This is a genomic window from Sphingomonas sp., from assembly GCF_050725575.1.
Classification (GTDB): domain Bacteria; phylum Pseudomonadota; class Alphaproteobacteria; order Sphingomonadales; family Sphingomonadaceae; genus Sphingomonas.
Genome location: NZ_JBOHHW010000006.1, coordinates 1 through 111823, shown reverse-complemented (window position 1 = coordinate 111823; position 111823 = coordinate 1). Strand labels below are relative to the sequence as shown.

The 111823-nt window shown below is 63.9% G+C and carries 112 protein-coding genes (1 of these 112 cut by a window edge); 59 read left to right on the top strand and 53 right to left on the bottom strand.

Annotation, left to right across the window (positions count from 1 at the left end):
* Positions 1–134: the 5' end (the start) of a hypothetical protein gene (locus tag ACRECS_RS06490; protein WP_431582146.1), read on the bottom strand. It extends 292 nt beyond the left edge of the window; 134 of the gene's 426 nt are visible here — the first part of the coding sequence; it begins with the start codon at positions 132–134; its stop codon lies beyond the left edge, outside the window.
* Positions 131–904, bottom strand: a complete 774-nt coding sequence (locus ACRECS_RS06485) for a crotonase/enoyl-CoA hydratase family protein (RefSeq protein ID WP_431582145.1) — start codon at positions 902–904, stop codon at positions 131–133. The genes ACRECS_RS06490 and ACRECS_RS06485 overlap by 4 nt, the downstream gene beginning before the upstream one ends.
* Positions 905–1107: 203 nt before the next feature.
* Between ACRECS_RS06485 and ACRECS_RS06480 the strand changes: the two genes are divergently transcribed.
* Together ACRECS_RS06480 and ACRECS_RS06475 are read left to right on the top strand one after the other, a co-directional pair.
* Entirely contained in the window at positions 1108–1512 is a 405-nt protein-coding gene (locus ACRECS_RS06480; protein ID WP_431582144.1) for a DUF2147 domain-containing protein, read from the top strand.
* Positions 1513–1968: 456 nt separating this feature from the next.
* Positions 1969–2601 carry a LysE family translocator gene (locus ACRECS_RS06475; RefSeq protein WP_431582143.1) on the top strand — a complete coding sequence of 211 codons (633 nt, stop codon included), beginning with the start codon at positions 1969–1971 and terminating at the stop codon, positions 2599–2601.
* Positions 2602–2761: 160 nt separating this feature from the next.
* Here the strand turns inward: ACRECS_RS06475 and ACRECS_RS06470 are convergent, their stop codons facing one another.
* On the bottom strand, positions 2762–3091 hold the full coding sequence (locus ACRECS_RS06470) for a hypothetical protein (RefSeq protein ID WP_431582142.1): 330 nt from the start codon (positions 3089–3091) through the stop codon (positions 2762–2764).
* A gap of 141 nt (positions 3092–3232) precedes the next feature.
* Between ACRECS_RS06470 and ACRECS_RS06465 the strand changes: the two genes are divergently transcribed.
* Genes ACRECS_RS06465 through ACRECS_RS06430 form a run of 8 tightly spaced genes read left to right on the top strand, consistent with a single transcriptional unit; the run spans position 3233 to position 7861 of the window.
* Complete coding sequence (locus ACRECS_RS06465; protein WP_431582141.1) at positions 3233–3412, top strand: hypothetical protein; 180 nt, start codon at positions 3233–3235, stop codon at positions 3410–3412.
* A gap of 3 nt (positions 3413–3415) precedes the next feature.
* Positions 3416–3604: a hypothetical protein gene (locus tag ACRECS_RS06460; protein WP_431582140.1), complete on the top strand. Its 189-nt coding sequence runs from the start codon at positions 3416–3418 to the stop codon at positions 3602–3604.
* The gene (locus tag ACRECS_RS06455; RefSeq protein WP_431582139.1) at positions 3604–5226 is read left to right on the top strand and encodes a portal protein; all 1623 of its coding nucleotides are present in this window, start codon (positions 3604–3606) and stop codon (positions 5224–5226) included. The genes ACRECS_RS06460 and ACRECS_RS06455 overlap by 1 nt, the downstream gene beginning before the upstream one ends.
* The gene (locus tag ACRECS_RS06450; RefSeq protein WP_431582138.1) at positions 5223–5561 is read left to right on the top strand and encodes a hypothetical protein; all 339 of its coding nucleotides are present in this window, start codon (positions 5223–5225) and stop codon (positions 5559–5561) included. Before ACRECS_RS06455 ends, ACRECS_RS06450 begins: the two co-directional genes overlap by 4 nt.
* On the top strand, positions 5497–6159 hold the full coding sequence (locus tag ACRECS_RS06445) for a hypothetical protein (RefSeq protein ID WP_431582137.1): 663 nt from the start codon (positions 5497–5499) through the stop codon (positions 6157–6159). Before ACRECS_RS06450 ends, ACRECS_RS06445 begins: the two co-directional genes overlap by 65 nt.
* A gap of 3 nt (positions 6160–6162) precedes the next feature.
* Positions 6163–7185, top strand: coding sequence for a major capsid protein (locus ACRECS_RS06440; protein WP_431582136.1), 1023 nt, complete (start codon positions 6163–6165; stop codon positions 7183–7185).
* A 45-nt stretch (positions 7186–7230) separates the two neighbouring features.
* Positions 7231–7665, top strand: a complete 435-nt coding sequence (locus ACRECS_RS06435) for a Bbp16 family capsid cement protein (protein WP_431582135.1) — start codon at positions 7231–7233, stop codon at positions 7663–7665.
* Positions 7658–7861: a hypothetical protein gene (locus ACRECS_RS06430; protein WP_431582134.1), complete on the top strand. Its 204-nt coding sequence runs from the start codon at positions 7658–7660 to the stop codon at positions 7859–7861. The genes ACRECS_RS06435 and ACRECS_RS06430 overlap by 8 nt, the downstream gene beginning before the upstream one ends.
* Positions 7862–7956: 95 nt before the next feature.
* On the opposite strand, the gene ACRECS_RS06425 is transcribed toward ACRECS_RS06430, so the two are convergent.
* Positions 7957–8658: a methyltransferase family protein gene (locus tag ACRECS_RS06425; RefSeq protein WP_431582133.1), complete on the bottom strand. Its 702-nt coding sequence runs from the start codon at positions 8656–8658 to the stop codon at positions 7957–7959.
* A 102-nt stretch (positions 8659–8760) separates the two neighbouring features.
* On the opposite strand from ACRECS_RS06425, the gene ACRECS_RS06420 reads away from it, so the two are divergent.
* Complete coding sequence (locus ACRECS_RS06420; protein WP_431582132.1) at positions 8761–9066, top strand: UBP-type zinc finger domain-containing protein; 306 nt, start codon at positions 8761–8763, stop codon at positions 9064–9066.
* Positions 9067–9117: 51 nt separating this feature from the next.
* Here the strand turns inward: ACRECS_RS06420 and ACRECS_RS06415 are convergent, their stop codons facing one another.
* Entirely contained in the window at positions 9118–9297 is a 180-nt protein-coding gene (locus ACRECS_RS06415) for a DUF4169 family protein (RefSeq protein WP_431582131.1), read from the bottom strand.
* Entirely contained in the window at positions 9297–10175 is an 879-nt protein-coding gene (gene yghU, locus ACRECS_RS06410) for a glutathione-dependent disulfide-bond oxidoreductase (RefSeq protein WP_431582130.1), read from the bottom strand. The genes ACRECS_RS06415 and yghU overlap by 1 nt, the downstream gene beginning before the upstream one ends.
* Before the next feature lie 234 nt (positions 10176–10409).
* Between yghU and ACRECS_RS06405 the strand changes: the two genes are divergently transcribed.
* From ACRECS_RS06405 to ACRECS_RS06380, 6 genes are all read left to right on the top strand, one after another.
* Positions 10410–11465 carry a sensor histidine kinase gene (locus ACRECS_RS06405; RefSeq protein ID WP_431582129.1) on the top strand — a complete coding sequence of 352 codons (1056 nt, stop codon included), beginning with the start codon at positions 10410–10412 and terminating at the stop codon, positions 11463–11465.
* On the top strand, positions 11462–12232 hold the full coding sequence (locus tag ACRECS_RS06400; protein WP_431582128.1) for a LytR/AlgR family response regulator transcription factor: 771 nt from the start codon (positions 11462–11464) through the stop codon (positions 12230–12232). Before ACRECS_RS06405 ends, ACRECS_RS06400 begins: the two co-directional genes overlap by 4 nt.
* A 236-nt stretch (positions 12233–12468) precedes the next feature.
* Positions 12469–12726, top strand: a complete 258-nt coding sequence (locus ACRECS_RS06395) for a hypothetical protein (protein ID WP_431582127.1) — start codon at positions 12469–12471, stop codon at positions 12724–12726.
* 97 nt (positions 12727–12823) lie between these two features.
* Entirely contained in the window at positions 12824–13510 is a 687-nt protein-coding gene (locus tag ACRECS_RS06390; protein WP_431582126.1) for an alpha/beta hydrolase, read from the top strand.
* A 59-nt stretch (positions 13511–13569) separates the two neighbouring features.
* Entirely contained in the window at positions 13570–14688 is a 1119-nt protein-coding gene (locus tag ACRECS_RS06385) for an acyltransferase family protein (protein WP_431582125.1), read from the top strand.
* A 162-nt stretch (positions 14689–14850) separates the two neighbouring features.
* Positions 14851–15423 (top strand): outer membrane beta-barrel protein, encoded by a 573-nt coding sequence (locus tag ACRECS_RS06380; RefSeq protein WP_187760631.1) that lies wholly within the window; start codon positions 14851–14853, stop codon positions 15421–15423.
* A gap of 117 nt (positions 15424–15540) precedes the next feature.
* Here the strand turns inward: ACRECS_RS06380 and ACRECS_RS06375 are convergent, their stop codons facing one another.
* The 3 genes from ACRECS_RS06375 to ACRECS_RS06365 all read right to left on the bottom strand — a co-directional run bounded on the left by ACRECS_RS06375 (position 15541) and on the right by ACRECS_RS06365 (position 18321).
* Complete coding sequence (locus tag ACRECS_RS06375; RefSeq protein ID WP_431582124.1) at positions 15541–16029, bottom strand: VOC family protein; 489 nt, start codon at positions 16027–16029, stop codon at positions 15541–15543.
* Between the two features lie 110 nt (positions 16030–16139).
* Complete coding sequence (locus tag ACRECS_RS06370) at positions 16140–17582, bottom strand: sensor histidine kinase (RefSeq protein ID WP_431582123.1); 1443 nt, start codon at positions 17580–17582, stop codon at positions 16140–16142.
* Positions 17575–18321, bottom strand: coding sequence for a response regulator (locus ACRECS_RS06365; protein WP_431582219.1), 747 nt, complete (start codon positions 18319–18321; stop codon positions 17575–17577). Before ACRECS_RS06365 ends, ACRECS_RS06370 begins: the two co-directional genes overlap by 8 nt.
* 134 nt (positions 18322–18455) lie before the next feature.
* On the opposite strand from ACRECS_RS06365, the gene ACRECS_RS06360 reads away from it, so the two are divergent.
* The gene (locus tag ACRECS_RS06360) at positions 18456–19319 is read left to right on the top strand and encodes a MipA/OmpV family protein (protein ID WP_431582122.1); all 864 of its coding nucleotides are present in this window, start codon (positions 18456–18458) and stop codon (positions 19317–19319) included.
* Between the two features lie 55 nt (positions 19320–19374).
* Here ACRECS_RS06360 and ACRECS_RS06355 read toward each other — a convergent pair whose 3' ends face one another.
* The 9 genes from ACRECS_RS06355 to ACRECS_RS06315 form a co-directional block, all read right to left on the bottom strand.
* Entirely contained in the window at positions 19375–19857 is a 483-nt protein-coding gene (locus tag ACRECS_RS06355) for an N-acetyltransferase family protein (protein ID WP_431582121.1), read from the bottom strand.
* Positions 19841–20416, bottom strand: a complete 576-nt coding sequence (locus ACRECS_RS06350; RefSeq protein WP_431582120.1) for a DUF1579 domain-containing protein — start codon at positions 20414–20416, stop codon at positions 19841–19843. Before ACRECS_RS06350 ends, ACRECS_RS06355 begins: the two co-directional genes overlap by 17 nt.
* 305 nt (positions 20417–20721) lie before the next feature.
* Positions 20722–22284 (bottom strand): HAMP domain-containing sensor histidine kinase, encoded by a 1563-nt coding sequence (locus ACRECS_RS06345; protein ID WP_431582119.1) that lies wholly within the window; start codon positions 22282–22284, stop codon positions 20722–20724.
* A complete protein-coding gene (locus tag ACRECS_RS06340) occupies positions 22275–22991 on the bottom strand; it encodes a response regulator transcription factor (RefSeq protein WP_431582218.1) in 717 nt (238 codons plus the stop codon). Before ACRECS_RS06340 ends, ACRECS_RS06345 begins: the two co-directional genes overlap by 10 nt.
* A gap of 13 nt (positions 22992–23004) precedes the next feature.
* On the bottom strand, positions 23005–23526 hold the full coding sequence (locus ACRECS_RS06335; RefSeq protein WP_431582118.1) for a hypothetical protein: 522 nt from the start codon (positions 23524–23526) through the stop codon (positions 23005–23007).
* 53 nt (positions 23527–23579) lie between these two features.
* Positions 23580–24362, bottom strand: a complete 783-nt coding sequence (locus ACRECS_RS06330; RefSeq protein ID WP_431582117.1) for an archaeosortase/exosortase family protein — start codon at positions 24360–24362, stop codon at positions 23580–23582.
* A complete protein-coding gene (locus ACRECS_RS06325; RefSeq protein ID WP_431582116.1) occupies positions 24362–26749 on the bottom strand; it encodes a VIT domain-containing protein in 2388 nt (795 codons plus the stop codon). Before ACRECS_RS06325 ends, ACRECS_RS06330 begins: the two co-directional genes overlap by 1 nt.
* Positions 26750–26905: 156 nt before the next feature.
* Positions 26906–27325, bottom strand: coding sequence for a reverse transcriptase-like protein (locus ACRECS_RS06320; RefSeq protein WP_431582115.1), 420 nt, complete (start codon positions 27323–27325; stop codon positions 26906–26908).
* A 215-nt stretch (positions 27326–27540) separates the two neighbouring features.
* Positions 27541–30546, bottom strand: a complete 3006-nt coding sequence (locus ACRECS_RS06315; RefSeq protein ID WP_431582114.1) for a TonB-dependent receptor plug domain-containing protein — start codon at positions 30544–30546, stop codon at positions 27541–27543.
* Between the two features lie 198 nt (positions 30547–30744).
* Here ACRECS_RS06315 and ACRECS_RS06310 point away from each other — a divergent pair, with 198 nt between their 5' ends.
* The 9 genes from ACRECS_RS06310 to ACRECS_RS06270 all read left to right on the top strand — a co-directional run bounded on the left by ACRECS_RS06310 (position 30745) and on the right by ACRECS_RS06270 (position 42014).
* On the top strand, positions 30745–31341 hold the full coding sequence (locus tag ACRECS_RS06310; protein WP_431582113.1) for a hypothetical protein: 597 nt from the start codon (positions 30745–30747) through the stop codon (positions 31339–31341).
* Positions 31342–31561: 220 nt separating this feature from the next.
* Positions 31562–32548 (top strand): ubiquitin-activating E1 FCCH domain-containing protein, encoded by a 987-nt coding sequence (locus ACRECS_RS06305; protein WP_431582112.1) that lies wholly within the window; start codon positions 31562–31564, stop codon positions 32546–32548.
* Complete coding sequence (locus ACRECS_RS06300; protein ID WP_431582111.1) at positions 32545–34317, top strand: hypothetical protein; 1773 nt, start codon at positions 32545–32547, stop codon at positions 34315–34317. Before ACRECS_RS06305 ends, ACRECS_RS06300 begins: the two co-directional genes overlap by 4 nt.
* Positions 34314–34841: a hypothetical protein gene (locus tag ACRECS_RS06295; RefSeq protein ID WP_431582110.1), complete on the top strand. Its 528-nt coding sequence runs from the start codon at positions 34314–34316 to the stop codon at positions 34839–34841. Before ACRECS_RS06300 ends, ACRECS_RS06295 begins: the two co-directional genes overlap by 4 nt.
* Positions 34820–35344, top strand: a complete 525-nt coding sequence (locus tag ACRECS_RS06290) for a hypothetical protein (RefSeq protein ID WP_431582109.1) — start codon at positions 34820–34822, stop codon at positions 35342–35344. The genes ACRECS_RS06295 and ACRECS_RS06290 overlap by 22 nt, the downstream gene beginning before the upstream one ends.
* Before the next feature lie 307 nt (positions 35345–35651).
* The gene (locus ACRECS_RS06285) at positions 35652–37664 is read left to right on the top strand and encodes a hypothetical protein (protein WP_431582108.1); all 2013 of its coding nucleotides are present in this window, start codon (positions 35652–35654) and stop codon (positions 37662–37664) included.
* Positions 37665–37791: 127 nt separating this feature from the next.
* A complete protein-coding gene (locus ACRECS_RS06280; RefSeq protein WP_431582107.1) occupies positions 37792–38376 on the top strand; it encodes a hypothetical protein in 585 nt (194 codons plus the stop codon).
* A gap of 450 nt (positions 38377–38826) precedes the next feature.
* Positions 38827–40683: a S8 family serine peptidase gene (locus ACRECS_RS06275; RefSeq protein ID WP_431582106.1), complete on the top strand. Its 1857-nt coding sequence runs from the start codon at positions 38827–38829 to the stop codon at positions 40681–40683.
* Positions 40684–40781: 98 nt separating this feature from the next.
* A complete protein-coding gene (locus ACRECS_RS06270) occupies positions 40782–42014 on the top strand; it encodes a hypothetical protein (RefSeq protein WP_431582105.1) in 1233 nt (410 codons plus the stop codon).
* Positions 42015–42032: 18 nt separating this feature from the next.
* On the opposite strand, the gene ACRECS_RS06265 is transcribed toward ACRECS_RS06270, so the two are convergent.
* Together ACRECS_RS06265 and ACRECS_RS06260 are read right to left on the bottom strand one after the other, a co-directional pair.
* Entirely contained in the window at positions 42033–42776 is a 744-nt protein-coding gene (locus tag ACRECS_RS06265) for a 3-oxoacyl-ACP reductase family protein (RefSeq protein ID WP_431582104.1), read from the bottom strand.
* A gap of 77 nt (positions 42777–42853) precedes the next feature.
* Positions 42854–43441, bottom strand: coding sequence for a TetR/AcrR family transcriptional regulator (locus tag ACRECS_RS06260; protein ID WP_431582103.1), 588 nt, complete (start codon positions 43439–43441; stop codon positions 42854–42856).
* A 264-nt stretch (positions 43442–43705) separates the two neighbouring features.
* Between ACRECS_RS06260 and ACRECS_RS06255 the strand changes: the two genes are divergently transcribed.
* The 4 genes from ACRECS_RS06255 (at position 43706) to ACRECS_RS06240 (ending at position 46708) form a co-directional block, all read left to right on the top strand.
* The gene (locus tag ACRECS_RS06255) at positions 43706–44134 is read left to right on the top strand and encodes a hypothetical protein (protein WP_431582102.1); all 429 of its coding nucleotides are present in this window, start codon (positions 43706–43708) and stop codon (positions 44132–44134) included.
* 51 nt (positions 44135–44185) lie between these two features.
* Positions 44186–44683, top strand: coding sequence for a hypothetical protein (locus ACRECS_RS06250; RefSeq protein ID WP_431582101.1), 498 nt, complete (start codon positions 44186–44188; stop codon positions 44681–44683).
* 79 nt (positions 44684–44762) lie between these two features.
* A complete protein-coding gene (locus tag ACRECS_RS06245; protein ID WP_431582100.1) occupies positions 44763–45890 on the top strand; it encodes a sensor histidine kinase in 1128 nt (375 codons plus the stop codon).
* A complete protein-coding gene (locus ACRECS_RS06240) occupies positions 45887–46708 on the top strand; it encodes a LytR/AlgR family response regulator transcription factor (RefSeq protein ID WP_431582099.1) in 822 nt (273 codons plus the stop codon). The genes ACRECS_RS06245 and ACRECS_RS06240 overlap by 4 nt, the downstream gene beginning before the upstream one ends.
* A 99-nt stretch (positions 46709–46807) precedes the next feature.
* Here the strand turns inward: ACRECS_RS06240 and ACRECS_RS06235 are convergent, their stop codons facing one another.
* The 5 genes from ACRECS_RS06235 to ACRECS_RS06215 form a co-directional block, all read right to left on the bottom strand.
* Positions 46808–49837 carry a TonB-dependent receptor gene (locus ACRECS_RS06235; protein ID WP_431582098.1) on the bottom strand — a complete coding sequence of 1010 codons (3030 nt, stop codon included), beginning with the start codon at positions 49835–49837 and terminating at the stop codon, positions 46808–46810.
* A gap of 405 nt (positions 49838–50242) precedes the next feature.
* On the bottom strand, positions 50243–50617 hold the full coding sequence (locus ACRECS_RS06230; protein ID WP_431582097.1) for a hypothetical protein: 375 nt from the start codon (positions 50615–50617) through the stop codon (positions 50243–50245).
* Positions 50614–50997 (bottom strand): hypothetical protein, encoded by a 384-nt coding sequence (locus tag ACRECS_RS06225; protein ID WP_431582096.1) that lies wholly within the window; start codon positions 50995–50997, stop codon positions 50614–50616. The genes ACRECS_RS06230 and ACRECS_RS06225 overlap by 4 nt, the downstream gene beginning before the upstream one ends.
* Positions 50994–51707 carry a lysozyme gene (locus ACRECS_RS06220; RefSeq protein WP_431582095.1) on the bottom strand — a complete coding sequence of 238 codons (714 nt, stop codon included), beginning with the start codon at positions 51705–51707 and terminating at the stop codon, positions 50994–50996. Before ACRECS_RS06220 ends, ACRECS_RS06225 begins: the two co-directional genes overlap by 4 nt.
* A complete protein-coding gene (locus ACRECS_RS06215; protein WP_431582094.1) occupies positions 51704–52045 on the bottom strand; it encodes a hypothetical protein in 342 nt (113 codons plus the stop codon). The genes ACRECS_RS06220 and ACRECS_RS06215 overlap by 4 nt, the downstream gene beginning before the upstream one ends.
* Positions 52046–52118: 73 nt before the next feature.
* Between ACRECS_RS06215 and ACRECS_RS06210 the strand changes: the two genes are divergently transcribed.
* The 4 genes from ACRECS_RS06210 to ACRECS_RS06195 all read left to right on the top strand — a co-directional run bounded on the left by ACRECS_RS06210 (position 52119) and on the right by ACRECS_RS06195 (position 56454).
* Positions 52119–52265 carry a hypothetical protein gene (locus ACRECS_RS06210; protein WP_431582093.1) on the top strand — a complete coding sequence of 49 codons (147 nt, stop codon included), beginning with the start codon at positions 52119–52121 and terminating at the stop codon, positions 52263–52265.
* A complete protein-coding gene (locus ACRECS_RS06205; RefSeq protein WP_431582092.1) occupies positions 52266–53273 on the top strand; it encodes an acyltransferase family protein in 1008 nt (335 codons plus the stop codon).
* 191 nt (positions 53274–53464) lie between these two features.
* The gene (locus tag ACRECS_RS06200; RefSeq protein WP_431582091.1) at positions 53465–54598 is read left to right on the top strand and encodes an acyltransferase family protein; all 1134 of its coding nucleotides are present in this window, start codon (positions 53465–53467) and stop codon (positions 54596–54598) included.
* A gap of 164 nt (positions 54599–54762) precedes the next feature.
* Positions 54763–56454, top strand: a complete 1692-nt coding sequence (locus tag ACRECS_RS06195; protein WP_431582090.1) for a carbamoyltransferase family protein — start codon at positions 54763–54765, stop codon at positions 56452–56454.
* Between the two features lie 38 nt (positions 56455–56492).
* Here the strand turns inward: ACRECS_RS06195 and ACRECS_RS06190 are convergent, their stop codons facing one another.
* The gene (locus ACRECS_RS06190) at positions 56493–56822 is read right to left on the bottom strand and encodes a hypothetical protein (RefSeq protein WP_431582089.1); all 330 of its coding nucleotides are present in this window, start codon (positions 56820–56822) and stop codon (positions 56493–56495) included.
* Positions 56823–56903: 81 nt separating this feature from the next.
* Here ACRECS_RS06190 and ACRECS_RS06185 point away from each other — a divergent pair, with 81 nt between their 5' ends.
* Positions 56904–57755 (top strand): hypothetical protein, encoded by an 852-nt coding sequence (locus ACRECS_RS06185; protein ID WP_431582088.1) that lies wholly within the window; start codon positions 56904–56906, stop codon positions 57753–57755.
* A gap of 27 nt (positions 57756–57782) precedes the next feature.
* Here ACRECS_RS06185 and ACRECS_RS06180 read toward each other — a convergent pair whose 3' ends face one another.
* A complete protein-coding gene (locus ACRECS_RS06180) occupies positions 57783–60314 on the bottom strand; it encodes a sialate O-acetylesterase (RefSeq protein ID WP_431582087.1) in 2532 nt (843 codons plus the stop codon).
* Positions 60315–60476: 162 nt separating this feature from the next.
* Between ACRECS_RS06180 and ACRECS_RS06175 the strand changes: the two genes are divergently transcribed.
* Together ACRECS_RS06175 and ACRECS_RS06170 are read left to right on the top strand one after the other, a co-directional pair.
* Complete coding sequence (locus tag ACRECS_RS06175; protein WP_431582086.1) at positions 60477–60623, top strand: hypothetical protein; 147 nt, start codon at positions 60477–60479, stop codon at positions 60621–60623.
* A 192-nt stretch (positions 60624–60815) separates the two neighbouring features.
* Entirely contained in the window at positions 60816–61304 is a 489-nt protein-coding gene (locus tag ACRECS_RS06170) for a helix-turn-helix domain-containing protein (RefSeq protein ID WP_431582085.1), read from the top strand.
* 149 nt (positions 61305–61453) lie between these two features.
* Here the strand turns inward: ACRECS_RS06170 and ACRECS_RS06165 are convergent, their stop codons facing one another.
* From ACRECS_RS06165 to ACRECS_RS06150, 4 genes are read right to left on the bottom strand one after another with little or no spacing between them, the layout of a single operon-like run.
* The gene (locus ACRECS_RS06165; RefSeq protein WP_431582084.1) at positions 61454–62083 is read right to left on the bottom strand and encodes a JAB domain-containing protein; all 630 of its coding nucleotides are present in this window, start codon (positions 62081–62083) and stop codon (positions 61454–61456) included.
* Positions 61978–62466 (bottom strand): hypothetical protein, encoded by a 489-nt coding sequence (locus tag ACRECS_RS06160; protein WP_431582083.1) that lies wholly within the window; start codon positions 62464–62466, stop codon positions 61978–61980. The genes ACRECS_RS06165 and ACRECS_RS06160 overlap by 106 nt, the downstream gene beginning before the upstream one ends.
* Positions 62467–62502: 36 nt before the next feature.
* The gene (locus tag ACRECS_RS06155; RefSeq protein WP_431582082.1) at positions 62503–62859 is read right to left on the bottom strand and encodes a hypothetical protein; all 357 of its coding nucleotides are present in this window, start codon (positions 62857–62859) and stop codon (positions 62503–62505) included.
* A gap of 39 nt (positions 62860–62898) precedes the next feature.
* Positions 62899–63831 (bottom strand): helix-turn-helix transcriptional regulator, encoded by a 933-nt coding sequence (locus ACRECS_RS06150; RefSeq protein ID WP_431582081.1) that lies wholly within the window; start codon positions 63829–63831, stop codon positions 62899–62901.
* On the opposite strand from ACRECS_RS06150, the gene ACRECS_RS06145 reads away from it, so the two are divergent.
* Complete coding sequence (locus ACRECS_RS06145; RefSeq protein ID WP_431582080.1) at positions 63778–64734, top strand: TolB family protein; 957 nt, start codon at positions 63778–63780, stop codon at positions 64732–64734. The two genes, ACRECS_RS06150 and ACRECS_RS06145, sit on opposite strands and share 54 nt — an antisense overlap.
* A 215-nt stretch (positions 64735–64949) precedes the next feature.
* The gene (locus tag ACRECS_RS06140) at positions 64950–65159 is read left to right on the top strand and encodes a hypothetical protein (protein WP_431582079.1); all 210 of its coding nucleotides are present in this window, start codon (positions 64950–64952) and stop codon (positions 65157–65159) included.
* Positions 65160–65166: 7 nt separating this feature from the next.
* On the opposite strand, the gene ACRECS_RS06135 is transcribed toward ACRECS_RS06140, so the two are convergent.
* Positions 65167–66057 carry a TolB family protein gene (locus ACRECS_RS06135; RefSeq protein WP_431582078.1) on the bottom strand — a complete coding sequence of 297 codons (891 nt, stop codon included), beginning with the start codon at positions 66055–66057 and terminating at the stop codon, positions 65167–65169.
* Positions 66054–67139: a hypothetical protein gene (locus ACRECS_RS06130; protein ID WP_431582077.1), complete on the bottom strand. Its 1086-nt coding sequence runs from the start codon at positions 67137–67139 to the stop codon at positions 66054–66056. The genes ACRECS_RS06135 and ACRECS_RS06130 overlap by 4 nt, the downstream gene beginning before the upstream one ends.
* A 98-nt stretch (positions 67140–67237) precedes the next feature.
* On the opposite strand from ACRECS_RS06130, the gene ACRECS_RS06125 reads away from it, so the two are divergent.
* Both ACRECS_RS06125 and ACRECS_RS06120 read left to right on the top strand, forming a co-directional pair.
* A complete protein-coding gene (locus ACRECS_RS06125; RefSeq protein WP_431582076.1) occupies positions 67238–68176 on the top strand; it encodes a LysR substrate-binding domain-containing protein in 939 nt (312 codons plus the stop codon).
* Positions 68177–68272: 96 nt separating this feature from the next.
* On the top strand, positions 68273–69796 hold the full coding sequence (locus ACRECS_RS06120; RefSeq protein WP_431582075.1) for an alpha/beta hydrolase: 1524 nt from the start codon (positions 68273–68275) through the stop codon (positions 69794–69796).
* 25 nt (positions 69797–69821) lie between these two features.
* Here ACRECS_RS06120 and ACRECS_RS06115 read toward each other — a convergent pair whose 3' ends face one another.
* Together ACRECS_RS06115 and ACRECS_RS06110 are read right to left on the bottom strand one after the other, a co-directional pair.
* Positions 69822–70247 carry a hypothetical protein gene (locus ACRECS_RS06115; RefSeq protein WP_431582074.1) on the bottom strand — a complete coding sequence of 142 codons (426 nt, stop codon included), beginning with the start codon at positions 70245–70247 and terminating at the stop codon, positions 69822–69824.
* A gap of 101 nt (positions 70248–70348) precedes the next feature.
* Entirely contained in the window at positions 70349–70663 is a 315-nt protein-coding gene (locus ACRECS_RS06110; protein ID WP_431582073.1) for a hypothetical protein, read from the bottom strand.
* Positions 70664–70785: 122 nt separating this feature from the next.
* On the opposite strand from ACRECS_RS06110, the gene ACRECS_RS06105 reads away from it, so the two are divergent.
* Positions 70786–71262 (top strand): hypothetical protein, encoded by a 477-nt coding sequence (locus tag ACRECS_RS06105; protein ID WP_431582072.1) that lies wholly within the window; start codon positions 70786–70788, stop codon positions 71260–71262.
* Between the two features lie 59 nt (positions 71263–71321).
* On the opposite strand, the gene ACRECS_RS06100 is transcribed toward ACRECS_RS06105, so the two are convergent.
* From ACRECS_RS06100 to ACRECS_RS06090, 3 genes are all read right to left on the bottom strand, one after another.
* Positions 71322–71807 carry an SRPBCC family protein gene (locus ACRECS_RS06100; protein ID WP_431582071.1) on the bottom strand — a complete coding sequence of 162 codons (486 nt, stop codon included), beginning with the start codon at positions 71805–71807 and terminating at the stop codon, positions 71322–71324.
* Positions 71804–72154, bottom strand: coding sequence for an ArsR/SmtB family transcription factor (locus ACRECS_RS06095; RefSeq protein ID WP_431582070.1), 351 nt, complete (start codon positions 72152–72154; stop codon positions 71804–71806). Before ACRECS_RS06095 ends, ACRECS_RS06100 begins: the two co-directional genes overlap by 4 nt.
* 388 nt (positions 72155–72542) lie before the next feature.
* Complete coding sequence (locus tag ACRECS_RS06090; RefSeq protein WP_431582069.1) at positions 72543–73751, bottom strand: alanine racemase; 1209 nt, start codon at positions 73749–73751, stop codon at positions 72543–72545.
* Positions 73752–74278: 527 nt separating this feature from the next.
* Here ACRECS_RS06090 and ACRECS_RS06085 point away from each other — a divergent pair.
* From ACRECS_RS06085 to ACRECS_RS06050, 8 genes are all read left to right on the top strand, one after another.
* Positions 74279–75820 carry a hypothetical protein gene (locus ACRECS_RS06085; protein WP_431582068.1) on the top strand — a complete coding sequence of 514 codons (1542 nt, stop codon included), beginning with the start codon at positions 74279–74281 and terminating at the stop codon, positions 75818–75820.
* Between the two features lies 1 nt (position 75821).
* A complete protein-coding gene (locus tag ACRECS_RS06080; protein ID WP_431582067.1) occupies positions 75822–76409 on the top strand; it encodes a hypothetical protein in 588 nt (195 codons plus the stop codon).
* A 58-nt stretch (positions 76410–76467) separates the two neighbouring features.
* Positions 76468–76809, top strand: coding sequence for a hypothetical protein (locus tag ACRECS_RS06075; RefSeq protein ID WP_431582066.1), 342 nt, complete (start codon positions 76468–76470; stop codon positions 76807–76809).
* Positions 76785–77207, top strand: coding sequence for a hypothetical protein (locus ACRECS_RS06070; protein WP_431582065.1), 423 nt, complete (start codon positions 76785–76787; stop codon positions 77205–77207). The genes ACRECS_RS06075 and ACRECS_RS06070 overlap by 25 nt, the downstream gene beginning before the upstream one ends.
* Entirely contained in the window at positions 77207–78442 is a 1236-nt protein-coding gene (locus ACRECS_RS06065) for a hypothetical protein (RefSeq protein ID WP_431582064.1), read from the top strand. Before ACRECS_RS06070 ends, ACRECS_RS06065 begins: the two co-directional genes overlap by 1 nt.
* Positions 78439–79059: an SAF domain-containing protein gene (locus ACRECS_RS06060; RefSeq protein WP_431582063.1), complete on the top strand. Its 621-nt coding sequence runs from the start codon at positions 78439–78441 to the stop codon at positions 79057–79059. Before ACRECS_RS06065 ends, ACRECS_RS06060 begins: the two co-directional genes overlap by 4 nt.
* A 106-nt stretch (positions 79060–79165) precedes the next feature.
* A complete protein-coding gene (locus tag ACRECS_RS06055) occupies positions 79166–79675 on the top strand; it encodes a DUF6869 domain-containing protein (RefSeq protein ID WP_431582062.1) in 510 nt (169 codons plus the stop codon).
* 213 nt (positions 79676–79888) lie between these two features.
* Entirely contained in the window at positions 79889–80521 is a 633-nt protein-coding gene (locus ACRECS_RS06050; protein WP_431582061.1) for an HD domain-containing protein, read from the top strand.
* A gap of 9 nt (positions 80522–80530) precedes the next feature.
* Here the strand turns inward: ACRECS_RS06050 and ACRECS_RS06045 are convergent, their stop codons facing one another.
* From ACRECS_RS06045 to ACRECS_RS06030, 4 genes are all read right to left on the bottom strand, one after another.
* Positions 80531–80863 carry a ribonuclease E inhibitor RraB gene (locus ACRECS_RS06045; protein ID WP_431582060.1) on the bottom strand — a complete coding sequence of 111 codons (333 nt, stop codon included), beginning with the start codon at positions 80861–80863 and terminating at the stop codon, positions 80531–80533.
* An 8-nt stretch (positions 80864–80871) separates the two neighbouring features.
* On the bottom strand, positions 80872–83190 hold the full coding sequence (locus ACRECS_RS06040; RefSeq protein WP_431582059.1) for a GH92 family glycosyl hydrolase: 2319 nt from the start codon (positions 83188–83190) through the stop codon (positions 80872–80874).
* A gap of 104 nt (positions 83191–83294) precedes the next feature.
* Entirely contained in the window at positions 83295–84569 is a 1275-nt protein-coding gene (locus ACRECS_RS06035; RefSeq protein ID WP_431582058.1) for a DUF6438 domain-containing protein, read from the bottom strand.
* A gap of 100 nt (positions 84570–84669) precedes the next feature.
* Positions 84670–85695: a cyanophycinase gene (locus tag ACRECS_RS06030; RefSeq protein WP_431582057.1), complete on the bottom strand. Its 1026-nt coding sequence runs from the start codon at positions 85693–85695 to the stop codon at positions 84670–84672.
* A 195-nt stretch (positions 85696–85890) separates the two neighbouring features.
* Here ACRECS_RS06030 and ACRECS_RS06025 point away from each other — a divergent pair, with 195 nt between their 5' ends.
* Together ACRECS_RS06025 and ACRECS_RS06020 are read left to right on the top strand one after the other, a co-directional pair.
* Positions 85891–88713: a TonB-dependent receptor plug domain-containing protein gene (locus tag ACRECS_RS06025; protein ID WP_431582056.1), complete on the top strand. Its 2823-nt coding sequence runs from the start codon at positions 85891–85893 to the stop codon at positions 88711–88713.
* A 354-nt stretch (positions 88714–89067) separates the two neighbouring features.
* Positions 89068–90057, top strand: a complete 990-nt coding sequence (locus tag ACRECS_RS06020) for an MBL fold metallo-hydrolase (protein WP_431582055.1) — start codon at positions 89068–89070, stop codon at positions 90055–90057.
* Between the two features lie 379 nt (positions 90058–90436).
* Here the strand turns inward: ACRECS_RS06020 and ACRECS_RS06015 are convergent, their stop codons facing one another.
* Entirely contained in the window at positions 90437–91993 is a 1557-nt protein-coding gene (locus ACRECS_RS06015) for a M28 family peptidase (RefSeq protein WP_431582054.1), read from the bottom strand.
* Positions 91994–92114: 121 nt separating this feature from the next.
* Between ACRECS_RS06015 and ACRECS_RS06010 the strand changes: the two genes are divergently transcribed.
* The gene (locus ACRECS_RS06010) at positions 92115–92900 is read left to right on the top strand and encodes a hypothetical protein (RefSeq protein ID WP_431582053.1); all 786 of its coding nucleotides are present in this window, start codon (positions 92115–92117) and stop codon (positions 92898–92900) included.
* Between the two features lie 19 nt (positions 92901–92919).
* Here ACRECS_RS06010 and ACRECS_RS06005 read toward each other — a convergent pair whose 3' ends face one another.
* The gene (locus ACRECS_RS06005) at positions 92920–93468 is read right to left on the bottom strand and encodes a hypothetical protein (RefSeq protein WP_431582052.1); all 549 of its coding nucleotides are present in this window, start codon (positions 93466–93468) and stop codon (positions 92920–92922) included.
* Positions 93469–93789: 321 nt separating this feature from the next.
* On the opposite strand from ACRECS_RS06005, the gene ACRECS_RS06000 reads away from it, so the two are divergent.
* On the top strand, positions 93790–94188 hold the full coding sequence (locus tag ACRECS_RS06000; RefSeq protein WP_431582051.1) for an STAS/SEC14 domain-containing protein: 399 nt from the start codon (positions 93790–93792) through the stop codon (positions 94186–94188).
* Positions 94189–94200: 12 nt separating this feature from the next.
* On the opposite strand, the gene ACRECS_RS05995 is transcribed toward ACRECS_RS06000, so the two are convergent.
* Positions 94201–95514: a sensor histidine kinase gene (locus ACRECS_RS05995; RefSeq protein WP_431582050.1), complete on the bottom strand. Its 1314-nt coding sequence runs from the start codon at positions 95512–95514 to the stop codon at positions 94201–94203.
* A complete protein-coding gene (locus tag ACRECS_RS05990; RefSeq protein WP_431582049.1) occupies positions 95504–96919 on the bottom strand; it encodes a sigma-54-dependent transcriptional regulator in 1416 nt (471 codons plus the stop codon). The genes ACRECS_RS05995 and ACRECS_RS05990 overlap by 11 nt, the downstream gene beginning before the upstream one ends.
* A 412-nt stretch (positions 96920–97331) precedes the next feature.
* On the opposite strand from ACRECS_RS05990, the gene ACRECS_RS05985 reads away from it, so the two are divergent.
* The 3 genes from ACRECS_RS05985 (at position 97332) to ACRECS_RS05975 (ending at position 101995) form a co-directional block, all read left to right on the top strand.
* Positions 97332–98684, top strand: coding sequence for an efflux RND transporter periplasmic adaptor subunit (locus ACRECS_RS05985; protein WP_431582048.1), 1353 nt, complete (start codon positions 97332–97334; stop codon positions 98682–98684).
* Positions 98685–98687: 3 nt separating this feature from the next.
* Entirely contained in the window at positions 98688–99368 is a 681-nt protein-coding gene (locus tag ACRECS_RS05980) for an ABC transporter ATP-binding protein (RefSeq protein WP_431582047.1), read from the top strand.
* Positions 99369–99487: 119 nt separating this feature from the next.
* Entirely contained in the window at positions 99488–101995 is a 2508-nt protein-coding gene (locus ACRECS_RS05975) for an ABC transporter permease (RefSeq protein ID WP_431582046.1), read from the top strand.
* Between the two features lie 43 nt (positions 101996–102038).
* On the opposite strand, the gene ACRECS_RS05970 is transcribed toward ACRECS_RS05975, so the two are convergent.
* The 4 genes from ACRECS_RS05970 to ACRECS_RS05955 all read right to left on the bottom strand — a co-directional run bounded on the left by ACRECS_RS05970 (position 102039) and on the right by ACRECS_RS05955 (position 107468).
* On the bottom strand, positions 102039–103550 hold the full coding sequence (locus ACRECS_RS05970; protein WP_431582045.1) for a S41 family peptidase: 1512 nt from the start codon (positions 103548–103550) through the stop codon (positions 102039–102041).
* A gap of 112 nt (positions 103551–103662) precedes the next feature.
* Entirely contained in the window at positions 103663–104376 is a 714-nt protein-coding gene (locus ACRECS_RS05965; RefSeq protein WP_431582044.1) for a FadR/GntR family transcriptional regulator, read from the bottom strand.
* Between the two features lie 52 nt (positions 104377–104428).
* On the bottom strand, positions 104429–106870 hold the full coding sequence (locus tag ACRECS_RS05960) for a TonB-dependent receptor (RefSeq protein WP_431582043.1): 2442 nt from the start codon (positions 106868–106870) through the stop codon (positions 104429–104431).
* Positions 106871–107018: 148 nt separating this feature from the next.
* Positions 107019–107468, bottom strand: coding sequence for a nuclear transport factor 2 family protein (locus ACRECS_RS05955; protein WP_431582042.1), 450 nt, complete (start codon positions 107466–107468; stop codon positions 107019–107021).
* A gap of 105 nt (positions 107469–107573) precedes the next feature.
* On the opposite strand from ACRECS_RS05955, the gene ACRECS_RS05950 reads away from it, so the two are divergent.
* Positions 107574–108476: a LysR family transcriptional regulator gene (locus ACRECS_RS05950; RefSeq protein ID WP_431582041.1), complete on the top strand. Its 903-nt coding sequence runs from the start codon at positions 107574–107576 to the stop codon at positions 108474–108476.
* A 352-nt stretch (positions 108477–108828) separates the two neighbouring features.
* On the opposite strand, the gene ACRECS_RS05945 is transcribed toward ACRECS_RS05950, so the two are convergent.
* From ACRECS_RS05945 to kduD, 3 genes are all read right to left on the bottom strand, one after another.
* Entirely contained in the window at positions 108829–109770 is a 942-nt protein-coding gene (locus ACRECS_RS05945; protein ID WP_431582040.1) for a DUF4861 family protein, read from the bottom strand.
* Between the two features lie 137 nt (positions 109771–109907).
* On the bottom strand, positions 109908–110915 hold the full coding sequence (locus ACRECS_RS05940; RefSeq protein WP_431582039.1) for a sugar kinase: 1008 nt from the start codon (positions 110913–110915) through the stop codon (positions 109908–109910).
* Positions 110912–111667 (bottom strand): 2-dehydro-3-deoxy-D-gluconate 5-dehydrogenase KduD, encoded by a 756-nt coding sequence (kduD, locus tag ACRECS_RS05935; RefSeq protein WP_431582038.1) that lies wholly within the window; start codon positions 111665–111667, stop codon positions 110912–110914. The genes ACRECS_RS05940 and kduD overlap by 4 nt, the downstream gene beginning before the upstream one ends.
* Positions 111668–111823 lie beyond the last annotated feature (156 nt).

The window sequence follows — 111823 nt, the reverse complement described above, 5'->3', positions numbered from 1 at the left end:
CGGGGCGTGGTGGTGGTCGGATCCTGATAACCGTGCGGTTCGGCCCATTCGGTCTGCCGTGCATACCATGCCATGAAGTCGGCCCGATCGGTCGGTGCGGCGTCCGGTTCGAACACCATCAGGTCGTAGCTCATGACTTCGCATCCTCAACCGTGCCGCCGCGGCCCGCGCCGCGGGAAAAGCGGCCAGCGCCGGCCAGTCCCTCGGCGTTAAGCGGGGCTTCGCCACCTTCGCCCTCGTGCGTCAGTGCTTCGGGCAGGTCATGATCCCATTGGCGATAGGCCGAAAGACGATCGGCGCGCAGACACAATTGCGGAAATGCCGCGATGGTGCCGGCCAGCTCGATCGCGTGCGCCAGCGCCTCGCCCGGCGGGCAGATCCGGTTGGCGAGTCCGATCGCAAGCGCCTCCGCCGCATCGACCGCACGGCCGGTGAGGATCATGTCGAGCGCGCGACTCTGGCCGATCAGCCGGGGCAGGCGCACCGTGCCGCCATCGATCAACGGCACGCCCCAGCGGCGGCAGAATACGCCGAAAGTCGCCGTTTCCGCCGCGACGCGCAGGTCGCACCACAAAGCGAGCTCAAGCCCGCCGGCGACGGCATGTCCCTCGACCGCCGCGATCACCGGTTTGCCGGTCAGCAAGCGCGTCGGCCCCATCGGTCCGGGTCCCTGCGCATCATAGGGCGGGGCGGACTCGCTGACGCTGTGCAGGTCGTAGCCGGCGCAAAAGGTGCCGCCCGCGCCGGTCAGGATCGCGATCCTTGCCACCGGGTCCGCATCGAAGGCCTCGAACGCGGCGCGCAGGTCGATCGCGGTGGCGGCATCGACCGCATTGCGACGCGCCGGGCGGTCGATCGTCACGATCGTCACCACGCCGCGCTGCTCGATCGCGATATTGGCCATGCTCAGATCCTGCGCTCGCGACTGGTCCGGAAGCGCACCGCGACACGGTCTCCATGGACCGCCGCACCGACGTCGATCAGCTCATTCAGCAGCATGAAATGATCTTCGCGCGACACTGAACCATGTCAAGCCGGCCCGACAGGTGGATATTCCTTGGCCTGGCGGCGTTGGCGGTATTGAAAAGAACCCGGAGGAGAAACCGGATGCGCGTTTTCAGTTCTACGATGGCGTTGACCGCGCTGCTGGCGGCCGCCCCTGCAATCGGCCAGTCGGCTGCGCCTGCGGGGATTTGGGCGAACCCGGCCAAGTCGGTGCATGTCAGGTTCAGGCCGTGCGGACCGGGGATTTGCGGCACGGTGATCTGGGCGAGCCCCAAGGCGAAAGCCGATGCGCAAAGCAAAGGCACCGACCCGCTGGTCGGCGAACAATTGTTCCGCGATTTCGAGCCCGAGTCGCCGGGGCTATGGAGCGGCGAGGTGTTCGTGCCCGATATCGGCAAGACCTTCTCGGGCACGCTTCGGCTGATCGACGCGCGAACGATGGTCGGCGAAGGCTGCCTGTTTGCCGGGCTTGGTTGCCGCTCGCAAACCTGGAAGCGGATCAAATAGGCGGCACGCGCCTGGACTCTGCATGACCTGGAGCCTTTGAGGTCGAGCACGGCTGCCCGGCCTAAACTGGCGATACTCGACACTGAGAAAGAGCGTGCCGGATCGGCAAGGGATGGCATGCCCGACCTTTCGCGATGATTGAATCGTCGCCGGCGACACGGCTGCGGGAGGCGCGGGGAAAGATATGGGACACCCCTTGTGTCATATTTTTCGGCGCGAGGCGGGCGAGGCACGCCGTCGATCGCGATAAATCGGATAATTATCATATATTACAATGTGTTAACTAGTAATGCACTCGATTCCTGGTATAAGCAATATGGATGGCAGACCCCCTTCTGCTATCCAGGAAATTGATAGCTGGACCGCGCGGTGTGCCAAAGATTGTTATCATGCTGCCTCTGGCTGAGGCTGTAACCGCTTGTTAGGGTGTCACGAATCCAAGAGCGGGAGTTTCGCATGACGGTCGTCCAGTCGCTGATCGCCTTTGTCGCGGCCGCTACCTTGCTGTCGATCACGCCCGGGATCGATACCGCGATGGTGCTTCGCACGGCGACCGGTGGCGGCGCGCGGCGCGGCCTGCTCGCGGCGGCCGGGATCGGCCTTGGCTGTCTCGTCTGGGGCTCTGCGGTTGCGGTCGGGCTGGGGGCGTTGCTGGCGGCGTCGGAGATCGCCTTCACCGCACTGAAATGGGCTGGCGCCGCTTATCTCATGTGGATGGGAATCCGGTTGATCCTCAACCCGCGGCGGTCGATCGATCTGGATGCGGCGGGCGGCGTCCAGAAGGCGGATCGGCCGTTGCAGGTCTTTGCGCGCGGCTTCCTGACCAATATTCTCAATCCGAAGGTAGGCGTGTTCTACATCACCTTCCTGCCGCAGTTCGTGCCGCCAGGGACGAATGTCGCGTTGTTCAGCTTCCTGCTGACGCTGATCCACGTGGTGATCGGCACCGCATGGCTCGGGATCCTGATCGCCGCGACGGTGCCGCTGACGCGCACGCTGTCGCGGCCGGCGGTGGTCAAGTCGATAGACCGGCTGACCGGCGGCGTTTTCATCGCCTTCGGGATCAAGCTGGCGCTTGCACGGCGATAAGGGGCCAGAATTTCATCGACCTGGGTAGAATCACCTTCCCCCGTTCGTGCTGAGCTTGTCGAAGCACCGTCCTTTTTCTTCTGCGTCGAAAAGAGAAGAACGGCCCTTCGACAAGCTCAGGCCGAACGGAAGGAGCAGATCAAGCCGACTCGAAAGCGCGCTAGTCCTTCGGCTTGCGGCTGGTCGCGTCGGTCACACTCTGGTCGTGGCCGCTCTTGTCGCTGAAAAACGCTGCAGCGAACAGACCGCAGCCAAGCAGCACCGACAGGAAGACGCCGGCGATGGTTGCGACCACCAGATGGATCGTCAGCGGGCCGTTGAGCGACAGCGCATAGAGCGCGCCGGCGACCATCACGACCGCGACCACCGTGATCACAATCATCATGCGCCGAAACTGGTCGCGTGCGGTATCGTTGGGCCGTGCCATGACAAGGGAAACTCCGCGGTCGGCCGGTAACTGGCCGACGAGCAGGATATAGGTATCCGGCATATGCGGAGCCAGCCCGCAAGGTCGGACAAATTGTCCTACCCGAACCATGGCCAGGTGTTTGTGTGCCGCCCGATTCAACATCGCCGGAAGCGCGGCTAACCCATGTTCATGTGTTCAAGCAATTCAGCCGGAGGGGACGCCATGCGCAGGATCGTCCTTGGCATCGTGGGGCGGAAATCGTCCGATAGCAGGGGCGGTTCGCAACCGTCCACCAATGGCGCGCAACGCCGGATTCCTGCGGTAGCCGCGCCGCCGCGCGTCAACCCGAATGCGCTGGGCAATGCCCCGGGCGCAAATACCACCACCGTGCTGGGAGGCTGAATCATGTGCACGCCAAAACCGCCCAAGGCGCAGACCATTCCCGAACGCCAGGCGCTGAAGCTGCCCGATGGCGGCGCGACGGCCCTGCGCGTCGATGACGAAATCCGCCGCCGCCGCGCCCTGATGGCGTCGGCCTATACCGGTGCGCTCGGCATGGGCAGCGCATCGACCACGACGATCCTGGGCGGCTGATGGCACAGACACTCAAGGAGCGCTGCAACCGGCGCCTGTCCGCACTCAAATCCGCGCGCCTGCCCTATGAGGCGGAGTGGCGCGAGATCGCGAAATGCGCTCAACCCTCGCGCTCGCGGTTCCTCAATGAGGAACGGAACCGCAATTTCCGGCGTAGCAACGAAGCGATCCACAACAGCCATGCGATCCTGAGTTTTCGCACGCTGACCGGCGGCATGACCAGCGGCCTGTCCTCACCGTCGCGGCCCTGGTTCCGGCTCGCGCCGTTCGACGAGGATCTCGCCGCCGATGGCGCCGTGAAGACCTGGCTGGCCGAGGTCGAGCGGCGCATGTACGCCTTCCTGGCCGGCACCAATTTCTACGGTGCGATGAAATCCGGCTATGCCGAGATGGGCATGTTCGGCACCGAGGCGTGCGTGATGGTCGATCACTGGCGCGAGGGCTCGGTGTGCCATTCGCTGACCGCGGGTGAATATTGGATCGCCCTGTCCGATGCGAGCGTGCCCGACACGCTGTACCGCCGCGTGCCGATGACGGTGCATCAACTGGTGCAGTCATTCGGGCTCGACGGCGCAAGCGACTTTGTGCGCACTGCTCATGGCAATGGACGATATGACGAGACGGTCAACGTCATCCACGCGATCGAGCCCAATGACGATCGGATGCCGGATATAAGGGACGCGCGCGGCAAGCCGTGGCGATCGGTGTATTGGGATGAGAATGACGGCAATGCCGATCGCCTGCTGAGCATCGGCGGGTTCGAGGAACAGCCTTTCTGGGCACCGCGCTGGGATACGGTCGGGGGCGATACCTATGGCACCTCACCCGGGTTCGATGCGCTGCCCGACATGCGCGAGCTGCAATTGCAGACCAGGCGCAAGACCCAGGCGACCGAGTTCCTGGTCAGGCCGGAAAAGATCGTGCCCGCATCGATCAAGCTGACCGGGAAGGCGGGCAATATCGTCTCGGCATCCGCGATCGATGCCGCCGGCGTGATCGTGCCGTATCAGATGAACCCGGCGGCGATCGGCGCGATCATGGAAGATGTGCAGCGCTGCGCCGATGCGGTCGGGCGGCTGACCTATGCCGATCTGTTCATGGCGATCACCAACATGGCCGGCATCCAGCCGCGCAATATCGAGGAGATCGCCAGTCGCAATGAGGAGAAGCTCACTCAGCTGGGACCGGTGATCGAACGCGTCAATAACGAGAAGCTGGAGGTGGCGATCGACCGCACCTTCGGGATCATGGCGCGCAAGCAGCTGTTCCCGCCCGCGCCCGAGCACTTGCAGGGCGAGCCGATCAAGGTCGATTTCGTATCGATCCTTGCCCAGATGCAACGGATGATCGGGATCGGCCAGATCGAGCGGACGGTGTCGTTCATCGGGTCGCTCGCCGCGCAGTTTCCGGAAGCCGGCGACCGGCTGGATATCGACGCGGCGGTGGACGATTTCGCCGACCGTGCGGGGGCGCCGCCGAGGATCATCCGCTCGGTCGACGATGCGCAGGATCTGCGCGACGGGCGAGCGCAAGAGGCGCAATCGGCCAAGCTTGCGGCAATGGCCGGTCCGGCCAGGGACGGCGCCGAAGCGGTCAAGGCGCTGGCGGGCATGGCGCAATGACCGAGTTCACAGACAAGCTCACCCTGCTCGAAAACCCGGCCTTTCGCCGTTTTCTCTTCGAGCTGATCGAGCGTGCCGGCCTGTTCGACGCGAGCGCATCGGCGGCCGACGGTCGCACCCTGTATCTCGAAGGTCGCCGCTCGCTTGCGCTCGAGATCCTGCGCGAGCTGGAAGACGCGCAGCCCGAACAATCCGCTTCCGCAATTCCTGTTCTCACCTTGATTCAAACTCTGCGCGAACAGGTCCAATCGCGGCCAAAGGAGAAAAGATTTGGCAGACGAAACAGCATTTATTCAGACCTCCAGTCAGAGTTGGGAGACCCCGACGACGACTGACGGTTTTGACCATGACGATCCCACCGCGCTTGGCGCGGGGCAGGATCCGACATCCGGAAGCGACGATGGACTTGACGGCGCGACTGTCGCCCCGGGCATCCCGCACAGCTATCAACTGACCGCGCCGGAGGGCATCACGCTCGACCCTGTGGCGATCGAGGCGGCGACGCCGGTATTTCGCGAGCTTGGCCTGTCGAATGAGGCAGCCAACAAGCTGATGCCGGTCGCGGCGGACTTCGCCAAGGGCATTACCGACCGGCTCAACCAGCAAATCGTGTCCGAGGTGCAGGCGAGCCGCAAGGCGTGGCTCGACAGCGCACGGGCCGATCCGGAGATTGGCGGCGCGCACTGGAACCGGACCATCGCCACCGCGGCTTCCGCGCTCGACGCGCTTGGGTTCACGCGCGGCTCACCCTTTCGCGTGCTGCTCGACGAGAGCGGCCTCGGCAACCACCCCGAAATGATCCGCGCCTTCCACAAGGTCGGCAAGGCGATCGGCGAGGACAGCAATTTCACCCGCGGACAGTCCGCATCATCCACCAGAAAGGGTCCGGCGGAAACGCTCTACCCCGACGACACACCCAAGGGAGGGCATTAAGTCATGGCCACGATCGGTAATTCATTCCTCAACCTCATCGACATGTACAAGGGCGCGGGCGGCAGCGACGCGCAGACCGGCGAAGTGATCGAAGTGCTGCGCCAGCTCAATCCGCTGATGGAGGACGCGGTGACCGCCGAGTGCAACATGGGCACCGTGCATCGCCACACCATCCGCACCGGCCTGCCCACGGTGAGCTGGGGCATACTCTATCAGGGCATTCCGCAGTCGAAGAGCACCACGCAGCAGGTCGATGATACGACCGGCTTCGTCGAAGGGCTGTCGACGGTCGATACCCGGCTGCTCGATATCTCGCCCAACCCGGCGGCGGTGCGCCTGTCCGAAGGCCGCGCCTATCTCGAGGCGATGGCGCAGGAAGTGCAGCGCGGCTTCTTCTATCATGACACCGCCACCACGCCGGAACGCTTCAAGGGCCTGGCGGCGCGCTACAACAAGATCGGCGGCGCAGGTGCCGGCAACCAGATCGTCGATGCCGGCGGTACGGGGGCCGACAATACCAGCATCTGGTTCGTCACCCACGGCGACAATTACACCACGCTGATCCACCCCAAGGGCACCAAGGCCGGCGTGACGCGCGATGAGAAGGGCGAACAGCGCGCTCAGGGCGACAATGGCAGTGTCTATTATGTGAAGGAGGAATTGTTCCGCCAGCATGTCGGCGTCGCGGTGCGCGACTGGCGCTTCAACGCGCGTATCGCCAATATCGATTATTCCGACACGCTGGCGGGCACGGTCGAGCTCTACAAGTTCATGCGCCAAGCCTATTACAAGCTGCAGGGACGCCGCGCCGCGAAGATGAGCGGCGAGGTGGCGGCCCAGGGCCGTACGGTGATCTACATGAACCGCGACGTGCTGTCCGCGCTCGATGCGCTCGGCACCAACAGCGCCAATGGCGCGCTGATGCTGAAGCCGATGGAACTGCAGGGACAGGAAGTGTTGTCGTACCGCGGCATTCCGATCCGCGAGACCGATGCGCTGATCAACGCCGAAGCGCGCGTGGTCTGAGGCGCGGCACTGTCCCCAGCTTTCACAATTCAGGAGATTTCCGACATGATCATGGATGCAACCACGCTCTTTTCGAACGCTCAGGCCGTGACGGCGACGGCGGCCTCGACCAATATCGTCGACCTTGGCGCGACCGGCATCGTCTATGGTGCGGCCGCGGCACTCGTCCGCGATATCGGCAAGGGGGCCGCCGTACCGCTCAAGGTGACGGTGACGGAGAGCTTCAACAATCTCACCTCTCTGACGATCGCAGTCGAGACCGACGACAATGCCGGTTTCGCCAGTGCGAAGACGGTGTGGACCTCGCCCGCCTATGCGGTGGCCGATCTGGCGGCGGGGGCGAAGCTGCTGCTGCCGGAGTCGATCCCGCTCGGCACCGACGAACGGTATGCGCGGTTGAAATATACCGTCGCCGGCACCGCGCCGACATTGGGGAAGATCACCGCCGGCGTGACGGCGGGCAACCAGACCAATGGCTGAGGCCAGTGCGGTGACCGGCGAGTCTCTCAGGGCCTATACCGCGCCGCACCCGGTCTATACCGGTGGCGCTTATTATCAGCCCGGTCAGGTGTTCGTGACCAATGCGCCCAGGGGAAAGGCGTGGACGGTTGCGCCGGGTGGTCAGCGGGTCACGGCAGGTGCTGCCGCAAGCCGGCGGCGTCAGCCGAAGCACTAGGGGCTGGACCCTGGGTGTCGGGGGCTGGCGGACAGTCCCCCGACACCCATCCATTCCATCGAAGCGGGATCGCATGATTGATCCCGGTGCGGAGGCTACCAGATGCCCGGCAAAAGGCGGGACCGCACCCGGCGCGCATAATCGGCATAGCCGGGAAGCTCGGCATGCAGCAGCCGGTCCTCCCAGGCGGTGCGCAGCACGAGGACTGCCGAGGCGATCGCGGCGGGAATTGTCGCCCAACAGGAGCCAAGGGCCAACGCCAGGCCCCAGAACATGAGCAGCGCCGAGATATAGCCCGGATGCCGCACGACGCGGTAAGGGCCGGAATCGATCACGCGCTGATGCCGTTCCGATTGAATCCTGACGCCGGGCTCGAAGAACGGATTGACCGCCTGCGCCCAGCCCGTTCCGGCGATGCCGGCGATGAGCAGGATATAGCCCAGCACCACTACGGATAATGGCATCGCCGACCAGTGCATCCGCCCGGCATCGAGCGTGGCCAGCGGTATGATCGCGATCATTGCCGGCAGCATGATCCACAGCAGCGCCTTGTCCCAGCCCTTGGTTCCCGGCTGGAACCGGCTGCGGGCGCGGAAGATGACTGGATTGAGCCTGGCCACGACCAATGTCGACAACGCCAGGGTGACGACCAGCACCGCGATGAAAATCCAGCCCGGTCGCCACCCCAGGCTGCCGACAGGCGCGAAGACCAGGGCGAGCAGAGCGACGGGCAAGCCGATGGCATAGGCAATCGCCATGGCGGGAGACATGGCGGCGGGGTCTTGCGGCGCGTCCATTGGCGTGATCCTCTCCATGAAAAGGGCCTCAGCTTCAAAACGCAGATCCGCACGATCCGGATCCGCTGGCGCCGTGGCTCCGCGTTGCGGTATAGCCTCCGTATGTCCGGCGATTGCATTCATACCAGCACGATCAATCAGGTCACACCAAGTGCGCGCGGGTGCGAGGAGTGTCTGGCGATGGGCAGTGAGTGGCTGCATCTGCGGCTGTGCCGGAGCTGCGGGCATGTCGGATGCTGCGACGATTCCCCGAACCGTCACGCCACCGCGCATTTCCACGCGACGCATCATCCGATCATCGAGGGCTATGACCCACCCGAGGGCTGGGGCTGGTGCTATGTCGATCGCGTGGTGGTCGACCTGCCCGATCAGACGCCGCAACGCGGACCGATTCCGCGCTACTATTAAGGCAGGGTCTGCTTGGGCCGCATTGCGCGGTGATCCGGGCAGGCGTTGAGGCTAGTCCCTGTCCAGCTTCGCGCCGTCGAGCCCGACCTGGAGCCGGTTGGCCTCCAGGTCGGTTCTTTGCTTCTCGGCCTTGGTGCGGCCGAATGCCGCCCGATTGATATCAGCCTGGCTCGCCGCGGTTGCGCGGGCTTTCGCCTTGCGGGCGGCACGCAGGTTGACAATGTCGGCCATTACTCCGCAGCGACTTCCAGCTTGTCCTGCGTACGGGTCAGGAAGTCGCTCGCATCGTGCCGCTCGTGCAGCTGGCTCGCGGGATCGCCCATCACGCGGTTGACCATCCGCCCGCGCTGCACCGCCGGTCGCGCGGCGATTGTGGCGGTCCAGCGCTGGACATGCGTATAATCCTGCACCTGCAGGAACTCGCCCGCCCCATAGGCCTGCCCCTGGACGAGCGCGCCGTACCAGGGCCATGTCGCGATGTCGGCGATGGTATAGTCGGCGCCGCCGAGATACTCATTGTCGGCCAGGCGGCGGTCGAGCACATCGAGCTGCCGCTTCACCTCCATCGCATAGCGATCGATCGCATACTCGATCTTGACCGGCGCATAGGCATAGAAATGGCCGAAGCCGCCGCCGAGAAACGGCGCGCTGCCCATTTGCCAGAACAGCCAGGACAGGCACTCCGCGCGCTTCGCCGGGTCGGTCGGCAGGAACTCACCGAATTTCTCCGCCAGATGCATCAGGATCGCGCCGGATTCGAACACGCGGATCGGCTCGGGGCCGCTGCGGTCCAGCAGCGCGGGAATCTTCGAATTGGGATTCACGTCGACAAAGCCGCTGCCGAACTGATCGCCATCGCTGATGCGGATGAGCCAGGCGTCGTACTCCGCGCCGGTGTGACCGAGCTCGAGCAATTCCTCGAGCATGACGGTCACCTTCACGCCATTGGGTGTGCCGAGCGAATAGAGTTGCAGTGGATGTTTGCCGACCGGCAGCTCCTTGTCGTGCGTCGGCCCGGCGATCGGCCGGTTGATCTTGGCGAAGGCGCCGCCATTCTCCTTGTTCCAGATCCAGACACTGGGGGGCGTATAGGCGGGGGCTTCGGTCATCGATGCTGGCTCCGGATGGTGCACTATGGGACGCGGCATAGGTGGGTGCTCGACTGATTCACGGCAATGGGGGGTCGGCGATATCCGTCGCTTGGCGATCTTCCCGGCAAGTCCTAGACGTCGATAATCGGCGGGAGGCCGATCGGGGCGAGTGAGATCATGCGGCGGTCGACCGAAAACGATATGGCGCGTTCGGAAGCGGCCGCGGCTCCATTTCCGGTACTGGCCGGGAAAATGCCATGGATATCACCGCGTCGCCGGTCGGCGCTGCTGCTGATCGCCGCGTTCTGGATCTTCACTTTCGGCATGTTGTCGATCCGTGCCGCACTGGTCAGCGACCTGCCGTTCAACGTGATCGGTCCGCGCCGGCTGGTCACCGCCGCGTTCGGCACGATCCTGTGCCTGGTGATGGTGCGCCTGCTCGATCAGTTGCGCACGCGCTCCTTCGTGGTGTGGGTGGTGTGCGGCATGGCCGGGGCGATCGCGATGGCGCTCGCGCTCACCTTGTTCGCCACATTCATGAACCGGGTGGTCGCGCCATTGCCCGGGCTCGGCCCGCTGCGCCTTGCCGATATGGCGCAATGGGTGCTGATCTGGCTCGGCTACTGCCTGGCCTGGACCGGAACCTATCTCGCGCTGATCTATCATTGGCAGGTCGAGGATCAGCGACGGCATATGTCGCGCATGACGGGCCTGGCGCAGGAGGCGCAGATCGCGGCACTGCGGTATCAGGTCAATCCGCATTTCCTGTTCAACACGCTCAATTCGATCTCGTCGCTGGTACTTGAACATCGCAACGCCGATGCGGAAGTGATGTTGCTTAACCTGTCGGCATTCGTCCGCAGTACCTTTGACGGCGACCCGCAACGGCTGATTCCGCTGCATGAGGAAATCGAGCTGCAGCGTCTCTATCTCGGAATCGAACAGGTACGCTTTTCGGAGCGATTGCGCGTGATCGTCGATATTCCCGATACAGTGACAAACACTCTGGTACCCGCCTTGATTTTGCAGCCGCTGGTCGAAAACGCATTGCGTCACGGGGTCGAGCAGTCCGAAGCACTGACCAGCATTGCGATCCGGGCGATGCGATGCGGGGGCGACGTGCAAATCGTGATCGAGGATGATGGCGTGGCTTTGGTGCCGCGAACCGATGGGACGGGTGTCGGACTGCGCAACGTCCGCGACCGGCTGTCCGTTCATTTCGGCGATCGCGCCACCCTGACTACGTCAATCAGGCCGCAAGGCGGATTCCATTCGGAAATCCGCTTGCCGATCGAGATCGCCGCATGACCCGATTGCGCGCGATGCTGGTCGATGATGAGCCGCTGGCACTGGCGCGACTGGCCCGGACGCTGGCACCACTCGACAAGGTCGAGGTTGTTGGGACGACCAGCAAGGCGAGTGAGGCGATGGCGATGATCGCCACGCTGCGGCCCGACATCCTCTTCCTCGATATTGCGATGCCGGGGTTGAGCGGGTTCGATCTCGTCGCTCGGCTGCCTGAGCGCCATCGTCCAGCAATCATCTTCGTGACCGCATTCGATTCGCACGCGGTGCGGGCATTCGGGGTCGACGCGGCCGATTATCTGATGAAGCCGGTCGCGCCCGATCGATTGGTGCAGGCGGTCGATCGGGCGATCTACTGGCTGAACGGCCGCGCCAGGCCGCCGGCGGTGGTCGATCGGACCGCGAGTGGCGACGATCATCCGGGCGCGCCAATCGAGAGCCTGTGGGCGCATCGTCACCGCGAAACCGTGCGCATCAGGGTCGACGAGATCGAATGGATCGAGGCGCAGGGTGATTATGTCCGCCTTCACACCAATGATGGCCGCGGCGGTCTGGTGCGGATGACCCTGTCGGCGCTTGAGATACAGCTCGATACGGCCGCGTTCATTCGCGTTCATCGCTCGGCGATTTGCCGCAGAAGTGCGATTTCCGGTCTGCGGCGCAAGACGACGGGCGCACTGGCGGCTTTTCTCGCGAGCGGCGGCGAAGCGCCGGTGGGGCGCAAGTTCAGTGGCGGGTTGCGTACATTGCTCAAGCGCCTGGAGGCTTGATCGCCACTACCCTGACGCCTTTACGGTGCGTCAGTGTTCCGCGATCGGGACGTTCATCGCGTATCGTTGACGGTCGCCGCAATGGGCGTTGGCGGCGCTCAATAGCCGGTCATAGCCGCTTTGTCCGATGGACGGGCCCATCCCCCCGGTCCGGACCATCGGCACGACCTTATTCCGGCCGGAACTCTTTGGCCGATCCTGACGACATCCTGCTCGTCGCGCTTTGGGAGATAGCAATGACCATCAAGACTCGCCTGATACTGACTTCGCTTGCGGGCTGCACCACGCTTGGCTTCACGTCGGCAGCGATTGCGCAAGATGCGCAAGCGACCCCGCCAGCGCCCGCCGCCACGCCGACTCCAGCCGCCACGCCCGCTGCCGATCCCGCTGCGAGCGCCGCGCAAACCCCGGCACCCACAACCGAAGCGGCACAGCCAGCGCCCGCTCCCACGGAGACGGCAGAACCCAAGCCGGCCGCCACGCCGCAAAAGTGATTCGATCGGCAGGGCCGGTGCTACCTGGCGCCGGCCTTGCTTGGCATGATCGAATTCAAGGTTCAGACTCCGGGTCGGACGACTCGGAGGTATCGAGATGGCGCATAAACCGACGATCATTCTGGTGCATGGGTTCTGGGGCGGCGCGGCGCATTGGGCGAAGGTCATTCCGGAACTCGCGCGGCTCGGCCATTCCGGTGTCCGTGCGGTGGAAAATCCGCTGACCTCTCTTGCCGACGATGCCGAGCGCACGCGAAAGATGATCGCGTCGGTCAAGGGGCCGGTGTTGCTGGTTGGGCATTCCTATGGCGGTGCGGTCATCACCGCGGCCGGCAATCACGACAATGTCGTGGGCCTGGTCTATATTGCCGCCTTTGCGCCGGATGCGGGTGAAAGCCCGGGCAGCATCAGCGCGCAGCATCCGTCGCCCGGAGGCGAGAATCTTATCCTGGATGACGATGGCTTCCTTTGGGTGAAGCCCGACAAGTTCCATGAAAGCTTCTGTCAGGATCTGACCGCGGAGGAAGGATTGGTGATGGGTGTTACCCAAAAAGCGCCGATCGCTGCGACGTTCGGCGATACCATCACCGCGCCTGCCTGGCGGGGCAAGCCGTCATGGTATCAGATTTCGAGCGAGGATCGCATGATCGCGCCGGACGCCCAGCGGGCAATGTCGGCCAAACTCGGCGCGCGCAAGGTCATCACGCTGCGGTCGAGCCATGCGTCGCTGGCGTCGTTACCGATCGACGTGGCGGCGTTGATCGACGAAGCCGCTTCCGCTTGATCACTGACCCCGCGAGGCTAGGCTGAAGCCTGTTTCCGGAAGGAGACGGGGGAGAGATCATGCCGGCAGTATCGACCAATGACCGCGACCTCGCGCTTGATGCATTTCGCGGGCTGGCGGTGCTCGGCATGGTGCTGGTCAATCTGCAAGGGTCGGGGCCAGTGGCGTTCGGCGCATTCGAACATGCCGAGTGGAATGGCGTCACGCTTGCCGACCTGGTCTTTCCCTTCTTCCTGCTTGCCGCCGGTCTCGCGGTACCGCTGGCGCTCGACCGGCGCGCGCGGGAGGGCGTGTTTGCCGCGGTGCTGCGCCGCGCGGTGCTGCTGTTCCTCATCGGTGTGGCAATCAACTGGCTGTACCGGCCAAGTGCCGATCCGCACGCGCTGCGCGTCGCCGGCGTGCTGCAGCGAATCGCGATCGTCTATCTTGCCTGCGCCTGGCTGTGTCTCGTCATCAGGGGTTGGCGGGTTCCGCTGATTGTCGCCGGGTTGCTCCTGACCGTCCATGGCGCATTATTGTTCGTGCCCGCTCCGGGGGAGGCGGCCGCGAGTTTCGGGCAAGGGCAGGGAATGAGTGCATGGCTCGACCGGCTCGCGCTGCCCGGGCGGCCGTTTCGTCCCGACTATGACCCCGAAGGATTGCTATCGACCCTTTCGGCAATCGCCAGCGGAATGATCGGGGTGACGGTGCAGCGGATGGTGCAGCACAGGGGGCAGCACAGGGGGCGCACGGGCGGCTCGTCGTTGCGCCTCATTGGCGCGGCGGCGGTACTCTGCCTCATACTCGCCGGCGTGGCGGCATTGTGGTGGCCGTTCAACAAGGCATTATGGACACCGAGTTTTGCTTTGCTCACCACCGGCCTGGGGCTGGCGCTGTGGGGGCTATTGCGCGCCGTCTGGTCACGGCTCGAGGCTTCGGCTTGGGCCCGGCGCGGGGCGCTTTTCGTGGCGCTGCTCGGCCAGACTGCGCTGACGCTTTATGTCGTCCAGGCGCTGCTCGCGGGACTGTTGATCCAGAATGTCGGGGAGGACAGTTTGTGGGGACTGTCTTTCGGGACGCTGAGCAGAATTGGCTTGTCGCCGGCCTGGACATCCTTGCTGTTCGCGGTGATCGCGGGCGCGGTGTCGATTGCGATTACCCTGTGGTTGCGGCGACGGGGCTGGCTGCTGCGGCTGTAAGCCGGACCGGGTGTGATGTCGGCACCACTGTGTTGCAGGCCTGCAACACCCAGAGAATAACCGGCAGTCAAGATGGCATTAGTGGATTGCGTTTGCCATTCGGCGCGGTAAACGCACGCCCCAACTGCAAAAGCAGTGGTTTTCCGCAGAAAGAGAAAAACAATGAAGATCAAGTTCTTGTTGGCATCCGTTGCCATGCTCGCAGTCGCCACACCCGCAATGGCGCAGGACGCGACCGAAGAATTCAAGGGCGGTGCCCGCGTCGAAGCGCGCGTCGGCGTCGATCATGTCCGCCTCAGCTTCGACGGTGACAGCGTGGGCCGGACCGGTTTCGACTATGGCGTCGAAGCTGGCTATGACGCGGCACTGTCGGGCTTCGTGGTTGGCGCTTATGCCGGCATCGAAGGGTCGACCACCAAGGCATGCGAACTCGGCACCTGCCTCAAGGCCGGCCGTAACATCACTGCCGGTGTTCGCGTCGGTGGCGTGGTTGGCAAGGGCCTGCTCTATGCCAAGGGTGGCTACAGCAACGGCCGTCTGTCGATCGAAGATACCGATCTCGCCGGCAATGCCGACGGCTTCCACCTCGGTGTGGGCTATGAAGTCAATGTCAGCGCAAACACCTATGTGAAGGCCGAGTATGTCTACACCAACTACAGCGTTGGCGACATCGCTGGCGACGACCTTGACCTTCAGCGTCACCAGGGCCTGATCGGCGTTGGTTTCCGCTTCTGATTGATGTGCGGGGAGCGGGTTTACCGCTCCCCGCATTTTTCGCCGGCTTGTGCCGGTCGTGCGGTGCATTGGCCGCCACGAACCATGTTCCGATGTCGCGATAAGACATCCGTCTCGTCATTCGCGTGAAGCGCCGCTCATTCGCTGGCTGCGTCCACCGTGCGCCACCATGCGCCGCTCTATTTCGTCGCCAGACAAATCCTCAAGATGCTGCGACAATCGCCATGCATTGCCGAACGGATCGATCAGCGTGCCGACACGGTCGCCATAGAATTGATCCTCGACCGCGCTGACCTGAGTCGCGCCGGCAGCGAGTGCACGGGCGAAAGCAGCATCGACATCGTCGAGATAGACCCGAACCCCCGAATATTTCGGCTCATCAATCCGCTCTGGCGCAGAGCCACCCTCATTCGCCAGGTCGGAGATCATGAGATGTGAATCGCCGATCAGCAGCCCGGCGAGCAGCACCCGGCCACCCATCTCGCGCTTGATTATCTCGGTCGCGCCGAACACTGTCTTATAGAAATCGACAGCCTTCGCGACATCCTCGACAGCGATATAGGGCGTCAGACTGTGATAGCCCTTCGGGGTGGATTTGGCCTTCATCGACTGGGTTCCCAAGTGACGCCCGGTCGGTCGGGCCCGATCGGATATCAACCCGTTTCGGCTCCTTCGGTTTCTTCGGCGTCTCGCGCCGCCTGTCGCAAGGCCGGGCGCTACGGAGCAACCGTGCTGCCCGGATCGGGGCGGGGCAGGGTGACTCGGACGATAAAGCCGTTCTCGGGTCTGACGAAATCGATATCCCCGCCAAGACCACGAATGATGTCACGGCTGATCGAAAGCCCCAGGCCCGACCCGCCGGTTTCGCGGCTACGCGAGGTTTCGAGCCGTTCAAACGGCGTGAAGGCGCGTTCGACCTGATCGGGCGGGATCCCAATACCATTGTCATGGATGTCGACGATCACCGCATCGGGCGCTGCATCGAGTATAATCCGCACCGCGCCGCCATATTTGCAGCCATTGCCGATCAGATTGGAAAAGGCGCGCTTGAGGGCGATCGGGCGGCACGGCAAGTCGATGCGTTCGGGCCCCGAATAGCCGACATCCTCACCCATATCACCATAATCGTCGGCCAGGCTGATCAGCAATGCGGACACGTCCAGCGTCTCGATCGGTTCGCGCCGCGCCTCGGCCGCCATGAAGGCAAGTGCGTCGGCGACCATCGTCTCCATCTCGCCGACATTAAGCAGCAGCAGCTCGCGCTGTTCGCGGTCATCGACATATTCGGCCATCAGCCGGAGCCGGGTAAGTGGCGTGCGCAAGTCGTGCGAAATGGCGGCAAGCATTCCCATGCGTTCGTCGATGAAGCGTTTCAGCCGCAATTGCATGGTGTTGAAGGTGTCGGCGATCGCGACATATTCGGGCAGACGCATGCCTGTGATCAGGGTCGGCTCGTGATTGCGGCCCAGTTGCTCCGCCGCTGCGGCAAGCCGGCTGAGCGGGGCAACGATGCTGCGGGCAATCCAAATCGAAAACAGGATGATGATCAGCAGATAACCGAGCATGCCAAAGGCGTAGCGGAGATAATGGCGCCATGGCCCGCCCCGGCTGCGCTGTGTGACGGACAGCCATGTGCCATCGTCCAGTCGCACCGACATCAGCAGATCGCCAAGCACGCTGCTTTCATTGCTGGCCAGCGTTTCGGCGGTCAGCATCGCCGGGAGTTCCGGGATGATCCCCACGGTAGTGCGGGCGCTGCGTTCCACATTATCCTGGTCGAAGGTACTTGTTGCGACGCGGACGCGGTCGAGCGGAAGGCCTAGTTTATCCGCAATCGACTGGCGCAGTTGCCGGCCCAGTTCTGGGCCCTGACCATCATCGGGCGGCAGTGTGCGGCGCACCGTGAAGTCGAGATAGCGCGCTGCCGGAAGCCGGCCGAACTGAGCGGCGGGATCGGTGGTCGGCTGTCGTGCCGCCTTTGCGCCGTCTGCGACGGCGTCGATCAGCCAGGCACGCTGTACGAACAGAAAGGGCGGCGGCGGGATCATCGCGCGCAGTCCCTGATTGAGCAGATAGGCAGCGATCACCGTCAGCAGAATGGCCAGGCCGATGCGCGGCGCGAGGCGCAGCCGGGCGAGGTGTCGCCCCGGGTCAATCATCACCCGGCGCCCCGGCAGTGACGCGGGCGGTGAAGACATAGCCGCCGTTACGCACGGTCTTGATCAGCATCGGCTCCTGCGGATCTTCCTCGATCTTGCGGCGCAACCGGCTGATCTGCACGTCGATGCTGCGATCGATGTTGAGATTGCTGCGGCCATGGACGAGATCGAGCAGCTGATCGCGGCTCAGCACATGATGAGGGTGCTGGACCAGCGCAGTCAGAAGGTCGAACTCGCCGGTCGTCAGATCGACCCGCGCGCCGCGCGGAGAGACGAGCGAACGCCGGGCCAGGTCCAGCGTCCAGTCGTCAAAGCGATAGCGATGCTGGATCGCGGCTCCACTGTCGGCACGTTCGCGCATCATCGTCGCCCGACGTAGTGCGGCGCGGATCCGGGCGAGCAGTTCGCGCGGGTTGAACGGTTTGGGTACATAATCGTCCGCGCCCAGTTCCAGCCCGATGACACGGTCGGTTTCGGTGTCGCGCGCGGTGAGCAGGATGATCGGCACGGTGCTGCGCGCGCGCAGCCGCTGGCACAGGGTGAAGCCGTCATCGCCGGGCATCATCACATCGAGGACGACCACATCGAATTGATGGCCCCCGTACAATGCCTCCATTTCTCGCCCGTCCGCCGCCATGGTGACGCGCAGGCCATGGTCGCCGAGATAGCGAGCGAGCATGGTCCGGATCTGACGATCGTCATCCACGACGAGGATATGAGGTAAGCGTGCGGTCGCCATGATGTGCAGATAGCGCCCGTTTTCCGGCAAGTCTGCACCGGACACATACCGTAACAAATCGACACCCTCAGGTTATCGGCCCGCGACCGCCGCTCCCTAGAAGCAGCCCTGCAAACGATAGCTGCGGAGCATTTATGATCGAGTATTTCAACCCGGCCATCAGGCGCGGGATTTCACGCCAATCCGGCCTTGGGCGGTTTCTGCTGATCATGTTTTCGAGCATGGCGGTGACCGCGGCGATCCTCGCATCGTCACGCGCCCATGCCCAAAGTCAGGATCAGGTCGATGAGGGCGACTGGAACATCACAATCGGCGCGGGCGCGATCTACGCACCCGATTATGAAGGGTCGAACGACTTTCAGGCGCAGCCCTTCCCGTTCATCTCAGTCGCGTACAAGGACATCGCCTATATTCGCGGGCCCGAAATCGGCGTCAATGTTCTGCGCCTCCAATTGTCCGAAGACGCAAAGCTCAAATTCGGGCCGATCGCGCGCTATCGCCGCGACCGTCCGCAGGACCGCAATAAGGATCTTGCCGGGCTGGGCGATATCGGAACCTCGATCGAAGTCGGCGGTGCAGGTCGTATCGAGGTCGGCCGCGGCTGGGCGCAGCTCTCGGTCGCGAAGGATGTCGCGGGCGGACATGATGGTCTCGTCGCGCAGCTCGATGCGGGGGTCGATTTCGACCTGGCCGATCGACTGACCTTGTCGGCCAGCGGCACGACCAGCTGGGCGGACCGGAAATACATGACCAGCTTTTTCAGTGTGACCCCGACCCAGTCGGTGCGGAGCGGTTTGCCGGTGTTCAATGCCGACAAAGGCATGAAGGATGCGGGTGCTTCGCTCGCACTGACCTATCGGCTGACCGATCACTGGCTGGTGACGGCGACCGGCGGTTATACGCGGCTGCTCAGCGATGCCGGTCGTGCGCCGATCGTGAAGCTGCGCGGATCACCTGACCAATGGCAGGGCGGCCTCTTTGTCGCCTATCACTTCTGATCTCATCTCGGAGGCATGATGGCCATCTCCATTGGCTGTCATGTCTCCGGGATACTCAGCGTAGCTGTTTGACAAACAGGATCGTGGTCAGGTCGCTATTCCATTCCTCATCAGGATAGCGGCCAGCCTCGATGTAACCACAGGCTTCATAGAAAGCGCGGCTCGGCTCGTTGAAGGTATCGGTTTCCAGCCGAGCTTGGCCGATGCCGCTCTGCGCCATCCCCTTTTCGGCAAGATCCATAAGGTGCAAGCCAATGCCGTGACGGCGATAGGCCGATCCGACATGCAGGGCATGGATGAAATCATCCTGCCAATGCACCAGCCCCGCGACCTCGCCGTCCAATTCGGCCACCCGAAATTCATGCCCGTGCTGATCGACATAGGCGCCGCCCCGATCCTCATCGAGATAGGCGGCCGCGGCGGCAGGGGAGATGTTGGGGCGCCAGACGGACTCGAACGTGTCCTGCAGGATGACCTTCATCGCGTTGCTGTCGGTCGGTCGTGCGAGGCGCAGCGTAACCTTATGGCGTTCGTTCAAAATCCATCATCCAATTGGTGTCCCAGCTCTTTTCCCCGTCGAACGAATAGGCCTGTTCCCAATGCGCCGAACGGGGCGTGATGCGGCTCCAAGTATAGCGCACGCGCATTGCCTTGCCGTCAATCGTGCCGTCGGAATAGAAGGTGCCGACGCCCTTGTCGAAGCGACCCTTGACCGGCGGGTCGATCGGGCCGTGCGGTGCGCGGCCATCGACCCACCAGATCGCCCATAAGCCGGTTTTCTGGTCGAAGGCACGCAATGCGACGCCGCGCGTGACGCCCCCGGTCTTGTCGAACCGGTTATCCTCGACGTTCCCCGACCCGCCCATCACCGGACGCACACTGCTCGTGCCGTCGAATTCTATCCAGTCCCTGGTGGCAGGGCGCTTGACGCGGTGATGGACGCGCCATTCGCCGAACTGGAAATCGAAATCATGCGCGCCCGACGGTGCCGATGCTGCCGCCACCGGTGCGGAAGCCTGGCCGGATGCGAAGGCGGGCGCCGGTCCGCACAGTGCGACCATCATGACGATCGCCCGAGTGATGCCAGAGTCTCTCATGTGAATCCTTTCGACAGGATAGGTGGTAGCAGAAACCTAACGCGCTTTTACACTGAACGAGAGTCCGTCACGCTGTTGGGAACGGCGTGGCGGCGAGATGACATGCCCGGTCCTGTGTGATGGTTGAATCGCTACTGGCGGCAGTGCTGCGGGGATCAGCGTGCGCGTGGGTGAGGGCGAACGGCGGGAGATATGGGACACCGGAATGTGTCAGCCCCGCTTCCGCCGCGCGCTCGGTGGATTATAAATAAATATATTTATATCAAATATTTAATCAAGATTTGACCGCCGGCGGGTGCGCGGCTCTAGCCGCCCGTCATCAACCGTATCTCCACCACTGCCCCCTGTTTGGCCGGCAATATCGCAATCGTGCCGCCAGTGGCCGCGAGCAGCGAGCGGGCGATCGACAGGCCAAGGCCGGTGCCGCCGCTTTCGCGCCGCCCGGTGAAGAACGGTTCGAACACGCGTTCGGCATCGGCGGGCGGGATGCCGGGGCCGTCATCACGCACGACGATCACGATATCGTCACCTGCCCGGTCGATCGCGATCGATGCAATGCGCGCGCCGGCCTGGGCGCTGTTGGTGACGAGCGTGTCGAGGACGGTTTCAAGCACCTCGGGTGCAATGCGCGCGGATGCGTTGGTCAGATCGGTGGCGACGGACACCTGCATCGTACCGAAGCGCGCGGCGACGCGCCGGGCGACGGGGGTGATATCCGCGATCGCCGCGCTGTCGCCTTTCGCCATGTCGGCGCGGGCAAGGTCGAGCAGCCGATCGGTCAGACGCTGCAACCGTTCCGCATCGGCACTGGCATTGGCCATGAAGCGGCGGCGATCATCCGCATCCATCGTCGCCCAATGATCGTCAAGCAGTTCCAGTGCCCCGCGAATACCGGCGATCGGAGTCTTGAATTCATGACTCACCGCGGTCGCGAAATCGCGCAGATAGCGCGAGCGGAGCGCAATGCGGTCGGCCATGATGCGGAAATTGTCGAACAACTCCCGGATCTCGATCGCGGCAGTCGGCGGCGTTTCGGGAATTTCGGTCGATCCTTGCGCGACTGCCTGAGTGGCGCGGGTCAAGGTCGCAATCGGCCGGGCAATGCCGCGCGACAGCAGCGCCACCAGCACCAGCAGCGTGCCGAAGATCAGCACCACGCCGAGTGCGATCTTGCCGCGATCCTGATAGATGCCGAGCAGCAATCCGCGCGGACTGCGTGAGAGCATGACCACCCCGACGATATGCCCCTGCGCGATCACGGGGCGTGCATGGTGCACACGAATGGTCGCCGCGCGGCTGATCGTTTCCCAGAAAATGCCGTCGCGAAACTCCTGGCGCTGACGCAGCACCGTGCCGCTGCGCCCGGTCAGTGCGCGGCCGACCTCGGGCGCGCCGGCGTAGCTCTGGCCGAGATCTTGCCGGCCCAGTATGACGATGCCGTCGCGATCGAGCAGGCGCACGGCGGCGAGTGTCACGGCCGCGGAATCATCGGCGATCGACTGCATCTGTCGCGCCACCGCAATTGCATGCGGGTCGGCGCGATGCGCTGCGGGATTGGTCGTGCCGGGCGGCAATACGGTCATGGTGCGCAGGTCGATTTGCGGCGGTTCGGGCGCCAGAGGCTGAGCCTGAGGCTCTGGCTTGCCGTCATTCCAGGCGGATTTATAGGCAGCCGCCAGCACAGCGCCCTGGGCGATCAACTCGGCCTCGGTCTGCTGTACGATGGTGTTTTCATAGACGCGCAGGAACACCGCGCCGAAGCCCGGCAGAGCGGCTGTAAACAATAATGTACCAAACAGGATCGTGCGCAGCGGCAGCGCCGGCCAGTGGCGTTTGGCCCAATCCTTGAGCAGGCGGATCAGGCGCACGCGCCGATGCGATAGCCGATCCCGGCCCGGGTCTCGATCAGGTCGCTACATCCTGCCTGAATGAACTTCGCGCGCAGGTTGCGGACATGGCTGTCGATGGTGCGATCGGTCACCGCAAAGCCCGGACCGTGCAGCCGGTCGATGATTGCATCGCGTGAAAACACCCGGCTGGGCAATGAGGCAAGCAGCAGGAGCAACTGGAATTCGGTCGCGGTGGTCGCCACCGGTATACCGTCCCAGCGTACCTCCCATGCCTCGGGGTCGAGCGCAAGGCGGCGGTGAACGACGTGCCTGCTGGCGCCCGCCGCGCCGTTCGACCCATTCTGGCGTTTCAGGATCGCCCCGACCCGTGCGACGACTTCGCGCGGCGAAAAAGGCTTCACGACATAATCATCGCCGCCGACCTCGATCCCGACGATGCGGTCGATCTCGTCGTCGCGCGACGACAGGAACAGGATCGGCAGGTCGGCCTGTGGCAGGCTGGAGGCGCGCAACCGACGGCACAGGTCGAGCCCGTTCAGACGCGGCATGTTGATGTCGAGCACGATCAGATCGATCGGCAGATCCGGCGCATCGGTCGCGATGACGGTAAAGGCCGCCTCGCCGTCCGCTGCCTCCGTTACCCGCATGCCTGCCTTGGTCAGCGCAAAGCTGAGCAGATCGCGGATATGGGGGTCATCATCGACGACAAGGATATGGTGGGACATTGCGTGCACCGTGTCACTCCGGGGTGGCGGTCGTCAACGGCGCTTGCTCGACGGTGAGCGACGCGGTCCAGGGGCCCGTCGACCGGCCGAGCAGCGCCGCCCAATACCAGGACGAAACATCGGGCCAGGCTTCTTCGGCCTGCGTGCCGCGCACCTGTTCGCAGGCCAGCAGCGCGCGACCGTCACGCGTCGCGGTGAAGCAAGCCGCAGGCTTGCCATCGGGGGCGATGCGCATCGCGGCCGGCTCAACCGAATAGCCGATTGCGCGAAAGCAATCGCTGGCCGGATGAAGTCTCCGCGTCGCGGCGGAGAGACGGCGCAGCACGATCTGGCGGCGCCCATCGCTGAAGCGCGCTATCTGTCCGGGAAAGTCACCGGCCAGGGCTTTATCCGTGGCGGTGGCGGGAATGCGGTTGATCGGGCGTCCTTCGAAATGGGTTGGCCAGGGGGCAGTGTTGAGCGGCGAGGGCGATCCGGTTGTCGGAAACAGGGGCAAAGCGGCGGCGACAAGAGCGAGCAGGACGGCCAGCCCCATTGTCGCTGATCCCCAAAGATGTCGGGAATGGCGAGGCCCGAGGCGATCGATGTTCATGCCGATTTTTCCACCTGTGGTGCGACCGTCGCCACGAGTGCGGCGGCCGCCATGATGAAGGCCGCGATCCCCACCGCTTCATGTGTGAACGGCCCGTTCAATCGGGGCACGAAACCGTTCTCGACATAAAACAGGCTTGCCGCGCGGAGCGCGTTGGCCGCAACGGTCAGCACGATCGCCAGGCCAATGGCGCGCGCATAGCGTGACGGTGTGAACCGCGCGGCCAGCGCGATCGCGCTGACCAGCAACAGCGCCGCCCAGAGCATCTTCACCCCGGCACAGGCGGCATCGAACAACAGCCGGTCGCCGTTCCAGTCGAGCGCGACACCGTCCACCCCGACATTGATCCCGCCCAGGCGAAGCAGGCCCGCGGTGAGCATCGCCGAGACGAGCCGCAATGGATAGGCGAGGAAGAATTCGAGGCTCGGCAATACCGGCAGTGCGAGCAGGCCAAGCCCGAACGCCGGGGCGACCGGGAAATCGCCGCCCGCCGCCTGGCGCAGGATCAGTACCAGGCCCGCGACGGCGATGCTCATCCGGATCAACGGCGGTGCGGTCAGCGCGGCGAGACCATAGCCAGCGAAGATGGTGCATAACAGCATTGGCGGCACGGCACCGGCCTTACCGTCGCGGAGCTTGCGTGCCATCGGCCAGGCGAGCGCCGCCGCGACCATAGCGAGCGGAAGCCAGGTCAGTCCGTCCCCTAGCCGCCCGGCAAGCAGTCGTCCGGCATCCCAGAAGGCCAGCGCGGCCAGTGCCAGAGCGAGCACCGGATGCATCAGGCAAGCGCCAGTGCAGACGGTGAGCCGAGCCGGCGATGGCGACGCCATAGCCAGACAAGCAACGCCGCGATGATGGCCAGTAACGCCCATTCATGCGGCTCGGGAATGGTCGGAACGGCGTCCGGATCGGGGACGGCCAGCCCGTTCTCCTTATAGTTGGCGTCGGTTTCCAGCACCACCGCGCCGCTGATCGGGGTGACGACATTGGCCTGCCGTGCAAGCAGGATCGCGGCCTTGCGCGGCGCTTTCTTGCCATTCAGAACCCTGGTCGCCTCGCCGGCGGCCCAGAGCCGCGCGATATGGATCGATCCCGGGATCGCCGTGCCCGGCGCTTCGGCGGTTCGCGTCACCTGCCACGCGGTACCGCTTTGCGTGATATCCTCGATCAAGTCGTGCAGGTCGCGCGCCGGATCGGCCGTCGGCGATACGAAGCGCGCGGTTTCGAACCAGGGCTGGCCTTGCTCGGTGATGGCGGCACCCGCAGTCGCCTGATAGCGCACCAATCTGGGCAAGGCGGTCGAACGTTCGAGCATCTGATCGAGCCGTGCGCTGGAACGGTCGAATCTCACCGGCTGCGGCCCGTGGATCCATAACAATATCGCGTTCGCGCCGGATGTTTCGGCGATCGCGTCGCTGACCGCCGGAATATTGTCCTGTCCGCCCGAGAAGGTGGCGGCGGACAATGTTTTTTGCACCAGGTCGCGCTGCGCCGAGCTCCAGGGTGCGAGCGCGACCGTTACCGGCTGCTCCGCGGCGATGCGCAGCGACACGGGCAAGCCGCGGGGCAGCGTATCCAGCGTGGCGGCCAGTGCGTCGGCCGCGCCCTTGTCGCCGACCGATCCATCAACGACGATCGCCAGCGCACCAGGGCGCGTTACAGCGACGCGGTCGATCCGCTGCGTGACGATGATGGCGGGCTGCTTGCCGGCAGCGGCTATTGTGCCGCTGCGCAGGCTCGGGCCTGTGATCGGCGTGATGCGCAACTGCGGTCGCGCACGCGCATAATCGGCCTCGGTGATCATGCCCGTCACGCCAGCCTTGCCCTCCAGGATAGAAGGCCTGAGTGCCGCAGTCGTGGCAATCGGCGTGTCCCCCTCGACCCACACATTGTGCGGCTGATCGGCGGCTATGTTGAAATTGCGCTCGACGATCGCCGGCAGCGACACGCTGCGCGATCCATCGCGGGCGATGGCCAGCGGCGCCGAGATGCCGATGCGGAATTGCATCGCGGCATTGGGTTCGATCGGGAAGGCCTGGACGAGCAGCCGTCCGGCCCCGTCGGTGGTCACCAGCAATGGGTCGCGGCTGCGCTGGACGACCGCAGCATAGGCGGCTCGCGTTTCGGCCCGCCCGCCGATGCTCGCCTCGCGCGGTTCACCATTGATCCATAAGGTGGCGCGCGACGCGACCGCGCCTTCGGGCAAGGCCATGGTCAGCCGCGCCTCACGCTGCCGGTCGCCACGGTTGGTGACGGTGCCGGTCCATTCGAAATAGGCAAGGCTGTCCGCGCCGCTGATCGATCCGTCGATCCGCGACCCGGTCAGCGCCAGATCGTTGATCCGTCCGCCGACCGACGTGCCGCCCTGGTCTTCATCCCAATCGAACATCCCGTTGCGACGTGCAGCCGCCGCGACAATGGTGGGATCGACCGCGTTGAAGGGTGTGCCGGTGACACGGTAATAGAGTTCGCGCGCGGCGGTGGACGAGGCCTGCGGCGCGCCGAAGCCGCCCGACTGCCAGCTGGAGGCAATGAAACTCAATATGCCTGGCGCCCGGCCGGTGTCGCCGCTGCCGAGCCGGAACAGGATGTCGCGATCGCCAATCATGCGCATTGTCGTTGCGGCGCGCTGCTGGCTGGCGACGTCGCCCTGCCACCAGCCGACCGCGAGATAGGTCGCAGTGGCGGGCACATCGACCGCGACAAGTGCGACCAGCCCGACCATGACACCGGCTGCGATGCGCCGGCCGCTATGGTCGATCCAGTCGGTCAGGAGATTGGTCAGCCGGATCGCAATGATCATTGATCCGAGCGGCGCGAAGGGCAACAGGCCGAAACCGAAGAAAATGATCGTCACCAGCGCGACCGGCAGCATCGGCAGGAACACCAGCGCATAGCCCGCCGCAATCCCGATCGCCGCGCCGCCCGCTATGATCAATACAGCCTTTGGCGCATCCTCGCGCCGCGCGGCGCGCCACAGGAAGAAATTGATCAGCGGAACGCTCATCACCAGCAGGACATGGGCGAGCGTCGGCATCGGATCGAAAAAGGCACCGGCGCACAGGCCAGTGGCCAGCTCAATCAGGATGACAAGTGCCGGGAAAATCGTGCCGATGATCAGTGCCGGCGTACCGGGCGGTGAACTGACGGGGGTGCGGTAGGACATGGCGACGCTCCTGACGGCTTTGGTCAAGACGCTGTGGCGGAGCGATATCGTCGTGTGTTCCGGACGGCGTGGACATGCCGGGGAATTGTCATGCAGAAGCTGTGCAGGCGGCGCGGGTCAGAAGAGAATTTTGGCCGACCGGCTATGGTCCAGGCTTCAATGGCTTCTGGCGAGCGCAATGCCGGCGAGATTCTGCGATCGCTTCACCTGCCGGATCTGCACCTTGCCCAGGGAGAGAGTGAGATCGCGGAACGCCCGCAAATGGTTCTGGAGGTCGGCACTTCGGCATTTCCACAGCCCGTTGGCCTGGTTCACGACCGTCGCGGAATCGCCGATCAGCACGAAGTCGGGCTTACCCAGCGACAGGGCGATCCGAACCGCCTCGATCAGCGCCAGCCACTCGGCGTCGTTGCTCGTACCGTATCCAACATCGCGCGAGATATACGCCTGCCCGCGGGCCACGACGGCGATCTCGATTGCGCCGGGATTGGGCCGACAGCCGCCATCGAAGTAGATTTTGAGCCTGTGCGATCTGATGCGGGCGATATCTGCTGTTGCTTGGGGCAATCCGATCAACCTTCGGGATAAGGCCGCCCGGCCAGCAGCGGGGCTTGCGCCTCCGCTGTTTTGCCGTGTGTCGCAAGGTCGTGGATCATGCGCTCCAACTTGAACGGTAATGATACAAAGGTGCCGTGCGCCAGTGCCGCATAGGCGTGTCGTGCATCCGCTGTGTCAAAAAAAGGGCGGCTCCTTGCGGAACCGCCCCTTTAGATCATTGCGACCGGCGTTGCTCAGAATTTGAACGTCGCGCCGGCGCGGAACTGGCGGCCGAGCAGGCCTTGATAATGCCAGCTGGTCAGGAAATTCGGTGCGCTGGCATAAGCGGCGGGAGCAAGCGGCGCCCGCGCGGCAAGCAGGTTCTTCACGTTGAAAAAGAGTGTGAAGTCGTCCGCCACCCGGAACGTCGTGTTGAGATCGACGGTGATGAAGCTGTTGATGTAGCAGAACGGATCGCCGTTCGACAGGGCAGGCTTGTACAGATTGACAGCGCACTTTGTCGACAGCTTGCCCTGGTCGGTCGACACTTCCTTGATCCGGCCGACATAAAAGGCCGTCGCCGACACCGAGAAGTCATTGATGTCCAGCGTGTTCTGCCAGTTGCCGCGCGTGCGAGGCGTGCCGTTACCCGACGACAGATCATATGGGCCCAAGGTGCCGGCATAACGCTGCAGACCGTCGGAGCCGAGCAGGTCGTACTGGATCACATGCGTGGCTTCGAGCCGGCTGGTGAACTTCACGCCGTCCGACAGCGGGATCGTCGCAGTGGCGGAGAAATCGATGCCCGACACCTTCGAATAGGCAGCGTTCACATAAGGCACGTTGATGATGAGCACGCGCGGCAGCGCGTTCTGGAAGAGCGGATCGACACCATCGACCGTGTTGACCGAATAACCCGGGCCGACCGCGGCAACCGCGGCCTGTGCCGCGGCGAGGTTCGCCGCACCGAAATAGGCGTCGACCGCATTGCCGATCGACGGGCCGGCGACGATCAGATCGGATTTCTTGACGTTATAATAATCGACCGTGAAGCTGAGCCATTTGACCGGCTGGAAGATCGCGCCGAGGGTGAAGCTGCGCGATTTTTCCGGCTTGAGATCGGGGTTGCCCGTCACGCCGCGACCCAGTGAATAGGCCAGATTGTACGGGTTGCCGCCCCCGGTGCAGCCGGTGCCCGAAACGACGCCGCCATGTGCCAGCTGGAACGGGCAGGGCGGTGTCGTCGTCACGAAGCCGGCATATTGCGAACGCGGACCGGATTCAGCGAAGGTCGGCGCGCGGAAACCCTTGGAGAAGGTGCCGCGGATTGCGAGCTGCGGGATCGGGGTGAACTTCACGCCAACCTTTGGCGAGAAGCGGCTGAAGCCTTCCGAATAATGATCGTAACGACCCGAGGCGTTGATATCGAGCACGTCGAGAACGGGCGCATCGATTTCGAAATAGCCTGCCGCAACGGTGTGCTGGCCAAACGCCGAAGCGGTGGTCAGGCCGTAGGTGTCGAGCGCGGCGTTCTGATTGTTGTTCTCGAGCTTTTCACGACGAATCTGACCGCCGATCGCGATCTGCAGCGGACCGCCGGGCAGGTCGAACAGCTTTTTCGACACCGAGGCGTCGACCGAATACATTTCGGAGTAGGACGGCGTCGTCTTGTTCGGCGCCAGCGCGTCGCGCACCGCCTGGCTGTTCGCCGACGGGTTGACGAAATTATACGCGCCGGTGTTGATCGCGGTACGCAGTGCCGCGATGTTGATCAGGCCGCGCTGCGTGATCGACAGATTGTCGCGCGCATAAACGCCCTCGATACGCCAATCAAAATCGCCGCCGAAATTGCCGTTCAGGCCACCGGTGAAACGATACACTTCATTGGTGCGGTCGCTGCCCGCCGGGATATCGCCGAACAGATAGTAGATGCGTGCCGCGCCATTATTCGGGTCTGCGGCAAATGCGGCGGCGTAAGGGTTGTTGGGGTTCAAGGTGCGATCGGTTGCGGTGCTGCAATTGACCCCGGTCGAGCAGATATACACCGGCAACACGATGCCCGGGTTGCTCGACGCGACCACGGGGGCCGCACCAAAGGGCTGGCTCTGGCGGATCGCCGAGGGCTGCCCGTTGATGCTGACATAGCTGCGGCTGTAGCTGCCGGTCAGATAGCCTTCGATCGAATCGCTCAGCCGGACGCTGATGCGGCCATTGACCGAGTATTTCTCCTGCAGCGGTTGCAACTGGCGATACATATCAACCAGATTGTAGCGGCAACCGACGCCCTGTGAGCCGCCGGTGGACACAGTGTATGTGCCGCCAGTGCAATTGTTGAGGCCGAGTGCCTGATATTGATTGGTGATCGGCGCGCCGATCTGGCCCGATAGCGGGTTGTTGAGATCGCTCTGGTTAACGCGCGTGACATAGGCGGTCGGTACGTTGACGGTCAGCGATTGATCGGCGGTGTTGTTGTCGATACCGCCGATGCCGAGCAGGTCCTGCGTGTTGTAGGGGAAGCCACGGCTGCTTGCGCTGACACGACCGTCGCGCTGATATTCGCCGTTGACGTAGACGTTGAAGCCCTTGTCGTCATAGTCGCCATAGCCGAGCGTCAGATTGGCGCGCTGGTGGCCGGCATCGCCCCGGTCGGTCACGCCGCCCTCGACCAGGCCGTCAATACCGGTGATGTGCTTCTTGATGATCAAATTGACCACGCCGCCGATCGCGTCCGCGCCGTAGGTCGACGAAGCACCATCCTTCAGCACTTCGATCCGCTCGATCAGGCTGAACGGAATCGAGTTGAGGTCGACATAGGCGTTATGGCCGTCATCGTTGATCGGGAAGTTCGTCGAGCGCAGACCGTCGACCAGCACGAGCGTCGAGGAGACGCCGAGGCCGCGCAGCGACACGGCGGAGCCGCCGGCGCTGAAGCCGTTCTGGAAACCGGTGCCGATCGAACCCGCGCTATCGGCGGAGATCGAGCGGATCGCGTCCGACGCGGTGGTGATGCCGGCCTTGGCCAGACTGTCCGCGGTCAGGATGGTGACGGGCGAAGGCGTTTCGGTGTCGGTGCGGCGGAACAGCGAGCCGGTGACCACGATGTCATCCTGAGTATCCTCGGCGGCCGGCGTCTGCACATCGGCAGGTGCCGCCTGTGTTTCGCTCTGTGCAAAAGCCGGGCTGCTCAAGCCGACCAGCATGGCGAGCGGCGCGGCGCTGGCGCAAAGGCGCACGGCATGAAAACGAAATGTGGATCGCATTGTTAAGCCCCCGTTCAAAATAGCCAAATGCTCGCATCTGGACCAGATTGGACGGCGTTGGGGTGACATCCGGGCTTTGTAAATCCGGAATGGTCCTTTTCGGATCTTTTTTTCCACGGCCTGTTACAATTGAGCAACAGAACTGCAATCTTCTGCCGTCGATTCAAACTCTGCCCCGCTGCCGCTAGCGCGTCGTGTATGACCATCAGCATCACCATCTGTAACCTGGCGCTTGGCGAGCTCCGTGCGCCGCCCATAGTCGACATCGATGAGCACAGCATCGAGGCGCGAGAATGCGCGCGCTATTATCCGCAATGCCTGACCGTGCTGCTCGAGCGGCATGAGTGGAGCTTTGCCACGAAGGTCGCGGCGCTCGCCGCGCTGACGCTCAACCCGCGGTCCGGCGAATGGGCTTACGCCTATGGCCTGCCCGCCGACCTTGCCACCGCCAAACGGCTCGTGCCGCCGGTGGGGGCGATGGCGCTGGGCGGAAGCCAGCCGTTCATCGTCGAGGCAGGTATCCTGTTTGCGCAGGTGGCCGGTGCCGTGCTCGAATATTCCACCAACATTATCGCCGATGCGGCGATGCCGGCGATGTTCGTCGATGCGCTCGCCTTCGCGCTGGCCGCGCGGCTTGCCGTGCCGGTGCGTGACAGCCGCGAGGCCAGGGGACAATTGCTGCAACAGGCTGAAGTCGCCGCGCAGCGTGCGATCGCCGACGACCGCAACCGCCAGCCGCAGCATGACATGCCGTTCACCGATGAAGTGACAGCCGCGCGATTGGTGGGCGTGTGATGGCGATGCGCACTGCCAGCCCAATTTCAGCAAGGGCGAGATCAGCGAAGACCTGCTCGCGCGGGTCGATGTCGCCGCCTATCAGGTCGGACTGCGCCGCGCGCGCAATGTCACGATCCTCAAATATGGCGGGGTCACCAAGCGACCGGGTACCAGACTGGTCGCACAGGTCTATGCCGACACCAGCGAGGCGCGCTTCACGGGGAGCATCATCGGCAACGTGCTGACCGTGGCGGCCGATGGCGATGTCGCGTCCGGTGGTCTTGCCGTTGGCCAGACGATCGGCGGGACGGGCATTGCCACCGGGACGATCATCACCGGCTATGGCACCGGGAACGGCAAGGGCGGCACCTATATCGTCAGCCCGGCCCAGACTCCGGCGGTCGCGCCGACCAGCATTTTCGCGACCATGCCCGCCGCCGTGCGGCTGTTCCCGTTCCAATTCTCGCTGACGCAGACCTACGCGCTGGAAATGGGCCAGGGCTATATGCGCCCCGCCGCGAATGGCGGACTGGTGATCGAGGAGAAGCTCACCATCAAGGCTATCACGCTCGGCACGACGACGATGGTCGAGGCCGATTATCACAGCTATGCGATCGGCGATCAGGTCTATTTCTCCGGCATCGAAAGTACGACCGAGCTGAATGGCCGCGTTGCGCGCGTGCTGAGCGTCGGCACCCATAGCTTCACCATCGATGTCGATTCGACCGGTTTCACGCCGTTCGTCCTGAATACCGACACGGGCGGCACGACGCGCGTTTCGCCACCTGCGCCACCCCCGCCGCCGCCGGCCGTGCCGCCGCCATCACCACCACCACCGCCGCCCAATGTCGGCGGCGGCGGCGGTTTTGGCGGACACTGTGTCACCGCCGATACGATGATCCTGATGGCCGATGGCCGTGAGAAGGAAGCGCATCTGATCCATGTCGGCGACCAGGTGCGCACCCGCCATGCACGGACGCTGGAATGGGGCGTTCATCCGGTGACGGCGATCTCGTTCCATACCGAGCCGGTTTGGCGTGCCGAGGGCCATCCGCGCGCCACCGCCGGACATCGTTTCTGGCACGACCGCTGGGTGCGGATGGACGAGATCGGCGAGTTCGATGGCGACGCGCTGGTCGCGCGCATCACGGTCGCCGATGCGCAGACCTATGTCTCCGCCGGTGTGCTGTCGCATAACCTCAAGCTGGAAAATTCATACCAATGAGTGTCGCGCGCATTTATCGCACCGGGTCGCCCTATAATGGCAACGAATTGGCTGAAATCGATTTCGAGCAATCGGCGGATACGATGTATCTGGCGCATCTCGACCATGCGCCAACCAAATTGGTGCGCGCCAGGCACGACGACTGGACCTTCTCGACCATTGCCTTCACGCCGACATTGCCGGCGCCGACCGGCCTGTCGGTCACACCGGTGACGGGCAATTCTGTGACCAGCGGCGATGGCTATTTTGCGCAGCCGGCGACCTATGTCGTTACCGCGGTTAACGATGTCTCGGGCGTGGAGAGCCGTCCCTCGCTATCGGTCGGGACGAGCAACGACCTGACGCTGAAGCGTAATTACAATTCGCTCAGCTGGGGCGTCGCCGCGGGGGCATCGCGCTACCGCGTGTTCAAGGCCGATAATACGCAGGAATATGGCTATATCGGCACGACCTCGTCGCTGGGCTTTACCGACGATAATATTGGGCCGGACTATTCCGACGGGCCACCGGTCAGGCAGAACCCGTTCGAGCTGAAGGGCGACTGGCCCTCCACCGTGACCTTTATCGACCAGCGGCTGTTATGGGGCCGGACCAGCAACCACCCCAACGCGGTCTATGGATCGCGGTCGGGCAGTTTCGAGAATATGGACATCTCGCGGCCATTAAAGGCTTCCGACGCGCTGTCTTTTGCGCTGGTCGCGGGGCGGGTCAATGCAGTCAACCAGCTGGTGTCGATGAACAGCCTGCTCGCGCTGACATCGGATTCGATCTTCAAGATCGAGGGCGGGCAGAGCGGCTATATCAGTGCGACCGATTTTGTCGTGCGGCGTCAGAATGGGCGCGGGTCGTCGCGCCTGTCGCCGCTGGTGGTGGACAGCGTCTGCTTCTACCAGACCAGTGTCGGCAATGGCGTGCGCACGCTCGGCTATCAGTTCCAAACCGACTCGATCGATTCCAATGACGTGACGATCTTCTCGCCGCATCTGTTCGGCGGCTTCGACATCAAGGCCTGGGCCTATGCGCAGGAACCGCGATCGATCGTCTGGGCGGTGCGCAATGACGGGAAATTGCTCTGCTTCACCTGGGAGCAGGAGCAGCAGGTGTGGGGCTGGACCTTGTGCGAAACCGACGGGCTGGTCGAAAGCGTCTGCGTGGTCTCGGAAGGGGCCGAGGACAGGCTCTATCTGACCGTCCGGCGCAACGGCAAATTGCTGATCGAGCGGATGGCGGCGACGCGCTGGGGCGAGGTCGAGGATTGCTGCTTTCTCGATAGTGCCGTCACCTATCAGTTCGAGGAGCCGGCCATGGTGCTGCGCAATCTCGATCACCTTGAGGGCAAGGTCATTTCGGCGCTGGCCGACGGCCATGTCGTGTCGGGTCTGGTGGTGACCGGCGGCGTGGTGACGCTGCCGTTCAAGGCGATCCGGGTGACGGCGGGCTTGCCCTATTCGGCGACGATCGAGACCTTGCCGCTCGCGGTGCAGGGGCAAAGCGGCTGGACCGTCGCCAAGGTGCAGAGCCAGGCCAGGGCAGTGATCCGCGTGATCGACAGCCGCGGGCTGAAGGCGGGGCCGACCGACGCCACGCTTGAGCCGTTGCGCGGACGGACGCGCGAGAGACCGGGGCAGCCCAATGCGCTGCAGACCGGATTGCTCGAAACCTATTTGCGGCCCGAGCTCAATGGCGGCGCGAGGGTGGTGGTGCGGTCGGACGATCCGCTGCCGATGACGGTCAGCGCGATCTACCTTGATCCCAGCGTTTCGGAATGAGTTCGCTCGATACTTCGCCTGGTTGCGGCGGCGGCGGGGCGCATCATCCGGGCATCGAATTCCGCCCCTCTTCGCCGGCTCATATCGGTCCGATCGCGCATCGCATGCGCGATGATGACCGGATCGAATGTGCGGCCCTCGGCCACAGTCCGAAACAGGCATTGCGTGAGGGCATCATGACCTCCTCATTCTGCCTGACCGCATTCGTCAATGGCCGGGCGGAGGCGATGTTCGGGCTGGTCGTGACCAACGCGTTATGTGGGGAGGGGCGGCCCTGGATGCTCGGTTCGGACATGATCTATCGTCGGCCGCGCGCCATGCTGTGCATCGCGCCGCGTATCATCACGACAATGCTCGATTCAACCCCGCGGCTGTCCAACCTAGTTGCATGCGGGAACAGCCGCGCGATCCGATTTCTGACACGCATGGGCTTCGCCTTTGCCGAGGAGATCATCGTGCACGCCGGGACAGAATTTCTCACTTTTGAACTGGAGCAATATCGATGTGCGACCCCGTCAGCCTGACCATCGCCGCGACCGCCGCCGCCGTCGGCGGCAGGGTCGTATCCGGCATCGGCCAGGCGCAGCAATATCGCTATCAGGCGCAGATTGCCGATCAGAACAACCGCCTGGCCAATGAACAGGCGAGGGATTCGATCGAGAACACCAATCTCGAGGCACGGGCGCGCTATCGCGAGCTGGCGCGGATCAAGGGCGCGCAGGAAGCGGCATTGGCGGCGAACGGCGTCGACCTGAATTTCGGCAGCGCGGCCGATATCCAGAAGGACACCGCGATGACCGGCGCGGAGGACATCGCCCAGATCTACAAGGGCGGCAATCAGCGCACGCGCGGTTTCGATATCAGCGCGTTCAATGCCCGCTCCGATGCGGCCGCCAATCGCGCAAAGGCAAGCGGCGCATTGATCAATGCCGGGTTCGACGCGCTCGGCACGGCGCTGGGCGGTGCGTCGCAAGCGGTCGAGACGGGCATGCGCGTGAAGAAACTCAAAACTCCTCCCGCGCCATAGCCTAATTATAAGCCGCCCGATTCAAGATGCCGACAGACCCGCTTAGTCAGCGGATATGCCAACAGTCCCAATCGAGCAGAACCGCGTCGGCCTTGCCGGCGTTACCGATGAAAAACTTCGCCCCGGCGATTATGGCGGCAGCGGCCTGCAGGCGGCCGGTGCCGGCATGGCGACGCTCGGCAAGGCGCTGGACGGCGTTGCCGAAGATCAGCTGAAGCGAGAGCAGCAGCGCCGGCGCGATAACGCCGCGGCGGAGGATGCCGCGCTAAAACAGAGCTACAACGCCTATGATGCGAGGGCGCGTGCCTTGCTGCGCGACGGCGACGCCTCATTCTACGCGCAAACCGGGCAGGTCGCGGTCGAGGCCGCTGAGGGGATCAGCGCAACACTGCGCCAGATTCCCGGCGAAATCGGCAAGACGCTGCAGCCGCCTATCCGCGCGCTGTTCGATGCGGTGGTCGGCCAGCGCGTCGATCAGGACATCGCCGGGGTTCAGGATCACGCCGATGCGGAGAAACGCGTCTGGCAGGGGAAGCAAGCCGAACAGTTGATGGCGGCGAGCGCGCGCAATGCGCTCGACCATATCGGCACGCCGCTGTTCGTCGATCATGTCGCGACCGGCCTGAAGGCGCTCGATAACCGCGCGGCGGTCCAGGGATGGAGCCCGGCAGCCAAACGAGCCGCCGAACAAACTTATGTCTCCGACATCCACAAACGGGCGATCGACGGGCTGACCGTCGGCGACGCGATCGCGGCCGAACATTATTACGCTCTCCACACGCCGGAAATGACCGCGCGCGACCGCGCAGAAGTCGAGGACAGCCTGCGCGCGCCGGTGCTCGAACGCCGCGGCGCCGCTGTGGTCGACGCTTATGGCGCGTCGCTTCCCCGGGCGGATACGGGTCTCGCTGCATCCTATGCACCGCGTCGTACCGACCTGCCGGCGTTACGCGAACATATCGAGCAACAGGATCTGCCCGATGATATAAAGGCGGCGGCGCTGGCCGATGCCGATGCCCGGGCCGCGCGTACCGAGCGCGGGATCGAACAGGACCAGCGCGCCGCGCGCGACGCGGCATTCGCGCTGACCGATGATCTCGGCGAGGACTTCACTTCGGTCACGCAGCTTCCGCCCGCGATGCGCCGCGCACTCGACTCCGAAACGCTGGACGCGCTGACGCGTCGCGCCGGGGCGAATCTGGGGTCGGAGCCGGTCGCAGCGACGGGCGAGACGGCTCACCGCCTCGTGGCGCTGTCCGCGACCGACCGGCGGGCGTTCGTCAACACTGACCTGCGACCCTATCGCGACCTGGTAACGCCGGACGAATATGCGGCGCTGATCGGCGCGCAGCGGGGCTGGCAGGCTTCGCCGCCGGCCCTGTCAGCGGTGATGGGGCAGCGGACCTGGGAGGCGATCGGGCACAAATCGACCGAACTGGGCTTTGGTCCGGTCGGACGAGAAACGGGCGTGCGACTCGATAATGCGGTATATTTCCGCCGCTCCGGTGAGGACGACGGTTTTCAGGCCTATAACGTCGCCAGCGCTGGCCACACGCAGTCTGGCTATAAAAAGGAAGACTATCGGACACCGACCGAGTCCCGTGCATGGCTGAGCGAGATAAAATCGCCGGAAGGAAAAGAAATTCCGTACCCGGATGGCCGCCCCGGAGATGAGGGTCTCACGCTCGAGGGGCGGCGGAAGGTCAGAGAAGATGTCGGATATTTCTACTCGCTTCCCGAAGTGAAGGCCTTTTTGGACGTCCTTTCGCACACGGAGGGCACTGAGAAGGATGGATACAAAACAACCCATTTCCCATTGGGGCCGGCGGATAATCTGACAACATTCCCGAAGAGCAAAGTCCCATCGGGTCGTTATCAAATCGAATATAGAAGATGGAAAAATCACGGCGGAGAATGGTTTTCCCGAACGGATTTTGAACCGGTGACGCAGGATATTATTGCAATCACAGCCCTCCGTCAGGGAAAGGTGATTTCCGCATTGCTTTCCGGTGATTTGAGCGAGGCTTTTTCTCGAGCGGCCAGAATATTTGCGTCGATACCGGTGAGCGCAACTGCTGATCACAGCGGATTTGTCAAAGGCAGATGGAAGCCCGACAATGACGACCCCAGGAAAGGCGACGACGGCCGTCAACCGACCCCGGTACGTTTCAAGGATTTGCCGGCATTGTTCGCCACGCGCCTGAATGCTCGCCGAAAAGAATTTGCGGAAGCAAAGCGAGCCTGGGAGACGGATCGCGTGCTGCCCACATCTTTCATCTCGCCCTTCCAATGGCGCTCATTCGGGATCAAAGGCTTCTGATAATCCGTTGGACATATAAGGAACATTTTGCCATCCTCGCTGACATCGTAACCATCGTTATGAAGATTAATGTCTTGGGGAGGGTCGGATGCGTCTGTCTCGGGGTAGGGTCTGGCTGATACTGGCGATGACGCTGCTGATCGCAGGGTGCCGGAATATCGAATCCTCGTCGCGCGCTGATATCGGCGGGCTGAACAAGCCTCTTGCTGTTGTACTTGCGGAATTCGCCAAATGGGGTGGATGCATCATGCGAACCCCGCCCAATGTTCTTGGCATAAGCTGCAATTTGCAGGGCGACGGGTTCGAGAGACTCGAGCTGAAGGACAAGGAAGGGAAGGCTTTTGCCGGGCAGCCCTATTCGGTGCAGCTTTTCCTGAGAACCAGCGATGAAGACGAAGGAAAGGTAAGCCCCTCACGCAGGGCCGATATCGTCAGATTTGTCGAATATTTCAGGCCGGACTGGCCTGAGGCCTCGCCATGGCTCACGGCCGCAATCGACAAGGTCAATCGGGGAAAGCTGGGCGATTGCCCTGAATTCATTCGGGTGCGGGGCGTGGCTGTCATGATACAGAAGGATATGGGGCGGGGCCCGGGGGAGTGGGCAGCGATCACGATTACCAAAGCATCCAATAATAAACACCTGACGACGTTTGACGTTTTTGCGCGGTGTAATCTGTGCGGGTATAATAAATTTTGGTGCCTGATGAATTGATCTGCGAATGACATATCTGGCACATCGCGGTGCGCGCGCCACGGCGAAGTAGCCACGCGTCCCCTTCACCTTTACCGGCTCATAATAGACGACCCAGTCGCCGATACAGGCTTGCTCCCGGCCAAGATACTGCGCCGGGAACTGATACCGTTCGGCGGGGCAGTCGTCATAGATGGAATCGGTGCGATGCAGGAAGACGCCGAGCGACATTGAGCGGGTTCCGCCCGGGACGAAGGATAACGGGATAGCGAACCCGGCCAGTCGCGGAATCTTTTCGGTCCGAACTTCGAAAACTGCGTCCAATATGGCCGCAGCGTCAGATCGCGGCGGACTCGGCGGACGGGCTCCGCTATAGGTTCGGACGGGTATCGCGGAACAGCCGCGATGCGGGACGCGTACGGAGCCAACCGTGCGGGCCGCATCGCCGCGTGGAGCAAGCCGGGGGCGTGAGTGGCCATCATCACCGAGGAATTGGTCAGGGGCATTTTGCTCGACGGGCGCGGTGGGCCGCGGCTGCTCAATGAAAGCCCCGTCCAGATCGATGTGTGGGCGCGCTTCGCCGCGGCCGACTCCCCTTCGATCGACCTGTTGCTGACGCCGATGGAGGCGACCCCGGCGGCACGGTTGGCGCAGACATTGTACCGCGCGCTGATCGAGCTGGAGGCGGCCGAGCCGCGGCATATCGCGCCGCTGGAGGGAGCAGTCGCGGCGCGGGTCAGCCTGGACGATTTCATCGGGCAGATATTGCCGCTCACCGGGCTGGATATGGCCGCGCGGTTCGAGGAACTGGTGACGCTGGTGCGGGCGACGCGGGCGCGGGACGCCGGCGCCGAGCGGCCCGCCGATACTGTCCCGACGGCGGGCGATCTGTTCCGCTATGCCGCAGTCGATCGCGATACCTGGTCCCCCGATTTGCGCGCGACGCTGATGGTCACCCTATTGCGGATCGCACGGCGGCTCAACGAGCAGGACGAGCGCTATCGCGGTGTCGTTCTGGAAGCGCCGCTGATGCAATATGAGGCGGACCTGGACCGGATCAGGCTCGACCCCGAGCTGTTCCGCGGGCGCCCAGGGCGTGCCGGCGAAATCCTGGTGTGGCGCGTGGCGCTGAACCGCACGGTCTACCCGATGGGCGTGTCGGTCGAGACGATCAAGGCCGATGCGGCGCAGCGCGTGTTTGACGTGGATTGCCGGTCGCTGACCTGGGCAGTGATCGATTCCGGGATCGATGCGGCGCACCCGGCCTTTCGCGACCATGATGCGGGCAATTTCGCGACGCGCGTCGACAAGGCTTTTGATTTCAGCAGCTTGCGCGAGCTCGCCTCGTTCGATTCGCTGCTCGGGCCGAGACAGCTCGACGCCAAGGCCGCCGAGATCGCGGCCAAGCTGATGGTGAGCGACATTGAGGCGCGGGCGTGGCTGGACGAATTGCGCGCCGATGCGCAGGCCGGGCGGCCCTATGACTGGGAAAGGCTGTCGAAGCTGCTCGAAGTGCCCGTCGGCAACCTTGTCCCGGTCGGCGCGGGCCAGCCCAACGGGCACGGCACGCATGTCGCGGGCGTGCTGGCGGGCGACTGGCGCGAGGACGACAAGAGCGTCTATCGCGGGGTGTGCCACAATATCCGGCTGTACGATTTGGGTGTGCTCGGTACGGCCGGCCGCGACACCGAATTCGGGGTGATCGCCGCGCTGGAATTCGTGCGCTGGCTCAACCGCCGCAACCGCTTCATCACCGTGCACGGCGCCAATTTGTCGATCGGCCTGGTCCACGATATGGCCAATTTCGCTTGCGGCCGCACCCCGGTGTGCATGGCGTGCGAGGCGACCGTCGCGGCGGGCGTGACGGTGGTGGCGGCGGCCGGCAATTGGGGCGCGCAGACCTATCGCACTGCCAAGGGCGATTATTCCGGCTATGCTCAGGCGTCGATCGCCGACCCGGGCAATGCCGCGTCAGTGATCACGGTCGGCGCGACACACCGCGAGCGGCCGCACGAATATGGCGTGAGCTTCTTCTCCTCGCGCGGGCCGACCGGCGACGGACGGATCAAGCCCGATGTGGTCGCCCCGGGCGAGCGGATCGATGGGCCGCTGCCCAATCTCGGCTTCGGGCGGCTCGACGGGACGAGCATGGCGGCGCCGCATGTGTCGGGCGTCGCCGCACTGCTGATGGCGCGCCATCCCGAGATGGTCGGCGACCCGGGGCGGGTGAAATCGGTGATTGTCGGTACTGCCACCGATCTGGGGCGCGAGCGCTATTTCCAGGGCGCGGGCCTAGTCGATGCGCTGCGTGCGTTGCAGTCGGTGTGACGGTGGCGCAGGACTCGATTGCACGAACCAATGAGATGCTGCGGCGCGCACGCAAGGGAATCCGGCCGCGTGTTGGACCGGTCAGGGGGACTAAAGGGATGGAATTCGAAGCATTGCAGGCCCGTTACGGCGATTGCCTGTTTATCACCCTGCCGGGACTGGGGCCGGTACCGGGGCCGGGACAGGACCGGCCGATCCGGCTGCTGATCGATGGCGGGCCGGCGGGGGTTTACCGCACCGCGCTCGAACGCCGGCTGATCACCGAAGCGACGAAATTTCCGCAGGAAAAGCCGGTCAACATCGACGCGGTGATGGTCAGCCATGTCGATGAGGACCATATCCTCGGCATCGTCGATCTGTTCGGCAAGATCCGGGATGCCGACCAGGGCAAGACGCCGCGGCCGTGCCAGCCGAAATGGCTGCTGCACAACAGCCTGGACGGCTTGATCGGCGAAGGCGAAGGCGGCACCGCTCGGGCGCTGTCCGGGCCGACCGTGCTGGCCAGCCTGGATGCGGCGCTGATCGCGGCTGTGCCTGGCGGCACGGCGGGCGACGACCCGGACGGCGCGATGAAGAGCCAGACCGCGCGGCTGGTGCTGCAAAGCTATGGCCAGGCCAGCACGCTCGCCACGCTCGCTGCGGCGATCCAGGTCAGCCGCAACCCGCCCGACCAGCGCACCATCATGTTCGATCCGGCGCAGCCGCGCGTACTGCAACTGGGCGACGCGACGCTGACCGTGGTCGGCCCGTTGCAGCGCGATGTCGACGCGCTGCGCCGCGAATGGAGCAAATGGAAGGCGAAGCAGAAGGACACGGCCAGCCTGGCCGCGACGCTCGACACCGCCGTGCCCAATTTGTCGAGCATCGTCGTGCTGCTGCAATGGCAGGGGAAGAAGGTGCTGCTGACCGGCGATGCGCGGGGCGACTATATCCTTGACGGGCTGGAGGGTGCGGGGCTGATGCCGCAGCAGGGTCCGCTCAAGATCGATATTCTGAAATTGCCGCATCACGGGTCAATCCGGAACACCCCGCGCGATTTCTTCGCGAAGATCCATGCCGATCATTATGTCGCGTCTGGCGACGGCACCTATGGCAACCCCGACCGCGCGACGCTCGAGCTGCTCGAGGCAGTGCGGCCGGACGGCGGCTATACCGTCCACCTCACCTATGACGCAGGCTCGTGCGACGAGGTCCACAAGAGTTGGGCGGCCGGGCGTAAGAATATCCCGCCCTATGACCCCGACCGGGATTCGATTGCGCCGGTGATCGAGCGGTGGCGCAGCGAGGGGAAGATCAAGGTCGAGGAAGGCCCGGTGCGGATCAGTTTGTAGGCGCGCGCCCGATCCCATTCAGGCGAGGTAGCCGCCGTCGACCGTCAGCGCCGCGCCGGTAATGAAGCCGCTCTCCGGTCCGGCGAGATAGGCGACCAGGCTGGCGACTTCGGCGCCCTTGCCGAGCTGCCCGATCGCGATCAGCGGGCGGATCATGTCGCGCATGGCGGCATCGTCGTTGATGTCGGTTTCGATCGGGCCGGGCTGGACCACATTGACGGTGATGCCGCGCGGACCGAGGTCGCGAGCCAGGCCGCGGGTCAGACCAGCGACCGCTGCCTTGGTCATGCTGTATACCGACGATCCGGCAAAGCCGCTGCGATCCGCGACGACGCTGCCGATAGTGATGATCCGCGCGCCCCGCGCCATATGCGCGACCGCTGTCTGGATCGCGGCAAAGACGGCGCGGACATTGACCGCGAGCATGCGGTCGAAATCGGCCATGGCAAATTCGTCGATCCCGCCCCGTATGAGGATGCCGGCATTGTTGACCAATATGTCGAGCCGGCCGAAGCGCCTCATGGTGTGGGCGACCGCCGCCTGAACCGCGGCCGGATCGGCACTGTCGGCGGCAAAGGCGACCGCGGTGCCGCCATCTGCCGCCACCTCAGCGGCGAGAGCATCGGCCTTTGTTGCCGCCGCGACATAGGTGAAAACGACCTGCGCGCCGTCCCGGGCCAGGCGGCGTACCATCGCAGCGCCGATGCCGCGCGATCCGCCCGTCACCAGGGCGACTTTGCCGGAGAGTTTCTTGTCAGTCATCGCCATTTCCTTCATTCTGGACTGTTTGATCCATAATTGCGCGAGCCGGCGCATGAGCGTGGTCCCGTAGCGACCAGTCAGGTCAGGCTACGAAGCGCCATTCTCACAATATTGCGCAGGACCTCCGTACCGGCACCGCCACGCGCCGTGACCTTCAGGCCGGTTAGCGTTGCCGCGAGGAAGTGTGCAGCGGCCTCCGGAACCAGGTCGGCAGGGAATTCACCGGCCGCCTTGCCCTGTTCGACCGCGGCGGCAAAGGCGGAGAGCAGTATTGCCCCCGACGCCGCGACGATTGCCGACACATCCGGGTCGGAGATCCCGAATTCACAGATTGCACCGACCCCGAGGCAGCCATGTTCAGGCAGCGAGGCCGGGCGCGCGGCGAAGGCGAGCAAGGCGGCCTCAAGTCCGGCACGGGCGGAAGGGTGCGAATTGAGAAGGTCGATCATCTCGGTGGTGCTGGCGCGGCAATAGCTGCGTAGCGCCTCGAGATAGAGCCGGCGCTTGTCGCCGAACGTGTCGTACAGGCTTTGCCGGCCGATCCCCATGCGCTTGAGCAATATGTCGGTCGATGTGCCTTCATAGCCCTGACCGGCAAAGGTCGCGATCGCCCCGGCCAGTGCCACATCGCGATCGAATTCCCTTGGTCTTGCCATAACGGGCATATGGGCTTTCCGGACTGATCTGTCCAGAATTATTCGGCCATTCGGATTGGCGCGGATTGGGCGTGGAAGAGAAGCGCCGCTCACCCGTCGAAAACGCACGTTCGGCAGCCCGCGCAGGTCTTGAGCCGCGCCGGAGCAGCACTGGGCTGCTGTGTCCTTGGGGTTGGCGAATGCACCGGGCTTTGTGCGGTCGACACATTTTGTTGGAGAGCCGCTTTGGCCCATATGCATCGCCAGCTCGCCCCCGCGGCCCCCTTAGCAGCCATGATCCAGCCCGCGTTGATCGGCGCGCTTCGGGAGAGTTCCGGGCGGGAGAGCGCCGGAGAGATCTGGCAGCCGGTGCTCGAGCATGGCTGGGTCATCGCCCGGCGCGGTGCGCTGGCGGTCACGGCGCATTCGGTCGAAATCCTGCGCCACGGAATTCCGATCGGCCTGTCGCCCACCGAGGGCGCGTTGCTCGGCCTGCTGATCCGCCGCGGTCGCGCCAGCCACGAGGAGCTGGTCGCGACCATGCGGGGCGCGGGATCCAAGCCTGCCGGCCTGAACATCAACGTCCACCGTATCCGGCGCAAATTCGCCGCGGCGGGGGCGCCCGACCCGCTCGAGCGGCTGCGCGGCTGGGGCCTGAGGTTGCGCGTCGAGCCCGATATCAGCGGATCGACGTCGCTCTGGATCGGCAGACCGGCGGCGTGATAGCATGATCATCTGTCGGACTGGCCGACACAGGCATGATCGGGGGAGCGGATGACCAACAAGATAGTCGCGGCAATCGTGACGGCGACGCTGATTTGCGGGACGCTGGACATTTTGAGCGCGTTCCTGTTCGCCGGCCTGGGCGGTGCGTCGCCCGGCCAGATCCTGCGCTATGTCGCATCGGGCCCCTTTGGCGACGGCATGAACGGCGCGGGCGCCGTTGGGGCCGCGATCGGCCTGGCCACGCATTTTGCGATCATGGCGGTGATGGTCACCGTGTTCGTGATCGCGGCGTCGCGGATCGCGGTGGTCAAGACCAATCCGGTCCTGGCCGGCATCCTGTATGGTCTGCTGCTCTATGCCGTGATGTACTGGATCGTGGTCCCGGCGCGCTGGACCGGGCATTATCCGAAACTAACGCCCTGGGCGCTCGGCAACGCGCTGTTTTCCCACATCATATGTGTCGGCATTCCAATGGCGTTGATCGCGGTGCGCACTCTCGGCCGGCCTGGGCCCATATCCGGCCCAACGTCGATTCCGGGCGGGTGAGCGTCAGTCGACAGGCCGCACGCGATTTGCGACATGCGGTGCGGTGGACGCCCTGATTCCAGATCGCGGGCAAGAGCCCATGTCCGACCCGATACCGAACCGGGGACGCGAGCCCTTTTACGTCGAGGAATCGGCGGTGCGGCGTGGACGCGTACAGACCAGGCCGGAGATGCGAGCCAAGGTCGCGCTGACGCTTGCCATGTGGGGATCGACCTATCTGCTTTTCACCCTGGGTAATTTGCTGAACGGCAAGCCGGGGCAATGGACGGCGGCTGGCGTGCGGGCGTTCGTCATGACCGTCGGGATCGCGCTGTGCTACGCCCTGCACCGGCTGTTGCGCCGGCTGGCGCATCGACCGTTCCGCACCCGCGCGCTGGTGCTTGCCGCAACGGCGCCGTTCGCAGCGGAGGCCTATGCCTGGCTGGGGTTCTTTGCCTATGCCTGGCTGCACGGCACATCGATGCGGATGGTGATCGCCGACTGGGCGCTCGCCGCCAATGTGCTGTCGCAATGGACCTGGTTCTTCATCGGCTGGGCCGGGCTTTATCTCGCGATCGAGTATAATTTCGACGCGAAGGACGAAGCGCAGCGATCGGCGGAACTGCGCAACCTGGCGCACAACGCCAAGCTCCGCGCGCTGTCCAACCAGATCAACCCGCATTTCCTGTTCAACAGCCTCAATTCGATCTCGGCGCTAATCCTGGAAGGGCGCGCCCATGATGCGGAACGGATGCTGACCGGCCTGTCGACCTTTTTCCGTTCCACTTTGTCGATCGATCCGCTGGTCGATGTCGCGCTGGAACAGGAATTCGACCTGCACCGGCGCTATCTGGCGATCGAGCAGATGCGCTACCCCGATCTGACGGTGGATTTCGACTTGCCCGAGGCGCTGAAATCCGCCGTGGTCCCCGCGCTGATCCTGCAGCCGCTGGTCGAGAATGCGGTCAAGCACGGCGTGGCCAAATCACTGCCGCCGACCTGGATCGGCATCACCGCGCAGCGCGAGGGCGACATGCTCTCCATCACCGTCGCCAATACGGCCGGGGGGAATGGACACGGCGCAGCGGCGCGCGGCGACGGCATCGGGCTGGCCAATGTGCGCGAGCGATTGAGCGAGCATCACGGCGCGGCGCAGAGCGTGGCCGTGTCGGCAGGCCCCGACCTGTTCGAAGTCCGCATCACCTTGCCGATCGGGTTCGCGCGATGAGCGAGTTCAGCATCGTCACGGTCGATGACGAACCGCTGGCGCTGAGCCGGCTGGAGATCGTGCTGCGCGGCGTGCCCGGCGCGCGGCTGGTCGGATCGGCGAGCAGCTGCGACGCGGCGGTCGCGCTGATCACCGAACGCCGGCCCGATATCGTCCTGCTCGACATCCGGCTGCGTGACGGAACCGGGTTCGATATTCTAGACCGGCTGCCCAAGGATGTGACGCCGGCGGTGATCTTCATCACTGCGTTTGACCATTTCGCGATCCGCGCGTTCGAAGTGTCGGCGGTCGATTATGTGCTGAAGCCGATCGACGCAGGGCGGTTGCGCGAAGCGGTCGATCGCGCGCGGGCGCGGATCATCGCCGATGACTCGGTCGGCCAGGTCAAGGAAATGCGCGCGGTGATCGCCGACCTGCGCGCCGAATTTCACGACCAGGCGCGGTCCCCCTATGAAACCGAGCTGTGGATCCGCGGCGTCACCGGCAATCTGACACGCGTATCGCTCGATCTGGTCGACTGGGTCAGTAGCGAGGATGATTATGTCCGGCTGCACACCGGCGCCACATCGCATCTGTTGCGGCTGTCGATCCGCGCGTTCGAGGCGCGTGTCGACCCGGCGCAGTTCGTGCGCGTTCACCGCGCCGCGCTGGTGCGCGTTTCGCGCATCGCCGAGGTACGGCGCAGCCCGACCGGCCGGCGAGACGTGATCCTGCGTGACGGCACGCGGATCGCGACCGGGCGGATTCATGCCAAGCGGCTACGCGCGGTGCTGCTGGACCGCGACGCGCCGGATGGCGGCAGAAGTTTGACCGGTTGACGGAAGAAGGGGCGGCCACCGGATTGGTGACCGCCCCTTTCCTCCCCACATCCGCGGTCGCCCGGCGCATCAGGGTGACACGCCGGACGTTCCCCCGATTCAGAAGTTGAACTTCGCCCCGGCACGGAACTGGCGGCCGAGAATGCCGTTGCCGCCTTGCACCGCATTGTAGAGCGTCGCGCCGTACGTCACGACATCGACCGGCGGCAGCGCGTCGAACAGGTTCAGGACGTTCACATAGAATGTGAAATGGTCATTGACCTTGACGCTGCCCACCGCGTCGAGCGTGATGTAGCGCTTCACGTCGCACGGCACATAGCGCGGGTTGGGCGCAAGGCCGCAATCGCCCGATGTGCCGGCCCCGTTCTGATCCTCCGCCGACAGATTATAGCCGCCGAAATAATTCGCGGTGGCGCTCAGCGTGAAGGGATCGACGGTCAGCGTGTTCTGCCAGCTGCCGCGCCATTTCGGTGTGCCCGAGCCGGCGGTCAGGTTGAAATTGCCGAGCGTCCCTTCATAGGATTCAGTCGTCCCGTCGGCAAAGGTGGTGCTGAGGTCGAGAATATAGCTTGCCTCAAGCGAGGTACTGAAGTGGATCCTGTCGCTGATGTCGAATGACCCGCTGGCCGAGAAATCGATGCCCTCGGAGCGGATCGTGTCCGAGTTGACCAGCTGCGACTGTACGAAAGCGATGCGCGGCCGGGCATTGGGGAAGGCGGGCGACGGCGCATCGGCTATCACCTGGAACCCCGCCGGAATGGGCAGGCCGGCATAATAGGCCGCGATCGCCTCGCTGGTCGAGGCCTGGGTGATCGCCCCGGTCTTCTTGATATTATAATAGTCGACCGTGAAGGTCAGGTTGCGGATCGGCTCGAACACGATCCCGGCGGTAAAGCTGCGCGACTTTTCCGGCTTCAGATCGGGTGACGCCAAGACTGTCTGACCGAGGGTCGCCGCGGTCAGATAAGCTGGGCAGGCGGGCGTGTTTGTGTTGGTGCAGGCCGCGCCATATTGCTGCAGGAACGAATTGGGCAGGCCCGCGGGGAGCAGCGGCACGAACCCGGTGGTCGGCAGCGCATTGGCCTCGGCAAAGCTCGGGATGCGGAAGCCGCGCGAATAAGTGCCGCGAATGGCGAGCTGCTTGATCGGGGTGAACTTCGCGCCGACCTTGGGCGAGAAGGTGCTCTGCCCGCTCGAATATTTATCGTAGCGGCCGGACAGATTGACCTCGAATTGCTCGACGATCGGCGCATTCAGTTCGGCAAAGGCGGAATAGACCGTGCGGTGGCCCGAAGTACCAAAGGCGTTGAGCGTGAAATAACGCTGTGTCGGGCCGTTATAATCGTCGTTCGCGCTGGGCGCATCGATCGCCTCGTAGCGGATCGACGCGCCGACGCCGAGCTGCAGCGGACCACCCGGCAGGTCGAACAACGCTTTGCCCAGCGTCACCTGCCCCTGATACATGTCGGAGGACGCATCGGTGACGTTTTCCGGCGAGAGATAATCGCGCACCGCCTTGCTGTTGAGCTGCGGGTTGACGAAATTATAGCTGCCATCGGCGATCACATCGAGCAGATGCTGGATATAGACATAGCCATTGGTGGTGCGGCGCAGGTCATTGTGCATCGCGGTTGCTTCGACCTTGTAATCCCAGTCGCCGAACATCGTCCCGCTGATCCCCGCCGCGACGCGGTACACCCGGCTGCGCGTCTCGTTTTGGGTGAGCGTGTCGCTCAGCCGGCCGGACAGCCGGGCGACCTGGCCCTGTGCCGCGAACGGATTATTGGGGTTGAGCGTGCCGTTCACCGCATTGCAGTTCACCCGCGCGGCGCAGACATAGACCGGCAAGGTGAGCGGACCGGATCCTGGCGCGTTCGCCGCGCCGCCGGCCGAGGTTGAAAAGCGCGGATACAGGATGCCGGCATTGGCATTGGCGCGGATCACCGCCGGCAGCGCCGAGAAGGCGCTTGAGCTCTGCTGGAAATTGAACAGGATATAGGCTTCGGCATCGTCGCCGACCTTGGCGGTGAAGCGCGCCGAGCCGCCAAAGCGTTCGAGCGCCGGCGTCACCTGACCATAGCGATAGGTCTGATCCTCCTCGCACGCGAAGGTCGGGTTGGCGGCGCTGTTCGCCAGCTCGGCGGGGGTCAGCGTGTGGCCCGGGCCGTTAAGGCATCCCCGCACCGGGTTGAGCAATTGCGGACGGCCCAGCGCATTGGCGTTCGCTGCATCGAACGGCGTGACGTAGAAATCGCTGACCACCGGATTGAAGATGCCGAACGCGCCATCCTCGTCCAGGCCGTTGAGGATATTGTTCGGGCCGCAGGCAATGCTGTTGCAGATGCCGCGCTGATCGTCGGTGCTGTACGGCCTGGGTATGTCGCGATTATAGAGCGCCTCGCTGCGCATGTAGAAGGCGCTGATATAGGCGTTGAAGCCCTTGTCATCGAGGTCGCCGATGCCCGCGGTCAGGGTCAGGCGCTGATTGGCGGCATTGCCGTCCTGCGAGATGCCCGCTTCGGCGCGGCCGGAGACGCCCTTGAACTGGCGCTTGGTGATGACGTTGACCACGCCGGCGATCGCGTCCGCACCATAGCTGGACGAGGCGCCGTCGCGCAGCACCTCGATCCGGTCGACGATATCGTCGGGGATGGTGTTGAGATCGACGAAATTGCGCGTGCCGTCATCCGACAGCGGGAAATAGGCGGCGCGCAGGCCGTCGAACAGCACCAGCGTCGAGCTGGTCGACAGGCCGCGCAGCGACACCGCCGATGCACCGCCGGCAAAGGCGCCGTTCGCGGTGAACGAGTTGGTCAGCGCCGGCCCGTTGTTCGAGGTCAGCTGCTGAATCGCGTCCTGCACGGTCGAGATGCCGCGCCGGTCGAGCGTTTCGGCGGACAGGACGGTGACGGGCGACGGCGTTGCGGTGCTGGTCTGGCGCAGGATCGACCCGGTCACGACGATGTCGGGGCCCTGATCGGCCTCCCCGTCCTGCATGGCGGGTGCGGGAGCCGCCTGGTCCTGGGCACCAGCCGCCTGAGTCGCCATTTCCTGGGCAAGCGCCGGCGAGGCGGTGCCCATCAGGACAAGAGTGGTGGCAAGCAAGCGCGCGCGAATACTGATTTTCATGAAAAAGAGCCCCTTTTTTGGTTATCGGGGCAGTGAGGGGCGCGCGGGTCGTTCGATCCAATGCCGGGGCGGTTCAGCGCCGCGATTTAGCCGCCAAATGTCCCGCCGTGCCGCCGCGTGACGTTCGGCCGCACAATAAGCGGACTGGCGGCGTTCGCCGCGGCGCAGGCGCGGCGAACGCACGTCGCAACGCGGCGAACGTCCGCCCCTTGCCGGTTGAGCGGCTACGGCTTTGGCGGCTCGCACGCCACCGGCATGCCGGCACCATGGAAATACCGGCAAAGCCGGGCAAGCTGCGCCCAGCCGCGCTTGCCCCAAGCGGCGACCGCTTCGTTATAGTCCTCATACGCGGCTTCTGACGTCGCGATCTCGGGCGGCGCGGCCGGCTCCGCTTCGATGCGGACGTCAGCAGCCGGCGGGTACTGGATCGCCAGGCCGGGCTTGCCGGCGCAGGATGAGGCAAGCGCGAGCGTGCTGGCGATCGCTAACCGCGCGATCGGGGATGGACTGCGTGGCATGGGTGATCTCCTGTGTCTGGTTCCGGATGCGGGCATCGTCGATGCGCCGCTCATCGGCTGCCCGGGCCTCCCCGGCCCGGCCTTGCGCGGCGATCCCGGCATTGCGGGCGCCGTCGTGGCGCGCGATCACCGCGGCGTCATAGCGGCACTTGCCCAGGCCGAGCAGGGCGACGGCCACGGCCGCGGCCAGTCCGATCAGCAGCGGCCGGGCGAATTTGGCGCCGACGATGCCGCCGAGCCACGCGATCAGCGGTGCGGTCATGGCCGCCCCTCCACCGGCGCGGCGTCGACCGCGGCGGCATTGGCCACTTCACCGGACACGGCCCCACCGGACACAGCATCGCTGCCGGCCCGCGCCGTCGCGGTGATCGCCGCGAAGGCTGCCGCGGTGTTGCGCGTCTTGTCCTCATCGCCCTTGTTGGCGGCGAAGTGGAACGCGAAGATCATGTTGAGCAGGCCGGTCAGCGTGACCGCCTGGATGATCACCTTGAACACCTCGACTTCCCACAGCGCGGGATTGTGCGCCGCCATGCCGAGCAGCAGCGCGGCGAGCGCGAACGCGCCGATCGTCACCCATTGCCGCTCGCTCGGCCAGCCGGGCAGGCGATCGAGGCAGCGGTCGAGAAAGGCCCAGAGCGTCATGCCGCCCGTCCCCCGTCCGCCTCTCCGGCGCCAAGATACAGCGCACGCTCCGCCGCACGCCGCCGGGTCAGACCGTTCAGCACCGTGCCGGCCTGCTTGTTCCAGCGCGCGAACTGTTCGGCCGCGCCGGCATGGTCGCCCGCGCGGTGAAGCCGCAACAGCGTCGAATTGGCGAAGGCGGTGGTGCCGATATTATAGGCGAGGCTGACCATCGCGTCATATTGCGCCTCGGTCGTCGCGGCCGTGCCGAGCAGCGCCGCGACCCGGCCGCCGAACTGATCGAGATCGGCCGCGAACGCGGTATCCGCCTGGGCCTGGGTCCACACCAGGCCGAGCCTGATGCCCGGCCCGGTCGTGCCCCAGCCGATCGTCGGCACATCGTCCGGCGTCGGCAGATAGGCGGTCAGGCGGCACTGCTCGAAACCCTTGATGAAATCGGCGCAGCGGCGCGATGGCGCAAGCGTTGACGGGGCAGGCACGGACGGGACGGGCGGGGGCGGGACGAGCGGGGGCGGGACGAGCGGGGGCGGGACGAGCGGGGGCGGGGCGAGCGGAGGCGGAACGGGCACGGACGCGGCCGATGGGGCAGGGTGGGCGGCACCCGTCAGCGCCGCATTCACCGACCGCACGTCCGCATCGCTCAGCGCCTTGCCCTTGATACGGCGGATCGCGTCGAACAGCCGCTTTGCGCCATTGTCGCTTGATGTCATGGATGGATCCTTCCGGTCATCAGCGCCCAGGCCGTGGCGGCGACGCCGAACAGCCAGCCGAGCACCGGCGATTTGATCAGCATCACCCCAAGCGTCCGCGCGCCTTCGCTGCGGTTGCTGGCCGCCTCGAGCGCCGCGATACGCGCCTTGAGGTCGGCGATGTCGGAGGTAAGCGGCCCGAGCCCAACCACCTCGCGCGTCAGCCCGTCGAGCTTGGCGGAGAGCGTGTTGAGCGTATGGACAAGCTCACGCATCTGGCCGCGGACTTCGCCGAGGATGAGGCTGTTTTCGTTCAGGGTCGGCGAAGGGTGTTCGGCCGTGGTGCGAGGCGGACTCAATGCAATGCTCCCGTTGCTGGACCATCGTGATAACGCTACGGAGGCACGGGTTGAATCGACGGGCGGGCAAAAGATGAAACGCAGCTTCTGGGATCGCTATGGCGCGGTCATTATTCTGGGCAGCATTCTGGTGCTGTTTGCGGGGCTGATGATTTATGGCAGTGCCACGCAAGAAATCGAGCGGGGGAACGATCGGCCTATGCGCGCGCCACGTCAGTAGATGCGCCACATTCCTGGTCTCGATGCGATAAGGTTCGTCTGTGCCGCGATCGTCGCTCTCGGTCACTATTATGTCGATTGGGCAGCTCAACTTGCCTTTTTGGGTGCGATGCCCGCGAGGTTGATAGGTGGCCTGTTGGGCGTCATATTCAATGGCCCGGCAGCGGTCATAGTGTTCTTCGTTTTGTCGGGTCTGGTGATTCATCTGCCTTATATCAACGGCAAACGGTTCGATCTGCTCGAATATTACAGCCGACGCTACCTGCGTATCCTGCCGCCGGTCGCAGCATTCTTTGCGATCTACCTCACTATGTCGGACGCTCCGTCGTCTTGGAACAATACCGTTCTGTGGAGCATAATCTGCGAGGCAATTTACTATCTGATCTACCCCGCAATTCGTCGCATCGACTTCACTCAGTGTTCAGTCATCTTCGGCGGAATCACCCTCATGATCGCAGTGTCGAATAGCAGCACTTTGCTCGCCGCACATAATGGGTATGTCGCATTCGGCTACGGTACATGGTTGATTGGCTTGCCTTGTTGGCTCGCTGGCTGCGCGATAGCGACACATCTCTCCGAAGTGCAAAAGGTCAGTGAACGTGAGATATGGCTTTGGCGTGTTGGCATCCTTGCGGGTTCGATCATCTTGCGCGCCGCCAAATTCCACGCCCCCACCTATCTGGCGAGCGATGTTGTCACGCTCACGCTGTTCTGCATCCCGGTCGCGCTATGGATCGAGCGCGAGGCGCGATATTTCTTGAATCGCGAGGCGCCGTGGCTCGATAAACTGGGCGTTGCCAGCTACTCGCTGTACCTCGTCCACCCGCTCGCCGCGATGGCCGTCGGACTGGCTGGCGCGCATTTCCTGCTGGCCTATATTGCCATTGCCGCGCTTGGCACGGTGCTATTCTACTTTGTAGTCGAACGGACCTCGCATAGGGCCGCGCGTCATGTCGGGCGAAGGCTCACGAAGCACGCCAACCCGGTGACAAATGGAGTTTCGGTTTAAGGCTGAGCAATATCCCACTGGCATTCGGCGCAGGGTGTTTCTACCGAACAGCCTGGCCTGTTACATCCAGAGCCGTCACGCTTGGGAAAGCGCGATAGAAGCCGATACGGCCAGCTCCAGATTGCAAGTAGCCATTGCATCGCCCAACGCTATGGACATAGCTGGGAGTTGGCAAGAGGTCGGGGGCGTGCGTGACGAGTTACAAGGCCGTTCGCGATCCGAACATCGACCTGTTGCGCGCAATCGCGATTCTGATGGTGCTGGCTTATCATATCATTTGGTGGTCGCCGGTTTTCCCTTTCTGGTTCAAGAAGCTGTCGATGCCGGGCGCGATGGGCGTCGATCTGTTCTTCATCCTGTCCGGTTTCCTGATCGGATCGATCTATTGGCGTGAGGAACGCGACACCGGCGACGTGCGGCTCATGCGGTTTCTCAAGCGCCGATGGCTGCGCACGATTCCGCCCTATTTTGCGGCGCTCGCACTTTCCTGGCTCGCTGTCCGCATCGTGCGCCACGCGGAATTCGATTGGACCTACCTCCTGTTCCTGCAGAATTATCGAGCCGAGTTGCCATTCTTCGCCGTTAGCTGGTCGCTCTGCGTCGAAGAGCATTTCTATCTCATCGTGCCGCTTGCACTGTCCCTGACGCGCCGGTTTCGCGGCGTGGGGCCGGCCCTGATGGCGACCGGGGTCGTCGCGCCGCTGCTGTTCAGGCTCTCCTATGTCGGCCAGCACGGGATTTCGACATTTGGTTTCTACCAGACCGCGACGCATCTCCATTTCGAAGGGTTGTCGCTGGGCATGGCTCTCGCTTGGGTGAACATCTTTCACCCTGCCCGCTGGGATCAGGCAGGCCATGCCGCACGCTGGGCGATCGTGCCGCTTGCCGTGATCTGCCTGGCTGGCGCGCTCTGGTCGCGCGAATTTAGCTATGTTGTGTCGAGCTCTGCCGTGGCCGCGCTGTTCGCCGCGGTCCTTCTCGCAGTGGCGGGCCGCCGCCCGATCGCTGGTGGGATGCTGGCCGGCCCCGTCCGTGCGATCGCGATGTCATCCTACAGCGTCTATCTGATCCACACACTGATCATCCATGCCGGCGATGTATTGCAAGGCCGGGTGTTGTTCCTGAGCGATGGGGCGATGTTGCTGTTTTGGCCCGCTTCGATCGCGGCCGGCGGCTACGTCTTCTATATCATGGTCGAACGGCTTTCGATCGCGCTACGCGACCGCATCGCACCGAGCAACTTCAGCGGCGGGGCGCTGGCCCAACAGGCGGACAATGCCAGCGCCCCGATCGCTCGTGAACTGGATCATCAGGCGCGTGCATAATAGGGCGATGTGGATCGAGATGTTCCTAATCTTCCTCAATAAGGAATCTCGCGGAATCGCCGCAGCCTCAACATGACTGCTTGAATTGGCACCTGTTTTTCGCTGGGCCTTGGCAATATCATTTCCCACGTTATGGGGTACCGCTGGGGTGGACTAGCGGGGCAATGAAATCAATGATCGTTCTAGGTATCAATCATAGTTCGTATCACGATTCATCTGCCGCAATCGTCAAAGACGGCATCCCAATTTTCGCTATAGCTGAAGAGCGGTTGAGCAAGGTCAAGCATGACCCCGCCTTCCCGGTCATGGCGATCAGAGCTTGCCTGGACCATGTCGGCATCACTCTTGGCGAAGTCGACCAGATCATCATCGGCTGGCAGAAATCCTCGCAGATTCTTAAGCGGACGGTTCGTAACGTCCTGTCACGCAAAGACCCGATGCCGTTCAAGAAGCTCCCCGCGTTCGTGCTGCGAGATTCGCTGACCCAATATCGACGAAATTCCGAGCGGATGATGAAACGTCAATTCGGCGGCAATTTCGTGGCTCCGCGTCGCATCGATCACCATTACGCGCACGCGCTCAGCGCCTATGTCCCGTCGGGAATGGATGAAGCGACGGTCGTGATCATCGACGGTCGTGGCGCGTGGGAAGCGTCGAGCATCTGGCACGGAAAAGGCAACCGGCTGGAGCATGTCGAAACGGTCAATTATCCAAATTCACTTGGGCTTTTCTACGCGACATTCACCGGCTTTCTCGGATTCGAGAAATATGCCGACGAATGGAAGGTCATGGGTCTGGCGCCCTATGGCACGCCCGGCGCGGTCGATCTTTCCCCGTTCGTGTCCTATGGCGCGGGCAAATATGAAGTTCGATCCGACCTGCTTCTGTTGAGGGAGGGCAACCGGGAATATGCCGGTGTCGAACGCCACCTCGGCCCGGCACGCAATCCCGATGCCGAACTGACTCAGGCGGACCGCGACCTGGCCTGGGCGGTGCAGGATATGTGCGAGCGGGTCGAGTGTGACTTCATTGCCAAGGCGATCGAGCGCACCGGCAGCCGCAACCTGTGTATTGCCGGTGGCGTCGGCCTCAATTCGAAGGCAAACGGCCTGTTCCTGCAGAAGGGGCTTTGTGACGAGATATTCGTCCAGCCCGCGGCCGGCGACGATGGTGTTGCGCTCGGTGCGGCCCTGGCCCCTTCGTTCGAGGCGGGCGTGCGCGAGATGACGCAGATGTCGGCTTATCTTGGGCCGAGCTTCACCCGTGAGCAGGTCAGGGCCGACCTGATCAAGTTTAAGCTGCCGTTCCGCGAAGTCGAATCGCCGGCCAAGGCCGCAGCGGAATTGCTCGCCAAGGGCGCGTTGGTCGGCTGGTTTCAGGGCCGCGAGGAATTCGGCCCCCGCGCGCTCGGCCACCGGTCGATCATTGCCGACCCGAAGCCGATCGAGAATCGCGACCGGGTCAACAACGCGGTCAAATTCCGCGAGGAGTGGCGGCCGTTCGCGCCGTCGGTGCTCGAGGCGCATTGTGACGAGCTGTTCGAAAGCTATCAGGACAGCCCGTTCATGATCCTGACCTTCCCGGCCAAGCCGCTCGCCAAGGAAAAGCTGGCAGCGGCGATCCATGTCGATGGCAGCGCGCGCGTGCAGACGGTGCGCGAAGGCCGCAACGACGTGTATTTCGACATGATCAGCGAGTTTCATGCGCTGACCGGAACGCCCGGCGTGATGAACACCAGTTTCAATCTAAAGGGCGAGGTGATCGTCAACACGCCGTTCGATGCCGTTCGTACATTCTATACTTCCGGGCTGGACGCGCTGGTCATCGAGAACTTTGTGGTTGAAAAAGGCGTTTGATCAGGGGCGCAAAATCGCGATTGGTGCGCATATTTCCGTCACCGCGCCTGCTCCTCCAGATAGCCGAACAGTCGTTCGCGACGATCGCGGTGCAGGCGCTGGGCGCCATCACCACGCTGTCGTTCGTCCACCTCTTGCCGGAACACGAATACGCGCTGTTCGGGCTTTGCATCGTCAGCCTTAATTTCATCGTCGTCAGCAGCGATCTTGGCCTGGGCGCGTCGATGCAATTCTTCTGGCGCGAGGCGGTGCGCGGCGGGGTCGCCTTTCCGATACGCTATCGAGCCATCTTGCGGCTGCGGACCTGGTTTTTTGGGCTGTCGTCGCTGATCGGCCTGTCGATCCTCGGGGTGATGATCGCGCGCCATGGCGGCACAATCCCGACGATCGCGACCTTGCTTACCCTTGTCGCGGTGACGGGCTGGCTGCAGGTCAGGAGCGGCATGACAGTGTCGCTCGCGCGCCTCGGGCTGCAGTTGCGGCGCGCCTATTCCGCCGAGCTTATGGGCTCATTGGCCCGCGCCGCGCTGGCCGGACTCGGGTTCTTCCTCCTGATCCGCGGCGCCTGGTTTCCCCTTGCCACAATGGCCGCAACCACGCTCATCACCATCATGATCGCCCGGCGGAGCGTCGATCCATCGGTGTTCCGCGCGACGGATGCCCAGGCCGAAATGAAACCGGTGCTTGGTTATGTCCTGAGCACGATGCTGGGCACGATCATATTCGCGACGCAGGACATCTTGGTCTATTCTCTGGCGTCGTTACACGGCAGCTCGCAGGTGATCGCGCAGACCTTCGCATTGGGCCGGCTGGCCGCGATATTCGTCGTCATCAGCGGCGTGATGGCGAATGTCATCATCCCGCGCATCGCCAATCTGAGCAGCGATGGCCATGCGATCCGCAATGGATTGCTGCCTCCGCTGATCGTGGCCGTCGGCTGCTCGATTCTGACCGCATTGGCAGCGGCCTTTTCGGACCAGGCCCTGTTCCTGCTCGGTCGTGCCTATGGCGGCCTCCAGCTCGAGCTTGTCCTGGCGCTTTCAGCGGCGTCGCTCTCTCTCGTCGCCCAGATGCTGGGCCGCTTCAACCGCGCAATGGGCTGGGTGAAAATCGAGACGATGGTCTATCTGGTGCACATCATCGCCATCATTGGCGTTGGTTATTTTTCCAGCTTTACGAACACCAGAGCGGTTTTGACGTTCAACCTTATTCTTTCAACGTTTTCATTCATCGAGATGCTGTTCATTACGTGCGTCGGTTTGCGCGCTCTCAGGCAGCGGGCGAAGGCCGCCTTGGGCTAATCAAAATCCGCTTTCTGCGGCACCGCCTTAGTCGGTGGTGATTGACCACCCCTTGGCGATTAAGCTCGCCTTCGCGGTGGCGCCGGCGCCGGTCGGGACTGCGTGGGGATACACACCGGCCAAGTATTGAGAGAGACTGGCTGAGCCGCCGCTTTTCCCATTCGCGTCGAGCGCAACGAGGCGCGCGTTCACTTGCGCGACGGTCAGGCCCGACGCGCTGTGCGCGTACACGGTGAGATTCGGGATGAGCGTTAGGTCAAGGTTTGCGGCGATGGCGGGACAGCGGCTAAGACTCAACAGAGTGAGGCCGCTAAGCTTTGCCAGTAGCGTGTTGCTCAACGTTGCTGCGGTGAAGTTCGCCGTGGGTCCAATGCCGATCTCCCGCATTTTGGCACCCGAAAGACGATACAGATCGGCGTCGGTGACAACAATGCCACTGACCGTCTCATTTGTGCCGTTGATATTCAGACCGCTCAGTGGAAAACCTTCATCGATCACTGAGACCGCAGCAATCCTGGCGTTGCCCGTGAATGCGTTGATCGCCAGCGTCGCGCCGGTCGACACATGGGCATAGAAAACAACCTCTTTCGGGTTGGCGTTAGGGAATGTCCACGCCAGCGATTGGGTCGCATCGACTCGGTTAACGCCGCTCGTGTCGTACCCGGTCGTCGCGTAGGGCGTGGCTGGATCGTTGAAGGCACTGACGTTGAATGCGCCGCTGGCCACAGTCGTCAGTGCGAGACGGTACCAATTATTGACCGGCGGCAGATGCGACAAGAGATCGGCATACTTCATGCCTTCGGGAACAGCGAACAGGCCATTCGACCGCGTGAAGGCCAAGCCAGCAGTCGCCATGTCAATGCCGAGCAGATTGTATCCGGTCTGATCGTAATGCAGCGTGTCGCTGAAATAACCCAGGCCTGAGAACGCCTGCGCCAAGGTGGAACCGATCTTCATCCAGCTCGAAAAGGCCAGGTCGGCGGCGACGGCCGCCTGCGACGCCCTAATCTTCGTCGAAGCGACCGCGTTGGTACCCGACTGGTTGGTGCCGAGGTTTTCGGTCAGCCACCATATGTCGGGGAAGTCGGCTTTCACTCGCGTAGCGAATGGTCGAAATGACGCCTCATGTGCCGCCTGTGATGCACCACCAAGGGCGTCTTGCTCACCCTGCGAATGATAGATGATCTTCTTTTTTATGGCGAAGCCGAAGCGCTCGATCTCGCGAAGCGCGCGTTGCATATGTTCGCGAATGTAGTTGTCGTAGAGATTGGCAGGGTCGGACAAATCCCAAGTGCCGCCCGACAGCGATGCAATATCGGTCGTGCCGGTCAGGGCCGCTTTATAGGCGGATACCATCGAAGAACCGCCGACCGCGCAATCGACGAAGATAACCGCGCCACCCCCTCCGGCCGCCCAGGTCTGTGCGAAAGCGGACTGGGGTCCGCCGAAGGTGCGGCCGAGGCGACACGGCCCCAGCGGCAGCACCGCGCCAAAGCCGCCGTTATTGTAATAATATTCGTAACCATAGCCTGCGGCGAGGGCGGTCGTGGTGGAATAATTCGTCGAGAAGCCATCGGCGTTCGATTGGCCGATCATAAACACCACGGTCACGGGTTCGTAGCCGGAACCCGGGATTCCAAGCAGCACAAACCGCGTCGGCCATACGCCAGCTGCCTTCGGCCCGTACTGACGGCCAGAACTGGTATCGATGTAGGTCGCCCCATTAGGGCCACCCGTCAGAGCGTTGGGTGCGCCGCGCCCGTACATAATTGGGGTAATTGACGCGTTGACAGTAGCCGCAGCTGTGGTGGCAATCGCGGCTTGCGCCGTCGCCTCTGCTGCGGCCGCCGGCGCCGCAATGATCGCGGCAATATTGGCCGCGGCCACGTTGATTCCCGCGACATGGGGGGCGACCGTCGAGACCGCCGCGGCGTGAGGCGCGAGTTGCGTGACTTGGAGGATGATGCCGGCAACATCCCCGATGGTATCCGGGCCGGTGATATCTGCGGCGATCGCTGCGATCGACGGCAAGCCGGGCACGATTGCGGCTATCTCACCCACATGAGGAGCTGCGGCGGCGATCGACGCGACGGCCCCCGCGACCGTCGGAATATCGCTCCCCGCCAGCAAGCTCTCACCCACCGCGACGATCGATGCCACATCGGAAAGTGGTATCTCGAGTCCCTCCTCGCCGCGCGGCACTTTGAGCGCGCGGCTTGCCTTGTCCTCGGTGACGAGGGCCTTGACCGACGCTCGGCGGTTGATCGTGTTGATCGTCGCCAGATTGTATGCGCCCTCGTTCTCGAACTCGCTGGTCTGGAGATAGTCGGGGGCGGACAGGAGCAATATCTGTGCGCCGACGACGGGAGCTGCGGCGAAGGTCACAGTGCCGCCGGTGGCGCCGAATTCCACGGTGTAGAGCAGGGACGAGATCGCGACGCTGTCGATCTCGACCCTGATGTCGGCTGCACTGACGATCGAGAAATTGAAGCTGAATTCGGTTTGTGTTCCGTTCGCCGTATAGGGTCCGGTATAAACGGTCGGGCTGATTGCTGGCACGTTTGCTGCCTCCTGTTGAAAGGAGGGCGTAATCGCGACGCGGGATGAGTTGAATCGACGGGGCGAGGAGATTTTCGGGGCGACCACCGGCAGCCGGCTGGATTTGCGGCAGAGGTGGCACTACGGCGCGACGACAATTGGTTTTTGCACTTGGATAATCGGATGAAGCCCAGTTTTTGGCAACGTTTCGGCACCGTAATCGTACTCGGTGGCCTGATCCTGCTGTTTGTCGGCCTGATGGTCTACAGCAATGCCACAGAGGAAATCGAGCAGGGCAATGACAAGTTCATGGGGGTTCCGCAGCGCTAGGTCATGGAAGCGTGCGACTTTTTACAGGAGCTCGCCGAATAAGTTACATATAATAAATATCTATATATAACAGATACTTAGTGCACACGCCCACACCAAAGATATGGAACAACCGGTGTCCCATATCTCCCCCCGCGCCCTTTATCGCGCCGCTGATTCAAGCCCCACGCAACCCGCGTTATCCCGGCAAGCATGGAAACCAGACCCACAACTTTCAAATCCGATTATGTCCGCCAGGCGCAGGAGCTTTATGCCCACGGCCTGACCGATCGTGAGCTTGCCGCAGCCTTCGGCGTGTCGCGCAGCACCATCTTTCGCTGGCGCGCCGCTTACCCTGAGTTCGCCGAGGCGACGCGGCTCGGCAAGGACGTCGCCGACGACCGCGTCGAGCGCGCGTTGTACGAGCGTGCGATCGGCTATGAGGAGGAGGCTGTGCGCGTTTATCACCCGGCTGATGCCAAGGAGCCCGTGGTCGTGCGTTACACGCGTGAAGTGCGCCCCGATGTCACCGCCGCGCTGCAATGGATGCGCGCCCGACGCCCCGGACGCTGGGCACGGCCTACCCCGCCCCCTGAGGAGGATCATAAATCCGCTGCGGACATCCTCAAGGCAATGGACCGTGTCGGCGACCTGGCATTGCCCGAATATCGCGAGGCGTTGCGTTATCATGCACGGGAATAGTCTCGCGCTCGGCGCCCGGATACGCGGCTACAGCTATAATCCGCTCACTCACGCCGCCTTCGCCTGTCGCTGGGGCAACGGCGCGCCGAAAGCCGTCACCGGCCCGCGCCAACGGTTGCGTCAGGTGATGGACGCGATCGGGGAGCGCCTCACCACAATCCCAGGTCGACCATGCTTGCATGGCCGGTGCTGCCGATGATCACATGGTCGAGCACGGACACGCCGACCGTGCGGCTCGCGGCGGCGATCGATCGGGTCAGTTCCTTGTCCGCCATGCTCGGCGTGACATCGCCCGACGGGTGGTTGTGGACGATGATCAGGCCGCTCGCGTCAAGCTCCAGCGCGCGCTTGACGATGGTGCGGATATGCACCTGGCACTGGTCGACCGTGCCGGTCCACATCACCTCGTCGCGGATCAGCCGGTGGCGCGCGTCGAGGAACAGGACGCGGAACACCTCATGCCCGGCATAGCCGATCTCGGACCGCAGATAATCGATCACCACCCCCATATTGGGGAGCAGCGGGCGTTCCTGCAGGTCGGTGCGCAGCGCGTGGCGCATCGCGTTGCGGAACGCGGCGATCGCGCCGATCGCGGGCAGGTCCTGGCCGGAGGCGCGCAGCTGCGCACGGCGGGTCGCGGCGAGCACGCGCGGCAGGCTGCCGAATTCCGCGATCAGCCGGCTTGCGGTGGCCGCAGGGTCGGTCGAGGCGCCCCGCGCAATGATCGCCTCCAGGATGCGTCGGCACCGTTCCGCGCCACGCGACGCTGGTGGCGCCATGTCGCGATTATCAGCAACACCGCCGCCGGCCATCCCCAGAAGGAGAGCATGATCTGATACACGGTCCGGATCACGGTGGGGTCGATCAGCTTGGCGATATGCCCCCCCACCGCCATCATCATGAGCACGGTCATCCATATCGGCCAGATCCTGTTTGCGGTGAGCATGACGGCGAATATCGTAAAGAATAGGAGGACATCGACAATGAATACGCCTGTCTCTATGTCAAAATAACGTTCCGGTCGCGAAGATCGCACGGCAATCGTCAATACATAAGCAGCCAGGAAGGCATAGGCGACAAGGCGCTCCGGGGCTCCACCGCGTCTCACGGCGTAGCAACAGGCGGCAATCAACAGCGCCAGAAAGATGGCGGTCCGCAGCATCGATGGCGCGGACTATACCATCCGCGCCGTCGACTGTCATCCTATTGCGTGGAGACCCGGCGCTTGAAAATCTTGTCCTTTTGGATTGTCGACTGGCGAACACTCGTCGCTGTCGCCGAACCAGGCGCGCAGGCCGACGGCATCGCGGATCGCGGCGAGATCGGGGTGGAGCGCAATGACCTCGCGCCGCGCCTCGATCAGGCGGGTGGACAGGGCCAGCATCCGGGCCAGTTCGTCCAGCCCGGTGTTGAGCGGAACCCCGGACGCGGCGCGCGCCTCCATCATCGTGGCGAGGCAGCGGGTGGCGAGAATGGCGGCCTGGTCAATGGCTTCTTCGGCGGGACGGAAGGCTTCGGCGACCGATTGTGCTGCGGCCAGACGTTGATTGAGCATAAATCATCTCCCCGCCGCGCGGGGGCGCGGCTGATCTGTTCAGTGTGACGGATAGGTCCAGCCGATCAGGAGCTGTTGCAGCTCATGTGCGATGGCCAGAAAGCCCGCCATCAGGGCGGCGAGCAGGACGGTGGCGATGATCGACACGATCACCCGGTGCCGATTGATCAGGTCATACGGGCCGGCCCTTTCCTGCTCGGCCCGGGGCGGGGGCGGCATGGCCCGGTTCGAATGGGCCCGGTTCGAATGGACGAAGGGAACATATTCCTCCCGCACCGCGTCGAACCCGATCTGCCGTCCAGCGCCGGCGGGCGGTGGTTGCAACGGCGGGTGTGCGGGGAAATCCCGGTCGTCGGCAAGGTCGCGCGGTTCGTTGACGAAGGGTTCGTCATGGCTTTCGAGGGGGTATCTGCTGCGGCTTTCGCGCGCGCGTCCGCCGCCGTCGCGGAGCATCTCCGCCGCCTCGAACCGGGTCGTGGCGCCGAGCAGCCGGGTGGCGTTCTCGATGTCGCGGTGGATGGTGTGGTGCGATCGCCCGAGCAGGCGGGCAATATCCTTGGTGCGCTTGCCCTGACCGACCAGGCGCAGACATTCGCGTTGTCGTGCAGACAGTTGATCGAGTCGGGGGTCGCTCATCCGGGCACCGTCCGTCAAAAAGGGATTGAGGGGAAGCCGAACAATGATCCCGAATAAAGATATCGGCCTGGAGTATTTGTTAAACGCGGCCGCGTCGAAATCCCGCCCCGCACCGCGAAAAGAAATCGGCCGGGCGGCGTGACTGCGATAGGATGCGCCGCGATACGATGAGATCGTGTCAGGGGCGTGAAAAGGTCCTGCGATCAAGCGCGCGCCGACGCGGAATCGGGCGGACAGGATGATGGAGAGGAGAGGGCGATGCCCCCAATGCCGAAAATGCCGATGGCCGTTCTGACACTGTTCCTGCTCGCCGCGGTGGCGGGGAGCGCGCGGCACGCTCCCGCGCGACCGGTTCCTGCATCTCAGGTCCCCGCACCCCAGACCCCCGCACCCCAGACCCCCGCACCCCAGACCCCCACGCCCCAAACCCCCACGCCTCGGGCGCGTGTCGAGCGGCTGCCTTTCTCCACTGCCGTGTCGGATGTCCGCCTCGCCATCTCGCCGGACGAGCGGCACATCTTGTGGGGCATGGTCAACCGCACGCCCGGCAGCGGGCTGGAGATCGTCGAGTCCTGGCTGGCCGACGGCGTGTGGAGCGCACCGGTGGCGGTCTCGTTCAATGGCCCGGCCAATGATTTCGACCCGTCCTTCTCGCCCGATGGTCGCCAGGTCTATTTCTTCTCCAACCGGCCCGGTGGTGCTGGCGGCGACGATCTGTACGTGGTCGCCTTCGATCCCGTCACGCGCCGTTACGGCGTGCCGCGCAATCTCGGGGCCCGGGTCAACACGCCGGGCGACGAATGGGCGCCGTCGCTGTCGCCCGACGGCACGGCCTTGCTCTTCTCCTCCAATCGCCACGGCGTGCCCGGCGGGCAGAACCTGTTCATCGCGCCGCTCCGTGGGCAGGTGATCGGCACCCCGGTCGCGCTCGGCCCGGCGGTCAACGGCGCGGAGGATGATTTCGACGCGACTTTCCTCGGCAGCGCGCACCGCATCGTCTTCGCGCGCGGCGACGCGGTCGGGGACAAGGGGACCAGGCTTTACGCGGCGCATAAGGGGGAGAAAGGCTGGCAGGTCGACGGCGTGCTGCCGCCGGAGATCAATTGTTCGGCCGGGCTGAACATTGGCCCGTCGACGTCGTCTTCGGGCCAATTCTACTGGTCGGCGGCGTGCGGTCCGGGCGATACGCGGCTCGACTTGTGGCGCAGCGATTTTCCGGCGCCGGCCGGTCCGCCCTGATCTCTTCCGTCCCGGCGCTCGCCAAACCGCGCGCGAGCGGCTATGGCCCGGTCATCGCCGGCGCATAGCCTTGAGCATGCCGCGACTGAGGGCCGGTTGTGCTCCCGCTTTACTGGTCCGCGATGATCGCTTTTCGTCCCTGCCGTTCCCGATCGCCTGTCGGCGCGATCGCTGCACGCCCGGACGGGAACCCGCGGCCGAAATGGAGAAGACCGATGTCGAGAATCCCCGTGCGCCCGTTCCTGATCAACAAGGATGAAAGCGGCCAGTTCCGCCTCACCGTGCGCCACACGCGCTATAATTCGCAAAATTATCCGATCGTCACAGCAACCCTGCAGGACGAAGTTTTCAAGACCGCCGCTGCCGCCAAGGTCTTCGCGCGCGACAATTTCGGCGCCGAGGCCGGGCAATACGCCACCAAATAAGGCGCGCCTATCTCGGCCGGTAGCGGACGAGATACAGCTCCATCGACGTCGCGCCCGCGCGCTGGCCGCTGAACAGCAGCCGGTCGGGCTGCGACCAGTCGAGCATCGGGCCATAGCTGTCCCTGCCCGGCATGTTGACGCTGGCCGGCAGGATCGTGCCCGCATCATATCGGCCGCGCTTTGTTGGCGACGCCTGGAACAAGTCGACCCGGTCGGCCTGCATGTCGCCGGCGCGCGCGAAGACGATCGTCCTGCCGTCCGCCAGGAAGGTCGCGTCGAACTCGTCCGCGGCGCTGTTGACCGCGCCCGACAGCGGGCGGGCAGCCGCGAAGCCGCTGCCCTGGCGGCGCGCGGTGTACAGGTCATAGCGCCCCGCGCCGCCGGGGCGGTTGCTGGCGAAGAGCAGGGTCATGCCGTCGGGCGACAGCATCGGTGCATACTCATTGCCCGGACCATTGACGCCCGGCCCCAGCGCCTCGACTGGCCCGAACCCGCCCTGCGTCACCGCGACGCGGTAGACATCGTCACCGCCCAGCCCGCCGGGCCGGTCGGAGCAGAAATAGACCTGGCGCCCATCGGCCGAAAAGGCGGGGTCGAAATCGCGCGTCGGCGAATTGAACGGCACGGGCTGCGCCTCGCTCCACTCACCGTTCACGCGACGCGAGATCCAGATGTCGTAACCGCCAGCACCGCCCGAACGGTTGCGGCTGAACCACAGGGCAGTGCGGCCGTCGGGGCTGATTGTCAGGCGCACCTCCGACGACGCGGTCGAGGCGATACCGGCCGCGAACAATTCAGCGGGCCCGATGATCTCGATCCCCGGCTGGCGCGGCGCGCTCGCACCACCCAGCGCGGTGACCAGGCCGATCGCGGCGGCAATGCGATAGGTGCGCATCATGCGGCCCTCGTGAAGTCGCTGGTCCAGTTGATCTCCCAGCTCGCGCCGCCATCGGCCGACAGCGCCTGTTCCCAGCGTGCCGTGGTGCGGGTGATGCGCGACCAGATGATCCGCGCCTTGACCGGCTTGCCCTCATGCTCATCGTCACCGATCAGCGTGCGGGTCCCGTCGGTGAACTTGCCGCGCACCGGTGCCGCGATCGCGCCGGGGGTGCGGCCGTCGAGCCACCAGCTGGTCCATTCGCCGGTATCACCATCGAGCGCGCGCAGGCCGATGCCGCGGTACGGCGCGCCGGGCACATCCATCACATTATCGCCGACATTGCCGCGCCCGCCCAGCACCGGCCAGTTGGTCAGCGTGCCGCCAAACTCGACCCAGTCGTTGCTGCCGACCAGCCGCCGGGCGAGCTTGCGATGACGCACCGTCCAGCTCCCGACCAGAAAGCCCCAGTCGTTCGCCCCCGGTGCGGTGTCGGTCCGCGCCGGCAGGGGCGTCGGCGTTGTTGCGGTCCGGGTGAAATAGTTCCGCCAGTTGATCTCCCAGGTCCTACCGCCATCCGCCGACAAGGCCTGGTCCCAATGCGGCCGCTTGCTGTGGATCTCGTGCCAGCGGAACCGTGCAATGACCGGGCGGCCCTCGAAACTGTCCGCGCCGCTGAACTCACCCTCGTCACCGTGAAAGCCGCCGCGGACCGGCGCGTCGATCCGCGTCGCGTTGCGCCCGTCGAGCCACCAGATCGACCAGGTCCCGCGGGCCGGATCGAACGCCCGGATGCCGAGCCCGCGATAGGTGCCGCCAGGCAGGTCGAGCGCATTGTCGTCGATCGTGCCGAGCCCGCCAAGCGTGGTCCACAACGCGCTCTTGCCGGCAAACTCTTCCCATTCGTTGTTGCCGGCGAGGCGCTTCTTCAGCCTTTTGTGCCACACGTTCCAATTACCGCACAGCCAGTCCCAGTCATGCGCATGCGCCGCCGCGGCGCCGGGCAGCGCCAGTGCGGTTCCACGGGGCAGCATCGCAGCCCCGCCCATGATCGTCATGCCCGCAAGCAGGCTGCGGCGCGAACAGAGGAACGGCTCGATCAAGGCGGCATCCTTTCGGGTCATGGCAGGTGTAACCGGAATGACAGGGCAGGGCGATCGCTGGCTATGCGAAGATAGTGGAGAGAGGCTAAGTCAGACTTATGGTCGATCCGCACCGATTCCCCTCGCTCGCCTCGATCCGCGCGTTCGAATGCGCGGCGCGGCTCGGCAGCTTCACGCGCGCGGCGGTGGAGCTTGGCACGTCATCGGCCTCAGTCAGCTATCATGTCCGCCAGCTTGAGGCGCAGATCGGCGTCACCCTGTTCCGCCGCCATGCCCAGCGCGTCGAACTGACCGAGCCCGGCGCGGTGGTCGCGGAGGAAACCATCGCGGCCTTTGCCGCGCTGCGCGCGACCTTTGTGCGCGCGGCCGAAGCGGACGAGCGCAAGCTGTCGCTCACCACCTTGCCGACGTTCGGCACAAGCTGGCTGACGCCGCGGCTCGGCCGCTTCCGTGCGCAGCACCCGGAGATCATGGTCGATCTCGACCTGTCGGCCGAGGCGCATGATCTTGGCGCGGGCGGGTTCGATGCCGCGGTCCGCAACGGCCATGGCCGCTGGCCCGGCTTGCGCACGGTGAGACTGATGCCAAGCATCTTCACCCCGCTGTGCGCACCGGCGCTGCGCGATGCCGCCGCCGGGCTCGGCGATTCCGGCAGGCCGCCGGCAGTGCCGCTGCTCGGCCGCCCCGACTGGTGGGCGTTATGGCACCGCGCGCTCGGCATCACCGATGCGGCCCCGCCCGAGCGCTTCGGCACCACGCTGTCGGCCGAACATCTCGACATGGCCGCGGCGCTTGCCGGTCACGGCATCGCGATGGGATCGCCCTTGCTGTTCGCCGAGGAGATCCGCGCCGGCCGCCTGATCCTCGCGCATGATCTGGTGATCGACACAGGCCGCTCCTTCTGGCTGACCTTCCCGGTGACGCGCCAGCGCAGCGGCAAGATCGCCCGCTTCCGCGACTGGATCAGCGAAGAGGCGGGCCGTGAATGCGCAGCGGCGAGCGACCTGATCCGGTGCGCCGTGCTGGTTGAGGATTGAGCACGTCACCCCGTGGACGCCGCACCAAGGGCGTGTCACAAACCGGGCCGAATCCTCGCTCCTTGCCGGTCCATCACGAGTTTGAGGGAGAACCATATGCTTGTCGGCTCGGCCTGCGTGCGCGGCGCGGCGTTGTGCCTGCTGGCGGTGATCGCCGGCGCCGCCGACCTCGCTTCGGCGGCTGAAACGCACAAGGCCGGTGATATCGTGGTCGAGCAGGGAACTGCCCGGACCGCGGATGGGAAAACCATTCCGTACGAGATCGGCACCCTGTTCGTGCCCGAGAATCGCGTGGTACCGAACAGCCGGCTCATCGGTGTCGGGTTCGCGCGATTGCGGGCGGCCAGGCCGGTCGAGGGCGGCCCGCCCGTCTTCGTGTTGCCGGGCGGACCCGGCCGCAGCTATCTGAACGCGCTCACTGACGCTGACCCGGCTGGTCAGGCGCGGCTGGCTGAACTGCTGCCCTATACCGCGGCCGGCGATGTGGTGATCGTGGATCAGCGCGGCTGGACCAAACGCGGTGACGTGCTGGAGCTGGCGACCGCTGACCAGCCGCTGGATCGGCCCCGGTCGAGGACAGCTGAAGCGAACGACATGATCGCCCTGGCCGCAGCGGCGGTGGCGGCCAACCCGGGCAAGGATCTGGCTGGTTACACCATCATCCAGTGCGCCGAAGACGTTGACGATCTGCGCCGCGCGCTGGGTTACAAGCGCATCAGCCTGTCGGGCCAGAGTTTCGGGTCGCAATGGAGTCTCGCCGTGATGCGGCTGCACCCCGACAGCGTGGCGCGGGCCGTGCTGTCGGGCGTCGAGCCGCTGGGCGCGGCCTTCGACATGCCGTCGCAAATCCTGACGTCATTGCTGCGCGTGGCGTGGGAGGCCGATCAGGATCCGGGGCTGGCACCCTATCTGCCGCAGGGCGGGGTGATGACCGCGTTGCGCAGCGTGCGCGACCGGCTTGCCGCGGGGCCGGTCGCGGTCCGGGTGGTGGATGAGGCGACCGGCAAACCCCGGACGGTCACGCTCGGTCTGGGGGATTTCCAGGCCTCACTGTTGCGATCGCCCGGCGATTGGCCGGCCTTCATCCTGTCCGTCTATGACCGCCATTATGACGACTGGGCGAAGGAAACGATCGCGCGGCGGCACAATGAGGAGGGGCCGGTGCGGCTGATCGAGCCCTTGATCGACACCAGCCTTGGCGTGTCAGGCGAGCGCGGACACCAGCTCCGCACCGATCCTGCCGCGGACGATCTGGGATATTGGGATTTCGATGCGACCATCGCCTCGGCCCGCGCCTGGCCGACGCCCGACGTCGGGGACGCGTTCCGTGACCCCGTCGCCAGCGCAATACCGGTCGTCTTCATCCATGGCGATTGGGACATTGCGACGCCGATCGACAACACGCTGGGCCTGCTGCCCTACTTCCCCAACGGACGCGCGATTCTTGTTCACCGCGGCACGCACCACACGCGCGAGCCGCTCTTCGCTCAAGATCCTGGCGTGCAGGCCAGGGTCATGGAATTCCTGCGCACCGGCGACAACCGGGACCTGCCCGTTACGGCGTCGTTGCCGGCCCCGGCCTTTCGGCGGCCCGCTTTCCCGCCGCCGGGCAAACGCTGATCCGGACAGCCGGCTGCAGAACGGTTCAGCCCACCTGCACCGTCATGCCGATGATGAACATGGTGCCGATCAGCGCGACGATCGTGGTGATCCAGCCGATGCTGCGCGACCGTGTCCAGCCGCTGCAGCCAAGGCTGGCGAGCAGTGACAGCGTCCCGAGCGAAAAGCCGAGCGTCATGATGGTTTGCGGCGTGGACGCGCTGAGCATTACCATGAACCGGGGGGCTTCGGGATGGAACACCGCGGTCAGCATGGTTGCCGCGACCACCGTGACGATGAATGCGACTGACGATATCACCGCGAAGCCGATCGTGACCGTCATCAGCCGGCTCTGATGCCCAAGCGTCAGCAGGGTTGCCAGAAAGGTCGCCGCAAAGCCGCCAAGGAATGCGCTGAGCGATGCCAGTTGCGCAGCCAGCACCGACAGATAGGCGGGAGAGAGTGGTTCCATTCGTTGGGATAAGCAGGTCGCCTGACGTCGGGCAAGCGACAAGTATATCCAAGTCTCCCGGCAACTTTATGGGCGGATTGCCGATCTTCACGGAGATGGGTTTACCCCACACCTGCCGCAATGGCCCCGATCAGCACGGCTATTCCTTCGAAGAGCAGCCATAAGGCAGCAAGCACGCCATAAACAAACGCGCGTGCACGGTTCATCGTTATCGCCGCCACCGCTGCGGCGACGGCAAGCGCGGTTGAAGAGAAAAGCGTCGCGTCCCAGCCGGCTCCCCATATCGTACCAAGCAGCAATTGAGTCAGAGCAAAGGCAAACCCCCCGGCGACTGCGGCCGCTGCCAGCCGGCGGAACGGTGTCGGCGCTTGACCAAGCGCGGCAACCTTGCGGAATCTTGCTAACCGGCGGCTCATCGGACGATCCTACGTGTTTCGTGTGACCGCGCCAATGCTCACCTGCTCGTCACCGGACTGCAGTGAATGATTGCTAGCCTCACGGAGGCGATATCGGGAAAAAGCCATTCAATGTGGATGCGATGACGGCAGCGGAACAATTTGAAATACTGGCGGCCGGCCTGATCGGTGAGCCGATCAGCCATATGTGGCGCGGGCACGGATCGGCGGTCTTTATTGAGATTGGTGAGCTGTCGCCATGGACGAAAAACGACGGCTCGCCGGGAGATCCCGAGGGCCGGGTTTTACTTGGCGTCGAATGGAGCTGGCGGATCCAGGACGAGAAGTCGATCCGCTGCGGTAGCTGGAGCGACGAGACGCTGTGGGAGCCCGGCTTCGATCAGCTGCGCGGCATATCGATCCGGGATTGCACCCTGTTCGGCGCCTTGCCGGAAATTCAGCTGACCACGCAGACGGGCGTCAGTTTCATGTCGTTTTCGACCACCGATGGCCAGCCGCAATGGCGCATCGTCGACCGCCGCGGCGAGCGCAATCGCTGGTTCACTGTGCGGGACGGGCAGCTCCATGTCGGCGATGGCAGCGAGCCGGCCCACCGCTAAGCTTCAATGTCGGGGGAGGGTGCTGAACCCTCCCCACAGCGGTCGGACGAGGACAGGGCTCAGCGGCTCAGCAGCACCTCGACATAATCGGCCAGCCGGTCGGCGATCGACGCCATGCCGGTGGCGATGCCGCCATCGACATGCTCCAGCCACATCGCTTCGCTGGTGAAATCGGTGATCACCGTCACCGTGGTCTTGCCGTGGAGTTCGTCGAACAGGATGGTCACGATCATCTTGTCCTGATCCGAATTCACAAAGCCGTTGGTATAGACGATCTTCCTGTTCGGCTCGATTTCGAGATAGGTACCGCCAAAAGGCGTGCCTTCGATGCCATCCGGTCCGGTCAGTGCGAACAGGATATGCCCGCCGACGCGGAAATCCATTTCCACCCGCGTCGCCGGCCAGTCGCGCGGGCCATACCAGTGGAGATAATGTTCCGGCGTCGTATGCGCCTCGAACAGCAGGTCGGCGGTCGCGTCATAGACGCGCGCCACGGTCACGCGGCGTTCGTCGCGATTTTCGTTGATGCGGTTATAGGTCGTCATTCGGGCCGCTCCTTTTTTCGGCTTTTCAATTCCTCGACATAGTCGCCTAGCCGCTCGAGGCTTTCGTCCCAGAAGCGCCGGTAGTTCCCCAGCCACGCATCGGCCGCGGCCATGCCGCGGGCATTGAGCCGCACCGGGCGGAACTGCGCCGTGCGCCCGCGCGAGACGAGTCCGGCCTGTTCGAGCACTTTCACATGCTGCGAGATGGTCGGCTGGCTGAGCCCGAACGGCTCGACCAGCTCGTTCACCGTCGCCTCGCCGCGCGACAGGCGATTGAGGATCGCGCGACGCGTGGGATCGGCCAGGGCAGCGAAGATATCGTCGAGCGGGTCGCGGGTAAGTGTCATATATCGATTCTCATCTATATAGACATTTGACTATATATGAATCGCGGCGCGGTCAAGAGGGCAAACGCGTGCTACCTATGCCGACAAGGCTCAGTACCGCGCGAGGCCATTGCGCGTGCCACCGATTGGCAGTCCCATTTTCGACAATAAGAAAGAGCTCGCCGCCGGTATAAGTCCGGCAAGCGATGACATGCCCGATCCCAGGTAAGGGTTGAATCGCTGCGACGGCCGGGCTGCGGAACGACTGGCTGTGGGGAGGGCGACGGGAGATATGGGACACCGGATGTTGCATATCTCAGGCCGGCGTTCGACGAACGGTCTATATAATATCATTATATATCAAATAGATAAGAAATTTATCTTTATCCGCCGCGGATAGACGCTCTGACTATTCCGTAAAGGGCAACCATTCGTCGACCACCATGCCGTCCTCCACGACCTGAAGCGGACCGAATTGCAGCAACGAGCCTTCGGACTGATGCGGCCGCAGAAACAGCCAGTCGTCAACCGCCAGAGCCTGTTGCCTGGGGCCCGAGAACATGGCCTGGTTGTAACTGACGCCGAACCATTTGTTCGGCACAATCCGGGATGGCGAACAGATTTCGCCGCGCCAGTCGCCGCCATAGGTGAAATAGGTGCGTTCGCGCGATTGCCGCGCGCCGAACAGCAATGAGGAAAGCCACCTCGGGCCGGCGAGATGAGTCCCGTCCCAGGCCTTGAGGATCGGGGACGCGATAAAGATCGCAGGTTCGAAATCGGCGAGAAGATCCAGGTCGAACATCGTTCCCTTGAGCAGGCACGCCCCGGCGCTGATGTCGTTGAGCGGAGACTCATCGCTGTTGTGCAAGGCAACTGTCGGACTCCCCGCGCCATTCCAGCAAATGTTGTCGCGCGTTTCGGGGGCCAGTTCCGGAAACTCGGCGCGGGCGATGGCCTTGTAGGCGGTATAGGTTTGGTTCGCCTTGTTGAAACTGGTGGTCCGGCTTTCGACCAATGACGGAATTTTGCCGACATGGGCGTCATAGCCCATCAGCCCGGAGAATTGCAGATGATCGGCTGCCGCCCGAATGGTCCGGAGCATGGTCTGCAGCATGGCCGGGTCGGCGACGCCGCCACGGTGAAGCCCGACATCGATCTCGATGTTGATCCGCATGCGGACGGTCAGCCCCTTTGCGAGCTGCAGATACTCGTCCAGCCGCTCTGGTGTATCCACCAGCCATTGCAGCTGCCTGGCCGGGTCGAAATGGGTATTGCCAAGATGGAGGTAGAAATGGCGCGCTGCCTGGATGGGCATGGGTTTGCCCAGCAGGATGTCACTGTCGGGAAAACGATAGGCGGTCTGCCGCAATTGCGGTTCATGGAAAACCATCAGTGCCTGGGTTCCGGCCAATCGCATCAGCTCGTCCAGCATGGATGGCACCGGCAACGATTTCTCGACCAGGCGGAGCCGTTTGGTCGGTGCAATGAGCGCCGTCAGCCGTTCGACGTTGCGCCGCATGCGGTTGCGGTCGAGCACCATGGTCGGCCACGAAATGCCATGTTGACGCAGTGCGTTCTGCAGATCGGCAAAGTAAGGAGCATGTGCGTTATTCGTCATCGATTTATCTCTTAGGCCGCTGCAGCGGGCCCGTCTTATAAGCTGGTGAAGCGAAGGCACAGTGGCGATAGCGGTCAGATCGCATTGGCGAGGATAGTTGATTGCTGCCGGACCCTGAGAGACGGCTGTAGCCTATGGTCACGGGAGATCCGTATCGGGCAGTGATGCGCCGCAATGATTTCGCCTCAATGCCGTTGGCCGCACAGCGCGCGTATCGACTTGATTGGCGCCGCCGGAGAACAGTTCGATCCGATATGGTCTTAAACGAATGACAAATTATGGCCTTATGGCAAGTATGAGTTATTGATATGCAAGCTGTTTTTGTCGGTCCGTCGGGGATAATATTGTTCCATAGTCATGGATATGACGACGAATCGCTTGTAACGACGATTTATATCGATAGCATCCTTAAGCCTTGAGGGGGACTCATGAGCATGGTTACTGCGTCGATTCCGGCGAATGGCTTGGCCGTGCCTATAAATGGGCGTGGCGGGCAGCTGACAGGATTGCGTCCAGGACTGCGTCTTGTGGCGCTTCTATCCTGTTCCATGCTGGTCACTGGCTGTTCGGCCTATCTTCACCATCCGGCACGTGCAATCGCGACGGCTGACCTGCAGACCAAATTCGGTGCACTTGCCACGCCGGCCTATTTCGCGGCGCAGGAAAAGAACCTCGCTGACTTCGCCCAGCGCGAGGACAAGGCGCTGGCCGATCTGCTGGTCACATCGCGTGACTATCGCCTGCTGAATATCATCAAGCCCGCCTCGACCGTTTCGAACACCAAAGCCACGCCGGTGATGCGCCTGACCGAACTGGTCGGCGGCGATCTGGAGGCGAGTTATGGCACGAAAGTGCTGACGCCGGACCAGGCGAAGACGTTGATGACCAGCCGGTTCACCAAGGATCTCGCCGTTCGCACTACGGCTTTCAACGAACGCCGGGTCGCGACGACAGCGCGCAGCTATAAGGCGGCAGGGGGCGGGCTTGCGGTCGATTGTCCAACGGTGGTCGCCAGCGCCGCGCCGGGCGCGCCGCCGATCAATCACCCCGATGCCAGCCAGACGCAGCGCTATGGCCAGCTCGTCCAGGCCTGTCAGGCGCTTGGCCAGCGCAAGGCGCTGGCCAAGGATTGCGACCCCCGGCAGGACGGCCGTCCGGTGATCGGCGGCAATCTCGCCATGGTGTGCGATCAGATCGCGGCGCTGGCGGAGGATAAGGTGCTGGCGAAGGATAAGACGCCGGCGAAGGAGAAGGCGCTGGCCGAGCGCAAGGCGCAACTTGAGCGCGCCGAGAATGCGCTCAAGGAAGCGATGAAGGCGGCAAATCCGTCAGACGAGGGCAAGGGGCTGCAAGAGGCGATCGATTTCCTCAAATCGATCGATGGCCTGCCGACCGATGAAAGGCTCGCCAAGGTTCTCACCACGATCGATGCCGTATTCGGCAGCGAACTCGAAGCGAGTCTGGGCACGCTCGATGACAAAGCCAAAACGGTGCTGCCCAAAGCCACCGAACCGCTGATCAATGCGCTCGAGCTGCTCGAGGCGATCAGGGCGCTGGAGGCGCAGGCGGCAGCCAGGCCGCTCGATCAGCCGAGCGCATTGCTGATTGGCATGGCCAAGATCAGGCATGATCTCAATATCGTCGCGATCGACCTGGACACGGCAAAGCAGCAACAGGCGCTGCTGCTCGACGAAGCCGCGCTGCTTCGCGCCCAGCTTTATTATCTCGCGCAGGCGCAGCAGGCGCTGTGCGGCAGGTCGGCTGCATGCGGTCCGGTCGCAACGGGCCGGGCGGCGCCCAGTGCTCAGGCGTTCGACGAAGGACTGAGCTATTATGTCCGCTCGCAAAATGCTGGTGGGATACCGTTCGAGATCCTTCGTTTTCGGGAAATACAGCTGCAACGCGCGGCCGCGCTCAAGCGAGCCCGCGCCAGCGAAGCCGATTATCGGGCGCTGATCCAGCCGGCGATCGATCAGATCGCTGCGTACGGCGCCGGTGGCATCAAGCCCGAAACCATCGCCAATTTCGTCGCGGGCCTCCCCGTTGCTGGTTCAATATTGGTGAAATGATATGACCATCAGACCGCTTCTGCCCGCCACCCTGTTGCTCCTGTTGCCGGCATGCGCCGGCGAACTGGAGATGCAGCATGTTGCGGGACAATCGAGCGCGATCCTGTCGACCTATCGCACCTCAGTGCGCGATTTCGCGGCCGGACAGAATGGGCTGAACGCTGCCAATGAAAGCCGGCTCGCCCAGCTTTCCAAGATGCGTGAGATGCGCCGGGCCGAGATCGACGCGCGCGTGGCAAGCTGGCGCCTGGGTGGTGACGACACCGCGCTCAATCGCTTCGCGATCGTGGGCGAGGCATCGGCGGAGCAGGTGCTGGCCAATACCGGACCGGCGCCGGGCCCGGCCACCGTGCCTGCGCTCACTTATGACAGTGCCGGAGTCGATGCGATCATCAAGCAGCTTGTCGAATTGCAGAAGCCGGTGACGACCGGGCAGCGGCTGGAGGACCTCATCGCTTATGGCAGCGCGTTGCGCGACGCCTACCGGGCGGCAATCGACGAAGCGAAGACGGATACGGCCGACGCCGAGAGCAAAACCACCGGCACCGCGGCGGAAGAGGAAACCGCGCAGGAGAATGTCGTCGGATAGAGCCGGCGACTTTCCCGCATAGCCATTCAAATCTTCTCTCTGAACAGGGAACAAGCATATGCCGATAGGGAAGGACGAAATCCTCGACGAGCTCTGGCGCAAGCATGAGATACTGTACGATGCGTTGCAGGAGCTCAACGACCGGCTCGATCCCGCCGACCGCCCCGATTTCGAAGGCCGGATGATGAACGCGGAGCTCGAAATCGCCCGGATCGAGGCGGTCTATGACATGATCGACAACGACAAGCAGATCGCCTTTCCGACCGATCAGCAGATCGATGCGCTGGCCGCTGCGACGGGTGCGCTCGAGGTGGTGGTCGGCAAGAGCAAGGCGCTGGTGAAAGTCATCGAGACCGCCACTGCATTGGTGAAGACATGGCCGGTCTCAAGAGGCGGCTGAGCGGCACCCGCCGGGCATTTGGCGTGCGGATCGCGTTGCCATTGCTCGAAGACGGTTTCTCGACCGAAGATTTCGCCAAGGCAACCAAAGGCCGCAAAACACCGGCGGTGGTGGTGCGTCACGGATCGGGCCTGGCGCTGATATCCGGCCGGAGCCAGCAGGTCGAAGGCGGGCCGGGCGAACGCTATTCCGCCACCGCAATCGACGGCCTGGACGCCCAGGTGAAGCGGACCCCCGCCGGCACGTTCGTGGCGATCCGTACGCGTGCAATGGCGATGAGCTTGCGTCGGCCGCTGTCGTTGATGATCTGCTCGGACAAGGGAGGCCATATCTATCCGGCATCGGCCGGCTATACGCGCTGCCCGCGGGATAATTCTCCCATGTCGCTGTTGCCCTGATGCCGGGCATTGACGACGCGCTGGGGGCGTTGAGGGACTTGGGCAGCGCTTTCCTGCTCAGCTTCTTCTTTCCCATCGTGCTGTTTACCGCGATCAATGGCGGCCTGGCCCTACTGCTGTTCGGCATAGGGCCTTCGTTCGCGCTGGCGACGGCGCTCGGCCTCGACACTGTGCTCGGCCTTTCGATCATGGTCTTCGTGCAGTTCTCGCTGGCCTGGGTCGCGGCGCCGATGATCGCCGCGCTGCGCCGGGTAATCGAAGGCGAGCTGCTGCCCGCAGCGCTGAAGCGGTCAATGGTCCGCCATGCATGGCGTGCGGCCGAGGCGATGCGCGGAGAAGTGGATGTCACGGTCGCGTATCATCAATCGCTGAAGCAGCTCCTCACAACGGAAAAGGCGGCACTGATTGTGGCGCGCGATGCGGGAAAATTGCTCGGCGCGATCACCGACAGCGGCAAGATCACTGCTGCCCGGGCCACGGTGACCGCCGCTGCGCAATTGATCCCGGGCGGGGGTACGCCAAAGGGGCGACGGAAGATCCTGGAACGGATCAGGGCTGCGGTCGCCGCGGTGAAAGCGGCGCTTGAGCTGAATTCGGTCGAGCTCAGTGAGGCCGCGGTCGCAGAGGCTTCGGCCGCGCTCGATCAGGCGCAGGGCGATCTGATCAACATGATCGAAGCCGCCATTGAGGATGCGAAGCTCAATGCCGAGGAAGCCAATGGCAGGCTGCATGCGCAATTCGTCCGGGACGATATCCGGGCATCGCAGCTCGGCAATCTGCGTGCGGTGATGGAGCGTTACACGACCAAAGCATATGGCGTGTCGTTCGATTATATGTGGCCGCGAATTCAGGCAGTGATCACGGCGGACGACGCGGTCACGCCCGGCATTTCCCGTTCGAAGATGCAGGTCGAATTCGGCGTGATGATGATCGCCGCCACGACGCTGACCTGTATGGTCTGGCTGGCTGTCTCCTTCTTCTATGCGGCCCCCTATCTGTTCATCGCGGTCGGTGCCGCGGGGCCGTTGCTGGTCAGCATATTCCACCGCATGGCGCTTGAGGGCCAGAGATCGCTGACCGAAGCGGTACGGGCAGCGATCGACGTCAAGCGCAGCACGCTGCTTGAACAGTTGAAGGTCACCGTAGCGACAAAGACCAGCACCGAAGAATGCGAATTGTGGCGTAACCTGGAGCGCTGGTCGCTCGGCGAGGATCCGAAGGTCACCATCAGATGAGCTATCGACCCATTCTCGGCATGATGACGTTGTTCTTCATTGTCTATTGCCTGTTGCTCGGCATCGGCACCTATCTGCTCACACAGCGCAGCCAGGATGCCGAGGTGCGGTTCAAGGCGGTACGCACGATGGCGCTCAACCATCTGGTGTCGCCCGGCGATATCGCAGCGACCGATGGTGGCGCCGGCAAGCAAGCCGCGACAAAGGATATCGCGAAGCTCGAGGGGCAGTATGCGCAGTTGCCGATCCGCGCCGGGCAAATGCTGCGCCGCGACGATTTCGCCGCCGCGCCGCTGCTCGTCCCGCCGCCCAATTTGATCGCGATCGGCCTTCCTGCAACCGGCGGGGCAACCGCCAATGCCGGCACCATTTACCGTGTGTGCAAGGCGAAGCCCGACGGCAAGAGCGAAGAGCAGCTCGTTGAGTTCGAGGCCGGCGCGCTGCTTTGCACCGACAAGACGCGATCGGCCTGCACGGCGATCGCCTATCTGAAGAGCGCCGACGCGAAGAAACTGGTTGCCGCCATGCCCGAGGCCGGCTTGCTTGCGGCCAAGCCGACCGCCTGCCTGGCGCCGCGCAGCACATTGCCCGACCGGACGACACGCCCGGAGCGTTAGGGTCCAGATCCTAGGCCGTGAACCCATAAAATGGGGCCGCTTACGCAGGGGGTTGAACGGCAAAAATTGGGGGATTCGAGACTGTCTGCTTTCGACAGCGAGCGATATGAAGCCGACCTTGCGTCGCATGGCGACCGAGCTACTCTCTGGCCGCATGAGTGCGAAAATAAACTCGAGCGAACTGGAAAGGGCGTTGGCTCGGCCAGATGCTGACCAAATGCGTCAGCAACTTCTCGCTTACGCGAGATACGAGGCCGAGGGTGCGGGTGATTGGCCCGACGAGTTGGCGGACGACTTTGACGAGATCATCACCTGCCACTTTGATGATCCTGAAAAGGCGTTCGCCTATGTGATTATAGCCGCCTCACAAAGCGACGATCCCGAGTTTTTAGCACTCATGGGGTGTGGAAACTTGGAGAACGTGCTTCGCGATCCGTCACCTGATCTACTTGATCGTATCGTCGCAGAGGCACGTAAGTCGGCTCGCTTCCGTTGGCTCCTCAGCAACCCGTTTAAGGTCGCCATTGCGCCGAAAGCTTGGGAAGCCATTGAGAAATTCCGCATCACGGGTCCGCACGAGGAGCCGTCCGCTGACAAACTGCCCCCGCGCGGGTAAAGTCCGCTCTCGGGATCACATCGGCGCGGCGAGAAGGGCTGGAACTGGGGCGGAAGGGGAATGGCCGCTTTATGAGTCTACGACCTGATATATCGGCGTTGTTGCCCGATGTTTTCGCGAGGTGCACGGACGTCGCGATCGCGCTGGCCGCGCTGGATCCATCAGGGCGTGCTGGTCTATGATCCGCAACGGGCCGGGGCATCGGAGCTGGAGATGACGAGCGCCATGAATCCCCGATCCGCAATCGCGTCGCTCCTCGCGGCGGCGCCGCTCGAGGCATTGGAGCGCCGCTACCGCGAACCTTGGCGGCATTATCACGCCTGGGCGCATCCCCAGGCAATGCTGGCGCATCTCGACCGGGCGATCGGCGATGCGGTGCCGGTGGTCGATCCAACGGCCTGTGCCGGCTTCATCCTGTGGCATGACGCGGTCTATGATCCGCAGGCGCCGCATGGCCGCAACGAAGAACTGAGTGCGGTGCTCTGCGCGTCAGAAATGGGCGCGATCGCCGGTCCGCTCGCGACCGCCCGCGCCGGCGCGGCAATCCTCGCCACCATCCGCCATGTGCCGCCGGACCCGGCCGACTGTCCCGATGGCGCACTGCTGCTGGATATCGACCTGTCGATCCTCGGCCAGCCGGCGGCGGTGTTCGACGCCTATGACCGGCAGATCCGCGCGGAATATGCCCATGTCGAGGCCGGCGTTTATGCCGCTGCACGGGCCGGCATCCTGCGCAATTTCCTCGCGCGGGACCGGTTGTTCCTGACCGATTGGGGTTTTGATCAATGGGAGCAGGCCGCGCGTGACAATCTGCGTCGGGTGATCGCGCAGCTGGAGGGGGACTGATCATACCGTTCAGATGTTCAGAAAGCCCCAGCCATCGGCACGGCCGCCATAGCTTTGCGCCAATGTATCGAGCTGCACTTCAGTCGTGGTGATCGTCTCGCAAGTCGGGATCATCATTCGTGACGCCGTAACGTCCCACGGATCCGCCCCGAAGTCGGTCTCGTCGTTGATCTTCTCGATCCGCGCCTCGAAACCCTCGACCCGTACGGCCTCGGCAAAGCGCGTCGCCGAAGCCTGATCGGTGAAGACATGGGCGAAATCGACGGGTCGCGGCGGCTCCAGATTATTCCCACCGTCAGCAATGCGCCGCAGGATTTCCTCATTCTCTTCGAATACTGACATGCCCTGAATTACCGTGCCGTGCTCGATGAAAACGGTCGCTCCCTCGCACCCGCCGCCCACGTCTTGTTCGGCCCGGCCTGCATTACGAACCGCAACTCACCGCCGGCCATGATCTCGCTATGCCGGATGAACCCGCGCGCCAGCGGCCGGCCATTGAGCGACACACTCCCGACATAGGGATGCGCATCGTCCAGCCCGTCGGCGATGATGGTGAAGGTCTTGCCCCCGGGCAGCGCCAGTGCCGCGCGGTTCACGAATGGCCGGCCGATGACATATTCCAGGCTGCCCGGCGTGACCGGATAGAAACCAAGCGACGTGAACACCAGCCAGGCCGACATCTGCCCGAGATCGTCATTGCCCGACAGGCCGTCGGGGGTCGGCTTGTACTGGCTCGCGACGATCTGCGTCAGCCGCGCCTGGGTGCGCCACGGCGCGCCGGCATAATTATAGAGATAGGCGACATGGTGGCTCGGTTCATTGCCATGGATATATTGGCCGATCAGCCCGGCGATATCCTCGGCATGGCTGTAATCGAGCTTCGAATTATCATAGTCGAACATCGCGTCGAGCTTGGCGACGCTCGCCTTGTCGCCGCCCATCGCCTGAACCAGCGCCGCCTGATCCTGCGGCACGAACCAGCTATACTGCCATGCATTGCCCTCAGTATAGTCCGATCCGTAATTGATCGCGGTCGGGTCGAACGGGGTGCGGAACGCGCCGTCGCTCTTGCGCGCGCGGACGAAGCCGGTTTTCGCATCGAAGCTGTTGCGCCAGTTGGCGGCACGCTTGTCGAACGTGTCGGCAATGTCCTTGCGCCCCATTGCCCGCGCCATCCGCGCGATGGTCCAGTCGTCATAGGCATATTCGACCGTCTTCGATGCCGCTTCGGGTTCGCGGTCGATCGCGACGTAACCGAGCTTCATATAGTCGCCGAGCCCGCCATAAGGGGCATAGCTCGCGCTCGCGACCATCGCGTCGAGCGCCTCTTTCGCATCGAACCCGCCCACGCCCTTCAGATAGGCGTCGGCGATCACCGGCACGGCGTGATAGCCGATCATCGTCCAGGTCTCGCGCCCCTGGAACTGCCATACCGGCAGGATGCCGTCGGGGCTGTAACGGCGGCTGGCGAGCAGCGAGCGGACAATGTCGCTATTGGTCTTTTCCGGCTGCACCAAGGTCAGCAGCGGGTGTTCGGCGCGGAACGTGTCCCAGAGCGAAAAGGTCGAGCGGAAGGTGAAATCCTTCGCCTGATGCACCTGGTCGTCGGGTCCGCGATAGCGCCCATCGGCATCGCCCGCGACGGAAGGGGCAAGCAGTGTATGATAGAGCGCAGTGGCGACGCTGGTCTTCATGCCCGCCGGCGCGTCGATCTCAAGCACGCCAAGCGCCTTGTCCCACGCCGCTTTGGTCTTGGCCCGCACCGCGTCGAAATCGCCCGGCTCGCTGTCGAGATTGGCGATCGCGCCGGCTTCGTCGACCGAGGAGATCGCGACCTTCACTTCGAGCGGTGCCGTCAGCGCGCCGAAATCGAGCCGCGCGACCAGGGCCCGGCCGCTCTTCTCGGCCAGCGCGTCACTGCCGCGGCCGGGGCCCTGGAACCCCTTGTACGGCACGTCCTTCTCGGTGCTGACAAAAGCGTGATCCGTGAGCGGCGCGGAAAAGCGCATCGCGAAATAGAGCTTGCGCCCCGGCGCCCAGCCACGCGTCTCGCGCGCACCGGTGACCGTCCCGTCGGGCGCGAGGCGCAGCGACGACCACAGGATCTTGCCGGGATAATTGTACAGCGAACTGCGCAGATCGATCACCAGATGCGCCGCCTTGCCCGCCGGAAAGGCATAGCGATGCACGCCGATCCGCGTGCCGGCGGTCATCTCGGCGCGGATGCCGGGATCGCGCAATGTGACCGCATAATAGCCGGGCCTGGCGACCTCGTCCTTATGGTCGAAGCGCGAACGATAGCCTGAACCGGGTTTCGCGGGGTCGCCGGGCTCAAGCGCCACAGTGCCGCCGGCCGCCGGCATGACGAGGAAATCGCCCAGGTCGGAATGCCCCGCGCCGGAGAAATGGGTGTGCGAGAACCCCTGGATCGTCGGGTCGTCATGGCGATAGCCCGCGGCCCATTTGTAGCTGTCGCGAATGACATGGCTGGTGTCGGTGTCCGGGCTCAACTGCACCATGCCGAACGGCGCGACCGCGCCGGGGAAGGTATGCCCCTCGCCGCCGGTACCGATGAACGGATCGACCGAGTCGGATGCGGACTGGCCAAGCGAGGGAGTGGCCAGGCTCAGCGCGAGCAGGGCGGCGATGGTGCGGGGGAGGATCGGCATGGCGCGATTAGAGCAGGGGATTGCGGGAAGGGGAAGCGCCATAAAACTTGTTCGGGATTATGGCTTTAAATTTGATTCTCGCGCCCGAAGGGCGGCTTGCGGCGTCATTTGCGATCCAGTCGTGCGAGGACTTTCGTCCATCCCTGGTCCTTGGCGGATTGCCGGAGGTTGGTGCCATCGTCGGCACGCAAGGAGAGATCGGCGCCCCTGTCCAGCAACAACAGTGCGACATCTTCCGAAGAGCTGGCCAATACAGGCGTCTGACCGCGGTCGTTGCGTTGGTTCAGCTTCGCTCCGGCATCGATATATGCTTGGGCCTTAGCGGGATCGGTGGTCATATGCAGTATCGTATCGCCGGCATTGTATGATCCCGGCTTCTCAACGGTGAGGTTGGGATCCGCTCCTGCCGCGACGAGCATCCTGATCACTTGCACCGGGTCGGTTCTGTCTGGTTGAAAATAGAAGGGGTCAGGACCCTGTTCGACCCACATCAAAGCGGAGAAACCACTCCGATCTCTCGCATTCACATGGGGTTTCAGCTTCAGGATTTCGGCCACCATTGCGGGATGCTTGGACGCGGCCGCGTTACGAAGCGCGCTTTCCGCCGCACCGGGGACGTTCGTCGCGGCGCCCAGGGCGATAAGCTTTCGCGCGACCTCCAGTCGCGCCATCAGTGATGCATTGTCCAACGCGGTTTTCGGTGGGCTGTACTCGTCGGGGTTGGGGGATCCAACTTCCTTGACTGGTGCGCCGGCCGCAAGAAGACCAAAGACCAGTATGTCGGGGGCATCGACAGCGGCCCGTGCCAACATGCCGGCCGTGGCCGGTGACGAGAAATTCCATTGCTCGTGCCGAAGCGAATCTAATGTTTCCTTATCCCCCGTGATCCACCGCCGGGCACCCGCGACCTTGTCAACGGCCTCTTCCAGGGCCGTCACGGAGTCCGGCATCCCCGCCTCCTTGCCGACATAGTCCGTGACCGTCTTTGTCTGACCGTCGATGGAAAGTGTCAGACGATAGGACGGGTTGTCGGTGATCGAGGCAATATAGGCAGGCCGCAAAGACCAGAAATCGTCCTGGCGGAATCGCTCGACGAGTGCCGCGACCCGTTGCGGATCGACCGTCGCCCTATGCTGACCCTCGACAAGGACGTACTTGCGTCCTTCGTAGATAATTTCGCCGGTACCGCGCAGTTCAACCCGATATGAGGGACAGGTGCCAAAGCACTCGCTCCGTTCGAGGATGATCGAAACGGTGCGCAGATCCTTCAAAGCCGGCATCGGCCGATGCCCTGCCGGCACAATGGTGTCCCGTGCCAGCGCGAGGGCCGCGAGCAAGATCACGATACCGATGGAAAGGAACACCGGGCGAAACTTCATGTGGTGACGCTATGCCACATCATTCGATTCTCAAAGAAGCATGCCATGTTTGCAGGCATATGACTGCCTTTTCATGCCGGGAAGGAGCGACAAAAACTCGCTATTTCGCCCCCACCAGCTTGCCCTTCTCAACCGCATAGTCCCGCACGAAGCTGGGCCGGTCGACCTTGCCCGACGGCAAATGCAGCACTGAATCCGGCCCGATCCCGGTCACCCGCACGCCCGTCACGCTGAGTGGCCCGCCGGGCTTCAGCTTGCTGAGCTTGGCACCCTCGACCAGCCATGCACCGCCATTCGGTGCGGTGGCATGGATCCGCGCGGTGCCATCGGCTTCCACCGCCAGCCCGGCGCTTTCGTCGACGCCCAGCCCGAGCATCGGTGCGCCGCTGCGCCCGACCTGCGCCTTGGCGAGAAAGGCGAACAGCCGGCCGAGCCGGTCGCGCTCCTTGAAATGCGTGTCGGTGACGATGCCGCGCAGCAAGGCGAGGTGCAGGAAATCCGCCTCGATCGTGTTGGCCGGGCCGAACGGATCGCGCAACGCCTCGGGGCTGGCCAGGCTGCCGCCGTCCATTGCGCCGTAGAGCCGCTCGCCGAGCATCGCGAGCCCCGCGCTGGTGCCGCCGAGCGGCTTGCCCGCGGCGACATGTGCGTCGAGCGCCTGTGCGACCGGGGTGCCTTTCCAGAAGCGGACATAATTTGACTGATCGCCGCCGGCGATGAAGATGCCGTCGGCTTTGGCCAGCCGGTCAAGCAGAACCGTATCGGTCGATGCCGCGCGGCTCTTGATCACGAACGTCTCGGCTGAGGCGATGCCGCCGCGCTGGCGGTAGAATTCCTCACCGATCTCGCCGGCATAGGAGGCGCGCAGGATAACGATATGGCCATGCCCGGCTTTGGCGAAGAACCAGCGCATCGCAGCCTCGTCACGGTCGCCGCCGCCGAGCAGCAGCAACCCGCCGCTGACCGGATCGGGGGTCGGCGCGGCAAGGTCGCCGGCGACATAATGGTCGTACTCCTGCGCAATGGCCGCGCCACCGGTTAACGTGAACGCCAGCATCAGAATAGGGACGAGCAGGCAGAGGAGGCGCCGGACAACGACAGCGGATCGCAGGGCTATGCTCGTCATTTCGGTCTTCCTCCCCAATCGTCGCAATGGTGCGCAGCGGCATCACCGAACGGAATTCATCGCCGCTCTTCACTATTTCCGTCGATCGGTCGCGGCAATCTTGTTAGCGATGGTCGCCTAATGGGGACCGATGCCGTCGCCGATCGGGCCGCCAACAGGCCGGACGGGGCAGTGCCGGGAAAAAGGGGGGCAAAAATGACGACGCCACGCAACGCTTTGCGGATTTCGACGATGCTTGGCTGCTGCGCCGGCGCACTGGCGCTGGCGGCGCCCGCCCGGGCACAGGACGCCGCGCCGCCGGTCGATCAGCCGGGGGTGGCGCAGATGGACGAAAGTGCCTCGGTCGAGGATACCGCGACTGACATCGTCGTCACCGGCTCGCGCATCCCGCGCGCGCTGGCCGAAGGGCCGGCGCCGGTCACGGTGATCAACGCCGACGCGATCCGCGCCAATGGCTATACCAGCGTGGCCGACGTGCTGCGCGCGGTGACGCAGAATGGCGGCGAGACACAGAGCCAGCAATCGTTCAGCGGCGCGAGCTTCACGCCCGGCGCGCAGCAGGTCGATCTGCGTGGACTTGGCCCCAACCACACGCTGGTGCTGGTCAATGGCCGGCGCATCGCCGACTTCCCGCTGCCGTTTCAGGGGCGCAGCAACTTCACCGACATTTCGAACATCCCGCTCGGCCTGCTCGACCAGGTCGAAATCCTCAGCGGCAGCGCCTCGGCGATCTACGGGTCCGACGCGATGGCGGGCGTGATCAATTTCAAGCTCAAGCAAAAGGTCGACGGGACGACGATCGACTATCGCTATGGCCTGACCGAACATGGCGGCGGCGTGTCGCACCGCGCCACGCTGACCACCGGCTGGTCGACCGACCGTTTCCATGTCCTTGGTGGCATCGAATATCTCAACCAGCGTCCGCTCTGGGCGTATCAGCGGTCGATCCAGGACAGCACCGACGACAATCCGGTCAATACCACCGCGCGGCGGACGTTCGTCCGTTACGAACCGATTGACGAAGTCTATATCGATCCCGGCAATGCGGTCTGCGCAGGCCTGTCGTCGCTGAACGGCGGGTCGACCTTCCGCGCCTCTCGTCCGCGTTATGGCCAATATGACGATGATCTTGGCGATTATGGTCCAGGCTATTTCTGCGGCAGCAAGACGTCGATCGGCTATGGCACGGTCATCTCACAGCGCGAGGGCTTCAACAGTTACGGCACCGCCGGCTTCGATATTTCCGACAGCGCCAAGCTGTTCGTCGACGCGCAGTTCGGCATCAGCAATGTCTCGCTGATGCCCGATGTGCTGAGCTGGGCCTATCAGGGGCCTTCGGGCAGCAGCGACACGACGTTCTACAACAGCTTTGGCGGATGGGGTCTCGACGACTGGTCGCGCCAGTTCACGCCGGAAGAGTCGGGCGGGTTCCGCAATGTGATGATCCGCAACCGGCAAAAGACTTTCACCATCACGCCGGGGATCGAGGGCCGGCTGGGCGACAAATGGAATTACGAACTCGTCTTCAACCACAGCGAATATTCGGCGGTGGTCAAGTTTCCAGAAGTGATCGCGGCGAAGGCGAACGCCTTGTTCCTCGGGCCTCAGCTTGGGGTGGATGAGGATAGCGGCTATCCGATCTTCAACGCCGATCCGGCGCGGCTCTACAAACCGCTGACCCAGGCTGAATATGACAGCATCGCGGTCAATTCGGTCTATCGTCCGAAGAGCTGGACCGACAATGTCTCGGCGACGATCAACACCACCAGCCTGTTCCAGCTTCCCGCCGGGCCGGTCGGCTTCGCCGCGGTCGGTGAATTCGGCAAGCAGGGCTATGACCTCAATCCCGATCCGCTCGCCCTGACCGATTATTATGTCGGGCTGAAGGATAGCGACGGCGTCGGCCGGCGCTCGCACTGGGCGCTGGGCGGCGAATTGCGCGTGCCGGTGACCAAGTTCCTGCAATTGTCGGGGGCGGGCCGGTACGACCATTTCGGCTATGACGGCAACGGCATCAGCAAGTTCACCTATAATGGCGGTGTGGAACTGCGGCCGACATCGAAGCTGCTGCTCCGCGCGTCCTATGGCACCGGGTTCCGCGCACCCGACCTGCATTATGTCTTCACCGGCCCGGGCAACACGCATCCCTCCGCCACCGATTATCTCATGTGCCGCAGGGAAAATGGTGACGGGACGAACCTCAGCGATTGCAGCGACGATTATGACTTCGGCATCGTCGCGCAACGCAACGGCAATCGGCGGCTCAAGCCGGAAACGAGCAAGTCGCTCACTGCCGGGATCGTCTGGGCCCCGACGCATAATTTCGATGTTTCGGTTGATTATTTCCGCGTGTCGCTGAGCAATCAGGTGCAGGACCTGAGCATCGACACGTTGCTTCGCGATGAGGCCGATTGTGTCATTGGTCATACGACAAGTGGCTCGGCGGTCGATATCAATACGCCGACGTGCAAGGATGCGCTCGCCCGCGTGCGCCGCTTCAGCAGCGGTGCCCTGGAAGGCGAGCTCGACTCCGTCGCGGTCAACCCGATCAATATCGCGACCGAAAAGACCAGCGGCCTCGACATCGCGCTGCATGGCCGGGTGCCGACGAATTTCGGCGATTTCTCGCTCTCGCTCGCCCACACCCATGTCTTCAAGCATGACTTCCGCCAATATCCTGGCGATCCGATCATCAACAAATTTGCGTTCGACAGCGGTTATTACATCCCGCGCGACAAGACCTCGGCAAGCATCGGCTATGCCTATCAGGGCCTGCGCCTGACGGTCGAGGGCAAGCGGCTGGGCAAGCTGCCCAATTATGACGAGGACGCCTATATCAAGGCGAGCTACCTGTTCAACACGACGCTGTTGTACGACTTCACCGACCATTTCCGCGGGTCGCTGAGCGTCACCAATGTGCTCGATACCAAGCCGGTCAAGGACCCGAGCTATTCGGCCTATCCCTATTACGACATCAGCTGGTCGACAGCGTTGGGCGCAGCGTATTCCTGCAGCTGACCTACAAGCTGGGGGGCAAGGGTCTTTAGACGGTGGAGAAAGAGGCATGAATTTCTCTTTCCTGGGCGTGGCCGTTGCGTGCGCGATCTGCGGCGTTATCGACTATCGAAAGACGGGTTGGGTGCTCCGGCGGCCCGCCAGGATTACACCTCTCTCCCTCCTGGTCTGGCTAATCGACCGCCTCTATCTGCTGTACGCGGTGGCGACTCTTGTTCTGCTTGTCGCGTTCATTTTCGTACCCCCGTTCACGATATCAGCTGACCATTCTTAGTGAGCATCTCGCGACCACATTGGGCTGCTTCTCCGTGGGTGGAGCGCATCGCCTTGCGTCGGAATCGCCGCTAAGACGATCACATGCCCCGCAACCGCTATTATGCCGGACCGCCAAGCGCGCATTTCGATGGCGAGCTTTTCTTCAATCCGGGACAGCCGGTCACTGACCGATCCTTATGGGAGGTGCTGCGCTGGAAGCGGACCAGCGTCATCGCGAAATGGCCCGGCAGCGTGCCGGTCTCCCCGGCTCGGCCGGAGGGTCGCGTCGATGGATTGCGCATCACCATGGTCGGGCATGCCGCGCTGCTGATCCAGGCGGCGGGGCTCAACATACTCACTGATCCGGTCTGGTCCGACCGCGCGAGCCCGGTCTCGTTTCTTGGGCCGAAGCGAGCGACGGCGCCCGGTATCGCGTTCGAAGATCTGCCGCCGGTCGATGCGGTGCTGATCAGCCATAATCATTATGATCATCTCGACATCGCCACGCTGCGGCGGCTCCATGCCGCGCACGCACCGTTGCTGGTCATGCCGCTTGGCAATGATGCGATCGTTCGTGCGGCAGTGCCTGGCGCGCGGATCGTCACGGGCGACTGGCACGGCCGGATCGAGCTTGGCGCTGGTGTCACGACGGTGCTGACGCGTGCCAATCACTGGTCGGCGCGCAGGCTTGGCGACCGGCGTATGGCGCTGTGGGCGGGGCATTATATCGACACGCCGGCGGGCAGCATCTGGTTCGCCGGCGACACCGGCTATGGTGACGGCGCGATCTTCCGCGAGATCCGCGACCTGTTCGGATCGCCGCACGTCGCGCTGATTCCGATCGGCGCCTATGAACCGCGCTGGTTCATGACCGCGCAGCACGTCAACCCGGCAGAAGCAGTCCAGATCCTGCACGAGGTCGATGCGACGCACGCGCTTGGCATTCATTGGGGGACGTTCCAGCTGACCGACGAGGCACGGGAAGCGCCGCGTCTCGCATTGGCCGCCGCGCTGTCCGCCGCTGGTGTTTCGCCCGAGCGCTTCGTCGCGGCGGAAGCGGGCGCCAGCTATGATTTTTCGCCTCTGTCATAGAATGATCGCCCCGCAGCGCCGGACGGCGTGACGGGCAGTGCCGATTCAACCCTGGCGTGCAGCATGACAGTGTGGCGGTGGATGGGATGTCAGCCGGCGTTCCGCCCCGCTCTTTGACATGACTGGAAAATATCGAACGCGCTGCGGCGGCCATTGGGCAGGAACAGCGGTCGCTCACCGCCGTTATTCCGCTGTTTCACCCCTGTTCCACCGCTGTTCCACCCCTGTTATCGGGAACAGGGGTAAGCTGTCTCAAGCCATTCTAAAATGGACGAAAATCGACACCCAAAATCCAACTTAACAGGGGTGGCTTTTTTTATTTCCGGAGAACAGCGGAAAATCGGGTCGGATGATACTGCGACTCGCGCTCCAACTGCTGCTATTTCCGCTCCGGCCGCAGCGTGCTCCCCCGCTTCCATTCGGGTGGCCGGTCGGCATCTGCCACGCGCGCGACCAGATCGTAGAAGAATGCGTTGAACTTCGTCGCCGCGGTCCAGTCCATCGGCTGGTCGAGATCGTCTTGCGGCTTGTGATAGCCGGTCTGGTACCAGTGGCGGTAACGTTGCTCGGACTCCGTGCCGGTGCGATAGCCGAACACGAAGCCGGTCGCGGGAATGCCGGCGGACAGGAATGGCCAGTGATCGGCACGGCGCAGCAGGTTGCGTTCGGGTTCGGGATCGTGCTGCACCGTGATGTTACCGGCGCTGGCGCGCACCGCATCACCCAGCGTCGTGTCGTCGAGCGCATGGACCGTCATCAGGTCGAGCGGGAAGATCGGGCGCAGCTGATCGAGGTTGATGTTGGCGACCAGTGCTGCGCGTGGCACCGTCGGGTGCGCGACGAATTCTGTCGCGCCGAGCAGTCCCTTTTCCTCGCCGGTAAAGGCCGCGAAGACCACCGAGCGGCGATAGCCCTTGCCCTGGCGCCGTTCCGCCAGCCGCTGCAGCAGCGCGACATAGGCGGCATCGTCGAGCGTGCCATTATATAGTCCGTCGCCCTTGACCGGCTCGCCGCGGCCATAGCCGTCGAGATGCGCCGACAGCACGACATATTGGTCGCGCAGCATCGAATCGCTGCCGGGCAGCAGGCCCAGTACATTGGCCGAAGCGATCATCCGCTCGCGCAGTGTGACGGTCGCCGCGAACGGTGCGGGCAGGTTGAAATTGGGGAGCGCCGCGCCAGTGCTCCCGGCGCGGATCAATGTCGCTGCATCTTGTCCGCTGCCGGCCAGTACGCGCGGTAGCGCGGCGGGATTGAGCGTCGCGACGAGCAACCGGTCGCTATTCGGCGCCGGTGCACCAACTGGCGCGACGCTGCGCGCATAGGCGACGGGCCATTGCATCGGCTCGATCGTGAAGCCCGGATCGGCAATGGTGACGATGCCCAATGCGCCTGCTGCCTCGACCGCTGCAGCGCGCTCGGCGGCGCTGGTCAGCCCGCTGCGCCGCCAGCCATAGCAAAGCACGACCTTGCCGCGCACATCGCCAAGCGTCCCGGCGCCGCAATAGCCGCGAAAGACCAGCGGCGCGTCCAGCGCGCGCGGCATGTTGGGGGAAGGGCGCAGCGTGATGTCGTGCAGCAAGCGCAGCGGTGCCGCGCCGATCCGGAAGTGTGTGGCGCGCGCGTCGACCGTCAGGTCGATCAGCTTGAGCTGCTGATACCAGCTGCCGTTTTCGCCCGCGGGCTTCAGCCCCGCCGCAGCGAACCGCGCAGCCAGCAGCCGCGCCGCCCGGTCATAACCCGGCGACCCGGTGTCACGGCCCTCCATCGCATCGCCCGACAGCGCCTCGGTCGCCTGCCACCATGCGCGGGTATCGGAGTCCGCGATTTCGCTGCTAGGTGTCTCGCTGTCAGGTATCTCGCCGCTGCGCAGTGCCGGGACCGATGCCGCGCCCGTCACCAGCGCTGCGCCCATCACGAGCCATTTCGCGATCATGTCCCATGCCCCTTTGCGATTTGGCGGCGACGCTAGCCACCTGGAACCATCGCGTCGAGCGTGCTGGTCTGCGGGCTATGCCGGATTGCGAATTACAGCAGCAATGACCTAGGCTGCGGCAATGAGGGCAGGCTTCAACCCGGGCAGGCGAAATCGGAACATCGGCACGGCCAAGCAGGGGCATGGTGGCGATAATCGTCTCGTTATTCCGAACATCTCTGCTTCTGGCCGAACCTGGGGCGAAACTCTCGGAGCCCATCGACGGATCCAGCGTATGGTGGCCGGGCGCGAAGTCCTGCTGATCGTCGAACAGACCAGAAGCGGTTGCGAGCATGCCTGCACTCTGGACGATATATGCCGTGTTCTCCTGCATATCCCGTTTGCGGATTGGGCAGGCCTGACGACCTTTGTTCTTCGTCAGCCGACCCGGAAGCAAAGGCTGCTACGTCCTGCCTGGGGCCGTTTGTTCTACCACGCCAATCTGGGGGAGATCGCCCGGCCCGACATGAGCGATGGCCCGGCGGTGATGCTGGAGGCTGTGGATTGCGGGGCTACGATAGAGTGGTCCACTGCCCTCCAGCCAGACGATATGGAGGAACTGGATCGTCTCCGTCGCGACGGCCACACCGTGGATCGGATCGGCAGGAAATATTCAATTTCGGTCACCGCCGCATCCGTCAGGGCCACGCAACTCTATCGCACCCTGCTCCACGAAATCGGACACTGGGTCGATTATCTTGAAAAGGTGGAGCGTCCGTCATGGCACGCCGACAGCGATTATCCGACGCCGCTCGACGCCTATTTTCAACGCCCGAAAGACGAACGCGAAGCCTTCGCTCACCGCTATGCGGAGCGGATCGGGACGCAGCTACGCGCAGCGGGCGTGATCCCCTTCGATCGTCAATGACACGTCCCGCCGGCCGTTATCATTTCTCGCCCGGCAGCTTCACATCCCTGACATAGGAACATCCCAGCAGCGTCTTGCCGGGATGGCTGGATACGGTGGACAGGTTGCGCGTGACCCGCGTCGTGATGGTCCAGCCATTGTCCGGATCCTTCTCCACCGTCTTGAGAATCTCGCGCTCGCCGAGAAACTTGGCTGAGCCAGGGATGACGTTCTCGATCTTCTCCTGTTTTGCGAGTTCGGTCGGGTCGGCGATATCGAGCACCGCCAACACGCCACTGCTGCCGAACACGATGGTGCTGGTCTGGTGACCGGCAATGTCGATTGGCGCGGGCAGGCGATATTGCGACAGGAAACTATTGCCCGACTCCTGCTTGATCCAGCCCCGCTTGCGGTAGCCGCCGTCCTCGTCGCCCAGCGTGATGGCGAAGCCCATATACTCGCTCGTGTCGATCGCGCAGTTGATCGCATCGACCACATTGACCTTGGCCGGATCGAACTCCTCGTCCGATTGTGCCGTCGCCGGCGAGGCGAACAGGATCGATGCCGCCAAGGCCGTTCGAAATTTCATTGGCTACGCTCCACAAATCCGCTCGGTCCGGCGCGGCGTTATCATGTGCCGATGCGTTCGCACATCCCGCACCGTGCAAGCGCAGCGCGGTCGCCGATGAGCCTAGAGACCGGCTGACGAGCCAATAGTCTCGGCCTATTGTAAATTACGTATTGATCGAACGAATATTGGTTAACGGCGCGTCGCCCATGACCGCCAAATGGTGACGATGGCCGATAAGTATAATATGAATCTCTGTAGATCCGGGCGGGTTACAATCCTTCAAAATCGGCCTATTAATGATCTGCCCATAGCGATGATATTTGCGGATCGGGACAGGTCATGACGACGAGTTATAATTTCGATTATGACGCTCACCGGCGCTTCCTGAAACTGACTCTTTCCGGGCTGTGGGATCGCGCGACGCTTGATGCATTCCAGCGCGAGGCGGCTGCTTTGCTCAGCAAGGTCGAAAAGGCCAGCCGTGGCGATCGCAGCGGCAGAATCCTGATCGACGTCAGGGGCTATGCCGTTCAATCGCAGGAGATCGCCGACGAGGTCAGCGTGTTCATCCCGACCTATGGCGTGCTGGCGGAACGGATCGCGGTGATCTGGTCGCAATCGACGCTGCAGAAGATGCAGATGCGGCGATTGCTGGCGTCCGACAAGGTGCACTTCGTGATGTCGGAAGAAGAAGCGCTTGCCTGGCTGTTCGAGGTGCCGCTCGCCAAGGCGAGCTGACGCCGTCGCGCTTCACAGCAGGATCCGAAACACCGCCCCTTCATCGCTGTCGATCAGGTCGATCGACCCGCCATGCGCGACCACGATCTGCCGCACCAGGTTCAGGCCGACGCCGGTGCCGGCCGCGCGGGTGGTGAAGAAGGGCAGGAACACGTCCTTGCGAACCGCTTCGGGCACACCGGGTCCATTGTCCGCCACCTCGATCAATGTCCCGCCGCCGACCCGTCTCTCGATCGACAGCCGTACCTGGCCAATCCGACCCGCCTCGCTCGTCGCCTGTGCGGCGTTGCGCAACAGGTTGATCAGCACTTGCGCCAACAGATCGGGATCGGCCTGCAGCGTCACGTCGAGTGCGACGTCGATCGTCAGCTTCACCGCCGGCCACTCCGCCGCGAACAATCGGCCCAGCTCGTGGGCGAACGGCGCGGCGGCAAAGGTGCGCGCGTTGACCTCGGGTGGCTTGGCGACTGCGCGGTAGCTGTCGATGAAATGGCGCAGCCCTTCAGCGCGGCGCGCCAATGTGGTCATCGCGGTCCGCGCTGACTCGATATCGGGCGGATCGGTGTCGAGCAGTGCCGCTGCCGTGCCCGCAAGCGATGTGACCGGCGTCAGCGAATTGAGGATCTCATGCGTCAGGACGCGGACCAGGTCAGTCTGCGCCGCCATTTCGACCGCGTCGAGCGCGCCCTGCACCGGCTCGACGGTGATCGCACGCACCTGCAAGCCGAGTCGATCGAGTGCGCCGGTGCGCACGATGGCGCGCTGCGGTCCGGCGGGCAGGCGCAGGATCAGCACTTCCTGGCCGGCCTCGCCGGCGCGGGCGAGACGCGCGGCGAAGGTTGCGCCATAGCCGGCATAATCTTCGGGTCGTGTCCCTTTCCCATGGCCGAACAGGCGGCGCGCGGCCTTGTTGACTTGCCGGACGCCGTGCTCGTCGTCGACCGTCAGCAGTGCGACCGGCACATCATCGACCAGCGCCTCGAGGAAACGCAGCTCGCGCATCCCTGCGTCGCGTTGCGTTCGCAGCGCATGCATGGCGTCGTCGAGTGCTTTGCTCAACGTGCCGAAGCCGACGCCGCCGCGACCATCGAAGCGCGTGGTAATGTCGCCAAAATGCAGCGCCTCGACGAAGCGCGCGACCATGATGTTGGTGCGTTCGACATGGCGCCACAAACCCCAGCCGACCGCCGCGACGATCAGCGCGGCGACGATCCGCGCGACCGCCAGGTCGGGCGTCTGCAGCGCAAGGAGCAGCGCGAGCAAGGCGATGAACAGCCCTGCGATCCACGCTGCCAGCCCGAGCGTGAAGCGGCGATCAAAGCCCATGCTTCTCCATCCGGCGATAGAGCGCGGCACGTGACACGCCCAGTTCGGCGGCGGCGGCGGAGATATTATAGGCGTGTTTCTTCAGTGCCTGTTCGACCAGTTGGCGCTCGACCCGGTCGAGATTGAGGTCATTCGCGACCGGTGTGACCACAGCCTCCGGCGCGATGCTCGGGGTATGGCGCACCGCCGGACTGCCGAGCGGGAAGTCGTCCGGCTCGAGCGGCGCATCGCCCGCCAGGATCACAGCGCGCTCGATCGCATGGCGCAGCGCGCGGACATTGCCGGGCCAGTCATGCGCCGCAAGCGCGGCGCGCGCGGCGGCGCTCAGGGCGGGGGCAGGGCGATTGTAACGCTTCGCATAATGATCGAGGAAATGATCGACCAGCGCGGGGACGTCCTCGCGCCGGTCGCGCAGCGGCGGCAACTCGATCTCGACCGTGTTCAGCCGGAACAGCAGATCCTGGCGGAACAGTTTCTCGTCGCGCAGCATCGCCGGGGTCAAGTTGGTTGCGGCGATAACGCGGATATCGACCGGGACCGGCCGGTTGGCGCCGACCGGTGTGACCTGGCGCTGTTCCAGCACGGTGAGCAGCTTTGGTTGAAGATGGAGCGGCAGATTGCCGATCTCGTCCAGGAACAGGGTGCCGCCACTGGCTGCCTGGATGCGCCCGATCCGGTCGCCCTTGGCATCGGTGAAGGCACCCTTCACATGGCCGAACAGCTCGGAATCGATCAGTTCGGTCGAGATCGCGCCGAGGTCGACCGTGAGCATCGGCTGTCCGGCGCGCAGCGACTGGCGGTGGACCGCGCGCGCCACCAGTTCCTTGCCGGTGCCGTTCTCGCCCAGCACCAGCACATTGGCGTCGGTCGGTGCAGCACGGGCGATCAGCGAGTTGACCCGTGCCATCGGTGCCGCCGCGCCGATCAATGGCGGCGTGCCGCCCGGCGCCGGATCAGCCACTGCCGCGACCTTGGCGCGCTCGGTCGCGATCGTCTTGCGCGATCCGGCCAGTGCGGCGGCGGTGCGCACTGTGGTCAGCAAGCGCTCATTGGCCCAGGGCTTGGAGATGAAGTCGGTCGCGCCGCGCTTCATCGCCTCCACCGCGATCTTCACTCCGGCATGCGCGGTGATCATCACCACGATCAGGTCGGGATGGACCGCGAGCAGCCGATCGAGCAGCGCCAGCCCTTCCGCCGCATCGGTCGCACCGCGCGCGAAATTGGCGTCGAGCAGCACCACATCGGGCGCATGCGCGCTCGCCGCCGCCATTGCGTCGACCGGGTTGGAGGCGGTCACCACCTCACGGAACATTGTGCGCAGCAACAGCCGCGCCGCGATCAGGATGTCCTCGTCATCGTCGATGACCAGACAGCAATCGAATTCGGGGGAGGATTGGTTCGCCATGTGACCGTTCTCGTACAATCGCCGTTCGATATCGGACAGTCAATTTCCGTGCCAGGACGGCAGGAATTATGCTTCTTGGCCAGAAAATGGCGGAAATCCTGACTTTTCCGCGAATTGGCACGACTGATGCGATGCTCTTCACATCGGCACTCCCGCCGATCTGGAGAAGACCCATGAAGACCCCCTTCGCCTTTCACGTTCTGAGCGTCACCGGCGCCGTTTTCGCCACCCTGTGCCTGACCATCGCATCGGCACCGCCGGTATTCGCATGACTGTCACAGCGGTCCCTGACGTCCGTTTCCGGACACAAGTGTTCGGAAACGGACAGGCTGACCGCGACCCGCCGGCTTCCGCCCTCGGGCGGGCTGCTGGCACGCCGCTTGCTACCCATCCGGGCGAGAGGGACGAATTGATGAGTGTCGTGCGCATACCCCAGGACCAGCCAATCCACGGCGCGGCGAAACCCGGCATCAAATCCGGTGCGGCCGTCACCGGGGCCGGCATGGACCGCATCGTCGCGGTGCGTCGCATGTCGCCCTGGATCAAATGGGCTGCGATCGCCGCCGTCCTGATCGTCGCCCTGATCGCCTTCTGGCTCTATGCCCCGCGCACCGGTTCGCAGACTGTCGTCGCCGACCGGCTGACCATCTCACCCGTGCGCAGCGGCAATTTCGAAGATTTCGTACCGTTGCGCGCACGCGTCACGCCGTTGTTCACCGTCTTCCTCGATGCGATCGAGGGTGGCCGGGTCGAAAAGGTCGTTGCCGAGGACGGCGCAAGCCTTGTCCCGGGCCAGCTCATCGTGGTGCTTTCGAATTCCGAGCTGCAGCTCTCGGTACTGGCGCGCCAGACCGAGGTGGAGCAGCAAATCAACAATATGCGCAGCCAGGAACTGGCGCTATCGCAGACCCGTATCGCCAATCAGCGCTCGGTGCTCGAGGCGGGCCTGTCCACTGACAAGGCGCGCCGCCAATATGAGCGCGAGGCGCCGCTCGCCGCGCGGGGCTTTGTCGCCGGCCGCCAGTTCGCCGACACGCAGGACCAGTATCGCTACGAGCAGCAGCGCCTCGCCGTGCTGCGCCATGGCCAGGCGACCGACGAACGACTGCAGGGCAGTCAGCTTGCCCAGCAGCGCGCGTCATCCGCCTCACTCCAGTCGAGCCTCGCGCTCGCCCGCTCGAGCCTGGAGGCGCTCAACCTGCGCGCGCCGGTCGGCGGCAAGCTGTCGGGTTTCGACATCCAGGTCGGCCAGTCGCTGAAGCGCGGCGAGCGCATCGGCCAGGTCGATAGCCCGGGCCGCAACAAGCTGATGGCCGGAGTCGACGAATTCTATCTCGGGCGCGTCCAGCTCGGGCAAAAGGCGATAGTCGAGCTGGCGGGCAAGAATTACCCCGCGCGGGTCGCCAAAATCTATCCGCAGGTCCAGAATGGCCAGTTCCAGGTCGATCTGCAGTTCATCGGCGCTGAGCCGACCGCAATCCAGCGCGGCCAGACGCTGCAGGCGAAGCTGACGCTCGGCGATCCCGCTCCGGCGCGCATCATTCCGGCAGGCGCTTTCTATAATGAAACCGGCGGTAACTGGGTGTTCGTGGTCTCACCCGACGGCAAGAGCGCGGTCAAGCGCACCGTCCGCCTCGGCCGCCGCAACCCGGATTCGATCGAAGTGCTCGAAGGCCTCGACGCCGGGGAACGCGTCATCACCTCACCCTATACCGGTTTCGTCGACAAGGACCGGCTCAACATCGACCTCACGGCAAAGGATTGAACCATGTTCGAGATGCGCGCTCTTTCGCGAACCTACCGCATTGATACGATCGAAACGACCGCGCTGGATGCGATCGACCTGGATGTTGCCGATGGCGAATTCGTCGCGGTGATGGGCCCCTCGGGCTGCGGCAAATCGACCCTGCTCAACCTGATGGGCATGCTCGATTCACCGTCGTCCGGTTCCTATGTCTTCAACGGCACCGAAGTCGCCGGCCTTGGCGAAGCCAAGCTTGCCGCCTTTCGCAAGGCCAATATCGGCTTCATCTTCCAGAGCTTCAATCTGGTCGACGAACTCTCGGTGCGGGAGAATATCGAGCTCGCCCTGCTCTATCACGACGTGTCCGCTGCGGACCGCAAGCGCCGCACCGACGAGGTGATGGACCGGGTCGGCGTCGGGCACCGCGCGCGCCATCGGCCGAGCCAATTGTCGGGCGGCCAGCAGCAACGCGTCGCGGTCGCCCGCGCGCTGGTCGCGGAACCCAAGCTGATCCTGGCCGACGAACCGACCGGCAACCTCGACACCAATCATGGCGAGGAAGTGATGCGCATGCTGCAACAATTGAATGCGGAAGGATCGACCATCGTGATGGTCACCCACAGCCCCGCCCATGCCGATTATGCCAGCCGCATCGTCAGCATGCTCGATGGCCGGGTCTTGCAGCAGCAGCGCCGCGCCGCGTGATCCGATAACGGCGGACCAACCCACCCCCGTTCGTCCTGAGCTTGTCGAAGGGCATGGCATGGGCTTCGACAAGCTCAGCCCGAACGGAGGTTAATGACAGATCAAGAGGAACCCCAGCCATGTGGCGCAATTACCTGACCGTCGGCATCCGCGCACTCGCCAAGAACCGTGTCTATGCCGCCATCAACATCGTCGGCCTCGCGCTTGGCATCGCCGCCTGCCTGCTAATCCTCGGCTTTGTGCGGTATGAATTCAGCTATGACGGCTGGCTGCCGGGCGCCGACCGCGTGTTTCAGCTCCAGACCTTTTACAAGGCGACGCCGCAGGGCGGCCAGGAAATGAAGATGCAGCAGACCAGCTATGTCTCCGGCCAGGCGCTGAAAAAGGATTTCCCCCAGGTCGAGCGCGCCGCCTATGTCAGCAGCCAGTCGATCGTGGTCATCAAGGACGGCCAGCCATCGACCATTCCCGGTGCTCTGTTCACCGACAGCAATCTGTTTGACGTGCTTGAGGTGCCGTTCATCAAGGGCGATCCGAAACATGCGCTCGACGATCCCCATTCGATCGTGCTTGGGCAACGCGCAGCAACCAAATTATTCGGTGACGCCGATCCGATCGGGCAGACGCTGACCCTGACCAGCGGCGACCTGAAGGCGGACTATCGCGTCACCGGCGTGCACCAGGATCTGCCGAAAAACTCCTCGCTCGCCTTCGGCATGGTCGCGCGGTACGATCCGGCCGTCTACCGCGCCAAGGCACCCGAAGCGATAACCAGCTGGAACTGGCAGGAGGGCAGCTATTGGGTGAAGTTCAAATCGCCCGGCGATGCAGGGCTCATCAACAGCCAGCTGCCCGCCTGGGAAAAACGCAACATTCCCGACGATATCAGCGGTTCAGTTGTGACCAATCCCGGGAATATCCAGGACTGGAAACTCGTCAATATCCGCGACGTTCATCTCGGCGAGGCGCAGAGCGGCGCGCAGCGGCCCGGCAACGACCGCGGCACGATTCTGACCTTCGCGGTGATCGCGCTGCTCATCCTCGGCATGGCGTGCGTCAACTTCACCAATCTCGCTACCGCTCGTGCGACGCAGCGTGCCAGAGAAGTTGCACTGCGCAAGGTGCTCGGCGCGACACGCGGCCAGCTGATCACGCAGTTCATCGGTGAATCGATCCTGCTCGCTGCCGCCGCGATGGTCGTCGCGCTGGCGCTGGTCGAGCTGCTGCTGCCCGCGCTCAACGGCTTTCTCGATGCGCAGATCACGATCCGCTATTTCGCGCTCGACGGGCTGATCGGACCCGTGATCCTGCTGACCCTCTTCGTCGGTCTCGCCGGCGGCCTGTACCCCGCGCTCGTCCTGTCGCGCTTCGAACCGGCGCGCGTGCTCAAGGCGAACAAGTCGGCGGCCGATGCCGAAGGGTCGGGGCGGATGCGCAACATCCTTGTCGTCGGCCAGTTCGCGGTGTCGATCGGGCTGATCATCTGTACCCTCATCGTCTATAGCCAGACGCTCTATGCGCGAAACGCCGATGGCGGCTTCCGCCGCGACGGCGTGTTGCAGATCGACAATCTCGACCGTGCCCAGGTCGACAGCATCGCGACCACGCTGGTGCAGGAAATCAAGCGCATGCCCGGAGTCTCCGCCGTCGGCCGCGGCACGATCGCGGTCGACAATGGTCGCCAATCCTCGACTGACGTGCAACTGGCCGGGCATCCCGACATCGTCCAGCTCGGCGTCTATGCGATCGATCCGGGGTATGTCCCGGCCATGGGCATGAAGCTGCTCGCCGGCCGCACCTTTGCCGAAAATCAGCCGATGGACGATGCCAGCCTGCCGTCGCCGACCAACCTCGACGCTGAACGGGCACTGGTCCAGCGCGGCGTCAACATCATGCTCAGCGCGGAAGCGGCCCGCCGCCTCGGTTTCAAGAGCCCGGCCGACGCGATCGGCAAGCAGGTCATGACCAGCATGGTCGATACCAGCCTCGGGGGGGTACCTTCGACCGTTATCGGCGTGGTCAATGACGTGCGCTATCGCTCCGCGCGCGAACCGGTGCAGCCAGTCTTCTACTTCTATAAATCGAACAATTATTCGCAGCTGCTGGTGCGGTTCCAGGGCGTTCCGGCCAAGTCGCTGCGCGACCAGGTGGAAACGCAATGGAAGCGGCTGGTGCCCGATATCCCATTCCGCGCCCGTTTCCTCGATGATATCATCAACGACCTGTACAATGCCGATGCGGCGCGCGCGGCGCTGTTCGGCGCCTTCGCGATCCTCGCCGTGGTGATCGGTTGCCTCGGCCTGTTCGGTCTCGCCGCCTTCACCGCCGAACGCCGCACCAAGGAGATCGGCATCCGCAAAGTGCTGGGTGCGGGCAATCGCGACATCGTCCAGCTGCTGGTGTGGCAGTTCAGCCGGCCAGTGCTGATCGCCAACATCATTGCCTGGCCGTTGGCCTGGTGGGTGATGCGCGGCTGGCTCAACGGCTTCGACACACGCATCACGCTGACGCCGGTGCCGTTCCTCCAGGCCGGGTTGCTTGCCCTGGCGATCGCGATCGGCACGATCAGTGCGCATGCCTACCGTGTCGCGCGCACCAATCCGATCAAGGCGCTGCGTTACGAATAGGGCATGGCCGCGCTCCGTCAGCGCGGCGGTGCCGATAGGGGAGTCATGGTGTCCGACTTGCTTCGTGTTGGACATGGCGCAACGCGGCATCGAGCATGACGTCCCGATCGCCTGTAATCGGTTGCCTCGGCAGCATCACGTCGGGGACCACCCCGGTCACTTCATCCGCTCCGTTGGGGCGGATGAAATGGCTTTTCGGATAGGTGACGGTGATGCCGGTGCGGGGCAGATCGAAATAGAGCACCGACGCATAGTTCGACGCCACATCCGCCGTCTCCTCTCCCATGACCTTGCCGAATTTATAGTCCTGCACCAACGCCGCGACCGACGCTGCGTTGGAATAGCTGTGCCGATTGGCCAGCACCCAGATGCGGCCATGAAAGCGCGGTTCGGCACGGGGCGCCACGAGTGGAAGGTCATAGGCGTAACGCGTCCCGTTCGGCTGGCGCGCCTCCGTCTCCATCATCCGGGCAAGGTCCGCATCGACCGGTTCGGCTCGCGCCTTCTGCCGGAGATAATAGGCCTTGGTCGCCGCGCTGGCCTTGAGCATGAACGATGAGGCAAAGCGGAACGGACGGTCGGCGAACCACGCGACCATCGGGTCGCTGAAGCTATTGTCACCGCCGGGATTGTTGCGCACATCGATGATCAGGTCAGTCGCGCCGCTTGCCACGATCCTGGCAAAACTGTCATCGATGAAGCGGCGAAAGGAGGACGCGTCATAGGACGGCGCCGGGCCATCCGCCTTGCCGTCGGTGTTGAAGAACGGGCCGGGGCGCAGATAGCCGATCCCGTCGGCAAGCACCTTATAGTCGCGGGTTTCGAAATCGGTCTTCAACGACGCGGCGGGGAAGCGACGGGCGAGCGCGCGACGGCCTTCGAACGTCACCGCCTTGATCGGCATGGTGACGCGCCGGCCATTGATGCGGACCGTGACCGGCACGCTCTCGACCGGACCAAGATCCATCCAAAGCAATGCCGGAAAGCTCTCCTCCATTTGCGCATGGGCCATATAAGACCGCTCGGCCGAGACATAGCCGCCGAGCCGGGTGAGCCATGTCCCAATCGGCTGGCCGGAAATCGCCACCAGCTCCGCGCCCGCCCCGATCGTCCCGCTTTCCTCGGCCGGGGCGGTCAGGAAAGTGCGATCGCCATCGACACGGATGAACAGCGGCAGGAACTTTCCGCCACCCCGGAGAGCGGTGACGAAATCGACCGTCGGGGCATCGATGCGGGCATGCCCGATGCGGCCATAGGCCATGAAACGCTGGAACAGCCGCGCCGCCTGCGCCTTGTCCATCGGCGCCCGGATGGTTGCGTCCAGGGTATGAAAATACGCATCATAGTCCCGTTTCGGGCGGTGTGCGAACAGGTCGTAATGCGCCTCCTGCAGCGTTGCGTAGAGCGAGGCGAAATCGGCGCGGATGTCCACCGGCGACACCGGCGCGGTCTCTGGCACGGGTGTCGTCGCGGCAGGAACCTGAGCTGGTGCCGCGGGCCCGGCGGTCGCAAGGCACAGGCCGGTAAGGATCGCAGCGGCAGTCATTGGGCGCATGGTGTCGTTGCTCCGGTTGCGGAACTGACGGAAGCGTCAGGGCCTGAATCGCTTCATCGATGATCGCAAGCGGCAACGCGAGATCACCGGGGTTTTCGGCATGTGCGCCGGATCACTCGGCGGCGCCGTTACCGCGCAAATCCCGATGCCGGTCGAGGCTTTTCTGCATGTGCCGCCGCGCCGCGGCCCTGGCGCGCGTCGGATTGCCGGCCTCGATCGCGATCAGGATCGCATCATGGTCGCGGTAAATGCCGCGCGCATAGGCGCGGTGTTCGGTCTCGGCCCGGTCGCGCAGGTACAGCCGGCGCGGTGGCACCAGGCGGACGCCGAGAAAGTCCATGAAGCGCAGATAATAATCGTTGCGGGTGGCCGCAGCGATCGCGCGGTGGAACGCCATGTCGGCGGTGACCGCCTCGTCGATATCGCCGCTGTCGCGCATCCGGTCATTGCACAGCCGCATCTCGGCGACATCGGCATCGGTGCGGCGCCGCGCGGCGAGGTCGGCCATCTCGGCTTCCAGCGCCATGCGCATTTCGAGCAGTTTCAGCACGTCATCGACATCGCCCATTTCCTCGGGCGTGACCTGGAACGCCTGGTAGCGCGCGGCCTGCGCGACATAGGCGCCCGATCCCTGCTTCGACACGAGCAGGCCGCGCGCGGCAAGCCGGGCGAACGCCTCACGCACCACGGTGCGGCTCACGCCGGCGCTGTCGGTAATCGATTTCTCGGTCGGAAAGCGGGATCCGGGCGGCATGTCGCCGGCGGCGATACTGCGCTCGAACTGCCGAACCAGATCGTCGGCGAGCGTTGCGGCTTTGGTCGTCATGCCCCGGTGATAGCAGAGTCGGCGGCGGGTGACACCCGCCGCCGAAAAGCGTTCAGAAGCTGACCGAAGTGCGCACGCCGACATAGCGATTGCTGTCGCGGCCCGGCTTGTAATTGACCGCCAGGGTCGGTGTCGCGGCACCGACGCTGTAGTTCCACACCCCGTCGCGCCCGCTGGTCAGGACATAATGCTGGTTGAACACATTGTTGACGAACAAAGTGACCTTGACCGGCCCGGTCTCGATCCCGGCGCCGAGATTGACCAGCGCATAGCCTTTCTGGACCGAGTCCGGATCCTGCAACAGGCTGAAGATCACCCGGGACTGGTAATGCGCGCTGGCCAGCAGGAACGCCTTGGTGCTGTCGCCGAGTGGAATGTCGTACTGGCCGTTCGCGCTGAGGTTCCAGCGCGGTGCGTTGGGCAGCGGCTTGCCCGACAGATTCTGGATGCCGCCGACACAGCCTTGCGCGACGGTCTGTTGCGGGAAGCAGGTCGCATTGGGGAAATCGTCCATCCGCGCGACGGTGTAGGCGCCGTAAGCGTTGAGCGTGAAGTCGCGGCTCAGCCGGGCCGAAATCTCGGTCTCGACGCCGCGCGAGGTGACCTTGCCCAGGCTGTTGAGGATGTTCTGGCCGGTCGTGTCGTCGCGGCTCTGCGCCTGGAAGCCGCGGAACACTTCATAAAAGGCGGTCATGTTGAAGGTGACCCGGTCGTCGAGTAATGTGGTCTTGAACCCCAGCTCGAACGCGTCGCTTTTCTCCGGCGCAACCGGCTGGCGCGCGGCGACCGCGTCGGCGACGGGCACACCTTTCAGCGGGCCAGAGGCGAGCGGTGTGCGCACCGTATAGGTGCTGGTCAGGTCATAGGCGAGGCCCTTGTAGCCGCGCGCATAGCTGGCGAAGAGCATCACATCGTCGGACGGGCGGTACTGCAGCGCGGCCTTGCCGGTGACCACGGTGTCACTGTCGCAGGTCGAGATCTTCACGCTCGCGGTCGGCGTCGCGGTCGCGCAATCGGGCATGCCATAGGTGACGTTGTTGCCGCGGTCACGGAAGCGGTAGCGGATATTCTCGCGGTGGACGCGCAGGCCGCCGGTGACCGAAAAGGCGCTCGACACGTCATAGGTCGCCTGGCCGAACGCAGCATAGGTCTGCTGCGAGCTTTGCGTGAAATAGCTCGAATAGGCGATGCTGTTGGTCGAGGGCAGCGAGGAGAGATTGTTGAAATTGCCCAGCGTGTTCGAACCCCGCACATAATCGCGGGTCGAATCCGTGCTGCTGTAGAACAGGCCGGCGATATAGCGGAACGGCCCGCTGTCCGGCGAGGTCAGGCGGAATTCCTGGGTGATCGTGTTGATCTTGAAGAAGCCGCCATTGGCCGATCCGCCCGCCGGCGCGGTCGGCGCGATGGTGCGGAAATCGAATGCGCTTGAATCCGTGTCCTGCAGATCGACCAGTTCATAGCGGTCGAACGAGGAGATCGAGGTCAGCGTCAGTCCGCCGTCGAAAGTGTGCGACGCCTTCAGCCCGGCACCCCAGTCGCGTGAATCGCCCTTGGCGTCGATGTCCATCCGGGTCAGCCGGTTATTCGATCCGGGGACGATGCCGCCCAGGATCACTGACTGGTTGATGTTCGATTTGCTGAACGTCACGCCGGGGCTGAGGAAATATTGCGCCGGTGCGCAGCAGGTCGATTTGGAGCGCACGAAATAGGGCGACAGCGCGACCGAGGTCGAGTCCGACGGCTCCCACAGCAATTTGCCGCGCAGCACCACGTCGGATTGGCCGTTGAGCCAATTGTCGGTGTAGGTGTTGTAGATCGTGCCGCGATACTTGCTGTAGCTCGCCGAAATCCGTGCCTTCAGTGTGGAGCTGATCGGGCCCGACAAGGTGCCCTGCACGCGCTGTTCGCCGTCATCGGTGAACAGCACTTCTGCCCGGCCACTGAGCTTGTCGCTTGGCGCCATGGTGGTGATGTTGATCGCACCGGCCGAGGCGGCCTTGCCGAACAAGGTGCTCTGCGGCCCGCGCAGCACTTCGATCTGCGCGACATCGGTGAGCGAGGTGAAGGCGGCGGCCTGGAATGCCTGGGGGATATCGTCGATCACCACCACGACGCTGGGCTGAGTCGAGATGCTATAGGCATAGGTGCCGATGCCGCGGATGTTGATGCTGTTATTGGCCGGCTGGCTGGTCTTGGTGATGGTCACTGACGGTGCGGCCTTCACCAGATCGTCAAAGTCGCGGACGTTCGCGCGCTCAAGTCCGGCCGCGGTCATTGCGAGCACGGAGGAGGGCACGTCCTGAACGTTTTCCGCGCGTTTGTTGGCGGTGACGACAATGTCCTCCAGCCCGCCATTATCCTGCGCCTCCGCCACCGGAGCGGCCGGAACAGCCTGAGCAGGAGCGGCGGCATCCTGCGCCAGGGCCGGGGTAATGACCCAGGCCAGAACCGCCGCGGACACGCCGAATTTCACTGCCGACTGCATGCTCATGTTTCAGACCCTCTCCAAAAGCGCCCGGCTTGATGCCGGATCATCGACTTTTGATACCGGTGTCATTGCTGCAGCAAAACGCGGAGTCAAGTCAAGCATTGTATGACAAGTCCCGGTAAATCACCGCTGATTGGGGTCGGAAAGAGGGTCAGGGCGCGTCGGCGACCCGGCCTGTGACGGCAAGCTCTCCCATATACCGCACCCGCAGTGTGCGGCGTGCGAAGCGCCAGTCATCGCCGAGTCTCCGCACTGTATCGCTGTAAAAGGCGATCGCGCTCCAGCCCGTACCGGTGCCGCTTTCCCGACCGAATTCGATCAGCGTCGACTGTACCGATGCGGTATCGGCATCGTCCAGGTCGATGATGAGCCCCGAGCTCGCCTGCACCAGCAATTCCTGACGCAAGACGCTGGCGCGCAGGCCGGCCAGCACGGCGCCGTGCCCGTCGAAGCGCAGGTCGATCGGCGCCAGCGCTTGCCAGATCGCGTCGGGTGCGAACAATGTGGCGAGCATGGTCCAGTCGCGGTGATTGATCGCTGCGTGATAGCGATCGATCAGCTCGCGGATCGCGATGCGGGCGGATGTCTGCTCATTGGTCATGTCATGGCTCCTTTTCTGCGCGTGCTGCGCCGGAAAGGATTTGGGCTAAGCGAGGAAAATGGAATAGAATGTATTATCGCGAATAATTATCTCAGATTTGGAACAATGCGCACGCTGGATGGCATCATCGTCTTCACCCGGGTGGCCGATCTGGGCAGCTTCACCGCCGCGTCCCGCGCACTGCGCCTGCCGCTTGCAACGGTCAGCCGGCGCGTCGCCGATCTGGAAGACAGTCTCGGCATGCGCCTGTTCCACCGCACCACGCGCAAACTCGCGCTGACCGATATCGGCCGGCATTATTATGATCATGGACGCCGCATCGTCGAGGAACTCGAGGCAGCGGAGGCACAGGTCGCACGCGCCCGGGCGGCACCATCCGGCACGATCCGCATTACCGCGCCGGCATTGTTCGCACGCCACCGGCTGGCACCGATCCTGGCCGATTTCCTGATCGCCTATCCCGATATGCGCTGTTCGCTGCATGCGTCGGACCGCGTCGTTGATCTGGCCGAACATGGTTTCGATCTGGCCGTTCGCGGCGGCGACCTGCCCGATTCCTCCTTCACCGCACGACGCGTGGGCCGGATCGTTTCGGGCTTATATGCATCGCCGGCGATGGCCGCCGCGCTCGGCGGCGATTTCGACATTGATCGCCTCTCGACCGTGCCGCTGATCGATGTGCGCACCGCCGCGCTCGCACCGCGCAACTGGCGTTTCACGCCGAACGGCGGGCGACGCGCCGCGCCGTGCGAGGTCGCGGTCGTGCCGCGCCACGAGGTCAACGATGCCGAAACAGTCGCGGAGCTGGCCATGCGCGGGCTCGGCATCGGTCCCTTGCCGACCTTTGTCGGTGAACCGCTCTGCCGTCGGGGCGCACTGATCCGGTTGCTGCCGGACTGGGACGCGGGCGAGACGATGGTCAGCGCAATCTACCCGTCGCATCGCGGTGTCACGCCCGCGGTCCGGATACTGGTCGACCTGTTCGCCGAACGCTTGGCGGACGACTAGGATGGATCACGCTCGGCGGCCTCGCATCCCGATTCAACATCGGCGCTGGTCATGGCAACTCGACTCCGAACGAGGCGCGGCTCAAGCGCCCGGCACGCTCTTTGACATGACTGGAGATATCGAATGGTTCTGTGCTGGCTGTTTCGGGCAGAACAGCCAGCGTCGTTCGCTGTTCGCTGGCTGATACCTGGCTGTTCGCTGGCTGTTATTCAATAACAGCCAGCATAGGTTCAAGCCCTTGAGAATGAACTCGAAATTTGGCTGCCGTATCCAACATAACAGCCAGGAAAAACCATATTCCCGGATAACAGCCAGGAACAGCCAGCAAATCGCGCCCGATCAGCCCAGGGCGTTACGGATGCGCGGGATCGAAGTCCGGCTTCTGCGCCGCGACATAGGCGTCCCATTCGGCCTTGCTATGGAAATCCTCGCCGCGATCCCAGGCGGCACCCATATAATAGACGAACGGCTTGCCCGGCATGATCTTCAGCAGCACGATGTAATTGTCATAATCGGCCGTGACGTCGACGATCGCCGCCGGGTCGACCATCAGCGCGACCGCCATGGTGCCCTTTTCCGGATCGGTCGGGCCCCACCAGGAGATCTTGCCGGTCTTGCGGTCGGCGGAGAAGGTGCCGAGCTTTGTCTCATTGGTCGCGCGCTTGCTGATCCCGATGCCGATGGTCAATGCTTCCGGCTTGTCGGAGCCGATCGTCGAGACCATGCGGGTGAAGTTGGTGCCGGCGGGCAGGGTGAAGCGGCGCTTCTCCCACGCCTTGCGGTTCACATCGACTGGCCAGGGATCATACTCGACCTCGAACGATGCGGTATTCGGGCCGTTCTCGATGATGTGGTAACGGGCATAATTGCGCGAGACCCACAATTTGTTGTCCTGCCAGACACCAAGGCCGCCCGCGCCGCGGAAGCTGTGGACATTGTAGAAATCAATGCCTTCGCCCTGATAGTCATGCTGTTTGCCGGTGCGCAGCTGGCGATCCATGAACGGCCAGCGGACATGCTTGCCCCAGGCGTCGATGCCCGAGCTCGACGGCGGCTCGGCGGCTTCGAGCGGGCGGCCGTAAATGCGGTGCGCGGTGCGGTCATTCTCCCACAAGATGTCGCCATAGCGATAGGGCGCGAAGATCACCGCGGCGCGGCGCGCGCGCTCGGCGTCGGAGGGCGGGGGCAGGGTGCTCTTTGCCACCGGTCGCTGCGGCGCGGCAGGCGGATCCTGCGCCGCGAGCGTGCCGGCGGTCGCAAACAGGCCAAGGGCGATCAAGGGTGCGAGCTTCATGCCTTCTCTCCTCACTCATCTTATCGCTTCCCCGGCTAGGCGGGGCCCCAGTCGGGAAGGCGGTAGTAACGAAGCGCGACGCCCGTCATCACCGCCCCTCAGCTGGACCCCGGCCTTCGTCGGGAAAGCCATATTGGTTACCGCCGCACATCCAGCCCGCCGGCCAGAAACGCGTCGATATCGGCCTGACGAAACAGGCTCGCATCGCCCGGCAGGGAATGTTTGAGCGCCGTCAGCGCCAGGCCGATGCGCGCCGCCTCGGCAATGTCGCTGCCGCTGAGCAGCGCGTGAAGCACGCCGCTGGCAAAGGCGTCGCCCGCGCCGATCCGGTCGACGATTCCGGCCAGCACCACTTCGTCGGTCTGTGCGACGCCGCTCCGCGCATCGATCCGCGCCGACAGCCGATGCTCGTCGACCGTCACGACATGACGCGCGGTGGAGGCGATCATCTGCAGATCGGGGAAGGCCGCAAACGCTGCCTCGGCCGCCTCGCGCCGCCGGTCCTCGCCATCTGCGCTAAAGTCGCGGTCAAGCAGCAAGGCGATGTCACGGTGATTGCCGAACATCAGGTCGGCATGGCGCACCAGCTCGGTCAGCGTGGTGCGCGGATCGCTGTCCCAGCGCTCCCACAGTTTCGCGCGGAAATTGCCGTCGAACGACACGGCAATGCCGCGCGCCTTGGCCGCGCGCACCGCGGCGATCGCGCTCTCGCCCGGCACCGGACCAAGCGCCGGGGTGATCCCCGACAGATGCAGCCGGCCGACTCCGTCGAGCAGCGCGTCCCAATCCCAGGCGCCCACCGGCGCCTCGGCAAAGGCGGAACCGGCGCGGTCGTAGATCACTTCGGTCGCCCGCATGCCGGCGCCGGAGGTGACGAAATACAGTCCCATGCGCTCTCCGCCCAGGGCGATGCCGCGCGTATCGACGCCGTGCCCGCGCAGCGTTGTGATCGCCGATCGGCCGAGATCATTATCGGGCACCATGCTGGCAAAGCCGACATCATGGCCGAGCCGCGCCAGTGCGGTCACGACATTGGCCTCCGCGCCTGCGACCCACACATCGAGCTTGGGCGTCTGCAGCAGCAGCTCGCGTCCCGGCGGCGACAGGCGGAGCATGATCTCCCCGAATGCAAGCAGCCGGCTCATCGTGCGAGCCACCCGCCATCGACGGCGAGGATATGGCCGGTGACATAACCCGCCGCGCGCGAGGCGAGGAACACTGCTGCCCCGCCCAGGTCCTCCGGATCACCCCAACGGCCGGCTGGAATGCGCTCGAGGATCGATTTGTTGCGCGCCTCATCCGCCTGCAGCGCAGCGGTATTGTTGGTTGCGATATAGCCCGGTGCGATTGCGTTCACGGTCACTCCCTTTGCCGTCCATTCATTGGCGAGCAGCTTGGTCAGCCCGCCGATGCCCGATTTGGACGCGGTATAGCTCGGCACGCGGATACCACCCTGAAAGGTCAGCATCGAGGCGATGTTGATGATCCGCCCGTTACCTTGCCCAATCATGTGCCGCCCCGCCGCCTGGCACAGGAAGAACACCGATTTCAGGTTGGTGTCGATCACCGCATCCCAGTCCGCCTCAGTAAAATCGACTGAGTCGGCGCGGCGGATGATGCCGGCATTGTTGACCAATATGTCGAGCCGGCCGAGCTTCGCGATCGTCTCATCGACAACGCGCTGCACCGGCTCGATCGTCGAGAGGTCGGCCGAGATGATCTCGGCGTTGCGACCAAGCGCGCGCGCCTTGGCCACCGTCTCCTCGGCCGGGGTGCGCCCGACAGCGGCGATGTCCGCGCCGGCGGCGGCAAGGGCGAGCGCAATCGACTGGCCGATGCCGGTATTGGCGCCGGTGACGATCGCGACCTGGCCGGTAAGGTCGAAGGGGTTGGTCATCTTCTTACTCCTCCCCTCCCGTTTGCGGGAGGGGTCGGGGGTGGGCTCGCGCTATCCTGAAAGCGCATCGGTCGAGGAGGGCGCGAGCCCACCCCTAACCCCTCCCGCAAGCGGAAGGGGGAATGAAGTTAAGCCAGCTGGCAGATATCCAGCACG

What these genes read in the sequence shown, in the direction of transcription:
- ACRECS_RS06220 (WP_431582095.1), bottom strand. Translation starts at nt 51,707, where the DNA reads ATGACATCAAGCGACAATGGCGCAAAGCGGCTGTTCGACGCGATCCGC.
- ACRECS_RS06050 (WP_431582061.1), top strand. Translation starts at nt 79,889, where the DNA reads ATGACGAGCGCCATGAATCCCCGATCCGCAATCGCGTCGCTCCTCGCG.
- ACRECS_RS06065 (WP_431582064.1), top strand. Translation starts at nt 77,207, where the DNA reads ATGCCGGGCATTGACGACGCGCTGGGGGCGTTGAGGGACTTGGGCAGC.
- ACRECS_RS06360 (WP_431582122.1), top strand. Translation starts at nt 18,456, where the DNA reads ATGATCGAGTATTTCAACCCGGCCATCAGGCGCGGGATTTCACGCCAA.
- ACRECS_RS06435 (WP_431582135.1), top strand. Translation starts at nt 7,231, where the DNA reads ATGATCATGGATGCAACCACGCTCTTTTCGAACGCTCAGGCCGTGACG.
- ACRECS_RS06225 (WP_431582096.1), bottom strand. Translation starts at nt 50,997, where the DNA reads ATGACGCTCTGGGCCTTTCTCGACCGCTGCCTCGATCGCCTGCCCGGC.
- ACRECS_RS06155 (WP_431582082.1), bottom strand. Translation starts at nt 62,859, where the DNA reads ATGCTCAATCAACGTCTGGCCGCAGCACAATCGGTCGCCGAAGCCTTC.
- ACRECS_RS06370 (WP_431582123.1), bottom strand. Translation starts at nt 17,582, where the DNA reads ATGATTGACCCGGGGCGACACCTCGCCCGGCTGCGCCTCGCGCCGCGC.
- kduD (WP_431582038.1), bottom strand. Translation starts at nt 111,667, where the DNA reads ATGACCAACCCCTTCGACCTTACCGGCCAGGTCGCGATCGTCACCGGC.
- ACRECS_RS06465 (WP_431582141.1), top strand. Translation starts at nt 3,233, where the DNA reads ATGCGCAGGATCGTCCTTGGCATCGTGGGGCGGAAATCGTCCGATAGC.
- ACRECS_RS06205 (WP_431582092.1), top strand. Translation starts at nt 52,266, where the DNA reads ATGCGCCACATTCCTGGTCTCGATGCGATAAGGTTCGTCTGTGCCGCG.
- ACRECS_RS06400 (WP_431582128.1), top strand. Translation starts at nt 11,462, where the DNA reads ATGACCCGATTGCGCGCGATGCTGGTCGATGATGAGCCGCTGGCACTG.
- ACRECS_RS06230 (WP_431582097.1), bottom strand. Translation starts at nt 50,617, where the DNA reads ATGACCGCACCGCTGATCGCGTGGCTCGGCGGCATCGTCGGCGCCAAA.
- ACRECS_RS06340 (WP_431582218.1), bottom strand. Translation starts at nt 22,991, where the DNA reads ATGTCCCACCATATCCTTGTCGTCGATGATGACCCCCATATCCGCGAT.
- ACRECS_RS06350 (WP_431582120.1), bottom strand. Translation starts at nt 20,416, where the DNA reads ATGAGAGACTCTGGCATCACTCGGGCGATCGTCATGATGGTCGCACTG.
- ACRECS_RS06055 (WP_431582062.1), top strand. Translation starts at nt 79,166, where the DNA reads ATGAAGCCGACCTTGCGTCGCATGGCGACCGAGCTACTCTCTGGCCGC.
- ACRECS_RS06025 (WP_431582056.1), top strand. Translation starts at nt 85,891, where the DNA reads ATGACGACGCCACGCAACGCTTTGCGGATTTCGACGATGCTTGGCTGC.
- ACRECS_RS06140 (WP_431582079.1), top strand. Translation starts at nt 64,950, where the DNA reads ATGTCGAGAATCCCCGTGCGCCCGTTCCTGATCAACAAGGATGAAAGC.
- ACRECS_RS06145 (WP_431582080.1), top strand. Translation starts at nt 63,778, where the DNA reads ATGGCCGTTCTGACACTGTTCCTGCTCGCCGCGGTGGCGGGGAGCGCG.
- ACRECS_RS06250 (WP_431582101.1), top strand. Translation starts at nt 44,186, where the DNA reads ATGACCAACAAGATAGTCGCGGCAATCGTGACGGCGACGCTGATTTGC.
- ACRECS_RS06450 (WP_431582138.1), top strand. Translation starts at nt 5,223, where the DNA reads ATGACCGAGTTCACAGACAAGCTCACCCTGCTCGAAAACCCGGCCTTT.
- ACRECS_RS06280 (WP_431582107.1), top strand. Translation starts at nt 37,792, where the DNA reads ATGACGCTGCTGATCGCAGGGTGCCGGAATATCGAATCCTCGTCGCGC.
- ACRECS_RS06270 (WP_431582105.1), top strand. Translation starts at nt 40,782, where the DNA reads ATGGAATTCGAAGCATTGCAGGCCCGTTACGGCGATTGCCTGTTTATC.
- ACRECS_RS06035 (WP_431582058.1), bottom strand. Translation starts at nt 84,569, where the DNA reads ATGAAGTTTCGCCCGGTGTTCCTTTCCATCGGTATCGTGATCTTGCTC.
- ACRECS_RS06015 (WP_431582054.1), bottom strand. Translation starts at nt 91,993, where the DNA reads ATGATCGCGAAATGGCTCGTGATGGGCGCAGCGCTGGTGACGGGCGCG.
- ACRECS_RS06365 (WP_431582219.1), bottom strand. Translation starts at nt 18,321, where the DNA reads ATGGCGACCGCACGCTTACCTCATATCCTCGTCGTGGATGACGATCGT.
- ACRECS_RS06255 (WP_431582102.1), top strand. Translation starts at nt 43,706, where the DNA reads ATGATCCAGCCCGCGTTGATCGGCGCGCTTCGGGAGAGTTCCGGGCGG.
- ACRECS_RS06425 (WP_431582133.1), bottom strand. Translation starts at nt 8,658, where the DNA reads ATGGACGCGCCGCAAGACCCCGCCGCCATGTCTCCCGCCATGGCGATT.
- ACRECS_RS06390 (WP_431582126.1), top strand. Translation starts at nt 12,824, where the DNA reads ATGGCGCATAAACCGACGATCATTCTGGTGCATGGGTTCTGGGGCGGC.
- ACRECS_RS06110 (WP_431582073.1), bottom strand. Translation starts at nt 70,663, where the DNA reads ATGAGCCGCCGGTTAGCAAGATTCCGCAAGGTTGCCGCGCTTGGTCAA.
- ACRECS_RS06260 (WP_431582103.1), bottom strand. Translation starts at nt 43,441, where the DNA reads ATGCCCGTTATGGCAAGACCAAGGGAATTCGATCGCGATGTGGCACTG.
- ACRECS_RS06100 (WP_431582071.1), bottom strand. Translation starts at nt 71,807, where the DNA reads ATGACGACCTATAACCGCATCAACGAAAATCGCGACGAACGCCGCGTG.
- ACRECS_RS06455 (WP_431582139.1), top strand. Translation starts at nt 3,604, where the DNA reads ATGGCACAGACACTCAAGGAGCGCTGCAACCGGCGCCTGTCCGCACTC.
- ACRECS_RS06335 (WP_431582118.1), bottom strand. Translation starts at nt 23,526, where the DNA reads ATGGGGCTGGCCGTCCTGCTCGCTCTTGTCGCCGCCGCTTTGCCCCTG.
- ACRECS_RS06165 (WP_431582084.1), bottom strand. Translation starts at nt 62,083, where the DNA reads ATGGCGCCACCAGCGTCGCGTGGCGCGGAACGGTGCCGACGCATCCTG.
- ACRECS_RS05945 (WP_431582040.1), bottom strand. Translation starts at nt 109,770, where the DNA reads ATGAAGCTCGCACCCTTGATCGCCCTTGGCCTGTTTGCGACCGCCGGC.
- ACRECS_RS06415 (WP_431582131.1), bottom strand. Translation starts at nt 9,297, where the DNA reads ATGGCCGACATTGTCAACCTGCGTGCCGCCCGCAAGGCGAAAGCCCGC.
- ACRECS_RS06135 (WP_431582078.1), bottom strand. Translation starts at nt 66,057, where the DNA reads ATGATGCGCACCTATCGCATTGCCGCCGCGATCGGCCTGGTCACCGCG.
- ACRECS_RS06175 (WP_431582086.1), top strand. Translation starts at nt 60,477, where the DNA reads ATGAAGCCCAGTTTTTGGCAACGTTTCGGCACCGTAATCGTACTCGGT.
- ACRECS_RS06210 (WP_431582093.1), top strand. Translation starts at nt 52,119, where the DNA reads ATGAAACGCAGCTTCTGGGATCGCTATGGCGCGGTCATTATTCTGGGC.
- ACRECS_RS06045 (WP_431582060.1), bottom strand. Translation starts at nt 80,863, where the DNA reads ATGTCAGTATTCGAAGAGAATGAGGAAATCCTGCGGCGCATTGCTGAC.
- ACRECS_RS06060 (WP_431582063.1), top strand. Translation starts at nt 78,439, where the DNA reads ATGAGCTATCGACCCATTCTCGGCATGATGACGTTGTTCTTCATTGTC.
- ACRECS_RS06325 (WP_431582116.1), bottom strand. Translation starts at nt 26,749, where the DNA reads ATGTCCTACCGCACCCCCGTCAGTTCACCGCCCGGTACGCCGGCACTG.
- ACRECS_RS06330 (WP_431582117.1), bottom strand. Translation starts at nt 24,362, where the DNA reads ATGCATCCGGTGCTCGCTCTGGCACTGGCCGCGCTGGCCTTCTGGGAT.
- ACRECS_RS05965 (WP_431582044.1), bottom strand. Translation starts at nt 104,376, where the DNA reads ATGACGACCAAAGCCGCAACGCTCGCCGACGATCTGGTTCGGCAGTTC.
- ACRECS_RS06385 (WP_431582125.1), top strand. Translation starts at nt 13,570, where the DNA reads ATGCCGGCAGTATCGACCAATGACCGCGACCTCGCGCTTGATGCATTT.
- ACRECS_RS06245 (WP_431582100.1), top strand. Translation starts at nt 44,763, where the DNA reads ATGTCCGACCCGATACCGAACCGGGGACGCGAGCCCTTTTACGTCGAG.
- ACRECS_RS05940 (WP_431582039.1), bottom strand. Translation starts at nt 110,915, where the DNA reads ATGAGCCGGCTGCTTGCATTCGGGGAGATCATGCTCCGCCTGTCGCCG.
- ACRECS_RS06005 (WP_431582052.1), bottom strand. Translation starts at nt 93,468, where the DNA reads ATGAAATTTCGAACGGCCTTGGCGGCATCGATCCTGTTCGCCTCGCCG.
- ACRECS_RS06020 (WP_431582055.1), top strand. Translation starts at nt 89,068, where the DNA reads ATGCCCCGCAACCGCTATTATGCCGGACCGCCAAGCGCGCATTTCGAT.
- ACRECS_RS06300 (WP_431582111.1), top strand. Translation starts at nt 32,545, where the DNA reads ATGAGTGTCGCGCGCATTTATCGCACCGGGTCGCCCTATAATGGCAAC.
- ACRECS_RS06120 (WP_431582075.1), top strand. Translation starts at nt 68,273, where the DNA reads ATGCTTGTCGGCTCGGCCTGCGTGCGCGGCGCGGCGTTGTGCCTGCTG.
- ACRECS_RS06080 (WP_431582067.1), top strand. Translation starts at nt 75,822, where the DNA reads ATGACCATCAGACCGCTTCTGCCCGCCACCCTGTTGCTCCTGTTGCCG.
- ACRECS_RS06070 (WP_431582065.1), top strand. Translation starts at nt 76,785, where the DNA reads ATGGCCGGTCTCAAGAGGCGGCTGAGCGGCACCCGCCGGGCATTTGGC.
- ACRECS_RS06240 (WP_431582099.1), top strand. Translation starts at nt 45,887, where the DNA reads ATGAGCGAGTTCAGCATCGTCACGGTCGATGACGAACCGCTGGCGCTG.
- ACRECS_RS06125 (WP_431582076.1), top strand. Translation starts at nt 67,238, where the DNA reads ATGGTCGATCCGCACCGATTCCCCTCGCTCGCCTCGATCCGCGCGTTC.
- ACRECS_RS05955 (WP_431582042.1), bottom strand. Translation starts at nt 107,468, where the DNA reads ATGACCAATGAGCAGACATCCGCCCGCATCGCGATCCGCGAGCTGATC.
- ACRECS_RS06460 (WP_431582140.1), top strand. Translation starts at nt 3,416, where the DNA reads ATGTGCACGCCAAAACCGCCCAAGGCGCAGACCATTCCCGAACGCCAG.
- ACRECS_RS06105 (WP_431582072.1), top strand. Translation starts at nt 70,786, where the DNA reads ATGACGGCAGCGGAACAATTTGAAATACTGGCGGCCGGCCTGATCGGT.
- ACRECS_RS06430 (WP_431582134.1), top strand. Translation starts at nt 7,658, where the DNA reads ATGGCTGAGGCCAGTGCGGTGACCGGCGAGTCTCTCAGGGCCTATACC.
- ACRECS_RS06095 (WP_431582070.1), bottom strand. Translation starts at nt 72,154, where the DNA reads ATGACACTTACCCGCGACCCGCTCGACGATATCTTCGCTGCCCTGGCC.
- ACRECS_RS05960 (WP_431582043.1), bottom strand. Translation starts at nt 106,870, where the DNA reads ATGAGCATGCAGTCGGCAGTGAAATTCGGCGTGTCCGCGGCGGTTCTG.
- ACRECS_RS06010 (WP_431582053.1), top strand. Translation starts at nt 92,115, where the DNA reads ATGAGGGCAGGCTTCAACCCGGGCAGGCGAAATCGGAACATCGGCACG.
- ACRECS_RS06310 (WP_431582113.1), top strand. Translation starts at nt 30,745, where the DNA reads ATGACCATCAGCATCACCATCTGTAACCTGGCGCTTGGCGAGCTCCGT.
- ACRECS_RS06030 (WP_431582057.1), bottom strand. Translation starts at nt 85,695, where the DNA reads ATGACGAGCATAGCCCTGCGATCCGCTGTCGTTGTCCGGCGCCTCCTC.
- ACRECS_RS05970 (WP_431582045.1), bottom strand. Translation starts at nt 103,550, where the DNA reads ATGCGCCCAATGACTGCCGCTGCGATCCTTACCGGCCTGTGCCTTGCG.
- ACRECS_RS06115 (WP_431582074.1), bottom strand. Translation starts at nt 70,247, where the DNA reads ATGGAACCACTCTCTCCCGCCTATCTGTCGGTGCTGGCTGCGCAACTG.
- yghU (WP_431582130.1), bottom strand. Translation starts at nt 10,175, where the DNA reads ATGACCGAAGCCCCCGCCTATACGCCCCCCAGTGTCTGGATCTGGAAC.
- ACRECS_RS05995 (WP_431582050.1), bottom strand. Translation starts at nt 95,514, where the DNA reads ATGGGCTTTGATCGCCGCTTCACGCTCGGGCTGGCAGCGTGGATCGCA.
- ACRECS_RS06315 (WP_431582114.1), bottom strand. Translation starts at nt 30,546, where the DNA reads ATGCGATCCACATTTCGTTTTCATGCCGTGCGCCTTTGCGCCAGCGCC.
- ACRECS_RS06475 (WP_431582143.1), top strand. Translation starts at nt 1,969, where the DNA reads ATGACGGTCGTCCAGTCGCTGATCGCCTTTGTCGCGGCCGCTACCTTG.
- ACRECS_RS06470 (WP_431582142.1), bottom strand. Translation starts at nt 3,091, where the DNA reads ATGCCGGATACCTATATCCTGCTCGTCGGCCAGTTACCGGCCGACCGC.
- ACRECS_RS06480 (WP_431582144.1), top strand. Translation starts at nt 1,108, where the DNA reads ATGCGCGTTTTCAGTTCTACGATGGCGTTGACCGCGCTGCTGGCGGCC.
- ACRECS_RS06160 (WP_431582083.1), bottom strand. Translation starts at nt 62,466, where the DNA reads ATGCTGCGGACCGCCATCTTTCTGGCGCTGTTGATTGCCGCCTGTTGC.
- ACRECS_RS06420 (WP_431582132.1), top strand. Translation starts at nt 8,761, where the DNA reads ATGTCCGGCGATTGCATTCATACCAGCACGATCAATCAGGTCACACCA.
- ACRECS_RS06375 (WP_431582124.1), bottom strand. Translation starts at nt 16,029, where the DNA reads ATGAAGGCCAAATCCACCCCGAAGGGCTATCACAGTCTGACGCCCTAT.
- ACRECS_RS06075 (WP_431582066.1), top strand. Translation starts at nt 76,468, where the DNA reads ATGCCGATAGGGAAGGACGAAATCCTCGACGAGCTCTGGCGCAAGCAT.
- ACRECS_RS06265 (WP_431582104.1), bottom strand. Translation starts at nt 42,776, where the DNA reads ATGACTGACAAGAAACTCTCCGGCAAAGTCGCCCTGGTGACGGGCGGA.
- ACRECS_RS06485 (WP_431582145.1), bottom strand. Translation starts at nt 904, where the DNA reads ATGGCCAATATCGCGATCGAGCAGCGCGGCGTGGTGACGATCGTGACG.
- ACRECS_RS05980 (WP_431582047.1), top strand. Translation starts at nt 98,688, where the DNA reads ATGTTCGAGATGCGCGCTCTTTCGCGAACCTACCGCATTGATACGATC.
- ACRECS_RS06290 (WP_431582109.1), top strand. Translation starts at nt 34,820, where the DNA reads ATGTGCGACCCCGTCAGCCTGACCATCGCCGCGACCGCCGCCGCCGTC.
- ACRECS_RS06380 (WP_187760631.1), top strand. Translation starts at nt 14,851, where the DNA reads ATGAAGATCAAGTTCTTGTTGGCATCCGTTGCCATGCTCGCAGTCGCC.
- ACRECS_RS06235 (WP_431582098.1), bottom strand. Translation starts at nt 49,837, where the DNA reads ATGAAAATCAGTATTCGCGCGCGCTTGCTTGCCACCACTCTTGTCCTG.
- ACRECS_RS06440 (WP_431582136.1), top strand. Translation starts at nt 6,163, where the DNA reads ATGGCCACGATCGGTAATTCATTCCTCAACCTCATCGACATGTACAAG.
- ACRECS_RS06090 (WP_431582069.1), bottom strand. Translation starts at nt 73,751, where the DNA reads ATGACGAATAACGCACATGCTCCTTACTTTGCCGATCTGCAGAACGCA.
- ACRECS_RS05975 (WP_431582046.1), top strand. Translation starts at nt 99,488, where the DNA reads ATGTGGCGCAATTACCTGACCGTCGGCATCCGCGCACTCGCCAAGAAC.
- ACRECS_RS05950 (WP_431582041.1), top strand. Translation starts at nt 107,574, where the DNA reads ATGCGCACGCTGGATGGCATCATCGTCTTCACCCGGGTGGCCGATCTG.
- ACRECS_RS05990 (WP_431582049.1), bottom strand. Translation starts at nt 96,919, where the DNA reads ATGGCGAACCAATCCTCCCCCGAATTCGATTGCTGTCTGGTCATCGAC.
- ACRECS_RS06000 (WP_431582051.1), top strand. Translation starts at nt 93,790, where the DNA reads ATGACGACGAGTTATAATTTCGATTATGACGCTCACCGGCGCTTCCTG.
- ACRECS_RS06195 (WP_431582090.1), top strand. Translation starts at nt 54,763, where the DNA reads ATGAAATCAATGATCGTTCTAGGTATCAATCATAGTTCGTATCACGAT.
- ACRECS_RS06190 (WP_431582089.1), bottom strand. Translation starts at nt 56,822, where the DNA reads ATGGCGCGCGATCATCACCCCGAGGATCGACAGGCCGATCAGCGACGA.
- ACRECS_RS05985 (WP_431582048.1), top strand. Translation starts at nt 97,332, where the DNA reads ATGAGTGTCGTGCGCATACCCCAGGACCAGCCAATCCACGGCGCGGCG.
- ACRECS_RS06295 (WP_431582110.1), top strand. Translation starts at nt 34,314, where the DNA reads ATGAGTTCGCTCGATACTTCGCCTGGTTGCGGCGGCGGCGGGGCGCAT.
- ACRECS_RS06170 (WP_431582085.1), top strand. Translation starts at nt 60,816, where the DNA reads ATGGAAACCAGACCCACAACTTTCAAATCCGATTATGTCCGCCAGGCG.
- ACRECS_RS06040 (WP_431582059.1), bottom strand. Translation starts at nt 83,190, where the DNA reads ATGCCGATCCTCCCCCGCACCATCGCCGCCCTGCTCGCGCTGAGCCTG.
- ACRECS_RS06395 (WP_431582127.1), top strand. Translation starts at nt 12,469, where the DNA reads ATGACCATCAAGACTCGCCTGATACTGACTTCGCTTGCGGGCTGCACC.
- ACRECS_RS06405 (WP_431582129.1), top strand. Translation starts at nt 10,410, where the DNA reads ATGCCATGGATATCACCGCGTCGCCGGTCGGCGCTGCTGCTGATCGCC.